This window comes from Rhodospirillum sp. A1_3_36 (assembly GCF_047263945.1).
Lineage (GTDB): Bacteria > Pseudomonadota > Alphaproteobacteria > Rhodospirillales > Rhodospirillaceae > Rhodospirillum.
Genome location: NZ_JBLAVB010000002.1, coordinates 515720 through 629483, shown reverse-complemented (window position 1 = coordinate 629483; position 113764 = coordinate 515720). Strand labels below are relative to the sequence as shown.

Here is a 113764-nt window from a genome sequence, read left to right as displayed (position 1 = left end):
ACCGATGCCACCATCGACCAGAGCTGGGTTGGCGCCCGCCTCCACCGCGCCCTGGCCCTGCGCGCGGCTCTGTTCTCCACCCCCCATGGTCGCCTGATCCACGGGGAAGCGGACCAGTTTCCTGGGTTGATCGTCGACCGTTTGGGGGATGTTCTGGCTGTCCAGGCCAATACCGCCGGAATGGATCGACTGACGGAGGTTATCCTGGATGCCCTGGAAGCGCGCCTCTCCCCCCGGGCCATTGTTCTTGTCAACAACTCCCCCGTCCGCGTCTTGGAGGGTCTGCCCCAGGAGGTTCGCCTGGCCCGAGGGGCGCTCGACGGCCCTGTTCCGGTAGAAGAAAACGGCTTCACCTATCGGGCGGATCTGTTGGATGGTCAGAAAACGGGCTGGTTCTTCGACCAGCGACCCAACCGGGCCTTTGTCGCCGATCTCGCCAAGGGCCGAAGCGTCCTGGATGCATACACCTATGCGGGGGGATTCGGGCTGCTCTGCCTGGCCCGGGGCGCAACCTCGGCGACTCTCCTGGATCGTTCCGAACATGGATTGGACTTGGCCCGCATGGCCGCAAAAGCCGCAGGACTGGCGGACCACCTGACCACGGAAAAGGCGGAGGCCTTCTCGGCCCTGGAACGCATGGGCAAGGAAAAAAGGACCTTCGGAGTCGTGATCTGCGATCCCCCCGCCTTCGCCAAAAGCCGCAAGGACGTGGCTGGCGCCGCCAAGGGGTACCGCAAGGTCGCCCGCCTCGCCGCCCCCCTGGTGGAGCCCGGCGGCTTCCTGTTCCTGGCCTCCTGCAGCCACCATATGCCCACCGACCGCTTCCAGGACGAGTCGGCCAAGGGCATCGCCCAAGCGGGCCGGACCGGTCGCATTATCCGCTCAGGCGGTGCTGGGCCTGACCATCCGATCCATCCGGCCCTCCCCGAGTCCGCCTACCTCAAGACCCTGACTTGGGTTCTGGACTAGGGTGCTCCGAGATCAAATTGGGCCACTTCTTGGCCCAATTTGATCTCAAAGGCACTCTAAAATCTATGTAAATAGAGTGAAACGGGGCCAGCTTGCGCCTCATCAAGCCACCCCCGTTTCTGTTGATCTTGTCCAGGCTGCAGTGCCTGAAGGCTCCGAAACAGAGGACAATCGGTCTTGTATCCTCTACGGGGAAGGAGCATCTGAGGGACACCATGACATCCTCTCCAAGCGGTGCATCCACCGAACCCGACCCCACGACAGGCGCGATTGACCCGAAAACCCTCTCCCTATCCGCCGCATCGGGCGTGGGGGACGGGGGACCGGGTTTCACGCCTGACACCCCCGGCAGCTGGGCCGACCTGCCCCCCAACGTTCGCGGCGCGGTCTGGATGCTGGTGAGCGCCTTGGCCTTCACCATCATGGGGGTCTTTATCAAAATCACGGGCCAGAACCTGCATGCTTTCCAAATTGCGTTCTTCCGCTGTCTCTTTGGGCTTCTGGCCTTGACCCCCTTCATTGCGCGCATGGGGCCTGAGATTCTGCGCCCCAGTCGGCCGGGCTTGCATCTGATTCGCCTGTTCATTGGCACCACGGCCATGTTCAGCCTGTTTTACGCCGTGACCCATCTGCCCTTCGCCATGGTCATTGCCATCAGCTTCGCCCGCCCCCTATTCATGCTGGTGCTCGCTGCAGTGATCCTGGGCGAGCATGTGGGCTGGCGGCGGGGACTGGCCACGGGTGTCGGGTTCTGTGGCGTCTTGATCGTCCTGCGTCCCGACCCCGCCCATATGGAGTGGGTGGCTCTGGCTCCGGCCTTCTCAGCCCTGCTGATTGCCTGCGCCATGACCATCGTCGCCATCCTGTCGCGCAAGGACAAACCCCTGACCATCCTGACCTGGTTTGCCGTCGGATCCTCCTTGCTGACCCTGGGACCGGCCATTTATGTGTGGCAATGGCCCGATCCCTGGCTGTTCGCTGCCCTGCTTCTGGTTGGAGGGTTTGGCAGCCTGGGCCAGTTCATGGCCGTGAAGGCTTTTGGGTCTGCAGAGGCCTCCGCAGTCGGACCCTTTGAGTTTTCGCAAATCCTGTTTGCTGGGATCACGGGATTCCTGATCTTCGACGAGGTTCCCGACATCTGGACCTTCGTGGGCTCTGTGGTGATCGTCGGGTCGGCGCTCTATATCCTCTGGCGGGAAACGCGGCTAAAAAAAGAAGCCCGCAAGCCGGTATGAAGGCGTCCCTTCTCGGCCGTCCAAACGACGACAATCAAACCAATTAAGAGGAGAACTCATGGACGTTTCTGGCAAATCCGCCATCGTCACCGGTGGAGCGTCCGGCCTGGGTGCCGCCACCGCCGCCGTGCTCGCCGCAGCGGGCGCAAAAGTGGCGCTTTTTGACCGCGATCTGGACAAGGCCCATGCCCATGCCGGGGCCATTGGCGGCATGGCCGTCGCCTGCGATGTGACGGACGAAGTCTCTGTGGATGCCGCCCTGGATCAAGTGGCCGAGGCCCAAGGCGCGCCTCGGATCGCGGTCAATTGTGCGGGCATTGTGTCGGGCTCGCGTATTGTCGGGCGGAACGGCCCCTTCGACATGAGCGTCTTTCGCAAGACCATCGAGGTCAACCTGATCGGCACTTTTTGCATCATGAGCCGGGTTGCGGCTCGCATGGCGGTGCTGGACCCTCTGGAGGACGGGGAACGGGGTGTGATCGTCAACACCGCTTCCATCGCGGCCTTCGAAGGGCAGATCGGTCAGGCGGCTTATTCGGCGTCCAAGGGGGGCGTTGCTGCGCTCACCTTGCCCGCCGCCCGGGAATTCGTGAAGGCGGGCATTCGGGTGATGTGCATCGCCCCCGGCGTCTTTGAGACCCCCATGGTCTCCCAGGGCCTGAGTGACGAGATCCGCGAGGCTTTAATCGCCAAGTGTCAGTTCCCCGCCCGTCTCGGTCGGCCTGAGGAATATGGCAATCTGGTCTTGTCCATCTGCGGCAATAGCATGCTTAATGGTGAGGTTATCCGCCTGGATGGTGCCCAAAGGTTGGAGCCAAGGTAATCTTAGAGTGCCTTCGAGGCCAAGTTGGGCCAAGAAGTGGCCAAACTTGGCCTCGGAGCATTCTAGGGGCCCCTTCTCGCTTCTTTTGGGTTCGGAAAGGGGACATCTCTCAGGAGGGGAATTGATGAACTCGACGTATATGGCCAAATTCATGACTCTCATGCATGAGATCGGTATTTTAAATTATCAGAACACTGAGGTGAGCGGAGAACGAAATTTCTGCCATCAATATCTGGCAAGTCTTGATCACCCTGTCGTGCTCGATATTGGCGCCAACGTTGGCGGGTATAGTATGACCTGTCTTAGTGGTCAGGGACATGCTCGTATTTTTGCATTTGAACCCCATCCAATAACGTTTCGTACTCTTGAGGAAAACACAGCTCGCTTTGGCATTGCATGTTTCAATCTTGGCATGAGCGACCAAATAGGAACCCTCTCTTTGCATGATTATGCCGAAGAAGATGGAAGTAGTCATGCTTCTGTTTATCGCGAGGTATTTTCACTCATTCATAAAAAGCCTAGTGTTAGCCATGTTGTCCCCATGTCGACGGTTGATCAACAAGTCGAAATTTTGGGATTAGAAACAATTGATCTACTGAAGATTGATACGGAAGGCCACGAGATGGCCGTTCTCAAAGGAGCTGAAAAAACGATCCGCGCCAATCGCGTCAATGCAATTCAATTTGAGTTTAATGAGCATGCGATTTGTGCGCGAACGTTTTTCAGGGATTTCTGGGAATTCTTACCAGAGTATGATTTTTACCGCCTCCTTCCTGGTGGAGCGCTACACTTTGGCTTCTATTTCCCCCTTATTTGCGAAACCTATGCCTTTCAGAATATTATTTGCCTGAAGAAGGGAATAAAAATGCCTGTTCCCGTCATTGAGCTTGGTTGAGACTTGCGTGGAGTGTCGGGCAATCCAATCCGCCCGACACCCAACCTCCAGAGTCAGCGGGCGACCTGCTTGGCCTTATTGACCAGAACCTCGGCCTGCTTGACCGAAGCGTAATCGATCAGCTTGCCATTCAAGGTCACGGCACCCTTGCCTTCCTTCTCGGCCAGGGCCATGGCGTCCAGGATGGCCTGGGCCTGAGCCACTTCCTTCTCGCTGGGGCTGAACAGCTCGTTGGCCAGCGTGCTCTGACTGGGGTGGATGGCCCATTTGCCTTCGCAGCCCAAAACCGCCGCGCGCATGGCCTGGGCCTTGTACCCCTCTGCGTCCTTGATGTCACCGAAGGGGCCGTCGATCGGCCGCAACCCATGGGCCCGGGCCGCCACAACCATGCGAGCGATGGCATAATGCCACATGTCTCCCCAATAATAGGCACGGGAACCATCGGCCAAGGGATCTGTCAGCACGCCGTAGTCGGCGTTAGGACCGCCAATGTTGGTTGTCCGCGCCTTGGTCGAGGCGGCATAGTCGGCCACGCCGAAGTGGAGGGATTCATTGCGCGGGCTGGCTGCGGCGATCTCGTCCACATTGGCCATGCCCAGCGCCGTTTCGATGATCATCTCGAAGCCAATCCGCTTGGTGGCCTTGGTTGCGGCCTCAATCTGCGTAACCAGCATGTCCACGGCATAGACGTCTGCCGCCGTCCCAACCTTGGGGATCATGATCAGATCCAGTTTGTTCGGCGCGGCCTCCAAGACCTCAATCACATCCCGGTACATGTAATGGGTGTCGAGACCGTTGATCCGCAGGGACACAGTCTTTCCCGACCAGTCCAGGTCATGCAGGGCAGCGATGATGTTCTTGCGGGCCTGCTCCTTTTCCGAGGGCGCCACGGCGTCTTCCAGGTCGAGGAACACCACGTCGGCGTCGCCCGCGGCGGCCTTCTCCAGGAACTTGGTATTGGAACCGGGAACCGCCTGTTCGGAGCGGTTCAGGCGGGCCGGAGCCTGTTCGACAATCTTGAAGCTCATGGAAGGTCCTCGTCCTGATGTTATTCTTTGAAGAGCGAATCTATGCTCGGAAGAATGGTCGGGCGAATCCCGTTGTGCAAGCGCGAGACAATCATTGGAAAGCGGTTTCGCAATTTCCTGAAATATTCTTTCGCAAACCCTCCGGTGGGGCCGCAAACCCTCCGGTGGGGCCGCAAACCCTCCAGTGAGACGACTCAGACCGGAGAATTGGCGGCCTTGGGTTCAGCCCTGTCCCGCAAACCCAGAACGATGTCCTGGTAGTTGGGCTCGGAATCCGGATCAATGAAGCCATGGCGCACGGCAAAATCGATGATGGTCAGGTTAACGTTGAACTTGAACAACTCCGTTTCGCGTACGGTTTCCAGGACCCGAGATAAGGGCCAGAGAAAGAACTCCTCCGTCTCCCCATCCGTGTTCCGGGGCCGGAAGGATTCGGGTAATTCCAGGTCGTAGCAAAACAGGGTGTCCTGGCGGATCCCATTGGGTTGTTCCATGCAATAGGTGATCGCGCCCACGGCATGGGCTTGCATGGCCAAATCCGCTGGTAGATCCGCCTCTTCGGCGCATTCCTTGATCAGGTTTTGCCGCAGGGTCAGTCCCTCTGGCTGTCCACCGGCGACGATATTATCAAACTTCCCCGGGGCGACGGCTTTGTCACGCGCCCTTCGCCCGACCCAGAGACGCATCTCCTGGCCCCGACCGACGAAACCGTTCAGGTGAACCCCATGGGACCGGACGCCGAAGGTGGGCACCACGGCTCGATCCAGGGAAAACAGGGTGGGTTCGCCCCACCCCTGAGCAACCTTGTAGATCTCGCCCCGAGGCGCAGGAACAACCCCATCCTCCGCCAGACGGGCGACCACATCAGCGACGGCGCGGGTTCTCGTCTCCGGGGCGCGCAGAGACGTTGCCAGGGACACACGGTCCATGCGGCAGTCAAAGACCTTGGGGAAGGCCTTCAGCCGTTCCGCCAAGGGGCGCCGAATCCAGCCGACGGGACGGCCATCCACGACAAACCGATTGAAACCGGACAGATCATGGACATTGCAGGCGCGTATGTGGCGAAGAAAACCCATGGGAACATCGTATCCTTGGCCTCGAGGAAGCGCCGACAAGGGAACCGACGCGGATCGCGCGGGTTGGTCTTCACATCTGGGACAGGCCAAACCCAACCATTGCTTATGTAAGTGGAGCTTGGCCCAGATGAAAGCAATGGGTCGTCCGAGCGAAAGCCGTCCATTTCGCGCAGCTTTTCAAAAAGACGACCTGCGTGGCCTCCCCTTGTGATAGGCGTCACAGCCCTAGAGAAATTCAACTTATAGGATGGAAATGGCGAATTGTTTTCATTCTTATCTGACATAAAAAGGTCGATGAGCCTAGCGGGCCCGATTGACGGGAGCAGGACCCCAAGACTGGGAGGTTGAAATGCAACAGTCTCAATCAAGTCAAGGCATGCTTCACAACGGGCTCGCCATTCTGGCCGCCTTAGGGCTGGCCTCTGTCCTCGGCATCCCCGTCTATGAAGATTACCAACAGGTGATGTCCGTGGCCCAACGTCATGGGCCTGTCATCAACCCCTTGGCGACCCTGGGCACCTACGGCCTCGGCCCCCTATCGGGGCTCATGCTTTTTGTGATTTCCGCGCCAATCATCATCACCGGCGCTCCAACCCTTCTGACCAAGCTGGTCGGTGTGACCATCGGCTTTCTCGTCAGCGCCGCCCTCTCCATGGTCGCAGTCCTTACCGAGCGGGGAGAGACCCTGGCCGCCGTTACCCTAGGCGGTATCTCCCTTTTGATCCTGGTTGCGGTTTTCGGGCAGCGGGGCCGCATGGCCCGATCCCGGGCCCTGGCGACCCAACGACTGGTGGCGGAAACGGTCCACATTATCAGTCAAGTCACTCGCAAGAGCAGAAGTGGCGAAACGTCCCAGACTCCATTGAGCGGGGACAGCGATCAGCCCCCTGGCCGAGAGGACCTAACGGACCCGACGTCGACCTTTCACATGACGGCCTTCGTCGACCGGCTCGTCATGGGGCTGATCTGGCAGGCCTCCGCGCAAAAAGACCCGCGGATTTTCCGAGATCTGATGTTGGACGGTCTGAAAGAGATTCGTGATAATTTCGCAGACAATAGAATCACCGACCCCCAAGGGTCTGCCACCAAGATTGCGAGCCTTTACTTGGATAGACTGGACCGGCACTTCGCCACCACGCAGGTGGCCCCCACTTGGTCTGAATTACTGGGTCAACCGAGCCCTCCCATATCAAGACAGCGGGCGACAAACAGCACCGGTAGAATGAATGGCATCGGGTAGAAAATCGCCACGGCGACAGAACCCCCCTTCCAATCGATTGGGATTTTGTTTACCGTTCCCTGTTTCGAGTCCCAAGAGCCAATCCGAAATGCCCCTCATTATTTCAATCGTTCCAAGTGGCGGGTTCAGGGGCCGCTTGGCGCATTTTCATGCTTTCACACCAGAAAAGGGCATACCATACTATCGCCATGCACCTCACCCCTGGCCAGCGAGGCCCAGGAGCCGTAAGGTCCGTGGTTCAAGCAATTCCCTGTCGTGGGGGAACCATTCGCGACGACGATTGTTTCCCTAGAATGGCTTCAGACCTGTTTAGACAAACTGGTTCAGATGCCGCCGCCTTGATTCCGTTTCCGTTCTTCAAGGTGAACGTATGGTCCGGGACCCTCGGCCCCCTTTTCGCTCGCTGATTCGAAAGAGTCGCCATCGTGTTTGGCCCGCTTCTTCCATTTTTGTCCGCCATGGGACTTTCCCTCTTCTGGCTGATTGTCTTTTCCCTTTCCGTATCCAACGGATCGGACTGGCCCGGATTGGGGGGGTTGTCCCCCATCGGTTTGGCTGCAGTTATCGCTGCGGCCGTTCTACCCATGGCTCTGATCTGGGCTGTGACGGCGGTGGTCGCCCAGACCCTGAGGGCGTCACTGCATGGGAAACCCCGTCGTCGCCATCGCGGAGGTGACGATTCAGAAAGTCTGGCCCGCACAGTTATCATGATGCAGGAACAGGCCAGACGGCGCGCCTTTCTGGACAGCGCAGACATGGGACTGCAGGACCTCTGCGCCCATTTGACGCAAATCATGGACCGCCTGGACATCATTGACCGGGCCGAGTTGGAAACCCAATGGGCCCTGACCTCTGCGGGCTACCCCTGGGCTATCCCAAACACCCTGCTCTATTGTGCGGAGAAATCAGGACCCGGGTTTGCTGATCTGCTGGCCGAACGGTTGGCAGAGGACGGCCCCAGCGCAGCGGCCCTGCAACGTTTTTTGAGGCGCCATGCCCTGCTTGAAGAGCTCTCGCGCACGCACGACGAAGACCGACTGCTGCGGGCCATCCTGGAGGATGGCCCTATGGAGCGGGTGGCGCTGATGCTGGAAGACGTCGATATTCGCATGCGCGCCCTGCTGGAAGGCGTGCAACCGACCGCGACCGCTCACCTTTCCTCCGCGCAAGACACCAGCGATCCATACAGTGATGACGATTTCAATGCCGCGATGATCGATCCCCAGGAAGCCCTGGATAGCTTTGAGGGTGTTGACGGGAACGGAAAAGGGGACAATTTCGGGAACGAAGATCCAGACAGGAACAACGGGGATCCGGACAGGAGCGAGGACGAGAAGGACCAGGAAGACCGGATTGGGGACATGGATCACGCCAAGGATCGGGACTGGATAACGGAGGAGGAGAACGCCCCCCTTCCCCCCCGCCAGCACAGCCCCCCCCGGGCCACGAAGACAACAACCGTATCCCATGGACGCTTGGCCGAACGCCTGAAGACAGTCGAAGCTCCCCCTGCCGGAGGCCGCGCCGCCCCCGAACCCAAGGAAACGGCGGAGGATATCGCCCGTCGACTGCCTTATCCCCCGCTCAGCGGATCCGATATGGCAAGCATCCAGGAAAGGGTTGCACGGTCCCTGTCCCGTTCCACCCTGACCCCGAGTCAGAACGAGCACCCCAACGGAAAGGAATGGGCGGCTGCCTCGGCCTCTCCCCCCCGGCTCTCTAACCAATTCGACATGTTCGGCGATCCGGATTCATCCCGCGAAGATTGGGAGGTCGATATTGAACCCATCAGCGGCAAGGCGCCACCCACCTCCCACGACGCCTGACAAAGGAAGAAGCCCATGGGGCTGATCGACGGTTTCTGGAACAAATTACTGGGCGATCCGAAAAAGCCGGGGGGCAACAAACCCCTGGTCAAGGCAGCGGCCCGAGATGCGGCCTTAGGCAAGCGGCCCAAAAAAGCCCAGAAAAAAACAAAGGGCACACCACCTTCCGCCCCCTCTGCTACGACTGCCCCCCCTGAGGATGCGCCTCCCGAGGTTGTCGGAGATGCCCGAACAGAGGCGATGGAGGCTATCCGGACGAACCAAGCCCGAATCATGACGCCGGAACGGGAAAAACTGATTAGCGACGCGCTCGCGGTTCACCGCGCGAAACAAAAAATCCTCGCCGACTTATCCGACGAAGACCGCCGCAAGCTGATGGTGACTGCTATGCGAGCCCTATTGAACGAAGGCAAGGATACGGATAAATAGCGCCATTACTGACTCCCAATCATAGGGAGACAGGGTTCCCTTATGCGGGAATATTTTTCGCCTGTGATGATTGGATTTTTCTGGCACAGCCAGAGAGGCCAAGCTAAACAAAAGGGGGTATGCAGTTGAACAAGGACAGGCGGTACTGATACGTTTGGCCCAAATGGGTATTGAAATGAACGAAAAATCCGATCTGATGATCTTGCGCAAGGAAGTGTTCGGCCTGTTCGAGCACATCCAAAAGATCCGGCGGGAAATTGCCTCCATCCACCGTCCAGGCCAGGAGAGCGACCGCTTTACAAGCATGTCTGACGAACTGGACGCCATTGTCTCCTCCACGGAATCCGCAACAAATTCCATAATGGAAGCGGCGGAAAATTTGGATGCCATTACCAATTCAGTCAATGGAAAGGTCACGGATCCGGATATCAAGGCAGAATTGGGTAGGGCTCCGGATTTGGTTGGTCAAATTTTCGAAGCCTGCTCCTTTCAGGACATCACCGGTCAGCGGATCACCAAGGTGGTCACGTCCCTACAATTCATCGAATCGCGGGTGCACAACCTCATTACCATGTGGGGCGAGGAAGCCATCGCCGACCAAACGGTGGACGAAGACGAAAACGGCGATAAAGATGCCGACCACAAACTCCTGCACGGCCCCCAACTGGAGGGGCATGGTGTGTCCCAAGCGGACGTTGACGCCATGTTTGCCGGTGGGGCCCCTCCCCTGGCCAAGTCCAAAGACAAGCGGCCAGAAAGCAAAGCCCTGCCCCGGCCCAAAAGCAAGGCAAAACCGAAACCGGCTGCGGCCCCTGCAGGGGAGGGTTTAGGGCAGGGCGATATCGACAAACTCTTCGATTGATCCTGGGAAATGGGGCAGACGGATCGAACGGAACGATCCCGCTTTTCTTTCCTCGGGTTTTGCCAATACTGCCTGCATCCAAGCCTGTCATGTTGAATCGGTCTGACAGCACCGCCAGGGAACTGATTCCGATCAAAGGCAATTTGACACGCGGAATTCCGCGATTTCACTTGACCCATCCTGGGGGCTCGGGTAGAACCCGCCTCTCTTCGAATTCAAAAACCGCTTTTATAAGAGGACCGACACATGTCCCGTCGTTGCGCCGTAACCGGCAAGGGCGTACAGGCCGGCAACAATGTCAGCCACTCCAACATCAAGTCCCGCCGCCGGTTCCTGCCGAACCTGCAGGTGAACTCGCTGATGAGCGACCTGCTGAAGCAGCCCGTTCGTCTGCGCCTGTCCACCCACGGACTGCGTACCATTGAGCATAAGGGTGGCCTCGACGCCTTCTTGATGTCGACTCCCTCGGCTAAGCTGCCGCTGGAGCTGCGCAAAGTGAAGCGCCGCATAGCGAAAGCCCAGGCTGCGGCCTGATCGCTGATCTCGGGTTATCTTGGTGGAAAGTGATTCGCTTCCACCGGCAGCAGTCTACAGCACAGCACTCAAAAAGGCCCGTCGTTGATCGCCGGGCCTTTTGCATATCCGAGACGCATTTTGTCACCATGTAGGGACAAAGTTGCTACTCTTCAGATGATTGTCCATATTCCGTGTTCAGTGTCTCCTAAGATCAATGGCTTCCCCTTGCCTGAGATTTCCAGAAAACTACCGGGCAGAAGAAGAAACTCACATTTTGGGAGACAAACCATGACCCCGCTCATGCCCCCGGCCAGCCTTTTCCTCTCCCATGGCTCGCCCACCCTTCTGATTGAGAAGGAAACACCGACCCACAGCTTCCTGCGCAGCCTGGCCCCGGTCGTTGCTCAGGCCAAGGCCCTGTTGATGGTCAGCGCCCATTGGATGACCCAAGAGGTCCAGGTGGGAGGCGCCGCGACGCCGGAAACGATCCATGACTTTTATGGGTTTCCCCCCGCCCTCTACACGATCGGCCACCCGGCCCAAGGCGCCCCTGAGATCGCCGCCAAAACCGCCGCCCTGCTGCGCGACGCGGGGTATGCCGCAACCGTCGACGACCACCAGGGGCTCGACCACGGAGCCTGGACGCCTCTGCGGCTGATGGACCCGGACGCGCACCTGCCCGTCTTCCAGCTGTCCGTCCTGCACCGGGGGAGTGCTGCCGACCACCTTGCCTTGGGCCGGGCGCTGTCTCCCCTGACTCGGGAAGGGGTGCTGGTTATCGGTTCTGGCGCCATCACCCATGACCTGCGGACCTTCCGCGGTCAGCCGGTGGATGCCCCCCCGGAAAAAGACACGCGTGCCTTCGCCGATTGGATCGCCCAGCGAACCGAAACCAAGGACCTGGAGGCCCTGCTGAACTACCGCGCCCAGGCCCCCTTCGCTCAGCGCCACCACCCCACGGATGAGCACCTGATGCCCTTCTATGTCGCCCTGGGGGCCGCTGGAGAGGGGGCGACGGGCACCCGGCTCCATGATGGCACGACACACTCCATGCTGGCCATGGACGCCTATGCCTTCCACCCGGCGGCGGCGCGGATCGCAGCCTGAGCCCGCACCAAACCCGGACCGCTCCGCGTTTACATCAACCCAGAGAACAAATCCGGCGGATCTGCCTCGGCCATGCCATGCAGATCCGCCACCCCGACACCAATCAACCGGTACCTGCGACCATCGACTTCCCGCTCCAACAGACGGTGGGCGGCCCGTGTGATGACATCGGCCCGAATGGTGGGGTCGGAGAGACGGACCTGTCGGGTCAAGGTCCGGAACTCCGCCGTTTTCAGTTTCAGAACCACTGTGGCTCCACTGACGTCCCGCCGCTCCAATGCCCTGGCAACCCGAGCCGCCAGGGCATGAAGGTGATCGGCCAAATCCTCCAGTCGATGCAGATCCTGGGAAAAGGTCGTCTCGGCGGATAAACTTTTGGGATCCCGGTCCGGCGTGATCATCCGGCTGCCCCGCCCCCAGGCATGGGCGTGCAAAGAACGACCATGCTTGCCAAACCGGGCGATCAAGGCATCGGGAGACTGCCGCTGCAGGTCACCAATCAGGTGAAGACCCATGGCCTGCAGTTTGCCTTCCGTCACCTTGCCCACCCCGTGGATCCGGCTTACAGGCAGGGGAGCAAGCAAGGCTGGGGCCTCTTCCGGATCGATCACCGTGAACCCCCGGGGCTTGTCCATGTCACTGGCCAATTTGGCCAGAAAGCGGTTTTCCGACAGCCCGATGGAAACGGAAATCCCCACCTCTTGCTCCACCCTCCGGGCAATTTCCGCCAGACTGACTGCAGGTGGGCGATCGAACCGATGCTCCTCGACCGAAAGGTCCAGATAGGCCTCATCCAGAGACAGGGGCTCCAGTCGATCTGTCGCCTCCATCATGATGGCTCGAACCTGGGCTGACACCCGCTTGTATTTCGCCATATCTGGTGGAATCACAACGGCATCGGGACAGAGTTCCAAACATTTGAACATGGGCATGGCCGACCGCGCGCCGAAGCGACGGGCAATGTAGCACGCCGTCGTGGCCACACCTCGGCCACCGGGGTGGCCTACAATTAAAGGCTTGTCCCTTAGGGCCGGGTTGTCCCGCTTTTCAACCGAAGCATAAAACGCGTCACAATCGATATGGGCAATGTCCATCCGGGCAAGCCGAACATGGCCCACCACCCGCATCGACCCGCATCTTGGGCATAGGCGTGTCAGCGTATCCAGATCCAGCAGACAATCCCGGCACAGGGCCTTCATGGACGGCGCCCCTTTACAATAGAGCCAAACTCTCGGTACGTTCCGTTAATGTACACGAAATGTTCTCGTCGCGGAAGCCTGCGGTTTGCCGAAGCTTCGGGATACGATCCCAAGGGAAAAACCGACGTGATTGGATCGTGGGAAATGCTGACGAAGACCCTACTGCGCCTCGTCCCGCGCCTGGTGGTCCTGCCACCACCCTGACCGCAGACAAAGGCATGGACCAGCTCCGCCGCAGTTCGATTCGAACACCGAGGAGAGACCATATTCGGCTTTTTTTCGGTCCGAATGCGGCAAGTTTAAAGGAAAAACACTTGCCCCAATCCCCTTGGCGAGAGAGCATGATTCCCCAGTTCACATTCCAACAAAACGAGGATCCCCCATGGCCTCTGCCCGTTTGGCCATTGCTCTGGCCGCTTCTGTGATCGTCCCTCTGGCGGCTTGCGCACCCAGTGGGTCCTCCTCCGAGTACGCACAGGGGTACGATGATGGATGCCTGTCCTCGTCGATCTATACCGGTGCGGTTCCGACCCTTTGGGGTTTCGACACCCGCGCCTCCGATACCAGCGCGGATTACCGTGCGGGTACCCGAGACTCCATGGCCAATTGCGGCTTCGAACCGCCAAAGGAAACCCTGGCCACTTGGATTCCCCTACCGTTTGCAGACCATATCCCCCTATCTGACGACTGAGGGTACCGCCCAAACCGGAAGGCGTTTCCTTCTTTTCTTCCAAGGATCCTGATTGCCCGAAAAAACGGGTTCCGGTGCATTAAGCGGAACCAAACGAAGAGAGAAGCGTTCCACTAAGGTAAGGGCCTGTCGCAACTCTTGCGTCACGCCCCCCTAACTTGCCCTAACTTGATGGTCAATCTTTTCTGGTTTGGAGGATCTTTCGATGCCCTTCCCAATGGTCTTGCTCCCCCCCAGAGCGCGGTTGATGACCCTGTGCCTTCCTGCCATGGTCGTCCTGGTCCTGGGTGCCTGCCAGACCACAGGCGGCAAGGTGGGATCGCCCCAAGCCCTGTCTGACCAGACGGCATCCCCCCAAACGGCAGCGACCCCCAATCCGGAGAGCGAGGGCGACAATGAGGGGGATGCCCAAGAAGTGCGGGCTGTAAAAGCCGGGTTTACTCAAATTACTGATAGCGCGTTGCGCTCATTGATATCCGGCCACAGCTACGCCTATGACCATCCCAAGGGTGCCCGCATTACAGTCAGCTTCAGCCCCGATGGCCATACCACGGGCACTTGGAGCCATCCCTCTGGCATGACGGGAAGCTTTGAGGAGAGCTGGGTCATTCGAAATGGCGATGAACTCTGTGGTGTCAGCGACGAGGGAACCAAATGCGGAACTCTCTATCGCAAGGATGATCTTCTCGTAAAAATTTATGACTCTGGCCGAGTCGATAAGCTTGATCCCGTTCAAAATCTCGCCATTAAGTAGTGGAAAACTGCCCCTATCAGGCATTTCAATGAATTTCACCCTACGCTTTGCCTTCTCCCAACATCCACTACTCCAGAGCATTTTGCGCAAAAGCGGTCACCGGTTTTTCGAATAAAATTGAGATATATTCTGTGTTCTCGAAAATCCGGAAACCCTGCTTCGCAGGTGCTGGGCTCTGCCCAGACCCGCAAAGGGTCGCGGACCCTTTGATCCCAAATGGGGGCCTGGGGCCTTACGGCCCCAGTGGGGCATGGGGCTTTGCCCCATGCCGGAAAAACACCCCTTTCATGTACCGTGGGACAGACCTCATTTCATCGTGATCTCATCTCTCCGCGTTTACACCATATTCGGAAGGACTCGGTCTGGCGGCTTATGGCCATCGGCGAAAGTCTTGATATTGATCAACACTTTCTCACCCATGTCCACACGACCTTCCAGGGTGGCCGATCCCATATGCGGCAGAAGCACGACGTTATTCATGGCGATCAACTTGGGATTCACCGCCGGTTCGTGCTCGAACACATCCAGACCAGCGCCTCCCAATTGGTTCTTTGCCAGCATGCGCACCAGGGCGTTCTCATCGATCACTTCACCGCGAGCGGTATTGACCACATAGGCGTGGGGTCTCAGCAAGGCCAGACGCCGGGCCGAGAGCAAGTGATAGGTGGCCGGGGTATGGGGACAGTGGACGGAAATCACGTCCATCCGTGCCAACATCTGATCCAGGCTTTCCCAATAGGTGGCCTCCAGTTCCTGCTCCACGCTTTCGTGCAACCGACGCCGGTTGTGGTAGTGGATCGTCATGCCGAACCCTCGGGCTCTCCGGGCAACGGCTTGGCCGATGCGCCCCATGCCGACGATACCCAATCGCTTGCCCCAGATCCGGTGCCCGAGCATATGGGTGGGACTCCATCCCGACCAAGTGCCCTCCCGGATCATCCGCTCCCCTTCCGCGACCCGGCGAGGGACGGCGAGAATCAGGGCCATGGTCATGTCCGCAGTATCCTCGGACAGCACATCGGGGGTATTGGTCACTGCGACGCCACGCTGGTGGGCGCTGGCCACATCTATATGGTCCACACCCGTCCCAAAGTTGGCGATCAGCCGCAGCTTTTCGCCCGCATGGGACAAAACACCACTGTCGATGCGGTCCGTCACCGTCGGCACGAGAACGTCGGCCTCTGCGGCGGCCTGACACAGCTCGTCACGGGTGAAAGGATGGTCATCGATGTTCAGGCGCACGTTGAACAATTCCATCATGCGTGTCTCGATGGCATCGGGCAGCTTGCGCGTAACAACGACCAATGGCTTGGTCTGCGGCATGTCGTGAAACTCCCGGAATCTTGCAGGCCGAACAGTGAGCCCCGCAGGAGGGGGCCCTAAAGGCCCCATGCGGGTACGGATATCTTGCCTACCAAGATGAACCCGGGTTGTCCAGCCGCGCCAACGGGAAACCACATCGCCAAATCCCGACAGGAAATATCCTTGCACGCGCGCCGCTTGACCCCGGATGCGCGCTGGTTTTCTATTGCGTCGATCAAGAGTCCATAGGTCAGGCGGGTAGAGGGGCGACATGTCCCTTTACCACCCTGGATCAAACGGCAAACGCGCGCGCAAGCACCGGGCGCGTTCCATCCGCCAAGATGTAAGGGTTACAGGTGAGCCGCGTCCAAACCACCATCAAGTCCGCTCCTTGCGGTTTCCCCAAGACAATCGCCTATGTGGGAGCCTGCCTTTTGGCGACCGCGCTGCTATCGATTGCGATCCCGTTCGTTCAAGCAGAAGAAGCAGACACCGGGTCGACAATCGAGGAAACGGATCCCCGACAGTCTGCCGTGAATACGCCCAGCGGCCTGCCCCTGCCTCGCTTTGTTTCCCTCCGGGCCAATCAAGTAAACATGCGGTCCGGCCCAGGAAAGCGGTATCCGGTCGTCTGGATCTATCAAAAGCGAGGATTGCCCGTCGAAGTCGTTGCCGAATACGACACCTGGCGGAAGATTAGGGATCCGGAAGGGTCGGAGGGCTGGGTGCATAGAAATATGCTTTCCGGACAACGCACCCTAATCGCTATGGGCGGACCACGGTTGGTGCGCGCAGACCCATCCCCGGAAAGCGCTGCCGTTGCCCAGGTCAACCCCGGCGTTCTCGGGAAGTTGCTGAACTGCCCCAGTACTTTGGACTACTGCCGGGTCGATATTGGCGGGTACCTGGGGTGGCTTCCCCGGGATGCATTCTGGGGGGTCTACAAGGGAGAATTCGTGGAATAACACACCACCGCAGCTCTACCGGGTCACGACGCCCCTACAGTATGCAAACCCAGGGACCTCATCGAAGGAGAAGGAGTCCCCGGGGTCCCCACCAATTAGCCTCAAATCAAGTCAAGCCACCCAAACGCAACGCGCCCTCGTCATCCCTCAAGTCGGATGACAACGTCAATGGAGCGCAAGTTAGCCCCTTCAGGCAATGGTGGAAGGTGGGAAATCCCCACAGATTCCGAAGGAATATCAATCAATTGGCCCGTATTTTCGATATAGAAGTGATGATGGCTTTCAGTATTGGTGTCAAAATAGGACAGACCGGATGTCACGACCACTTCCTTCAACAATCCCCCTTCAATGAACTGGTTCAGGGTATTGTACACTGTGGCGAGCGAAACTGAGATATTCTCAGACAAGGCTCTGCTATGAAGCATTTCTGCAGTGACATGATGATACCCTTCGCCTTCAAAAAGAAGACGAGCGAGTCCAAGTCGTTGACGGGTGGGCCGAAGCCCGGCGGTACGCAACATATTCAAAATAGGCCCATAAGGCCGGTCGCGATGCATTTCGACACCCCTTTAACCGGCACTTCCCACCGCAGGGTATCACCACGCAACCGTCCCAGGTCAAGGCATTGGCACCTGGATATGTGCTTTTTTTTGCCGTATGAGTGGCCCAAGCCTGAAAACCGGCTCTGAGAACAACCACCGAAGAGTCGTTAGCGTGCTCCGAGATCAAATTGGGCCACTTCTTGGCCCAATTTGATCTCGAGGGCGCTCTAGTCTCCGGTCAAGATACGTGCGACCAGCTCACCAACTGTGGGCACGTTGCCATCAGCGAAGAACGGATCCGTGCCGAAGCGATAGGCGTTATGGCCCGCGAACATCAGGTTTTTCTCAACGGAATCCCCATGGGCGATGTTCTGCAAGGTCTTCTGAATGCAGAAGGATCGCGGATCGGCCCGCTTTCCGTTGTTGCCCGATTCCGTTTCCGCCCAATTGGAGAAAGAGCACTGGGACAGGCAGCCCATGCAATTGGCCTGATCCGTCTTGATCTCCCGCCCACGCTCCGGATCGACGAAAATCAGTGTCGAATCCGGGGTTCTCAGGGCTTCACCATAGCCGGATTCCATCCAGGCCTTCGCCTTGGCGGCTCCCTCCTCGGAAACGAAGACTTCCCGGCCCCGGGCGCCGATGGGCAGCGGAGTGCTCATCCCCTCTTCCGGCTCCGAACGATACGCAATTTGCCGGTCGGAGCGCTGCACGAGTTCCTGAAGGAAGCCATTACGAACAGCGGAGGAATAGAATCCTGTGGGACTGAAGCGGTGCAACAGCACATCCCCGGACCGGAGGGTCAGAAGCCGTTTCTTCCATTCATCGGAAATGGGGCTCTCCTGAGTCAGAAGAGGCCGCGTACCAAACTGAAAGGCGATCGGACCCAACTCCGGATTATCAATCCAATCGGACCATTCCCGTAAATACCAGACGCCACCGGCCATGAAGATCGGCACCTCCGGAGCTCCAATCTCTCGCATGACCTTGCGTAATTCAGCAACGCGGGGCATGGGGGCCTGTGGGACCTGCGGATCTTCGCTATTGGAAAGACCATTGTGTCCCCCGGCCAGCCAGGGATCCTCGTAAACCACCCCGCCCAACCATTCGGCCGTTTTCGAGTAGGCCCGCTTCCAAAGGGCGCGGAACGCCCGGGCCGAAGACACGATAGGGTAGTAATAGACTCCATGACGCGCGGCGATTTCCGCCACCTTGTAGGGCATACCCGCTCCACAGGTGACCCCATGGACCAAGCCCTTTGCACCGGTCAGAACCCCTTCCAGAATGGGGACAGCCCCGCCCATCTCCCACAGGACATTGACGTGAAGACGGCCATTCCCATTGGCACTTTCATGGGCAATGCGCAATTGCTCGATGCCACCCCGAATACCAAACTCAACCAACTCCTGGTGGCGGTCCCGACGGGTCCGGCCCTGGTAGAGCTGGGGAATGATATTTCCCTCGGCATCGAAGGAATCCGCGTTCACCGCGCTGATCGTACCGACACCGCCAGCGGCGGCCCAGGCACCGGAGCTCCGCCCCGTGCTCACGGAAACGCCTTTTCCACCTTCGACGACGGGATAGACCTCCTTACCGGAAATCAAAAGCGGCTTGATGTCTTTCACGGACAGGACCCTTCCAGTCTAACTTTCTTATAGCTTTCACGGAGAAAGCACTTGAACCGAACCAAAGCTCGTCGCTACCCAACAGTTCCAAATCGACCTGCGCGCACCCTCTCGAACAGCACGCGGCGTCCCGACCAATCGGCCCTGTTCTCCCTCTCTCATTCTCGGAAGTTCCGTTGATCCGGAGCGGCTCTCAACAGGACCCCCGGACGGTCCGAGATAATGGCATCCACGCCCCATTCCCACAAGACATGGGCGCGTTCCACCGCATTCACTGTCCAAACACCCGTTGCGAATCCTTCCGCCTTGCAGGCAGCAAGACAGGCTTCATCCACCAAACGGTCATCCAGATGAATGCCTTGGCACCCCAAAGCCTTGGCTTCGATCACCACGGAGGACGCTGTCCATCCATCGGCATGATCGACCAAAAGGGCCAGGGGCCAATCGGGCGCAGCGCCCCCGGCCTCGGCCAGCGCTGTCACATCAAAGCTCGATACCACGGGAGACGGCGCTGTGGCGGGCCAGCACGCCCTTGCCACATCCATGGTCCGGCGCGCCGTTTCAACGGCCCGCCCTGGACAGGGCTTTATTTCGATATTGGCGCCCATGCCCAAGGACGCAAGGAGGGAGAGCATCTCCTCCAATGTCGGAATGGCTTCCCCTCGAAACTGGGGATCAAACCACTGTCCAGCATCCAACCGTCGCAACTCATCCAGAGTCCAGTCCGCAACCGGCCCATGCCCGGAGGTCACGCGGTCAAGCTGGTCATCATGAAAGATGACCGGCACACCGTCGGCAGTGAGTTTGGCATCAAATTCGATCCAACGTGCCCCTTCCCCGAAAGCCTGACGGACTCCCGACAGGGTATTTTCGGGCGCCGAGGCAGCCGCCCCCCGGTGCCCCATCACACGATGGGGAATCGAGGGGTATACCGCTCCGGCAGGCACGGCCGATTTCATCACCGGCCTTGCTCCACCTGAATCAGATCCGGGGATCAGCCTTCTTCGCCAGCCAGATCAGCGCCGGTCGCTTGGTCAACCTGCTTCATGGACAGCTTGACTTTACCGCGGTCATCGAACCCGACGCACTTCACTTTGACCATATCGCCGACATTGACCACATCGCCGACTTTCTTGACCCGATCCAGGGCCAGTTCGGAAATGTGAACCAATCCATCCCGAGTGCCCAAGAAATTCACGAAAGCACCAAAGTCCATGATCTTCACGACCTTGCCGTTGTAGATCACGCCGACCTCGGGCTCGGCCACGATGCCCTTGATCCAATCGACAGCCCGTTGGCTCGCCTCACCGTCGGTGGAGGCAATCTTGATGGTGCCGTCGTCCTCGATATCGATCTTGGTCCCGGTGGTTTCGGTGATCTCGCGGATCACTTTACCACCGGAGCCGATCACTTCCCGAACCTTCTGGGGCGGAACCTTAATGGTGGTAATCCGCGGAGCGAAGGTGGAGACATCCTCACGGGCGCCGCCCAGAGCCTTGGTCATTTCACCCAGGATGTGAATCCGGCCTTCGCGGGCCTGATTCAGGGCAACTTCCATGATTTCTTTGGTGATCGAGGTGATCTTGATATCCATCTGCAGGCTTGTCACACCCTGCTCGGTACCGGCAACCTTGAAGTCCATGTCGCCCAGGTGATCTTCGTCACCCAGGATGTCAGACAACACCGCGAAGCGGTCGCCTTCCTTGATCAGGCCCATGGCGATACCGGCCACGCCGCCCTTCAGCGGAACACCGGCGTCCATCAGGGACAGGGAGGTCCCGCAAACGGTGGCCATGGACGACGACCCGTTGGATTCGGTGATCTCGGAGACCACGCGAACCGTGTAGGGGAAATCGTCCTTGGCGGGCATCATCGGATGGATCGCGCGCCAAGCCAGCTTGCCATGGCCAATCTCGCGGCGTCCGGGGGAGCCCATGCGACCCGCTTCACCCACCGAATAGGGGGGGAAGTTGTAGTGCAGCATGAAGTTTTCCCGGTATTCGCCTTCGAGCGCATCGATGATCTGCTCGTCCTGACCGGTGCCCAGGGTGGTGGTCACCAGGGCCTGGGTCTCGCCACGGGTGAACAGGGCCGAGCCGTGGGCCCGGGGCAGCACGCCCGGAGTGATCTCGATGGGGCGAACGGTCTTGGTGTCGCGACCATCGATGCGGTATCCCGTATCCAGGATGGACCCGCGGACGATGTCCTTTTCCAGGTTCTTGAGGGCAGCACCGGCCAAGCCAGCGGCTTCCTCGTCCTCGGCGAAGGCAGCCATGGCGACGTCCTTGGCCGCGCTCACCTTGGATTGGCGGGTCATCTTGTCCGCTTCCTTATAGGCAGCGGTCAGAGCCTCGGCGGCCAAGTCACGAACCTTGGCGGCCACTTCCTCGGCGCGGGGATGTGCTGGTTCCAGCTCGCGGGGCTCGCGGGCACATTGCTCGGCCAAGGAAATGATGGCGTTGATGACATCCTGATAGGCCTCATGGCCGAAGACCACGGCGGCGAGCATGGTCTCTTCGTCCAGCTCCTGGGCTTCGGACTCGACCATCAGCACGCCTTCACGGGTGCCGGCAAGCACCAGATCAAGGGTCGATTCGGGCATCTGATCCCGGGTCGGGTTCAGGACGAATTCGCCGTTGATCTGACCGACACGGGCGGCGCCGATGGGACCCAGGAAGGGCAGGCCGGAAATGGTCAGAGCCGCAGAGGCACCGATCATGGCCACCACGTCCGGGTCGTTTTCCAGGTCGTGGCACAGGACCGTACAGACAACCTGGGTCTCGTTTTTGTACCCGTTGGCGAACAGCGGACGAATCGGCCGGTCGATCAGACGGGAGGTCAGGGTTTCTTTTTCGGTCGGACGACCTTCGCGTTTGAAGAAGCCCCCGGGGATCTTGCCCGCTGCGAAGGTCTTCTCCTGATAGTTCACGGTCAGCGGAAAGAAATCGAACTTCGACTTCGTTCGTGCGCCAACAGCGGTGCAAAGCACCGTGGTGTCGCCGAGGCTGACGAGCACTGCGCCATCGGCCTGACGGGCGATGTTGCCGGTTTCCAGAACCAGCTTGCGCCCGCCCCAGTCGATTTCCTTACGGAACACGTTGAACATGGACATGCGTTTCATCTTCCTTTTAACAGTCTCACCGCCGCCGTATTGCGCCAGCCACGCCCTTGAACCGGAAGTTCTTTCCATCCGCCGCGCCGTTTTGCGCGGAGCGGACGCCGGTGTCCTTGTGGCCGGGGACTCCCCTGGGGATCCCGCAGTGCTTTGGAACCCCATGGGTTCCCGTTGTATGTCATGCGGAACCCCTTGGGTTCCCTTGCATCTGGCCATCCCCGCGCGGAATTCTGTCCCAGCGCAAGAGTCAACCTTTCCTTCATGGCGTTAGGCGCGCGGAAAACCCTGGTGTGGTTTTCCGCGCGCCCCGATTATCCATCGCGATCACGTACCAGCCGCCTCGCGACTCCCATTGGGACCCCATGGTGGGCTCCAAAAGGGAACCGGGCACCGGCGCACTGGCTGGTACCCGGAACACTGGTAATCCTACTTGCGGATACCCAGACGAGCGATCACGTCCTGGTAGCGCTTTTCTTCCTTACCGCGCAGGTAATCCAGCATCCGGCGGCGCTGGCTGACCATTTTCAGAAGGCCACGACGGGAGTGGTTATCCTTCTTGTGCGTCTTGAAATGCTCGGTCAGGTTGGTGATCCGCTCGGTCAGAATGGCGATCTGAACCTCGGGAGATCCCGTATCGCCGTCCTTGGTGGCGAACTCCTTGATGATCTCCTGCTTACGATCGGGCGTAACCGACATCGATAGTCTCCTTATATCCAGGGCCGTCCCGCTTGGGGATCGGCCTAGAGGTTAATGACACGTTGTGGGCGAATTTCCCCGCCCTCAATCTTGGCCAAAGCCACCAAACGCCCATTGAACAGCGCCTGAACGGTGTCACCTTGGGTGAATCCATTCAGGGGAGTCCGGCTTGCCACTTGCAAGAGGGACACAGACTGTCCTTGGGACAGGCGACGGGCCTCTACTTCCGTTAAAGGAACGGCCGGGATGTCGGCCAGCGCGGCCTCAATCGGAAGCAGACTTCCAAGACAGGGCGCATCTTGCCCGACCCCATCCGTCATATCCAGTGAAATCGCCGTTTCCGTGGTGAATGGACCGCAGGACATGCGGCGCAAGGCGGCCACATGCCCCCGGGTTCCCAAGCTGAGCGCCATGTCCCGGGCCAGGGAGCGCATATAGGCCCCCTTGCCCGACACCACACGGAATATCGTGACGTCTTCGGAGGGCATAGACTCGATGGTCAAGGACTTGATCAGAATCGTCCGGGCCTTGAGAGACACGTCTTCTTCGGCCCGCGCCAAATCATAGGCTCGGCGGCCGTCGACCTTCACGGCGGAATAAATCGGCGGCACCTGCTCTATATCGCCCGTGAAATTGGGCAAAATGGCCTCGATGGCGGCACGGTCGGGACGCACCGAACTGGTTTCCAGCACCTTGCCTTCCCGATCATCCGTATCTCGGGATTCACCCCAAGCGACGGTCATTTCGTAAACCTTCGCACCATCCATCACATAGGCCACCGTTTTGGTGGCCTCTCCGAACGCGATCGGCAGAACACCGGACGCGAGGGGATCCAAGGTTCCTCCATGACCAACCTTCGCCGCACCGGTGACGCGCCGGAGGCGATTGACAACATCGGTGCTGGTCACACCGATGGGCTTGTCAACAGCCATCCAACCATGGATTGGCTTCCCCTTCCGGCGACGGCTCATCGGGTCGGCTCTTCCCGCGCATCATTCGCGCCACTCGTCACGTCCCCCTCATCCAGAGAGTCGTCTTCGTCCAAGGCCTCATCTTCGTCCCCATCCTCCGCAGACACCCTGTTACGAACCTCCAGGTCGCGGGCGACCTCTGGTGTGTGGAGAATGTCGTCGATATGGGCCGCGTAATCATAGGTGGGATCCACCTCGAACCGCAAATCCGGGGTAAACTTGGTTGCCAAGCGGGCGCCAATCAGATGGCGGAGGTAGGAGCGGGCCTTGACCAACCCCTTCAGGATCTCCTTCATCTCGCCACCACCCAAGCGCATGACATAGACAGTGGCGTTCTTCAGGTCGTAACTGAGCCGGACCTCAGACACGGTCAGGGGAATACCCGACACGGCAGGGTCGTGCACATCACCACGCTCGAAGATCTCGGCCAGGACATGGCGAATCTCCTCGCCGACGCGCAATTGGCGTTGGGAGGGGGGTTTGGAGCTGTTCCTAGGCATGGAAAGGCCTCGTTCCAGAGCGATCTGTGAAATGACGGGTCCGGTGTCCCGGCCACATGGGCGTGGCCTTGTCCCCCAAATCGCTCAAATAATAGATTCCAGATCAAAGTCATCGCGGTCTATCGAATCCGATAGACCGCGATGTGATGCCGTATCCCGCCGAAGGAAGGCTCAGAAAGCTTTCGGAGCCCCCTGGCGGATGAAGAGAAAGCCCTGGTCCCTTACAGGACCGTGGCCACCTCCTCCATTTCGTAGCACTCGATGACATCGCCGCTTTGGATATCGTTGTAGTTCTCGAAGGACATACCGCATTCGTAGCCCTCGCGCACTTCGCGGACATCGTCCTTGAAGCGTTTGAGCTGACCCAGGCTGCCTTCGTGCACCACCACATCGTCGCGGAGCAGGCGAACTTTGGCGCCCCGTTTGACGATGCCTTCCGTGATCATACAACCCGCGACCTTGCCAACCTTGGTAATATTGAACACCTCGCGGATTTGGGCGTATCCAATGAAGGTTTCCTTGTAAGTCGGCTCCAACATGCCCGAAAGCATCTGCTTCATTTCGTCGGCCACAGCGTAAATGATCGAGTGGTAACGGATTTCGATCCCATCCCGTCGGGCCATTTCCCGAGCCTGCGGGTTGGCACGAACATTGAAGCCGATGATGACGGCGTCCGATGCCTTGGCGAGCGTGATATCGGATTCGTTGATGCCACCCACAGCCGCATGCAGCACACGGATCTTGACGTCGTCGTTGCCGAGCTTCTCCAGGGTACCGACCAGGGCTTCCACCGAACCCTGCACGTCGGCCTTGACGACAACCGGCAGTTCCCGAGCCTCGCCGGCCTGGATCTTCTCGAACATCTGCTCCATGGTGCCCCGGGCGCTGCGCACTTGTTGGGCCTCGCGGTCCTTGCGCTGGCGGTATTCCGAAACTTCCCGGGCCCGGTTCTCGTCCTCGACAACGATGAAATCATCACCGGCCGACGGCGTTCCCTGGAACCCAAGAACTTCCACGGGATAAGACGGTCCAGCGGACTCGACGCGTCCGCCGCGGTCATCCACCAAGGCCCGGACCCGACCCCATTCGGATCCGGCGACGAAGATATCGCCTACCTTCACCGTGCCCTTTTGAACCAGAACCGTAGCTACGGAACCACGGCCCTTCTCGACCTTGGCTTCCACCACCACGCCCTGGCAGGCCCGGTTCGGATTGGCCTTGAGGTCGAGGATTTCCGACTGCAGGAGAATGGCCTCCTCCAGCTTATCCAGATTGATCCGCTTTTTGGCGGAAACCTCGATATTCAGAACCTCACCGCCCATTTGCTCGACAACGAGTTCATGCTGCAGCAGGTCGGTACGGACCTTGTCCGGATTGGCGTCGGGCAGATCCATTTTGTTGATCGCAACGACCACGGGCACTTCAGCAGCCCGGGCATGGCGAATGGCCTCGATGGTCTGGGGCATGATGCCATCGTTGGCTGCCACCACCAGAACCACGATATCGGTCACCTTGGCACCGCGAGCCCGCATTGCCGTAAAGGCTGCGTGACCCGGGGTATCGATGAAGGTGATCTTCTGGCCACCCTCCATGGTTACCTGATAGGCACCGATATGCTGGGTAATACCGCCAGCTTCGCCCGCCGCAACGTCGGTCGCCCGCAGGGCGTCCAGCAGCGAGGTCTTGCCGTGGTCGACGTGGCCCATAACGGTGACCACCGGAGGACGGGACACCAAGGTCTCGTTCTCTTCGGGGGTTTCGTCCACCAGTCCCAGCTCAACATCGGATTCCGAAACGCGGCGTGCGGTATGGCCGAATTCTGCCACGACCAACTCAGCGGTATCCGTATCGATGGTCTGATTGATGGTCGCCATCACACCCATTTTCATCAAGACTTTGATGACATTGGCGCCACGCTCGGCCATGCGGTTGGCCAATTCCTGGACGTTGATCACGTCCGGAATGGTCACCTCGCGCACAACCCGCTCGGCAGGTCCCATATCGGCAGCCTTGCGCTTTTCCTTCTGCTTCGCACGGCGCATGGCAGCCACGGACCGACCCCGCTCGGACCGGTCATCACCGGACAGGGCAGCACTGATGGTCATCTTGCCACGGCGCTTGGGCTCAACGCGTTTCGCCGGTGCCGGCTTCGCAGGAGCGGGAGCTCCGCCACCGGGTCCACCACGGGGCGCCTTCTTGGCACGGTTTTCGTCGTCCTCGTCGGACACCACCCGGCGCGGACCGGGACGGGCCTCATCTGACGGGACCGTCCGGGTCACAGAACGGGGGGCGGGTGCCGCCTCTTCTTCGACCGCAGCCGGTTGTGCCGCGACAACGGGCTCTGGCTCTGGTTCCGGCGGGGGAGCCTTAGCGGCTTCCTCGGCCAAGCGCGCCTCTTCCGCAGCACGAGCCTTGGCTTCCTCCTCGGCGCGAATGCGGGCCTCTTCGGCCTCCTTCGCGGCTCGGGCTTCGGCTTCGGCCTGGCGGCGGCGTGCTTCTTCCTGATTCCGCGCTTCTGCTTCCAAAACGCGACGGCGGACATCCATTTCGGTGGAGGTCAGGCCGGTATCGGTCATGGCCGCGCCCTGGGTGGCATTGCGCACGGCGGCTGGATCGCCCCCGGCGGTCAACGGGCGCTTCTTGGTTTTGCGCACCTCGACCTGCACCACCTTGGATCGGCCGTGCGAGAAGCTCTGCCGGACCTGACCAGTCTCGACACTCTTCTTCAACTCCAGCTTCCCCTTCGGCGACAGCGACAGGGGGGCTTTGCGATCCTTGTCGTTCGTCATACGGATATGCCTTGCTCCCAAAATACCGGATCGAAAAGAACCGGCGCCGGGCCCTTGCCCGGACTCGATACCCATTCACGGCTACGGACCCACATGATCCAAACCGATCCCTCGAGCGGAACCCGTTTCGGGTTCCGAAAGTCGTGACCCTTTGGGGCCCTGGCTTTCCTAAGGTCCCTTCGGACCCTTGAACTATCTCGGCCCCAGATGGAGCCGCCCCGTCAACCAACCCCCTCAGGGTCAGGATCCCGGTTCCGTTTGGCGCCCTTGACCGGGGCGCGTCGACCGCGATCCCCTTGGGACACCCTCCGATCTTCCGGAACAGTCTCCCGAAGAAGACCTCTCAGCCGGGATAACCGGGTCAAATCCACATTCAGACGTCGCGCCAAACCACCGCGTTCGACCGCGACATGGACGGCTTTTGCTCGCGCAAAGGCGCGGCCCAAAGCGTCGCTATTCAATGCCAAATAAACGGGCACACCCCACATCTCCGCACCCAACTTGTCGCGTCCCCCCTCGCTTCCGTCGGAGGCTTCGATCACCATCCCCGCCCGGTCCTTCTGAAGCCAGGACTTGACCTTTTCATAGCCGGTGACCGCCTGACTCGCCTTGCGAGCCAAGCCAAGCAGACCAATACACCGTTCCTCCAAAAGGCGGTCCACCCGCTCGGGCAGATCCGCTGGTACGGAGACCTTGCGCTTGGCGCCCCGATTGAACGCACCTTTCACGGTCGCCGTTTCTACCACATTGGGGGACGGGCTCAACCATATTCCCCTACCGGGCAGGCGGGCGTCCAGATCTGGAACGACGGAATCGTCCGGCCCGACAACAAAACGCAGCATCGTTTCCTTCGGACGCACAGCACGCGTCACCACGCACCGGCGGTTTGGACCCACCGGTTCCCGATCTTCGTTCTTGGCCTCGTTCTCGGCTTCTGTGGCCTTGAAGTCATCCTGCGCTTTATCGACGGTGTCTGTCATTCCTTAGGTATCATCCCCTTCGTTGGCGTTCACAGCAGGCTCTTCCGCAGGGGAGGCCTCTTCCACGGGGGAGGAGCCGTCCTCGTCATCGAACCAATGGGCCCGGGCGGCCATGATGAGGGCATTGGCCTTTGTCTCGTCCATATTCGACGCACCAACGATCTCAATCAACTCGTCGCTGGCCAAATCACCCAGGTCGTCCAAGGTTCTCACCTCGTTTTCGCCCAGCATAACCAGCATAGCACCGGTCAGGTCTGTCAAGGCGGCGAGTTCATCGGAGACGCCCAGCTCAATCCGTTTTTCCTCACAAACCCGCTCCCGTTCATCCAGGTAGACCCGGGCACGGTTCTGCAGTTCAGAGGCGATATCTTCGTCAAAACCCTCAATGGTTTCCAGTTCGTCCGTGACCACATAGGCCACTTCCTCAACCCCCGTAAACCCTTCGGTTACCAGCAGGTGGGCAATCACATCATCCACGTCCAAGGCGTCGATGAAAGTCTGACTGCGGCTCTTGAATTCCTCCTGGCGGCGTTCACTTTCCTCCGCCTCGGTCAGAATGTCGATATCCCACCCCGACAGTTTGGAGGCCAAACGCACATTCTGCCCCCGACGGCCAATGGCCAGGGAGAGCTGCTCGTCTGGGACCACCACTTCGATACGGCTGGCTTCCTCGTCCAGGACCACCTTGGCGACCTCGGCCGGAGCCAGGGCGTTCACCACAAAGGTCGCGGGATCCGAGGACCATTGGATGATATCAATCTTCTCGCCCTGCAGTTCCGCAACCACGGCCTGGACACGACTGCCCCGCATACCGACGCAGGCACCGACCGGATCGATGGCATGGTCGTTGGACAGAACGGCAATCTTGGCGCGCGAGCCCGGATCCCGGGCGACGGCCTTGATCTCGATGATACCATCGTAGATTTCCGGCACTTCCTGGGCGAAAAGCTTGGCCATGAACTGCTCGTTGGTCCGCGACAAAAAGATCTGCGGCCCCCGCTGTTCCTGACGCACGTCCATGATATAGGCGCGGATCCGATCCCCGTTCTTGAAATGCTCGCGGGGAATGACCTCGTCGCGGCGCAACAGCGCCTCGGCCCGCCCCATATCGACAATGATGTTGCCGAATTCCACACGCTTGACCAAGCCGTTGATGACCTCGCCCAGGCGATCCTTGTATTCCGCGTATTGGCGTTCCCGTTCGGCGTCACGCACCTTTTGAACGATCACCTGCTTGGCCGTCTGGGCGGCGATGCGACCAAAATCGATGGGCGGCAGGGGATCGACCAGGAACTCACCCATTTCAACGTCGGCCTTACGGCGTTTGGCCAAGGCCAGCGTCGTCTGGGTGAATTCGTTTTCGATATCCTCAACAACTTCAATGTAGCGCGCAAGACGGATTTCTCCGGTCTTGCGATCAATACGCGCCCGGATATCGTGCTCATGCCCGTACTTGGAGCGGCCCGCCTTCTGGATGGCCTGTTCCATGGCCTCGAAGACTTCCTCGCGGTCAATGTTCTTGTCGCGGGCGACGGTATCAGCCACCTGGACAAGTTCAGGCCGGCTCATGCCAACGGTACGTTCCATCGTTTCAGTTTCCTGGTCTCGGTCTAAGCGTCTCGAAAAAAAAGGAAAATGGCAATCAGCCTTCGCCCCCCTCCACGGGGTCGGAGGCATTATCATTTTCGGCGTCCCGCTCCGCCTGCTTGGCTTGGCGCAGAGCACGGGCAATCAACTCGTCGGTCAGCAGCAGCTTGGCCTTGACGATGGCGCCGAAGGGAATGGTCAATTCCGGATCGGAACCGTCTTCACGTTTCGGAGCACCTTCCAGACGCAACAGAACATTTCGATCGTCATCTGTCCCCAGCAACACCCCCTTGACCCGGCGGTGGCCATCGATCAACCGATCGGTTTCCACCCTGGCTTCATGCCCGGCAAAGCGTTGAAAATCCTTCAGACGGGTCAACGGTCGATCGATCCCAGGGGAACTGACCTCCAGATTGAACCGCCCCTTGATGGGATCTTCCACGTCCAGAAGGGCGGACAAGGCACGGCTGAGTGCCTCGCAATCGGACACGGTCATGGGCTGCTCGTCCTGGCGTTCGGCCATGACCTGCAGGGTTGGACTTTGTGAACCCAACAGCGTAACGCGAACCAAGTCGTAGCCCATGGCTTCGGCCGTCGGCGCAAGTAGTTTATCCAAATGCCCCATCATGGGCGGGCGGTCTCCCGTTGGTCTCGAACCCCAATCCGACTGGCGGGCAGCCTTCCGAGGGGAGCACAAAAATCGCGTGCTTCGGAAAACAAAAAAGGTGGGCCAATGGCCCACCCCCCGCTAGTCCAGATTGGACCATGTCAAGAAGATGTCTGGCGTCTATATAACGCCAATGGGAAAAAATCACAAGGCTTTCACATGAATGACCCGACGCGATCATCCAACTTCAGCGCGGGGCAGACGCCGGAAGACCATATAAATGGGAATCCGCCCAGCGGCGAGGGCCTTAGCCTCATATCGGGTCTCGACCCAGTCACTGGGCCGCCCCTTCCAGTCGGCGGGGACTTTAGCCATCCATTTGAATTGGGAATGGCCGGTTCCGTGCATCAAAGCCCAATGTTGGTAGGTTGGGTCGTCGCTGGCGACACGCAGCTCTCCCCCATCCTTGAGAAGGCGGGCGAACTCTGTCAAACGCCCGGGCTGGATCATACGGCGCTTGGCGTGCCGGGTCTTGGGCCACGGATCGGGAAACAAGACAAACAATCGGTCCAGACAGCCATCAGGCAAGCGAGGCAGGACCGCCCGCACGTCTTCGGGCCAAAGGCGCACATTCACCAGCCCCGACTCTTCGATCTGGGAAAGGGCCTTCCCCACCCCGTATTCGAAGACCTCCGAACCGATCAAACCCACATCCGGATTGGCCCGAGCCTGAGCGGTGAGATGTTCCCCGCCGCCAAAACCGATTTCCAGCCAATAAGATTTCTTTTTTTCCTCGAACAGCGTCGCAGGATCAAGCAACTCCCCATCTGACAGCCCTTCAATAGGCAAAGTCAGTCGGGGCAGCAGAGTATCCCACAAAAGCCGACGGCCGGCGCGCAGGGGTTTTCCCTTGCGCCGACCGTGGAACTGCTCGTCTCCAGAGCCGAAATCAGGCACCGAAAGCGGTCTTCAGACCATCCACCAAATCGGTCCGCTCCCAAGAGAAGCCACCGTCGGCCTCGGGCTTGCGACCAAAGTGGCCATAGGCTGCGGTTCGGGCGTAGATCGGGCGGGACAGGTTCAGATGTTCGCGGATACCACGCGGCGACAGGTCCATCAGCTCCTGCAGAACCTTGGCCAGACGGGCTTCGTCCACCTGCCCGGTATCCATGGTGTTTACATAAACGGAGAGCGGCTTGGACACGCCAATCGCGTAGGAGACCTGGATGACGCATTTGTCGGCCAGACCGGCGGCAACCACGTTCTTGGCCAGATAGCGCGAGGCATAGGCGGCAGACCGGTCCACCTTTGTGGGATCCTTACCGGAGAAGGCGCCGCCACCGTGCGGAGCAGCACCGCCATAGGTATCGACGATGATCTTCCGACCGGTCAGACCGCAATCGCCGTCAGGACCACCGATCACGAACCGCCCGGTGGGGTTCACATAGAACTCCTCTTCCGGACACATCCAGCCTTCGGGGAGGATTTTCAGAACATGGGGGCGGACCAGTTCGCGGATCTCTTCCTGGGACACCGCTTCGCCGTGCTGGGTGGAAACCACAACACTGGTGGCGCCAACGGGCTTGCCGTCGACGTAGCGTAGGGTCACCTGGCTTTTGGAGTCTGGCCCGAAGCGAGTATCGCCGCCGTGACGTTGGTCGGCGATGGACTTCAGAATGGCGTGGGAATAGGCGATGGGAGCAGGCATCAGCTCCTCGGTCTCAGTGCAGGCGTAGCCGAACATGATGCCCTGGTCACCGGCACCTTCGTCCTTATTCCCGGCAGCATCCACCCCCACGGCGATGTCCACGGATTGGGAATGCAAGTGGGAAACGATTTCCGCATCCTTCCAGTGGAATCCGTGCTGCTCGTACCCGATGTCCTTGATGGCCTGCCGGGCGATATCCTTGAAGACATCGTGGGTCAGACTGTCGGGACCACGGACCTCGCCCGCAAGGACCACGAAATTCGTGGTTGCGAGTGTTTCGCAAGCCACACGCGCGTAGGGATCCGCAGCAAGAAAAGCATCAACAATAGAATCGGAAATCTTGTCACAGACCTTGTCGGGATGACCCTCGGACACGGATTCGCTGGTAAACAGGTAATCGGATTGAGCCACTGGTTCTTTCCTCCAACGCCGGGCCCGAAGGCAACCGGTAAAGGTTCAGGGGTGCGATCATAAAGCGTGCTTTTTGGCACGACCGTAGCGGGAAGACAAGAGGATAGAACGGCGTGCTTCTGCCTAAAATCCTGCCGAAGGCCGAGAGTGAGTTTAGAGTACCTTGATCTCGAAGGTACTCTAGGCAAATAGACTTCGGGGAGACGTCGCCCGCCATCATGCGGACTACGCTTGACTACTCGGAGTCAGAGCGCGCCAGTAAAGAATCGCGTCCGAAAGAAAACACCAAACGTCTCTGCCGACCCCTATGGCGAGACTTATCGAGTGGCGGGCTCTTCCAAAACACCCATCTCCTCGCTCTCCGCAGTGGCGGCCAAGGTTTTGGTCAATTCAAAAACCCGCTTTCGCACCGATGAATCAGTGATTTTATAATATGCCCGAACAAGCTCCAATGTTTCCCGCTTGCTCATCGGATCTGAATCCATTTCCCGTGGCTCTCCGGGACATTGAGCAATATTCATTGGGCTGTACTGGGCCGTCTCCTCCCCCATTTCCTCGAAGAAATAGGACATGGATACGTCCAAAACACGACTGAGGTCCCAAAGGCGACTGGCACCAATTCGGTTCGCACCCCGTTCATATTTTTGAACTTGCTGAAAGGTCAATCCGATCGCCTCGCCCAGACGCTCTTGGCTCAATCCCATCAGAGTCCGCCGCAAACGCACGCGTCCTCCGACATGAACGTCGACGGGATTGGGTTTCCCTGATGGTGTGCGTCCCCGCGAAGATTTGCGCACCTGGCCATCGACTTCCATCTGTTCGGCGCCGAACCGATCAGGATCATTCATCACTCGCCCCACACTCCTACTCTCTGTCAAAGTCCCGCCCATCAATGGACCTTGAGGGCGCCCCAATCCAACATCGGCATTTTGGCACCCAAAGAGACGGGATGACTCGCCCCCAAAGGGAAGGAACACCCAATCCAGGATTCTGCTCCTGCACTGTCCCACAGATATTCCGGAGCACTGACAGAACCACCCTTACGCCGACGCAGCCATAACGAGAGTGAAGTTGGATCCGATGAGATGAATCGGATCCAACTTCACTCTAGAGGGGGAATCTAATGGTTTACACTAAAACGGTTCTAACACGGAGCCCCACGAAGGGTCAAGAATGTTGACCACAGGGTTAATATGCAGAAAAAATGCCGTGGCCAAGGAAGAGTATTTCAACAACACAAATTACCTATCTATATTTTATTATATTTTACCTTTCTCTTTTGCAAAAAAACACCAAAAGCGCAAATAATAAGTGAAAAAATCACTGGTATTTTGTTGCCAAATCGAGAAAAAATCGTCCTTTCCTGAACAGGTTTAGGCACTTCCAAATCTAAAATGCCTTCCTCATAGAGGCCAAGTAGAGCAGATACTTGGCCAAGGGGAGAAACGACACCAGATATTCCCGTATTTGCCACCCGGACGATGGGGAGTCCTTCTTCGATCGCGCGCATGCGGGCGATCTGAAAGTGCTGATACGGTCCAGTAGACCGACCATACCATCCATCATTTGTCAGATTTAAGAGCCATTGTGGTCGCTCCGCCATAGGATCCACCACCGCGCCAGGAAAAATCACTTCATAGCAGATCAAAGGCGATACCGGCGGTAGGTCCCCGATATCTAAAGTCCTCGGCCCCGGCCCTGGTGAAAAATCCCCAGCTCCGACCGTGATCTTATCCAGGGGTAAATACTCGCCAAAGGGGACGTACTCTCCGAAGGGCACCAGATGAAACTTATCAAAAACAGCGACAACCTGGCCGGATCCATCCAAGGCAAACAGACTGTTATAGAAGGCCCGGTTCTCGCCTTCCCCCGACACCCTGGGAGCCCCAGTGATCAGAATCCCCCCAGGAGGGACCGCCTCGGCCAGGGCAGCGCGGACATCAGCCATTCGGTCGATTGCATAGGGAACGGCGGTCTCTCCCCACACGACCACATCGACCTTATCCAGCCCGGGCAATCGGCTCATGGCAATATAGCGCCGCAGATTGCCAACCATAAGTTCTCGATTCCACTTGTCCGTTTGAGGAATTGACGGTTGCACCAAGCGGACGGTGAGCAGAGGGTCTCCCCCCTCCTCCCCCTCGAGAGCAGCAAGGCGCAATTGCCCCAAACCCTCCAGAGCCAAGGGCAAAAATAGGGTCAGAACCAGCAGGCTCCAGGCCATCCGCCGAGAGAGTGACTCCTCCAACAAAACCGGCGCACAGGCAACCAAGGCGGTCATCAGCGACAGACCAAGCACACCGAACCAGGACGCCGACTGGAGTATACCGTCGAAGGGCATCCAGGTCATACCAAGGGGTGCCCAGGGAAATCCCGTCAACCCCCATGTCCGAATCCACTCCCCCAATCCCCAGGCTGCGGCCATGAGGAGCACCCGCGCCGGATGGCCCGCCCGCCACAAGGGACGGACAAGGGCGAGGGTCACCGCGGGAAACAGACCCAGGATAGCCGCCAAACCGACCACCGCGATGGGCAACAGCCACCCAAAGGTGGCGATATCCACCAACATGGCCGCACCAACCCAATGGGTCATGCCCATGAAGTAGCCCAAACCGAACAGCCAACCCAATCCAAAGGCACCGCGCCACCCCCGGGTGACATCCATCCGCCAGATCAGCAGGGGGAACACGACAAGTAGAATCGGCGAGATGTAAATGGGCGGAAGGGCCAAAGCGCCAAGCAGGCCAGCGACCAGAACAACCCCATGGGCTCGCCAACCACTCAGGGCGCGAACACGGGTGGCAATACGAGTGATCACGGTTTGCTCAGTCCTCGTGCAGCGGCGGTGGCAGGTCGCGAATACGCAAACGCTTTATACGCCTGGGGTCGGCGTCGATCACTTCAAATTCCGGCCCCCCCTCGCGTACGATCAATTCCCCCCGGGCAGGAACGCGCCCAGCGAGGCGAAACACCAACCCACCCAATGTATCAACTTCCTCCCGCTCCTCATCCGTGAACAGGGTTCCATATCGGGTTTCGAAATCTTCCAGATCCACCCGTGCATCCGCGTCGATGGCCCCATCGTCCAGGGTCACCATCTCCGGTTCGTCGCTCAGATCGTGCTCGTCCTCGATTTCCCCGACGATTTGTTCGACCAGATCCTCAATGGTCACCAAGCCGTCGATGCCCCCATATTCATCCACGATCAAAGCCATATGGGTCCGCTTCAACCGCATCTCCAACAGCAGGTCCAGAACTCTGGCACTGGGGGCGGCGAACAGGATTTCCCGCACCACAGCGGATAAATCCTCGCTGGTAGATTGGGCGTCGTGGCGGACGATGTCCTTGATATGAACCATACCCAGGGCATTGTCCAAGCTGTCCCGGAAGACCGGCAAACGGGAATGCCCACATTCGGAAATCCGCGCAATCACCGTTTCAAAAGGTGTGGCCACGTCGATGGCAATGACATCTGCCCGGGGAACCATGATATCAGCGACAGTCAGGTCGCGCAGATGCAGGATGTTTCCCAACAAAACCCGTTCGTGATCGGTGATGGGCAGGTCCGAATCCTCTCCCCTTTCCTCGATCAATTCATCCAGGGTTTCCCTGAGACTTGTGTCCCCATTCCGGCTACGGAAAACACCCCTCAGGAATCCTCCCAGCCCCCCTTTGGCTGGTCCTTCTTGGCGGTCGAGCGACCGGTCATGAGACCGATCGCTCGACCGTTCGTGAGGGTCTTCCTCCCGCGCCGTCACCAGATCCGATCCCTCACCGGACCGAATCCTGTCACCGCCGTTCATTGCCTTTCGTGCTCCATATCGTTTTCGCGTCCTTCGCCATCGGGAAGGGTCCCCTCGTAAGGATCTTCCAGACCCTCTGCGGCCAGAATGGCCGTTTCCAGAGATTCCATTTCCCGGGCTTCTTCGTCGTCCTCGTGATCATACCCCAATAAGTGGAGAACACCGTGCACCACAAGATGAAAAAGATGATCGCTCAGGGGAACCCCCCGCCCTTCCGCTTCCCCCACCACGGTTTCCAGGGCAAGGATCACATCCCCCAAAGGCAAGGTTTCGCCCGGAACGGGGAGGGGCTCTTCGACGTCCAGCGAGGCGAAGGACAGGACATTGGTGGCCTTGTCCTTATTCCGGTAATCCCGGTTCAGCGCGCGAACACGGGCATCGTCGGCAAGCACCAGGCTCATTTCCAGGGGCGTTCCCTTCGGAATCTCCTGGCCGCCTGGATCGCCCGCGACCACCGCAGCCCGCACCGCCCGGTCCACCAGAGTGAGAAGGGCCTCTTCTCCGCCCGGAAAAGCCTCACCCCACCTGGGATCCTCCACCTCGGACAGAAGGGTCAGCGGATAGGCGTCGGGATCACTGTTCATGGCTATTCGCCGTATTCAAGGTTCCATCCCGCCGGTCATAGGCCCGGACGATGCGTGTCACAAGGTCGTGGCGAACCACATCCTTGTGGGTAAACGTCGTGAAGCCAATGGCGGGGTCGCCGGACAGAACATCCAGGGCGTCTTTCAGACCGGACTTGGCACCCAGGGGCAAATCGATCTGGCTGACGTCGCCGGTAATGACCATCCGCGAGTTCTCGCCCAACCGAGTGAGAAACATCTTCATCTGGGTGGGAGTGGTGTTCTGAGCTTCGTCAAGGATAACGAAGGCGTTGGCCAGTGTCCGGCCACGCATGAAAGCCAGGGGCGCCACCTCGAACTCTCCGGACTCCAGCCGTTTCATGACCTCGTCGCCGGGCAGCATGTCGTAGAGGGCGTCATACATGGGTCGCAGGTAGGGATCCACCTTGTCGCGCATATCACCCGGTAGAAAGCCGATCCGCTCCCCGGCCTCCACCGCAGGGCGGGAGAGAATCAACCGCTCCACCCGACGCTGGAGAAACATGGACACGGCCATGGCAACGGCCAGATAGGTTTTTCCCGTCCCAGCAGGTCCGGAACCGAAGACCAGCTCGTGGGATTCCATGGCCTGAAGGTACTGGGCCTGAACCGGCGAGCGGGCCTTGATTTCCCGCTTGCGGGTCTTGATCGCCACCACTGGAATCGGCGTGTCTCCCCTCAGCCGAATCGCTGCGTCCACATCCCCCCGCTCCAAGACTTCGCCCTTCACGGCGCGGGCATAGAGGGCCTCCAGGGCCTCCGTTCCATGGCCCACACGGTCGACCGGACCAGCCAAGGTCAGACGGTTGCCCCGCATGGCCACCTTAATGTCCAGAATTTCCTCCAGCCGGTCGAGGTTCTCCCCCGCGACGCCGATCACCAATTGTAAGGCCCCGTTGTCGTCAAAAGACCGGGTCACCCTTGTTTCTTCGTCGCTCACGCGCTCTCCCGCCTTGAAAAATCTCCGACATCAACGCCGGGAAGGATAGAGCCGGGGATCACGTCCCCCGCCAGGCTGTTTGGACTGGCCTTGACCACCCGAACCCGGGCCATGGACCCCAGGGCCATCTCCGGCGCCGTCACATGCACCGGCTGCATCCAGGGGGAACGCCCCACGAGCTGGCCCGGATGGCGGCCCGGCCTGTCGAACAACACGTCCATCTCCTGCCCCAGACACCCACCATTGAAGGCACTCTGGATTTCGGTCAGGCGGGCCTGAAGAGCGATCAAGCGCCGGGACTTTTCTTCCTCTGGCACTTGCCCTCCCATTCCCGCAGCCGGAGTTCCAGGGCGGGGACTATATTTGAAGGAAAAGGCCTGAATGAAGCGTACCCGATCAATCAGATCCATAGTCGCCTGATAATCCGCCTCGGTCTCACCGGGGAATCCCACGATAAAATCCGATGAAAAGACCATATCATCCCGCGCTGCCCGCAAGCGTTCGATGATGGCAAGGTATTCTGCTGCCGTATGCCCCCTGTTCATCGCCTGGAGGATCCGATCGGACCCTGATTGCACCGGCAGATGGATGAAGGGAGTCAGCGCAGGCACCTCCCGGTGGGCGGCGATCAGATCGTCGTCCACGTCCCGCGGGTGACTGGTGGTGTAGCGAATCCGGTCCACGCCCTCAATCTCGGCCACCGCGCGCACCAGCCGACCCAACCCCCAATCCCCGCCATCCAGACCCTGGCCATGGTAGGCGTTGACGTTCTGGCCCAGCAGGGTGAATTCACGGGCGCCCTGGCTAGCGAGGCGCTTGACCTCCACAAGAATATCCTGGGCCGGGCGGGAGTATTCTGCGCCACGGGTATAGGGAACCACACAGAAGGTGCAGAACTTGTCACACCCCTCCTGGATCGAGACAAACACCGCCGGACCGGAGGCCCTCGGTGCTGGCAAAAAGTCGAACTTCGGTTCAACGGGAAAATCCGTGTCGATCTGGCGTCCGGCCTGGCGTTCGACCTTTGCCACCATTTCCGGCAGGCGGTGATAGGCCTGGGGTCCGACAACCATGTCGACGATGGGCGCACGCGCCATCAACTCCGCCCCTTCCGCCTGGGCCACGCATCCGGCAACGGCCACCATCATGCGCCCCCCCTCGGCGGCCTTGCCCTCTTTCAGTGGACGCAGCCGACCCAAATCGGAAAACACCTTTTCGGCGGCCTTTTCCCGGATATGACAGGTGTTGAGAATGACGAGGTCCGCACCGTCAGGCGCCTCCACGACGTCGAACCCCAAAGGTGCCATGACGTCAGCCATGCGGCCCGCGTCATAGACATTCATCTGGCATCCATACGATTTGATATAGAGCTTCTTTTTCGCCACTGTTTTACGGCTTTGGCCGTCCTTGTCCTTAAACTTGGAAACTTGGGTTCTGGATCTCGGAATACTCTAAAACTTATAGAATGGGAGGAAAACGGGGCCAGCTTGACTCAAGTTGATCCCGTTTCCCTCTAGCCGTCCATTCTTTCGCCAATTTTAACACGCACTCTCCGGAGAGCCGCCCGGGAGGGACTGGGGTCCCCGTTTATCCGGTTGGGTCATGTTAATCTGTCAAGCTAACATTGGACGAGCCCGAGTCAAGGGTGGCCGATCCCAATTCGAATGAAGTCTTCAAACAACGGGAACCACCCCGTCTCCACTCTTGGGGGACCCACTCAATGGGGGCAGATCAGTCGCGCGGGGCAAGGCGAGGATCGGAAGCTCGTCCAACCGGCCGGTCAGGGCTTTCTCCACACCCCGGGCGACAACCGTATGGCAATGGTCCGACAAGGCCTTCCGCGAACCAAAATCAGAAAGCAGAACCGGTTCGTGGAAAATCACGTCCACCGTGACCGTGCCAAACCCCAACAGGCGGAACAGATGGGGCGCCAAATCCATATCCCCATACCACGCATAGATAGGCCGCCAAGCGCGTCCGACGGGAACTCCGTCAACCCAGGTATAGGCCAAAGAGACCGGCTGCACGGTTACCACTCTGGGATCCCGCTCCCCTTTCAGGATGACGGGATTTTCGGCGATCGAAAAAAGGGCGCTTTTGAACCGGTAGACCCGATTGCCATCGTTGCTGGTCCCCTCCGGAAACAGGATCAGAGGCTCGCCTTCAGCCAGACGCCCTTCGATCTCCGCCTTGTTACGGGCCGTACTTCCCCTTTTGCGGTCGACAAAAACCGTTCGCGCCAACCGGGCCATCCATCCGAAGACGGGCCACCCTCCAACTTCTGACTTAGCGACAAAAACCCCGGGAATCAGGCGTCCCAGAACAACGATATCCATGTAGGAGGTATGGTTGGAGACGACGACAACGGGTCGCTCCGTCGCCAAGGCTCCCTGAACCCGAACGCGGACCCGGCAAATCCGCGTCACAACCTTCCAATAGAACAGGCCAAATTCCCGATACCGCCACCGCACAACCATCAGCAATGCGTAAGGAATTACCGCCACCAGCGACCACGAAAGGAACAAAAACCCTCTGACGACAGCAGTGGCTTCGGAAAACATGGGAGCTCCTGTCCGCAGACTGTTCGCATGCCGATGTCACAGCACGCTTTGGTGTCACCCGTTATCGCGGGCTGTCCTATCATAATGCTTGTGATATTTTTCTGAAATCAGGTCGGTCTTGACGATCACGCAGACATCGGTGGTGTTGAACTGGTGGTCCACCACCGCACCATCGCCCACGAAACCACCCAATCGCAGATAGCCCTTCACCAAGGGCGGCAAGGAGGCCATGGTTCGACGGACATCAATCGCCTCTTTAGGCAACAGATCCATGGTCGAATAGCGCTCGGGCAGCGCCTTCGGGCAGAGGGCCTCAGGCGCCAAGTGATAGTGGTACAGGTAGGAGAGTTGCGGTGCCATCTCAGACGGATCCGTCCCATGCAGACTGGCACATCCAAACATCAAGTCCACGTCATGGCGGAAGACGTAGGCCGCAATGCCCCGCCAAAGCAGTTGCATGGAGGAGCGATTTCGGTAATTTGCATCCACGCAGGACCGCCCCAACTCCATCACATTTCCGCCGCGCAGCTCGATCGGGGAAATGTCGTATTCGTCGGCAGTGTAAAAAGCGCCCGTCTTTTGGACATGCTCCCGTCGCATCAAACGATAGCACCCGACGACACGCTCCGGTCCTGTTCCCCGCTCATGGTCCAAGACCAGAAGATGGTCCGCGCTTTCATCGTAGGCGTCGAAGTCCTGACGCCGCGCGGCCATCTCGTCGGTCGGCTTGGCTCCCATTTCTTCGTAGAACACACGGTACCGCAGGGACAGTGCCGCTTGCACGTCCGCCTCTGATTCGGCCAAGGTGACTTCCAAATCACCGGCGCGAAGATCACCAAGAACATTCATACCCGCACCCCAAGGATTGACCACGCGCCCGAGAACGAAGCCGTTCCCCCATTCGCCGAGCGACGCCCGGACCCCGATCCGGTTTCAGCCTCGTTACTTTTCTTCCAGGGGAACGCCATACAGTTCCAAGCGGTGTCCAATCAAGCGATAACCGAGTTGGCGCGCAATTTCCTTCTGAATTTCTTCGATCCGCTCGCTATGAAATTCGATCACATGCCCGCTATTCAGATCAATGAGATGATCGTGATGTTCCTCCTGCACTTCCTCGTACCGGGACCGACCATCACGGAAATCATGACGTTCCAGGATTCCCGCCTCCTCGAACAAGCGCACGGTTCGATAGACGGTGGCAATGGAAATGCGCGGATCAATCTCCGTTGCTCGTCGATAGACTTCCTCTACATCGGGATGGTCGACCGCCTCTGACAGAACACGGGCAATAACCCGCCGTTGTTCAGTCATTTTCATGCCCTGTTCAAGGCAGCGCTTTTCGATACTGGACGTCATCCGACCCGCTCTCGTTTACAATCTTGTTTCCAAGGATACCTTCGAACAAAACAGTTCGAAAGCCAAGATACCCAAATGACCGCGCGAGCCATCGGCAGATCAGCCCTTTGCCCGAAACAACCAGCCCCGATTAGACCCACGCGTCCCGCAGAAGCCGTGCTGGCCCCTTTTGCAAGAATCCCATCGTAACGGCCCAGGCCGCCCTTGAAAAGGTATGCTGTCAAAGGGGTATTCGGAACGCCCCCTGTTTCACGGACTCCAATGACCCGAAAAAATCCCTGGCCTACGAAAAAGCGGGTGCCCTAGGTTCGTTCACCACGCCTTTCGCTTAGGGTCTGCAGACAATGTGCACGGTGCGAAAACAAAGGCGACAGCCAAAGCTAGCGCATCGACCCAAACGAAGGCTTTAGCCGGAGTTGGGAAAAGTTGGTGCTAGAGTGAGTTTAGAGTGCTCACTCAAGGCCCCAAGCTCTTATTTGTAAGAGAAAAATGGGGGTTTGGGGGCATTCGCCCCCAAATGGGCTTGGGCAATCGCCCAACAAATGCCAGACACTGTCGTGTACTATGACATCCCAGACACTGTCGTGTACTATGACATCAAAGTGACCATGGTCGTTATTCTCTTGGAAGGTTGCTTTTTCCGAGGCTGAATCGCATCAGAACCAGACCATGGGGTGCGCGACTGCTTTTGCCTCTCTCGTCGAGGCATGGCAGCCCTCAAAGAGCGAACCCATAGCCCTTCTGGCCTCTTATTCAACCTGTGTCCTTAGCACCTCATCGCTTTTGAGCGATCAATGCGCCTGGAGCCGAAAAAGACCGACGCAGAAACAAAAGTCCAATGCACCGTCTGGGAGGGGGGGACCGCGACCATCAAAGCGGCAAGCTCCCCTACGGAACCGATTGGAGAGGAGAAAGGCGAACCCTGTTTTCCGGCGTCATCGGAAAACAGGTACCTGCCCTGCCAAAGGGACCAATCGGTTCAATCCGGACCAAAGAACTCACAGTCAATCGGCTCCAATGCCATTCGGTCTAATTTTGAACCCGGCCTCGAAATCCCGATAACTCAGCCGTCCACACCCTTGCGCGACCGCGTTCCCAAACCAATCTTCTTCGCCAGAGAGCTGCGATGGTCGGCATAGCTGGGAGCAACCATGGGATAGTCGGAGGGCAAACCCCACTTTTCCCGATATTCTTCCGGCGTCATGCCATAAGCAGTTTTCAAGTGCCGCTTCAGCATCTTGAGCTTTTTGCCGTCTTCCAGACAAATGATGAAATCCTGGGTAACAGACTTCTTAATGGGAACGGCGGGCTGGGGCTTTTCCTCGACGACGGTCGGCGCAGCCCCCAGTTCGGTGAGGGACTTGTACACGCTTGCGATCAAATCTGGCAAATCGGACAACGGCACAGAGTTGTTTGCCACATGCGCAGCAACGATAGTGGAGGTAAGCTCAACGAGTTCTTTTTCACTCACCGGTGACGACATTGACCAGCCTTTCTTTATTTAAGTGCGAGACGGATCCTACATAATTTGGTTTTACGATGGAAGCAATAATCAATATGAGGCAAAAAGAGACCAGAATGGATAATCAATCGGGTAACAAGAGCTTTTCAATCGACATCACTGGCGAAGTCTGTCCGATGACATTTGTGAAGACAAAACTTTTGATAGAGAAAATGAAACACGGTGATTGCGTGGACATCCGACTAAAAGGCCGCGAGCCCCTGAAAAACGTTCCGCAATCGGCATCCGAATTGGGTCACGAGATTCTTTCTCTGATACCCGAAGAAGGGGAAGGTCCAGACGGGACACACCATCTCCTTATTCGGAAAAAATGAGCCAATTGGATTGAAAGCTTATCTGCCAATTTCCCTCAGGTCTTTTTCGTATCCACCATCACTCTTCTGGATAAGACTAGGGCGTCGATCCGTTCCGACCCCCGCTGATAATATCCCTTGCGCCGCCCCTGGAGGAGAAAGCGCCGCCCTTCGTAGAGGGACCGCGCTGGTCTGTTGTCTGCTGCGACCTCCAGGAACAGAACCTCCGCCCCACGCCTGGCAGCTTCCACCAGGCTCCAGTCGAGCAGCGCGCCTCCTACCCCCTTACGGCGCTGGTCTGGGCGGGTGGCGATCGTCAAGATCTCGGCTTCCCCCACCAGGCTGCGCGCCAAGACGAACCCAAAGGCTTCTGGATCAGACCCGGTACTTGCGGCGATGCCCCCGAAGACGCCCTCCATTCCCAGGAGGGTTTCAAACTCCTCGGCGCTCCACGCCCGTTCCCCCCGCAGGGAGAACACTGCAGTATGCAGGGCTTCGAGCAATGGGGCATGGACGACGCCAATGGGAATGAAGACCTCGAAACAGGCCCCGACAACTCCGCTCTCATGGCCACCGATCATACTGCCCCCGGCATCAATCGGGTTCCGGCGGCACTGTCGGTCAGCACGGGATACCGCCCCCGAGGCCGGAAAAGCTGATAATGCCACCATTCGTTCCGGAAGAAGTCCCAATCTGCCGCTGTCATGATCCCAAGCAACAGGAGGCGATTCCGCTGGGCCTCAACTGAAATTGAGGTATCCCCATGGTGGGACTGGAGGCGCAGATCGTCGAACCCGGTCCCCATGTCCAAAACCTCGCCGCTGGCCTTATCCACCAGGGTCAAATCGACGGCGACCCCCATGGAATGGGGCGACCCGCGCCGGGGGTCGCTGATAAAAGCCGGATCAGGCGTATGGTTCCACAGCACCCATTGGGCTTCCGAGGGACGGAAAGCGTCCAGGATCCGCAAGCGAAACCCCTGTCGTCCCGCCAAATCCACCGCACGGCGAAGGAGAACGGCCGCTTCCGGATGGAGAAAGCAGGCCCCCCGCCCATAGACCGCCTTTCCGGTGAACACCCGGTCAGTGGCATAAACCATATCGATTTCGACACCATAGTCTGCCTCGGTTATTTCCGTCAGCATGGGACAGGACGCTCCTTCTTTTCAGTCGCTTGGCGAATGCGGTTTCCGGTAGCAGGAGAACAGGCAAGACGGAACCAAAATCCCCTTCTCTCACTGATTTTCCTGGCGGTCGCCCTCCTCTTTTCCCATATGGGCGCCATGTCACCGTCAGCCCCTTCCCCCAATACATCCAGAGACCGCGTTGCTCGCTTTGCCTTCTGGATCCTCGCCGTCTTCGCCCCCGCTCACATTTACGTGGGCTTGCGGCTGGTGCCCGACTTGCCGGGAGGCCCCATCGTCATGGCCCTGGGCGGGGGATATTGCGTTCTGTCTACAGTTCTCATTCCCTTTGGTACTCTGGCACGCCTTTACGCCCCGCGACGTCTGGTAGACCCGTTGGTCTGGGCAGGCACCCTCGCCATGGGCTGGTTTTCCTCCCTTTTCGTGCTCACTCTGGCACGAGATCTGGCCCTTCTCATCCCAGTCACACGAGCCTGGACGGAACAATCAGCCCTGGGGGTCATCGGTCTTTCCCTGCTGGTCACCGCCGTCGGGTTCATCAATGCCCGAAAAGTGGCGCGCGTGGTCCGAATCTCCGTTCCCCTCATGGATATACCTCCGGCCCTCGAGGGCTTCACCATCGCCCAACTGTCCGATATCCACGTTGGCTCAACCATCAAACGCGGGTCGGTTCGGCGCATGGTCGAACGGACCAATGGGCTTGTCCCGGACATGGTGGCCATTACGGGCGACGTGGTCGATGGCAGCGTCCCCCACCTCCTCAAAGAAGTCGCGCCCCTGGGTGACCTGCATTCCCGTCATGGCACCTTCATTGTCTCGGGAAATCACGAGTACTATTCCGGCGCGGATCCCTGGATGAAGGCTTTTGCCGGATTGGGCATGCATGTTCTACGCAACGCCCATAAGACCTTGGACCACGATGGCGCCACACTGGTGATCGCAGGAGTGGAAGATTTTTCGGCAGGACACCACGACCCGAAATGGGCGAGCGATCCCGTAAAAGCCTTGGAAGGCGCCCCCGAAAACGCCCCCCGGATCCTGCTGGCCCACCAACCCCGCTCTGCCGAGGCGGCCAGCACCGCAGGGGCCGACCTTCAACTTTCCGGCCACACCCATGGCGGCCAGATCTGGCCCTGGAACTATTTTGTTCGCATGCAACAGCCTTTGACAGCCGGTCTCCACCGCTGGGGCCGCATGTGGGTCTATGTCAGCCGGGGGACAGGATACTGGGGGCCGCCGAAACGGATTGGTGCACCCTCGGAGATTACTTTGATCACGCTTAGAAAGGCTTATACCAAGGTGCGGTGAGTTTGACACACCGCACCTTGGAAGCGGCCAAGTGGCCGCCGCGCCTTATGGCGCGTAAAAGCCCGCCTGGCGTTTGAACGCAAGAAAAGCGGCCTGGGTTTCAACCCGCGCCGCTTGGTATGAGAGGGAAACGGGATCAGCTTGGCACGGTACACGACAAGTGGTGCTTTCCCGTCACGGGGCTTTGCCCCGTCCCCCACTGGGGCCGAAAGGCCCCAGACCCTAGGCATTTATTGGCCGAAAGGCCCCAGACCCCAGGCATTTATTGGCCGAAAGGCCCCAGGCCCCAAGCTCTTCTTTGTATACTCTGTGTCCTTGAAAATCCGGAAACCCTGCTTCGCTGTAGCTGGGCTCTGCCCAGACCCGCAAAGGGTCACGAACCTTTTGATCCCATTGGTAAAAAACAAATGGGGGTCCGGGGCTTCAGGCCCCGGTTGGGGGCGGGGTACAAAAGAAAAATGGGGTTGGAGGCATTTGCCCCGTTTCGATAAAGAGGCCATCAGGACCCTCCTGGACACCCACTGGTGGGATTGGCCATGGCCATTGGACAAAAATCCAAACCAATCTGGAGCCCATCAAGGGACATAATCTTGACGCCTTGATGCGGGCGCAAGACAGCCCCCTCACACCTTGGTGCGTCGGCCCGTCCGCTCCCCATACTCCCTATTGGCCCGGCGGGCGAAGGCGTCGAGGCGCTTGGCCACGCGGTCGTTCAGGCTGCCCTTGGGGAAATGACCGTCCCGTCCCCGCTCACCGGGCTCCAGACCCGTGAGCAGACGGATGCCCTGATCCACCGTATGGACGGCGTAGACATGGAACCGTCCGGCAGCGCAGGCGTCGACCACGTCCTGTCGCAGCATCAAATGGCGGACATTCGTCCGGGGAATCAGAACCCCCTGGTCCCCGGTCAACCCTTTGGCTTGGCAAACATCAAAAAATCCCTCCACCTTTTCATTCACACCACCGATGGGTTGGACATTGCCGAACTGATCGACCGAACCCGTCACCGCCAAATTCTGGCGGATGGGGACCTCTCCCAGGGCCGATAGCAGGGCATACAGCTCCGTAGAGGACGCACTGTCCCCATCGATCTCCCCATAGGATTGCTCAAAGACCAGACTCGCCGAGAGGCTCAGAGGACCATCCACGGCAAACCGGGTGGCCAGAAAAGACGACAGGATCAGTACCCCCTTGCTGTGCAGCGGACCGCTGAGGTCCACCTCGCGCTCGATATCCACCACCTCTCCCCTGCCGACCCGGGCGGCGCAAGTGATCCGGCTGGGGCGGCCGAAGCCAATCCGACCAAAGTGATAGACCGCCAGCCCGTTGATCTGCCCGACCACCTCCCCTTCCGTTTCCACCCGGATGGTGCCCTCGACGATTTCCTCCAGCATCATGTCCCGAACACGCCCGTCCCGCCGCTCCTCGGCCACTACAGCGGCGGTCACATGGGATCCCTCAATCCTCTCGCTCCCGTCCTGGGCCGCGAAATAGTCCGCCTCCCGGACCAGATCCGTCAGACTGCCCATATGGGCGGTCAACTTGCCCGAATCCTCGGCTAATCGCGCCGCCCGTTCCACCAGCCGGGCAATCCCCGTGCGATCCAAGGGACGCAACGCCTCCCGGGTCACCAAACCGGCCAGAAGACGCGCGAGGGAGAGAACCGCGTTATCGTTCCGTTGCATATGGGTATCGAAATCCGCGGCCACCTTGAACAACTCGCGGAACTCCGGATCCCCCTCGGACAGCAAGTAGTAGGTTTCCGCATCCCCCAGAAGGATCACCTTCACGTCCAGGGGGACCGGCTCCGGCTCCAGGGTGACGGTGGTCATCACCCCGTGGGTCTGGCCCGGCGCCTCGATCTTCACCTGTCCGGCCCGCAATACCCGCTTCAGGTCCTCGTAGGCGAAGGGCGACAGGAGCAAACGCCGCGCTTCCAGCACCAGGAAGCCGCCGTTGGCCCGATGGAGGGCCCCCGCCTTCACCAGGGTAAAATCCGTAGTCAGGGCACCAAACCGCACCAGATGCTCCACCCGGCCAATCAGATTGGGCTGGGTGGGATTGTCCTCCACGACGACCGGCGCGCCCTGGTTGGTTCCATTGGTGGTCAGGGGATTGACCTTGAGCCGCTTGCGCGCCTGGGCCACGGCATGGGCCTTGGCCTTTTGCTTGTCAGCGGGGCTGCCTTCCTCGTCTTCGGCCTCGCTGCCCAGAAATTCGCCCACGTTGTCCACAACATGGTCAAGGATTCTGTTCAGATGTGAAACAACCGCTGGAATCTGGGAGTATTCCCAACGGATCTCCTCGATCAAATGTTCCGCAGCACCCCGGGCAACGTCCCGCAGGACGGCCTTCATCGCCTCCCGCCGTTCCTTTTCCCATTTGGGAACGTCCTTCAGGCTGTCCTCCAAATCCTTCTGAAGGGCCTTCATATGGGCGGTCATCTCTTCCCGCGTGGTCTCGGGCAGGGCGTTGTAGACCTCCGGGGTCAGGGCTTCTCCGTCCTTGGCGGGGGCAAAGGTCAACCCGCCATCCGTGCGCACCAAAAGGAAGGAGTGTTCCTCCGCCTTCTCGCGCATGATCTTGATCACCTCTTCCTGATGGCGCCCGTGGGCCGTTTCGACGGCCTTGACCCGGGTCCGGAAGTCTTCCCCCTCGAAGGCGGCAGGCAGGGCAACGGCCAGGTCTTCCACCAACCGGTCCATCCGCTTGCGGAAAGAGTCCGCCCGCCCGGGCGGCAAACACAGGGCCCGGGGGCGTGCCGAATCGTCAAAATTATGCACATAGACCCAATCCCCGGGCGTGGGCCGGTCCCGGGCGGCATCGGCCAAGAACTGGCTGATCAGAGACATCTTGCCCGTCCCCTTCGGCCCCAGGGCGAAGAGATTATAGCCGTGGTTTTGCATTCCAATGGCAAAACGAATGGCTTCCACCGCGCGGTCCTGGCCCAAGGGTTCGTCCAGAGGGGCCAACTCGGCGGTGCTGGCGAAGGGCAGGGCATCGGCGTCGCAGGACAGCCGCAAGGCAGACGGGGGCAAAGGAGCAAGGGGCATGAAACAGGAACTCTCGGGAACAGGGCAGCGGAACGGTGTCCAGTTTTCGGATGGGAAAACCATCCGGCGGATTTTTAGTCTTCGTCTTCTTGGTCCTCGTCAGCCAGACCCTCCAACCTCTCCATATCTTCATCCGAAAAGCCGAAATGGTGGCCGATTTCGTGGATGAGCACATGACGGACCAGATCCGTGAGATCCTCGCCCGTTTCGATCCAGTAGTCCAGCAGGGGCGACCGGTACAGAAAGACCATGTCCGGTTCCCTGGGCAGGTCGTGGAGGCTTTTCTGGTCCAGGGACACCCCCTGATATAGACCCAACAGTTCAAAGGGCGTCTCCAACCCCATGGCCTCCTGGACGTCCTCGTCGGGGAATTCCTCGAAGCGGACCACCACATCGGCGCAACGGTCCCGCAGAAAGGCAGGAATGGAATCGAAGGCCGCCTGGGCGATCTCCTCCATCTCCGCCAGCGTTGGCGGTGTGGTGAAGCGCGGCGCGGCGAAGGGAGGGGTGACCTCGGTGTGATCCGTGCTCATGGGGACTCCGATGGGACAGGGGTTGATCGCCCGAGCCGGACGACCACGTTGTGCATAGATCGTTTTTCAGCCCTCCCACCACAAGGGAAAACAACCATGTCGCCCCGCCTGGAAGGCCCCGACCGGGCCAACGCCCTGAAAACCCTGTCCGGCTGGAGCGAACTGCCCCGGCGGGACGCCCTGTCCAAGACCTTCGAATTCGCCGATTTCAACGCCGCCTTCGGCTTCATGACCCGCTGCGCCCTGGTCGCCGAATCCATGAACCACCACCCCGAATGGTTCAATGTCTATCGCCGGGTCGAAGTCGTGCTCTCCACCCACGACGCCGGCGGGATCACCGAAAAGGACATCGCCCTGGCCCGGGCCATGGACAAGATCGCCGAAGACCGCTAGAAAAAATCATCCACATCCCCTTCCCAATGGCAGAGGGTGTGGATCCGGGCCGCCTCTGACCGCCCTCGGGCGCCTTTACCCCGACCGGTCGCCAAATCCGCTTTTGATCGTCCTTTCGCCGACCAGTGAAAGGACCTGTTCGCCTGTGGGCGGACGCTGCTGTCCGGGGTTTCCCATGACATCTGAAAACAATACCGTTCGCGCAACGCTGATCGGCTCGACCGCCGTTTTGATGTGGGGCACCCTTGCCCTGTTCACCACCTGGACCGGCAAGGTTCCCCCCTTCCAGCTTACCGCCATGAGCTTTGGCATCGCCTTCCTGCTGATGGCCACGAAATGGGTGACCAAGGGCGAACGGGCCCGCGACCACCTGCACCAACCAGCCGCCGCCTGGGTGCTGGGGGTTCTCGGCCTGTTCGGCTACCATTTCTTCTACTTCATGGCCCTGCGCAATGCCCCGCCGGTGGAAGCCGGATTGATCGCCTACCTGTGGCCCCTGTTGATCGTGGTCTTTTCCGCCCTGCTTCCCGGCGAGCGCCTGCGTTGGTTCCATGTGGCAGGCGCCCTGATGGGTCTCTTCGGAACCATCCTTCTCGTCACCAGGGGGGGAACCATCGCCTTCGACCCGGCACACCTGTTGGGCCATGGGGCCGCCCTGGTCTGCGCCCTGACCTGGTCGGGCTACTCCATTCTCTCCCGCAAGTTCGGCTCGGTGCCCACGGACGCGGTGGGCTGGTTCTGCGGTGCAACCGCCCTGCTGGCCGTCCCCTGCCACCTGGCCTTCGAAACCACGGTCTGGCCCGCCACCACCGGAGAATGGATTGCCGTCGTCGCCCTGGGGCTGGGTCCCGTCGGTGCGGCCTTCTTCACCTGGGACCATGGGGTGAAACACGGGGATATCCAGGTCCTGGGAGCCTTCAGCTATGCCGCCCCGCTGATCTCCACCCTGCTGCTGATCGCCTTCGGCCAGGGAGAGGCCACCCCCCTGGTGGCGGTCGCTTGCCTGTTGATCGTCGGCGGCGCCTTGTTGGCCAGCCAATCCATGCTCAAACGGCGGACCAGGGTCGCAGCGTGATCCGCTGCCTCCCCTATGAATTCCAAGAATAATGGCCCGGGGGTATCCACCCCCGGGCCTTTTTCCATAACAAAGCGCCGTAAGCAACGCCCCGTCAGCTTCCACTAAAGGAGGTCGGCGCCGGAACCACCTCGATGGCTCCATCCCGAGTGATTTCCTTGATCGCCAACCCACGCTCGACGGTTCCATCGGGCCGGAAGCGGAAAATCCCGTCCACACCCGCGAACCCGTTGGAGCTTTCGAAAACCGACCGGGAGAACGGTTGACCAGACCGCGCCAGGGCTGCCGCCAACGAAGTGGCATCATACCCCAATCCGGCAATATCGATGGGATTGGCCCCATAGGTATTTCGATACTGTTCCTTGAAGGCTGCTGAAGACCGCTCGTCCGGCGCCGGATATTGGGCGCCAACCAGCATGGGTTCCCGACCCAGTCCGGTTTCAGAATTCCACAGCATGGTTCCCAGAACCATGACCTGCCCCGGATTCAAACCCGAATAGGGCAACTGAGCGGCGACGGCCTCCAGACCAAGCCCCCGATCCGAAAGCAGCAAGGTATCCAGACCCGAACCGATGATCTGGCTCACGGGACCACTCACGTTGGCGCCAGTCGGATCATAGAAGGCGACGCTGACCACCTGAACCCCCACCTGAGGCGCCACAGTCCGCAGGGCCTGGGCTGTCGCCTCGCCTTCCGCACTGCCAGGCAGCAGGGCCGCAATCTTGCTGTTCCCCTGACTCCGTGCCTGGGAGAGAACCCGCCGAAGTTGCTCCTCCACCAGGAAGCCAATGAGGTAAACGCCCCTACCGGCCACGGAGCTGACCGTGGAGAAGGCGACCACCGGGATATTCCGGGATTGGGCGAGGGGCGCAACGGCCCGCACGGAGTCTGCGAACAGGGGGCCAATGATCATGCGCGCGCCCTGGGCGATGGCGGTCTGTGCGGCGCTGGCTGCCCCTTGGGCGGTGCCCCCCGTATCATAGGGCTGCAGAATAAAATTATCCGATCCCCGTTCAATCGCCGCAATCTGGGCGGCGTTCAGCAGGGCCTGCCCGACCGAGGCCGCCCGCCCCGTCAACGGCGCCAGGAAGGCCACACGCACCGCTCCCACCTGGTCTTGGCTCATCAGGCCCGGGCCGTCCAGGGGTTGGGATTGGATCGGCACCGAGGGCTGGGCAATGGGGGGGGGCGGTTCGACGCTTGACGGTTGGGGGGCGCGCGCCCGATTCTGAGCACAAGCCGCCAGCCCAATGGCGACCACGGACACCAAGGCCAAACGCCCCACTGTCCGTCCCATAGATCCGAAAGACCGGATCCTTCCTGTTCCACAACCCTTCACCGGTGATGTCCTCCCGTGTCCGAACCAAATTTCTCGACTCAGCCTAGCGACGCCCAGGGCGGAAGTCCACTTGCCCCGGGGCTCTATCTTGTCGCTACCCCCATCGGCAATATGGGAGACATGACCCTGAGGGGCATTGAAACCTTGAAATGTGCAGATCTCGTGGCCTGCGAGGACACCCGGGTAACCGGTGGCCTGATGAACCGGCTGGGCCTGTCGACCCGCCTGTTCCCGTACCACGAACACAATGCCGACAAGGTCCGCCCGGCCCTGCTCGCCCGCATGGCCGAAGGGGCGGCGGTGGCCCTGGTCTCCGACGCGGGCATGCCCCTGATCTCCGACCCCGGATATAAACTGGTCCGCGCCTGCCATGACGCGGGCATCGCCGTGACCGCCGCGCCGGGCGTGTCTGCCGTGCCAACGGCGCTGGCCCTGTCTGGGCTGCCCACGGACCGCTTCCTTTTCGCCGGTTTCCCGCCTTCGAAAGCCGGAAAGCTCGCCGCGTTCCGAGACGAACTGGCGCCCATCGCGGCAACATTGGTGCTGTTCGAAGGAGTCTCCCGCCTGGGCAAGACACTCGCGGTGCTGGCCGAGACCATGGGCGCCCGAGACGCCGCTGTCTGCCGGGAATTGACCAAGCTTTATGAGGAGGTAAGGCGGGGCAAAGTGGCCGAACTGGCCGCCCATTACGCCCAGGCGGGCTCGCCAAAAGGCGAGGTCGTTCTGGTTATCGGTCCCCCGCCACCCGAAGCCGCGCCCAGCGAGGCCGACCTGGATGCGCTGATCCACGAGGCCCTGGCCGCAGGAGACGGAGTCCGCGCCCTATCCGACGCCTTGTCCAAGGAATTGGGTCTGCCCCGGCGCACCGTCTATCAGCGTGCCCTGACCCTATCCAAGGGGGGAGAGGACTGATGTCTGGACGGAGCCAGGGTCGGTGGGCAGAGACGCTCTGCACGGTTTGGTTGCTCCTGACCGGTTGGAGGATCCTCGCCCGGCGGTTCCTGGTGGGCCGGGGGACCGGTGCGGGGGAAGTGGACATCATCGCCCGCCGGGGCCGCGTCCTCGCCTTCATCGAGGTCAAGACCCGCCCCACCCTGACCCAGGGCCTGGACGCCGTCACGCCCAGGCAAAGACAGCGTATCCAGCGAGGAGCCGAGGTTTTCCTCGCCCGCAATCGAATACGGGGCGGAGCTATTGATTCCCGATTCGACGTGATGGTGGTGACGGGGTTCTTTCGCCTTCACCATACGCGTGACGCTTGGCGCGTGGGGTTATAAGAGCTAGACTCTGTCTAAACATCTCGAAACGGAATCAGATCTCTGTCTCGAAAACCAGTCAGCAAGAGGGCTCTTGTCGCCCTCGGTTTGGGAGTGTCATGGGTGTGCCCGGGTTTGAGGCTGTCAAGGATGGGGCCGATCCTGACAGGGCTTGTGCTGTTCGGTGTTTTGCCGGGACCGCTGGCGGGATGTACGCCCCAAGGCATGGCCGTCGGCATCGTGGCAAAGGCAGCCACGATGGCCATGGAGGAACGGGGTTTCGTCGGAGCGGTCGATGACGGGGCCATTGATCTGGCGATCAACGGCAAGTTGTTTGAAACCAACGAAAAGCTGTTTCGCCAAGTGAATGTCACCGTGCGGGAGGGACGGGTTCTCCTGACCGGCTCGGTCCCCCGAACAGACCATCGGATCGAGGCCGTGCGCCTCGCCTGGGAAGTCGAAGGGGTTCGAGAGGTTCTCAGCGAATTGACCGCTGAGGATACATCGGATCTTGTGGATTATGCTCGGGATGTCTGGCTGACCAACAAGCTGGAGACCACTCTGTTGTTCGATTCCGACGTTCAGGCCATCAACTATTCCATCGACGTGGTGAACGGAACCCTGTTCATCATGGGCATTGGGCAAGATAGCGCAGAACGCAACCGGGTTCTGGCCTATGCACGGGAAATGCCGCATGTGCGGCGAATCGTGGACTATACCCGGCTGAAGACCGATCCCCGCATGTGATCGGCAGAACAAGCGGACAGGGTTCAGCGATTTCATCGGGGATCAATGATTTGTGGAGCCTGAAAATTGGGTCCACACGTCGGTCCTAACTATTTCTGGGGTGAGAAGAAAGGTTTGCGATGATGGACGACCGAAAAGAGACCAAGTCGGCTCAAAGCCGCACGGCAGACGAGTCGGTCCACGCGGCCCTGGCCCATATGGGAGCCCTCCCCGACGACGAAATCGACTTGGCAGAGGCGGCCCTTCTGCTGTCCGCCATCGACAATCCGGGTGCGGAGCTCCCCAAGTACCGCGCCATCTTGGTCGACCTGCGGGGCCAACTCGCCGAGCAGGTGGCAAAGCTGGACGAAGACCCGGAGATTGGCAGGCGGGCTGCAGCCCTGCGCGCCGTCCTGGTCGACTCCGCCGGGTTCCATGGCGACATGGAAACCTACGAAGACTTGGACAACAGCGATTTCATCCGGGTTCTGGACCGGCGCATGGGTCTGCCCATCGCCATGGGCATCCTCTATATCGACTTGGCCCGCTCTCAGGACTGGGGCATGACCGGCCTGGATTTCCCCGGCCATTTCCTCACCCGTCTGGAAGTGGGGGGTGAGCGGATGATCCTCGACCCCTTCCATGACGGCCAAGACATGCCCACACCGGCCCTGCGCCTGCTGCTCAAGGCCATCCTGGGTCCCGCAGCAGAGCTGGAACGGGACCATTACCAACCCGTCTCAAACCGCGCAATGCTCACCCGCCTGCGCAACAACGCCAAAATGCGCTTGTTGGAAAAGGGGGATGCCCCGGGAGCCCTGTCCCGGGTGGAAAGTCTGCGGTTGATTTGCCCGGACGACCCGACCCTTTGGCGAGAAAAGGGATTGATCCATTTGCGCCTGGGTGACCTGCCCGAAGCCGTGGCCGCGCTTGACCATTTCCTGGAGATAGCTCCCCAGGGTCCGGACCGGCAAAGGGTCGATCTGGTGGTCCGGGAGTTGCGCCAAAGGCTGCGATAGGGTAGCGACAAGGAAACACCCTTAACGATCCGGGCTTGACCGTCTTCTGGTGGTCTGCCCCCTCAGGCGCGGAATACCGACTCCATGACCAGCTCTTCCAAAGTGGTGGCGATCCAGATGGATCCCATCCAATCCATCGACATCAACGGCGACAGCAGTTTCGCCCTGGGCCTCGAAGCCCAGCGGCGCGGCCACGACCTGTTCCACTATCTGCCCACGGCCCTGGCCTTCCAAGATGGCCGCCTGACGGCCCAGGCCCATCCCTTGATCCTGCGTCGGGAACCGGGCAACCACTTCACTTTCGGCGCGCCCGAAGTCATCGATCTGGGATCGGTAGACGTGGTCCTGATGCGCCAGGATCCCCCCTTCGACATGGGGTACATCACCGCCACCCATCTGCTGGAGCATATCCACCCGCAAACCCTGGTGGTCAATGACCCCCGGGAAGTGCGCAATGCCCCGGAAAAGCTGTTCGTCACCCGCTGGCCCGAGTTGATGCCGCCAACCCTGATCACCAGCGACAAGGCGGCCATTGATGCCTTCCGCGAGGAACACCAGGACATCATCGTCAAGCCCCTGTTCGGCAATGGCGGCGCGGGCGTGTTCCACCTCAAGCCCGGCGACGAGAACCTGAACTCCCTGTTGGAAATGTTCCGCGCTTCCATCGGGCGGGAACCCCTGATGATCCAGCGCTATATGCCTGCGGTACGCGCGGGCGACAAACGCATTATTCTGGTGGATGGCAAGCCCGTTGGTGCCGTCAACCGGGTGCCCGCCGCCGGGGAATCGCGCTCCAACATGCATGTGGGTGGGCGACCGGAAAAATGCCCCCTGACCCCGCGTGACCGGGAGATCTGCGAGGCCATCGGCCCCACCCTGAAGGAAAAGGGCCTGATCTTCGTGGGGATCGACGTCATCGGCGACGTGCTGACGGAAATCAACGTGACCTCCCCCACTGGCATCCAGGAAATCGACCGATTCGATAACATATCGATTGAGGAGGATATCTGGGACGCCATCGAAGGGCGCCTGTGAGCCTTCCGTGAGCGGACCCCCAGCCCTCTCCACGGCGCCTCCCCTCCTTTGGCGGGAAACCTCCCAGGCGGACGCGGATGCCTTTCGCGACCTCACCGGGGACGACCAGTGGATCCACGTTGACCCGGACCGTGCGGCCCGGGAAGGGGTGCCGGGGGGAGGAACCGTCTTGCCCGGCGCCTTCCTCCTGTCCGTCCTGGTAGCGGAGCTGGGACGGGCCCTGGGTTATCCGCCGGGAACCCGCAGTTGGCAGCGATCCTATGAGACGGTCCGCTTCCTTCGTCCTGCCCCCGTAGGTGGCAGACTGGGCGCCACGGCACGGGAGGTGGCACGCCGCACCGCCAGACCGGGCCGCTGCCTGGTGGTGGTGGATGCGGTGCTCCATTGCGACCGGGTTCCAGAGGGTCCCGTTCTTACCGGACGCTTCACCAGCCTGCTTGAGGAAACCCCATGACCGCATCGCCTCCCGTCGGCGACGGGATTGTCCTGGACCGGGTCACGGTCCGGGCCGAAACCGGGCGCGCCCTTCTGACCGACATTTCCCTGACCCTGACGGAGCAGAGAATTGGCGTGATCGGCCCCAATGGAGCAGGCAAAAGCACCCTGATCCGACTGATTAATGGCCTGACCACGCCGGCAGAGGGATCCGTCCGTGTGGACGGTCTCGCGCTCCCCAAGGACAAACGGGCCGTCCGCCGCAAGGTTGGCTTTCTGTTCCAAAGCGCCGACGCGCAGATCGTCATGCCCACCCCCCTGGAAGATGTCGCCTTCGGCCTGAAACCCTTGAAGTTGGGCAAGGACGAAACCGACAGAAAGGCCAGAGAATCCCTGCATCGTTTCGGACTCAAAGGGTTCGAGGACCGCCCCGCCTATCTCCTGTCCGGGGGGGAAAAACAGCGGCTGGCCCTGGCCGCCGTCGTGGCCATGGATCCGGCGATCCTGGTGATGGATGAGCCAACCACCATGTTGGATCTCGCAGGCGCCCGCCTGTTTCGCCGTCTGATCGCCGAGCTCCCGCAACGGGTCATCCTCGCCACCCATGATTTGACGCAACTGGCCGGTTTCGACCGGGTGCTGGTGGTCGACCAGGGCCAGATCATCCAGGATGCCCCCCCGGAAACGGCCATCGCCTTCTACGAAGCCCTGGTGACCGAGCGGGAGCACCTCCAGTGACCCGGCAGGAACCGGTGCAATGATCGCAGCGATGCATGTCCCTGGAGCCTCCCTCCTCCACCGGACGCCTGCGGGGTGGAAACTGCTCGCCCTCGCCGCCCTGGGCACCGGGCTGTTTTTTGTGGCGTCTCCCTGGATCCTGGGGGCATGCGCGGCCCTCGCCTTCCTCGCATACCCCGTCTGTGGTCTGGGATGGGGGCGGGGTTGGGCGCAAATCCGCGCGATGGCCTTCTTTCTCGCACTGATCGCCGGGAGTCAGGCCTGGCTCGCTGGATGGGCCTCCGCCATGGAGGTCACTGCGCGCCTGATCACCTTGATCCTGGGCGCCTCTCTGGTCACCTTCACCACGCCGCTTTCGGCCTTGATGGAAACCCTGGAGCGAATCCTGACCCCCCTCCGCCACCTGGGCGTACAGCCCCAGGCCCTGGCCTTTGCCCTGACCTTGACAATCCGTTTCATTCCCGTATTGATGGCCTTGGCTCAAGAAACCAAGGAGGCCATGATTGCCCGGGGCCGGGAACGGGCTTGGTTCGCCATGGCTGTCCCCCTGGTCATCCGTGCCCTGCGCATGGCCGACCAAGTGGCAGAGGCCGTGGAGGCCCGCGGCCTGGACGTGGTGATCGAGGCCCATTCCGAGGCCCATGCCGAGCCTCAGCCAGACGGCCGAGTGGACGGATAGATCCAGGCTGTCCATACTGGCGGAGCATCACCTGACTCATACGTTTCAGCGCCATCCGAAGGAACACTCCATGTCGCTCTCCACCCGTGACCTTGTCCTGATGGGCCTTTTCGCCGCCGTGATGGCCGCCCTGGGCCTGCTGCCCAAGTTCACCCTGCCGCTGGGCGTCCCCATCACCGCCCAGTCCATGGGATGCATGCTTGCCGGAGCTATCCTGGGCGCCCGACGTGGTTTCGGCGCCATGGTGATTTTCGTTCTGCTCGTGGCCCTGGGTCTGCCCCTTCTGGCGGGCGGGCGGGGTGGCCTGGGGATCTTCGCCGGTCCCACCGGCGGCTTCTTGATTGGTTTTCCCTTCGCCGCGATGGCCACCGGTTGGCTGGTCGCCCGCTTCGGACACCCCACCAGCGTCTTTTGGTCCATCGTCTCCTGCGTTCTTGGGGGGATCATCGTCCTTTATGCCTTTGGTATCCCCTACTGGGTGGCCATCACCGACAGTTCCCTATCGGCCGTTCTCGCATCGACGGTGTACTTCTTACCCGGCGGCGCCATCAAGGCCCTGGTCGCTGGTCTCGTTTCCGCCACCGTGCACCGGGGCTACCCTGCCTTGGTGAGTAGCACCCGTTAGCCTGTAGATCGGGGCCATGGGAGACCCCATCCTTATCGCCGCCCGACGGTCGGCCGTCGGACGCACGGGAGGGTTGTTCCGGAATCGCAACGCGGCCCAGCTGGCCGCGCCGGTTCTGCGTGCCACCCTGGCTGATGGGGGCCTCTCGCCCGATATGCTGGATGAGGTCATCCTGGGCAATGTCTTGCAAGGGGGCAATGCCGCCCGGGGCTGTGCCCTGGAAGCCGGTCTGCCCGTTTCCCTGCCTGCGGTGACCGTCGACCGCCAATGCGCCTCAGGCCTGGAGGCGATTGTCCAGGCCTGCTGGAAAATCAAGGCAGGCGCCGCGAAGGCCATCCTCGCCGGGGGCGTGGAAAGCACCAGTACCAGCCCATGGCGTGTGGAGCGCCCCGCAACCCCCCTGGATCTCCCCCGCTTCTCCGCCCAAGCCCCCTTCTCCGGCGGGGGCCATGGGGACCCCACCATGGTGGAGGGTGCCGAAGCCCTGGCCCAGGCCCGACAGATCTCGCGGGACCGCCAGGACCGCTATGCGGCGCGCAGCCATGAAAAGGCCTTGGCCGCCCAGGCCTCCGGTCGGTTCGACGGCGAATTGGTCTCCATCTTCGGGGTGGAAGAACGGGACGAGGGGCCGCGTCCGGGCTTGACTCCGGCGCGGCTGGCGCGCCTGAAGCCGCTGAGTCCTGGCGGCACGGTGACCGTGGGCAATGCCTGCACCACCAACGACGCCGCTGCCGCTGTGCTGGTGGTGGATGCCGCCTTTGCCTGCGAGCAGCGGGGCAAGGCTCGGGGCTTGCGCTTCCTTGACGCTACGGCGGGTGGAGTGGACCCGGCCCTTCCGGGCCTGGGAGCCGTTTCCGCAGCGCGGAAGCTTGATCTGTCGGCCCTATCATCTGTGGAATTCAACGAAGCCTTCGCCGGACAGACCCTGGCTTGCCTGGATGACCTCGGACTCCCTGAGGACATCGTCTGTCCAGGCGGGGGCGCCCTCGCCTTGGGACATCCCTATGGGGCCTCGGGCGCCATCCTGGTCACCCGATTGTTCCATGATTTCAAGGGCGCACCGACAGGCCAAAGGGGACTCGCCCTACTGTCTGCCGCAGGCGGACTGGGCCTTGCCGCTCTGTTCGAAAGTGTGTCCTTCTAGATCAAACCGACTTAAATCGGAACCGATTTAAGTCGGGTAATTTGATCTAGATTCAACAGGTTGAGCATCGAGTGGACCAAGAAATGGCCGAGCTTGCTCTCGCTCGAAGGCACTCTAGCGAACAAAAAAAGACACCCGTCGACCTGATGAAGCCGAGGGTGTCTTTTTCTATTGTTTCCAACGGGCACGGTTACCGCACGCCACAAGCCTTATCGATGGTCGACAGGGAAGCGGTAACCCCCTTGAGGCTGTAGGTATCCCGCGTCGCGGTGCCCCGGCTGGACGTGCCCTTCACCACCATGGTCAACCCCCGCTTCATCGCCGTAACGATCTGCTTGTCCATGTCATCGGAGGCCCAGGCCGTTTCCCCTTCGGTGAACAACTGGTAATCGGTGCGATCAATACTCAACTCGACAGAGGACCCCTCCTTGTAGGGGTATCCGGCATAGATGGTGACCACATAGAACTGTTTCTGCGCGGGTCGATGGGTCACCAACGCATAGATTTCATCTCTGGCCGTGTAGTTCCCCTCGTCCTTCTTGGGCTGGGAAGCCACATAGCAAACTTTGTTGCCGTTCTCGATCATGGTATAGGCCGTCCAGTCACCGGAAACACCCAGGGTGTTCACCTGCTGAGCCTGGGCGACGGGGACCGGACCGAACATGGCCAGGGCGCCCAGTGTCAGGGCACCAAGGGCGCCCAAAACGCGCGCGGAACCCATCGGGGCTGTCTTCCTTGCCTTCATGGCGTGCCGTCTCTCCGTTTCGAATTCGTCCGTTACGAACATGTATCGTCGAGAATCCAGGAAACCACCATTATCGGCGCGGGCCATGGGCACCCGGATTCCTTGGAAATTCTGCCCTGGAAACATGTCCAGGATGTGGCGAAGCCCCATGGAATCAGGGGCGAGCGATTCCGTCAATGCCCCGAGATGCATTTTCTCTGCCGTCTTTCGCAAAAGGGGGGTCACAGACGGCTCAATCTTTGGCCCGGGCCTCGGCGACCTCAGCCATGGGCGCGGGTTTGCGCCATTTTTCCATAGACCCACCCCCGGGCACGCGAAAGGCAGGCGCTCCATGGACATGTTTCGGAGCCGGTTCCGTTGGCCCCCCTGCCCGCACTGGACGGGGCGCAAACCGCCCCCGCGTCACCAGCCGATCATACATGACGATGGCACCCGCCATACCCAAATTAATGGAAAACCGCATGGGGATCTTCACCACATGGGTACAGCGTGCCTGCATGTCCGCTGTCAGACCCTGACGTTCGGCGCCCAGGACATAGACCGCATTCGTGGGATGGCGGAAACTGGGAAGCTCGATGGCCTCCTCGGTGATCTCGATGCCCACCACCTGACACCCCTTGGGCAGAAGCATGTCACCTACGCTATCGAACTGGTAAAAGGGCATCTGGGACAGGGCATCTGAGGTATCCACCTTCGCCCCTTCCGCTCGGCTGTAATGGGCCGAGACGGTGAAGACGAAACTGGCTTCGAAGGCATGGGCCGTCCGAAACACATTGCCCAGGTTATAGGGTTTGCTGACCCCTTCCACCCCAATGCCAAAGTATCCGCGATTCGCGGCCATGACCCTTTCTCCAAATCCGGGTTGATCTTGTTGCAAAACCCTAGAGTGCCTTTGAGATCCCGTTTCACTCTAGAACCACGCCTCTTGCGGGCAGGCGATTCGCCTTGCATCATGGCGATCCCGTCGCAAGGATCAAGTTTTCCTTGCCCAACAGTCCCTCTTCTCTTTCCTCGGCAACCGGAGTCCCCCATGCGCGCCATGGTCTGCACCGCCCTTGGATCCTTCGAGGATCTCACCCTTCAGGACGTTCCGGACCCGGATATGACCCCGGATGGGGTGCGGATCCGCGTCGATGCGACGGCCCTCAATTTCGCCGACACCCTGTTCATCGCAGGAACTTACCAAGTGAAGGCCGCCCCGCCCTTCATCCCCGGCTTCGAGGTCGCCGGCGAGGTTCTGGAGGTCGGCTCCAAGGTGACCGGTCTTGCACCTGGGGATCGGGTGATGGCCATCCTTGACCGGGGGGGCTTCGCCGAGCAGGTGGTTGCCCCGGCCCGGGATGTCTATCCCCTGACTGCAGCCATGCCCACTGCGGAAGCGGCAGGCTTCCCCATCGCCTATGGCACCTCCCACTTCGGCCTGACCGATCGCTGTCGCCTTGCGCCGGGGGAAACGGTGTTGATCCATGGAGCCGCAGGCGGTGTGGGATTGACGGCGGTCGAATGTGCCAAAGCTCTGGGCGCCCGGGTTATCGCCACCGCAGGCGGACCGGACAAACTGGCCATGGCACGGGCCCATGGCGCCGACGAGGGACTCGATTACCGGACGGAAAACGTGAAGGCCCGGGTGCGAGAACTGACCGGAGGCCGGGGGGTGGACGTGGTTTATGACCCGGTGGGCGGAGTGCTTTTTGATACCTCAGTCCGCTGCACGGCGCCGGACGGGCGGATATTGGTGGTTGGGTTCGCCAGCGGAACGGTCCCCTCCCCCCCCGCCAATATCCTTTTGGTGAAGAATATCTCGGTGATTGGCTTCAACTGGGGCGGCTATCGCACCTTCGCGCCGGATCGGGTCCGAACAGCCCTGACAGAAGTCCTCTCCTGGTGGGATCAGGGCAAGCTAAAGCCCCATGTGGGCGCAACCTATTCCCTGGCGGACGCCGCCGAGGCGCTCGGCGCACTCAAGGGGCGCAAACACACGGGCAAAATTGTCCTGATCCCCTGATCCCCGGGGGGATTCACTGTTCTCGGATATAGTAAATGAGATCGAGGGGCGGAGGGGCCACCTCGGTCTGACTCAGGAGGCCGTGAACCTGCCCCCGGTGGTGGGTTCCGTGGTTCAGCATATGGGTGATCACCAAGGGAACGGGAGTCGCGCATTGCTCTCCACGGGAGGTCGCATACTCCAAAACCGTTTCCGCAATGAAAATGGGATCGGCCCGCTCCATCCAACCGACCATCGCTTTGTCCTGGTTTTCCCGGGCCACGCGGAGACTGGGGAAGTCTGCATAAGGGACCTCGTCCAAACGCCGATGGCCACTGTCCACACCAGTCAACCGCCCCATCCACATGCGGTCGCCCACAATCAGATGGTTCAAGGTCTTCAGGATGGATCCAAAAAAGGACGGGCGGGGACGAACAATGTCTTCCTCCGCCAGACGGCCCACAGCGTCATATAACCGGGCATTGGCCCAGGCATTGTATCGCATCAACAACAAGGCGTGGGCCTGATCCATCGGTGCATCCTTCCGGTTCTAACATATCAGCCAAAGATCGGACCGGGCCGCTCCTTGAAGAGGAGGTTACCGATGTCCCGGGCGAAACGCATCCTCGGCCCCGTAACCGATATCGGCGAGAACACGGTCGTCCAGGGCCGCCATCAGAGCCAAGCCCTTTTGGGCGTCCCGCCGGTCGGCCAGGGCATCCAAACGCCGAACCAACCACCATTCCAGGCGGGAGAACAGGGATCCGTGATCGGTTCCAAGGGTGGAAGCGGGAACGGACTGGGAAAAGGATCCGTGGGCGAGGGCAACCATGACGTCATCTCCATTGGGGTTCCAAAGGGAAAGCTCCGCATAAGGGAAATTTGGGCGGGGCAACTGGAACAGCCGGACAATGCGCCGCTTGCCCGCAGCGCACAAACGAGTAATTCTGGCCGTATCCATTAGAAACCCTCATCCATGGAAAGGCTCCCCATGTCCCGGGACCTCCCGCCAATGAATGCCCTGCGCGTTTTCGACGCGGCGGCGCGGCGCCTGTCCTTCACCCTGGCGGCGGAAGATCTGGGCGTCACCCAAGCGGCGGTGAGTCACCAGATCCGCGGGCTGGAGGAATGGCTGGGCGTAGCCCTGTTCCGCCGCCGCAACAAGCAGGTGTTCCTGACGGAGGCAGGGCAGGCCTATGCCGTAGCAGTGGGGCAATCCCTCGACCAGATCGCCGAAGCGACCCGGGCCTTGGTCCGAGCGGACAACCGGGGGGGCGTTCTGACCCTATCGACCATGCCAAGCTTTGCCATCAAGTGGTTGATTCATCGCCTTGGGGGCTTCATCACTGCCTTTCCGGACGTGGAAGTGCGCCTTCACACCTCCATGGAACTGGCCAACTTCAGCAAGGACGGCGTGGACATCGCCATCCGCATGGCCCGCTCGATCCCTGCGGACCTGCATGCCGACCTGTTGCTGGAGGAGGACCTGTTTCCGGTCTGCGCCCCCAGTCTGACCCGGGGAATCCGCCCCCTGGCCGATCCTTCGGACCTGTGCCACCACGTGCTTCTCCAGGACGTGGGCATCTCCTGGGCCTCCTGGCTCGCGCCCCTTGGCCTGGAGGGGATCCGCCCGCAACGGGGTCCCGGTTACCTGGATTCGGCCCTGGCGATCCAGGCCTGCATGGAAGGTCAAGGCATCCTGATGGGCCGCACGGTCATGGTCGAGGAAGATCTCTTGGCGGGTCGCCTGATTGCGCCCTTCCCCCAGCGGGTTCCGAGCCCCCTGAAATACTGGCTGGTCTGCCCCCACTCCCACCTGACCCGCCCGGGAGTCCGGGTTTTCCGCGAATGGATCCTGGCTCAGGCGGAGGAGTGGACCCAAAACCACCCAAAACCGGCTTAAAAGTCCGGAGGCTGGACCTCAGGGCGCGCCGACCATGAACTTATGCCAAATCTCCGTCGGCAAAGACCCTCCGGTCACCTTATCCATGGGCCTGTTCTTATCGTTCCCGACCCAAACCCCGGCAAGGGTCCGCCCCGCATACCCCACGAACCAGGCATCCCGGTAATCCTGACTGGTCCCCGTCTTGCCCCGGGCCTGCCGATCCGGCAGGGCTGCGGCCTTCCCCGTCCCCCAGGAGACCACGGCGCCCAGCATGCGGTCCATCTGGCGGGCGTGCGCCGGGCTCATAACCTGCCGCACGCCCGCCGCGCCCCGTTGATAGAGGATCTTTCCCTCCCCATCGGTAATCGAAACGATCCCATGCGGCTGCATGGCAAAGCCGCCGTTGGCAAAAGGCACATAAGCCGCCGTAAGATCCAGGGGCGACACCTCGAAAACCCCTAGGGCAATGGACGGACTAGGGGAGAGGTCACCGATCACCCCCAAACGACGGGCCACCTGAACCACATTCGTCCGCCCGGCGCTTTCGCTGACCCGAACGGCCACGGTATTGAGCGACAGGGCCAAAGCCTCGGTCAGGGTGACCGGTCCCCGGTGGGTATTGGCGTAATTGCTGGGGGTCCAGCCCTCCACCGTGATGGGCGCATCCTCCAGCACGCTGTCCGGAGTATACCCCGCCTCCAATCCCGCAAGGAAAATGAAAGGCTTGAACGCGCTTCCCGGTTGGCGGCGGGCCTGGGCAGCCCGGTTGAAGGGGCTCGTTCCATGGTCCAGTCCCCCCACCATGGCGCGCACCGCGCCCCGAAAGTCCATGGCCACCAAAGCCCCCTGGGTCGCGCCCCGCGACAGGCCCTTTTCCTTCAGGACCGAGACCAAAGCCGCCTCGGCATTCCGTTGCTGGACCGGATCGAGGGTCGTCCGCACCACAAGATCCCGATCCTGAGTGCCCACGAAGTCATCCACCCGGTCGAGAACCCAATCGGCGAAATAGCCCCCTCGCCCCCCCCGCTCGGCCCCTGGGATGGCCGCGTTGGCGCCCCGGGCCGCCGTCTTCGCCTCACCGGGGGAAAGCATGCCCGCCTCCACCATGTTTTGAAGCACCTCGCGCGCGCGCCGATGGGCGCGCTCTGGACTGGACACCGGGTTGAGGCGGGAAGGTGCTTTGGGCAATCCAGCAAGAATCGCCGCCTGATACAGCGAAATATCCCGTACAGACTTGTTGAAATAGCGGCGGGACGCGGCGTCAACCCCATAGGTGCCCGCCCCCAAATAAACCCGGTTCAGGTAAATGGACAGGATTTGATCCTTGGTAAAGATCTTTTCCAACCAGATAGACAAAAGAAATTCCTGGACCTTGCGCCGAACTGTCCGGTCGTTGGTCAGAAACAGGTTCTTGGCCACCTGTTGAGTCAAGGTTGACCCCCCCTGAACCACCCGTCCGGCCCGCAGGTTCACCCAGGCGGCCCGCAGGATGCCAAGCAAATCGACTCCAAAATGATCATAAAACCGCCGATCCTCCGTCGCCAGGATCGCCTGAATCAGATAGGGGGGAGCCTCATGGGCCAGGATACTGTCCCCATGCAGGTCCCCATGGGCGGCCAAAACTGACCCGTCTTTAGCCAGCAGGGTAATCGCCGGGCGACGAGTGACCTTGGCCGAAGCAATGGGATCGGGCAGGTCATAGGCGAAATAGACCAGCACCGCCATACCCGACAACCCCACCCAGATCATCACGACCAGGAACAGGCGCAGTGCTGCCCAGGGGGACGTCCGCCGACGACGGGTCCGTTGGCCTGGTCTCCGTCCGCGCGGCCTGCCTTTGCCACCCCCGCCCTTCGCTCGCGTCGAAGGGGAGCGCCCACCCGTCCGGCCCCCCACCTGTCCCCCCTGGCCCGCAGCCTTGGGTTTGGGTTTCGGTTTGGGCTTCGATCGGGTTGCGGGGCTTTCCCCGGTGGCACTCGACCGGACGCGCCCAGGGGAGCCTGAAGTCCGTTTTTCGGAGGGAGAAGGAGGTGTTTTTTTGCCGGGGATCCGGGCCATTATGACGTCCTGAAAGCCCCCCAAGCCGAGGGGTTGAGCTTTGAAGTAAGAGCGATTCGCGAAAAATCCGACTGATAGAACAGCAAGCCGTGCCCTTCGCCTTCCGTCCGCACAGGTTCGTCACCTTCCTCAACGATTCCCGCAACCCCATTGAATCTAGACGAAAGTCTTTAGGTGCACCTGCGTTGGATTTCACGCCATGGGACCGGAATCGAGACGGACCCCTTGATTGCCCAGCCCGCTTCCCCTTATCCTGACTGACAAGGATCGGAAGTGAATTCAACATCTTGTGTCCGTTCACTTCGACAGTCTTGGACAGCTGGCCTGAACAGAGGAAAAGTGCCGGATCCTTTCGTCCGGCGCAAGCTTGATGAAGAGTGCCCCTCTGAACAACCTGGACCGCCATCCACGACCCAAACAAGGCCGAGAAGGGATTACCATGACCATCCCCCCGTTGCCCGACGACTTGCGCATCCGCCTGGAAGTTCTGGCCGAAAAAGGTGGGAAATCCGTGGAAGAATGCGTGACACAAGCCGTCAAAGAATATGTAGAGAACTGGGAAGAGCACCATCGGAACCTGGACATCTTCATTGAAGGAGAAGCCCGTCTGATCCTCAAGGTCGTAAACGACTGAGGGGCGGAACGGGACGCCGCCCCTTCCGCAGACTTGGATGTGTTTGCCCACATCCGGGCTCGGCGCTATGGGCTGCTGTTGGGCCTTCTGATCGGGCTGACCTACTTTAGCCTGACCCTGGCAGCCAGAGCATCCTCTGTGCCTGATTCTCCATTGTCTTTTGGGTCCTTTTGTCCGAATCCGTCCAAATCGGCATGACGGTGTCCACAGTAGTCTGTAAAGACAACAGCCCATCACGGCAAACCATGAAATCCGGCGACCTTTGTGCGCTGTCCTGCACCTTCGCGACGACGGTTGCCCCCCTCCCCGCAACTCCTTCTATTTTCGTTCACCTCTTCAGCGGACAGGCCGCCATCAATGAAGGGGCCGGACAATAAGCATTCCAACGCCAGGCTAGAACCTTTAGCAGAGTGCGGAAAAACTCTTTGGTCGTCATCCCCCTGCAAGCGCTAAGGTTTGCATGTTTCTTTATTTGGATCTAAGTTTTTTTTACTTCGGAACGGCACAGAGCACCGTACACGACAGTAGGTGTTTTCCCCTCACGGGGCTTTGCCCCGTCCGCCACTGGGGCCGAAAGGCCCCAGAGCCCAAGCTCATATTTATAAAAGGAGAAAGCATTTTCCCCCAAATGGGCTTGGTCAATCGCCCAAAAAAAGGCGCGACACTGTCGTGCCCTGGGTCGACCTCCACTTTTCCGCTCGAAGGCACTCTAATACCAAGGTGCGGTGAGTTTGACGCACCGCACCTTGGAAGCGGCCAAGTGGCCGCCGCGCCTTATGGCGCGTAAAAGCCCGCCTGGCGTTTGAACGCAAGAAAAGCGGCCTAGGTTTCAACCCGCGCCGCTTGGTATTAGGTTTGAACAGACCACTGCCGACACCGGACAAAAAGCTGATGGTACCGTCCCTGCGGACAGGCCCGGGCATCGGCAAAAGACAGAATGGATGCGGGAGGGGAAACCGTCTGTTTCTGCAAGATGGCTCAAACGTCCCTACCCATTGGATCAGGCCACCGATGGATCCATCTATCGACAAACGAATGGCCAAGGTTCATATGAAGGGAACTTCCCCCAGGGAACAGACTGGCCTTCCGTTTTCTCCTTCGGCAAAGGACCCCACAGATGCGTGACGGCGGCGGACAATCCCAACGAAACGTCCTTGGTGGTCCCTTAGCCATTTGTGGACTGGATCCACGCACCGGCTTTTACCGATCTGGCTGTTGCGATACGGGACCAGATGACCACGGCCTACACACAGTCTGCGTAGAAGTCACCGAAAGCTTCCTGGCCTATTCCCAATCGGTGGGCAACGACCTGAGCACAGCCCACCCTGAGTTCGGCTTTCCGGGCTTAAAGGCCGGGGACCGGTGGTGTCTCTGCGCCGCGCGCTGGCGTCAGGCCTTGGAAGCGGGTGCCCCTCCCCGGGTCGTCCTGCGCGCAACGAATGAGGCCACGCTTCTTGTGGTTCCCTTGGAAGAATTGAAGAAGCACGCCCTCGACCTTTGTTAAACAGGACCGATCCATCCCGCCCGTCCAGGAATCCACCGTGCACCCCTTTGCTTCCCTCTTCACACCGGAGCCGTCGGGATATCGCCTTCCCCGCCATCAGGCGCATCTGGTCCGCCGCGCCCTGATTTCGGGAATCGTCCTCGTATCGTTCTTCGCGGTCTTCGACGCCCTGTACACCGGCTATCTGCTTCACGCGACCGCAGAAGCCCTATCCGCCCTCGCCTTATTGGCTATTGTCTTGCGTCACCGCAAGGGCATGGGTAGCGACCATGCCGCAGCCCTGGGAATCTTCGTCTCTGGATTCCTTGTTCTGTTGGTGGCCCTATCCGGAAAGGCCGAGGATGGGGTCCTCGTCTGGTTGGTGGGCTTCCCCACCTTACCCGTTCTTTTTTTGGGAAGACGTCTGGGTCTGCTGATCAACAGCCTGTTCACCACGATTTCCATCCTGGTCCTCAGCCTTCTTATCCAACACCAGGACGCAGGAGAAGGGTTCACCTGGGTGGCCGTCTTTAATACGGGCGGAGCCATGATTGCGGTCACGGTCGTGGTTTTCCTTTACGACACCATGCGCGGCTCGGCGGCCAGCCATCTGGCCCAGGAAGCCAAGACCGACCCTCTGACCGGCCTGCTCAACCGCCGAGGCCTGCTTGACACCTATCCCAGAGAACTCGCTGCGGCCCGACGCTTCGGACGACCCTTATCCCTCCTGGTCCTGGATCTGGATCATTTCAAACGAGTGAATGACACCTTCGGCCATGACGGTGGAGACCTGGCCCTCCAATTCGTTGTCAAAACAATGAAACGACTGATCCGCCAGGACGATTGGTCGGCGCGGGTGGGTGGCGAGGAATTCGCCGTCCTGCTGCCAAATACGGACATCACCGAAGGCCGCGGCGTGGGCGAGAAGATCCGAGCCGGGATTGAAGCCTCCCCCCTTGTGCTCGAGGGGGGACAACGGGTGCCCCTGACCGTCAGTATCGGTGTTGCCCAGGCCCAAACCGGTCCCGGGGGGGATGGAGACGACCTGGACACCCTATTCACCCGCGCCGACCGCCGCCTGTACAAAGCCAAAAGCGAAGGGCGAAACAAGGTGGTGTGGGACGATTAATCCCCCCCTTTTTGGGAAATCCGATAGCGACGGATGGACAACTGCTCCCGCCGCCCCTTGACGGAGATCTCCTCAATGGCCCCGAACCCCTCCGGGTGGCCGGCCCGGGCCAGGGTCCGCGTATCGGCCACCACTTCCCCCGCACGGGCCGCATCGCACAGGCGGGCGGCCACGTTCACACTGTCACCGATAACGGTGAAATCCTGGCGGTCCTCCGGCCCGATGGCCCCGGCAATGACGAACCCATCATGCAGCCCAATCCGCAGGGGACGGAGCATGTCAGCCTCCTCTTCCAATCGGGCGAGAATCTCCCGCGCCGCATCCACGGCCCGTGCGGCCCGGTCCGGTCCCTCGAAGATCCCCAAAACGGCATCGCCGATCATCTTGTCGACATCACCGCCATGGGCATGGATCAGGTCCACCTGAATGGTCACAAGCCGGTTGAGAAAGGCCACCACCTGATCCGGTGGGGTCGTCTCGGCCAACCCTGTGAAGTCTCGCACATCGGAATAAAACAAGGTGTAATCCATCAGGCGGGAGGAGCGCGTTTCCCCCCCATCCCCCGCCGCCGTCAAAGCCGCACGCACCGCTCCGGCGGAAACAAATCGCTCCAACCGACGGGTCACTCTCGCCAGGGCGTTGGTCCGTGCGTCAATCGCCTTCTGCGCCCGGCCCACCAAACGGGTGAGAACGAATAGCATGAGCAGCAGCACCGTGCCCAAGGTCACAACAGGCCAGACCGTATTCCGCCAAATGAGGGCATTCAGGTAGGACGCCGGTTCGTAGAACTCAAAGACCAACCCCGGGTGCGTCGTATCTCCAGAATGGCGCACGAACATTTCATAAAGGGCATTGTTCGCCGCTTCCTTCAGAACGATCTGAGGCGTCCCCTCGTTGATCACCGCCAGCAGGGGCGCGTCGTGCTCAATCCGTCCGATATCCTCCCGAGTGGTGCTATAAAGGATCCGACCCTGGGTATCGTAGATCTTCAGCTTTTCAATCCGTCCCCCGTTCAAGGCCGCATGGATCGCGCGGTCCAGGTCATCGAGATCACCCGCCTCTGGCGCCGCTTTCCACACGCTTTCCTCGGCCAAAATGGCCCAGGCCCGGGGGTGGTTGGCGCGCAGGGTTCGTTCCATGGCATCCGCTTGGCCCAGAGCCTGCTGGACGTAGACTTCTTCGACGATATGGCGGGTGACGTAAGATCCGGCCACGACCAGGGCGACAAGCAACCCCAGGAGAAAGGGCAGGATGGTCCGGTTAAACTTACGCTTCAACGGAAAGGGCGTCTCCAGATCCGTCGCCTCGTCCTTTTCCTTATTCCGCTTCACCGCATCCCCCAAAATTCAGCGATTCCATTCCGACGCCCTCTGTGGCCGCTGTCAAACAGGAATTCCTAATGTCCCCATTAGACGCGGTGAGAAGGAGACCGACAAGGGGTCAGTTCCCGATCAAAATGAACAAATCCGACCCTGCCCGCCTTTTAAGCGAACTAAGCCGTTGACGACAAATTGTTCACAGCCGTAGCGTTAGACGGTCCCTCAGGATCGTTTCGCCCAGGCTCGAGGACGGGCCAGGGTGAACCGGCCGATCCACAACCCCTTCCGGTTGGGTGGCGCCAGGGTCTGCAGCAGCGGGTCCCAGTCCACCACCAACCACGCGAGAGCGGAGTTTTTTCATGCCCTCATCCCCGTTCGACGAAATGACCCGCCCCGACGGGGGCATTCGCAGCCCCTACTCCATCTATAAAAAGTGGGTTTCCAAAGTCTCGCCGGAACTGTTATCCCACAAGAATACCCAGGCTGATCTTTTTTTCCGGCGCATTGGCATTACCTTCGCCGTTTACGGGGATACCCAGGGAGGCGAGCGGCTGATCCCCTTCGACGTGGTGCCTCGTATCATCGCGAAGGACGAATGGGACATTCTGTCCAAAGGCGTCTGCCAGCGGGTGGACGCCCTGAACAAGTTCATCCACGACATTTATCACAAGCAGGACATCGTCAAGGCAGGCAAGCTGCCCAAATCCCTTCTCAAGAACAACGATCAGTTTCGCCCCGAGATGGTGGGGTTCGAACCGCCCAAGGATATTTACGTCCAAATCGCCGGGGTCGACGTCGTGCGAACCAATGAGAGCGAATTCCACGTGCTGGAGGATAACCTACGGACTCCATCAGGCGTGTCCTACATGTTGGAAAACCGCGATGTCATGACCCGCCTGTTCCCCGAGCTGTTTGACCAACATGCCGTGGCACCGGTCAACCACTATGGCCAGGAGCTGTTGAAGACCCTGCAATACGCCGCACCAGACAATCTCGACGAGCCGACGGTCGTTCTGCTGACGCCAGGCCAGTTCAATAGCGCCTATTTCGAACATGCCTTCCTGGCCGACGAAATGGGCATCGAACTGGTGCAGGGACAGGACCTGTTCGTTGACGGGGGCTATGTCTATATGCGAACGATCGCCGGTCCGCGGCGGGTGGATGTGATCTACCGACGTATCGACGATGACTTCCTGGATCCCAAAGCCTTCCGCAAGGACAGCATGTTGGGCGTCCCCGGCCTGTTCGAGGCCTACAAAAAGGGACATGTAACGCTCTCAAACGCCGTTGGGACGGGCATCGCCGATGACAAGGCTATCTATGACTATGTCCCCCAGATGATCGAGTTCTACCTGGGGGAGAAGCCGATTCTGAAAAACGTCCATACCTATCACCTGGACGACGAGGAAGACCGCAAGTATGTCCTCGAACATCTTTCTGAACTGGTGGTGAAGGAGGTCCACGGATCCGGCGGCTATGGCATGCTGGTGGGACCCAAGGCCACCTCCCAGGAAATCGCCGACTACAAGGACCGGATCCTCACCAATCCTGCCAATTTCATCGCCCAACCAACCTTGGCCCTGTCCACCTGCCCAACCTACGTGAACCAGGGCATTGCCCCGCGTCACGTCGATCTGCGGCCCTTCGTGCTTTCGGGCAAAACAACGCAGGTGGTGCCAGGTGGTCTGACCCGCGTGGCCTTGAAAGAAGGATCGCTAGTGGTCAATTCCTCCCAAGGGGGCGGCACCAAGGACACCTGGGTATTGGAGCGCTAACCATGCTGAGTCGTACAGCCGACAATCTCTACTGGATGGCGCGCTACGTGGAGCGGGCCGAAAACATGGCCCGTATCCTCGACGTGTCCCACCGCATGCACCAGTTGCCCCGGAATGGGGATGAGTCAAGCGGGACCGAATGGGAACCCGCGCTGATCATCTCCGGCCAGAAACCATCCTACGAAAAACGCTATGACGAATTCGCTGCGGGCCATGTCATCGCTTTCATGGCCCTGGATCCGGACAATCCCTCAAGCATCTACTCCACCCTGCATGGCGCCCGGGAGAACGCCCGGGCCGAGCGATTCGTTTTGCCAACGGAAATGTTCGAAAGCATCAATGCCACTTGGCTGGAGATGCAATCTTTGACCTACGCCAAGCTGGTAGAATGGGGGTTTCGGGAATTTTTCGAATGGGTCAAGGAGCGATCCCACCAGTTCCGCGGCACGACTGTCGGCACCATGCTGCAAACCGATGCCTTCCATTTCACCCGCCTGGGAACCTTCATCGAGCGCGCCGACAATACCGCGCGCCTGCTTGACGTGAAGTATCACGTTCTGGCACCCGACGAGGACCGCCTGGACGAAGCCGTGGACTACTACCAATGGGGCGCGGTCCTACGGGCCATGTCCGCCTTTAAGGCCTATCGCATGATCTATCGGGATGGGATCAAACCCCGCCAGGTCATCGAATTATTGACTTTACGGAAGGAATTTCCCCGCTCCCTGCACCACTGCTTCCACGAGGTCTTGGAGCTGTTGGAGATCCTCGCGCCCGATACGGAGGGGACCCGGCTTACGGGCGAAATGTATTCCCGCCTCCGTTATGGCAAAGTCCAGGACATCACCCGCCGGGGCCTGCACCGGTTCCTCACCGATTTCATCAATCGAAACGTCTTGGTCAGCAACGAAATCGCCAAGACCTTCTATCTTGCCTCGGAATCCCAAGGCCAGAGTCAAAGCCAAGGCCGAAAATAGCGCGCCTTGCAGTTCGAGCACAAAGCGAAGCACCCGAAAAATCGTGGTTGATTTTTCGGGTGCTTCTCCCTGAACCGCCTTCAAAACAAAAAAGGGAAGAAACGCCGTGACCTACTGTCTAGGCATGTTGTTGCGCGATGGCTTGGTAATGGTCGCCGACACGCGAACAAACGCGGGAGTGGACCATGTAGCCTCCTTCCGCAAGCTCCGAGTCTGGGAAGAACCTGGGGAACGGGTGCTCATCTTGCTCTCAGCGGGCAATCTGGCGATCACCCAGGCGGTTGTAAATGAGCTGGAAGACACTGTTCGCTGGAATGACGGAGACGAACGGACCCACCCCGACGCGGGTCCCATCATGCAAGTTCCCGGCATGACCGCAGCCGCCAAGGTCGTGGGGGAAGCGATTCGCGCGATCCATGATCGCGACGCCGAGGCCCTGCGCGAACAGGGCAATGACTTCGCCTGTTCCTTTCTTCTGGCCGGGCAGGTGAGGGGCGGGCCCATGCGCCTGTTCCAAATTTATGCCGCAGGCAATTATATCGAGGCGACGGAGGACACCTCTTTCTTTCAGATCGGCGAGACGAAATACGGGCGTCCGATCCTGGACCGGGTGGTGGATTTCGAAACCCCCCTGGTAGACGCGGCAAAATGCGCCCTGGTATCCTTCGACTCCACCATGCGCTCCAACCTGTCCGTCGGTCCGCCCATCGACCTCTGCATCTATCGGCGAGACAGCTTGGCAAGCCCGGTCAAGCGCCGCCTTCGCGCCGATGATCCCTATTTGGTTGAACTGCGTAAACACTGGGGCGATGGCATGCGCCAATTGTTCCATGACTTGGCCCCGCCCCCCTTTGTTGAGGGCTTGCTCGATCTGGAAAATAGCGCTGGAAAATAGGGGTTTCTGACGGCCTTCTGGGCAGGTGGATGCCGCGACCATCAAGCGCGGCGCCCCATTGCCCCATCACCCCCGGTCCGAAGTGGCCGCAATCACCCGATTGCGGCCCCCCTCTTTGGCCACATAAAGCGCTTCGTCCGAGGACTGGAGCAGGGCATCAATGCTGTCTCCATGGTCACGGTAGGAGGAAACCCCCATGCTGACCGTGAACTGTAAGGTTCCGCCAGGGTGGGGGACAAGAATGGCGGCCAAACTTTCTCGCAGACGATTGGCCAAGCCCATGGCCGCATCAATGGCCGTATGGGGCAACAAAATGGCGAATTCCTCGCCTCCCATGCGCCCCAGAACATCCGTTTCCCGCAGGGTCCCTTGTATCGTGGACACAAACAGCTTCAAGGCCTCGTCCCCTGTGGCATGGCCATAGGTGTCGTTGACCCTCTTAAAGTAATCAATATCGGCCAAGATGACCGTCAGCGGCTCCTGGTAGCGCGCCGCCCGGATGAGGTTGATCCGGGCCGCCTCCATAAAGGCCCGACGATTGAACGCCCCTGTCAGAGGGTCTGTGGTCGCGAGCCGCCGCAGTTCCTCCTCCATGCGCTTCTGCTCGGAAATATCGGTGATCACACCGACAATCCCGGCGGCATCCCCATTGGCCTTGTTGTAAACCGCCTTGTTGTAAATCATCGTCCGCCGATCCCCATTGGGCAGGGTGAACACCCGTTCATAGCGGGCTGTTCCCCCTTTTGCGATCAGTTCCGAATCAATCTCGGCCGTGCGGCGGGTAAAAGAGGCGTCGGCCAGTTCCTGGAGGTTACTGCCAATCAATTCCGTATCGGATGTCTTGCCATAAAGCCCGGCAAAAGCCCCATTGCACCCCTGAACCCGCCCTTCCAGATCCTTATAAAAGATAGGGCTGGGCATGGTGGTTAGAAGGGTCTGTAAGAATCGGCGCTGTTCTTCGGCCTCGGCCAAGGCCGCCTCGGACCGTTGTCGCTCCACATCCAGATCTTCCGCTACGGCAACGAGTTCGGCAGTTTGGTTTTCCAACTCCGCGCGATTGAACTCCATCTCCCGTTCCCGAACAACTTGTTCGGTCACATCCAGGAAAGCCAGTTGAATGGCCTTCTCTTCGTTCCATTCGACCGTCCGGGCGTTCATATCCAACCAGACCGTGAATCGATCCTCCCGCAAGACTTCCATCCGCAAGGCCGTCCGCTTAATCTCTCCCGACAGCAACTGAGTATGAATTTCGCTCAAGGCCCGGGCTTCCTCCTCGGGCAGGAAATCGGCCAGTGTAGCCCGCTCCATCAGAGCCTCCGCGTCCGACAAGCCCAGCATGGTCGCCATGGCTTCGTTCGCATGAAGTGGCCGCAGGTCGGCCCCTAAAATCAGCAATCCGTTGATCGACCCTTGGAACAGATCGCGAAACTTGGCCTCTTTCCGCTCGTTTTCCCGACTGATCGCCATGAGGTTTCGCAATAAGATAACGACAAATCCCCCGGCAAGGATGAAGGCAGGCATCACCCAAAGAGTGGTTTCCGTCGCCTTTCGCCCGCTGGACACCGCCTGACTCATGGCATCCCGGGCATCGGAGGCACCACGGCGCCACCGGTCGGTCAGACGGTTCAGGGCGGCCAAAGCCGGCCCATCATTGATCTTGTAGCGCCCCCCCAGCTCCGCCACCGACAGGCCCTCGGCCCGTTTCTCCCGCAAGTCTTCCATGTTCGCCCGATAGGTCACCAGGGCGTCCTCGATAATCTCGATATCCCGCAGTTCCAGGGCCGATGCCGTTTCCCGATACTGCTCCAGCAGGACAACCGCCCCATCCAGCTTGGCCGCTGCCCGAACGGCCTGTTCCTCGTCCCCAAAGAGCAAATAGTCGTAGAAATCGTGGATGAAGCCACCGTACCCCAACAGCTCACGCAGTGTACCCAGGTCCAGAAGCCTTTGTTGCGCCTTGCGCTCGAAATCAATCCATGTGGAGGCCGTGGTCGCCAGGATGCTGTTCGAACGAAGAGACAACCCCACTACCGTAACGATACCCACAATAATAAATGCGATCGAAATCAATCCGATCACGCGCGTGGACAACCAACTTTTCACCAAGTTCGCGGCGGCTGTCACCCGATTCCCCTAGAACTAAATCCCAGATAGAGTATGTGCTTCTAGCACAGGGCTGACGAAGCGTCATCCAACCCTTTCACAATTCGTCCCTGTGAAAACAGACGGATCGCCGCGTCGACAACGGATTCGACCTCCAAGTTTCGAAGATCTTTTTCCCACAATACATCAGTGACCCGCCCCCGCGGGGCACAAAGCGCAGGAATGGAGACTTCTGAATAGAGGCCCAGACTGGGTGCGCCCGCTGCAGCCACCAAATGCAGAGGACCGGTATCTCCTCCCACGGCCAGGCTCGCCCGGGTGGCCAGCGAGGCAATCTGGTGGATGGACGTCCGGTTGATCAGGGACAGGGCTTCCGGACAAGCGCGGCCTATTGTTTCCGCCTCCTTCTGCTCGGCATTCGTTCCGACGATCACGGGGATCAAGCCTTCCCGGACCAGGGCTTGGGCCAGGGCAGCAAAGCGGTCCCCAGGCCACCGCTTCATCGCACGGTGAGGCGAGCCACCAGGGATGAGCAAAGCGAAGGGGCCATCAGGCAAAAGCCCCGTCAAATCAGCTTTGGCCCAGGATAGGTCCGGAAGCGGAACGGGATGTTTCAGGGGCAGTCCGGCCATGGCCAACTGGTCCGCCTGTCGCTCCAGGGTGTGCATTTCATTCCTGTTTGGATTGGCATGGGGCAAGGCACATCCCCGCACATTCCCCGACCAGGGTGGTGCCCCCCCTGTCCATTTCAGAAGCCGGAAATACCAGCCCGTCCGATCGGCTGTCTGCAGATCGTAAATGAGCTGGGGATCCCCCTGCCGCAGCATCTGGACCGTCTTCCTCATGCCCTTGGGTGTAAACAGCCGCCACCTGGGGTCAATTCGCACCGCGTCGAAATAGGGGCAATCTTCCATCAATCCGCAGAAGGGCGCGGTCGTCAGCAAGGTAATATGAGCCTTGGGGTGTGCCTGCCGAATGGCCGCGCAGGCCGACATGGACAGCACCAGATCACCCAAGGCGGACAATTTGATCACAAGAATCCGGTCGGCGGGCAGAGGCGCCGATGGAATGGCTGCAACGGGAAGCGGAAGGGAAAAGGTTACCAAAGGGCCAACCCGGGCTCAGTCATAAGAAAGGACAGTATCCAGGGGAGGGGCCCCCTGAAGCAGCTCCTTGTACACATGGAGCGTGCGCTCGGCCATACTCTCCTTGGAAAAGAGATCCCGAACATGACCGACGGCCTCTTCGGCCACCGCCTGACGGCTTTCCGCGTTCATGCAGAGGGCTTGGCGCAAAGCGGAGGCGAGAGCCTCCGGGTCATCGGGCGGGACCAGCCACCCCGTGGCCCCTGCCTTGATGATTTCCGGCGCGGCACCGTGGTTGGGGGCAATCACCGGACGACCCATGGCCTGCCCCTCGGCGACCACGCGGCCAAAGGCCTCCGGATCGGTGGAAGCCGAAACCACCACATCGGTCACCATGTAAGCGGCCGGCATGTCCGTACAGTCCCCCACCAGATGGACCTGGGACTCAACACCCAGCTTCCGGGCCAGGGCGCGTAATTCTTCCGCATAGCTCGACCGCCCCTGGTCGTGCCCCACCAGCAGACAGCGGACATCCTTCCGCTCCAGCTTCGCCAGAGCCTCAATCAGGACGGCCTGCCCTTTCCACCGTGTCAACCGCCCAGGCAGCATGATCACCGGCGCGTCATCGGGCAGGCGCCACTGGTTGACCAGCTTGATCATGCGTTCGGCGCTCACACGATCAGGGTTGAAGGAATTCACATCGATTCCCCTGTGGACCACTCGAACGGTACTGCCATCCAGGTCGTAGGTCTCCTTGATATGGCGGGCAATGAAACGGGAGATGGCAATCACCCGATCCCCCTGTGTCATCACGCGGTTGTAGATTTTTTTCAGGCCAAAGGGACCCAGGTTGTAGGTCCCATGGAAGGTCGTGACAAAAGGGACCCCCATGCGCCGGGCGGCCATATGGGCACTCCAGGCGGGCGCTCGACTGCGGGCATGCACCAGGGAAACTCCCTTGTCGGCGATAACCTTGGCGAGACGATCGGCGTTGCGCCGGATGACCAAGGGGTTTTTTGACGCCAGGGGCAGGGTGACGTGTTCGGCTCCGACCCGATCCAACTCGCGCACCAAGCGCCCCCCAGCTGAGGCGACAACGGCCTTCCAGCCATGGTCGACCAGGGCTTGGGCGATATCCACAGTCCCACGTTCGACTCCACCGGTTGCCAACTCTGGCAAGACCTGCAGAACCGTTGGGATACTCCGCCCCTGCGGAGCCAGTTGGTCATGGCCCGCGACACTGTTACCTTGTTGATCCACGGTCAAATCCGCAATGTGAAAGGGAAGCCCCATGCCCAGTACTCCGGCAGGAGCGCCGTCTAGCATACTCCAGGTCTCGAACGGCGCAACTCTCGCCTACCATCGCCTGTCAGGAACCGGCCCCGGAATCGTTTTTATCCACGGCTTCATGTCGGATATGGATGGAAGCAAGGCCCTGTGGCTCGAGGGTTGGTGCCGGGCACGAGGCCGGGCCTTCCTGCGATTCGACCAGACCGGACACGGCCAGTCTTCCGGTCGATTCGAGGAGGGCGGTATCGCCCAATGGGCCGAAGACGTTATCGCCGCCCTCGATTCCCTCACCGAGGGGCCGCAGATCCTGGTGGGCTCCTCCATGGGTGGTTGGCTGATGCTGCTGGCGGCCCTGGCCCGACCCGACCGGATCGTCGGGCTCGTCGGAATCGCCGCAGCGCCCGATTTCACCGAGGATTTGATGTGGGAGTCCGCTTCGGAGGACTGGCAGGCCACCCTGATGACCGAGGGCCGGGTCGAAGAACCCAGTGAATACGGACCCGAGCCCTATGTGATCACCAAAACCCTGATTGAGGAGGGGAGGAGCAAACTCGTTCTCCGCTCTCCCTTGCCGATCACCTGTCCGGTCCGCCTGATCCAGGGTCTCCAGGATACCGCCGTTCCCTGGCGCACAGCCCTGCGATTGCAGGAACACCTGCTCTCCACCGATGTCGCTGTGACCCTGGTCAAGGATGGCGACCACCGCCTGTCCCGCACCACCGACCTGGATCGACTGGGCCGGGTGTTGGGGGGGCTGATCGAAGATCTCGCCCGACCGGAGGAGGAGAGCGCATAGCGCCGTCTCCCACCCGAGTCGGACGGCTTCGGAGATCAGATTTGGGCTTCGGGCAAGTGAACGACCAGCCCGTCCAAATCGGCGGATATGGTGATCTGACACGAGAGACGACTGGTTTCCCGAGCTTCGCTGGCGGCGAATTCCAGCATGTCCAGTTCATCCTCCGGGGCGAGCCCCACCCGGTCGGCCCAGGCCGTGTCCACATACACGTGGCAGGTGGCGCACATCTTTGCGCCACCGCACTCCGCCGCGATTCCCGGAACATTCGCCTGCCGGGCCACCCGCATGACGGTATCCCCATTGGTCGCCGTCACGGTCGTCTCCGCCCCATCGGCGGCGATGAAGGTAATCTTGGTCATTTCGAGTCCACATCTTTGTATCTTGGTCTCATTAGAGTATTCCGAGATCAAGATGAATCGCTTTGCGACCAAACTTGATCTCGAAGATACTCTAAAATCTATATAATTAGAGTGAAACTGGGCCGGACAGGGTCCGCGCGTCAGCCATTCAACCGAACGGGCAGATTCAACGGTCCCCGGAAGCCAAAGCCCTTCCAGACCACCTTGGCGGAATCGACCAATTCCATGTTGGGAAAGCGCTCGAAAATGGTGGGCAAGGCGATCCGGCCAATGGTTTGCCGGGCCAAATGGGTCCCCAGGCAATGGTGTGGACCACTGCCAAAGCTTTGATGCGGTGCCTTTTTCCGGAAGACATCGAAGCGCTCGGGGTGCTCGAACAGCTCTTCGTCGTGGTTTGCGGACGCCTGGACTGTCATGACCACGTCGCCTGCCTGAACGGTCACCCCCCGGATGTCCACATCCTCCAGCGCCCGCCGGGTGCTGAGCTGAATGGGCGCGACCCAGCGCACGCCTTCCTCGAAGGCCAGATTCCAGTCACCTGATTCCTTTAAGGCCGCCAGTTGATCCGGGTTGGTCAGCAGCCCAAAGAGGATGGTCAACAGGGCGTCCCTGGGTTCGTTGATCCCCCCACCGATGGCAATCTTGATATTCGAAACGATCTGGCTCATGGGGATGGGGTTGTCTGCGTTGACCATCACCGAAAGGGCCGTCTGGTCCGGCTCGGCCTTGACCTCGGGTACCCGGGCTGCCAACAAGGCGTTCATTTCCTTATTGCACTTGGCCACCCGCTCGAAGGGTTCGTCGGCGTAACCAAAATTTCCCGCCCCATCGATCAAAGCCTGGGACCACCGCTGCATCTCCTCGTCCGAGGCCCCAGGAATACCGAGAATATGCGCCAGGACCCGGGCGGCCAGTGGACCGGCCAAAGCGGGGAACAAATCCACAACCTCGTCCCGGGGCAGACGGTCCAGATAGTCGTTCAGAACCTTTTCGTAGGTGGGGACCCAGAGGGTCTTCAAATTCTTGGGCGAGAAGGTCGGCGCCATGGCCATGCGCTCGGCCATATGGGCCTCGCCGTCCTTGCGCATCAGGGTATGGGCTTCAAAGGCCCGTGCCATGGGAGTATTGGGGTCGTTGGAGCTGAAGCGGGCCGGGTCATCCTTCACCGCCCGGGTGTCTTCGGCCTTGGTCAACAGGGTGCGCCCCACGGATTTAACCCGCAAAACAGGCGCTTCTGCCCGAAGACGCCGGTAAATGGAATACGGATCCCATGTCAGCGCATCAATGGTGATCTGGTCGTCACTGGGTGCCAGTGGCATGACGTGAAGCCTCCCTTGCTTTTTTCTGTCCACTTCCGTGGTCCCCTTTTTTGGGGATTGTTTTTCCCGGCTTCCCTGTTCGAGCCGAGGCCGACGGTGATAAGTCCCAACTGTCAACCTGACAATTGGATGGTGTTGATCATGGTCATCAAAAATTCTTATGATTAAACATCTGAAACGCGCCAAAGAGGTCCCCTGCCATGTTGCGAGATTCTTTTCTGGGCGTGGATTTCGCAGCCCTGCGCACGCTGAGACTGGTCTATGAAAACCGGTCCTTCACGACTACGGCCTCGGTACTGGAAGTGAACCAATCCGCGGTCAGTTACACGGTCGAAAAGCTCCGACGGGCCTTCAACGACCAGCTGTTTTACCGACAAGGTGGCCGGGTCATGCCGACCGACCGCTGCGCCATCCTGGTGGAGGGCATCGCCCGCATCCTCGACGATTTCGAGGCCCTGGCCGAACCCATGACCTTCGACCCCTCCACCGCGCAACAGAGCATCACCATCGCCTGCAACTATTATGAACGGCAGATCATCATTCCCGACGTGATCCGCCGGGTGCGGGAGACCGCTCCGGGCCTGCGGATCCGGACGGTCAATTCCACCACCAGCGGCGACATCAAGCTCAAGAAGGCCGAGGCCGACCTGCTAATCGGCCCCATCCGCCCCAGCGAAGAGGGCTTCTACTGCCGGGCCCTGCTGGACGAGCATTATGTCTGCGTGATGGACTCCGCCAGCCCCCTGGCCCGGGTGCCCCTGACCGTGGAGGCCTATATCACCGCCCCCCATGCCCTGATCAATTACGGGGGTGGATGGCGATCAAACTACCTGCAAGAGCTTGACCGGGCGGGGTTGTCCCTGAACGAAGCCCTGTCCGTTCCAAGCCCGGCAGGCATCGAGGACATGATCCTGGGTACGGATCTGATCGCCACCATCCCAAGCCGCATCGCCTCACGCTATGACACACGTCTGCACCGGAGCGCCTGCCCCTTTCCGGCAAGCTTCCAGATCGATCTGGTCTGGACGACCCGCACCCACCATTCCCCCATGCACCTTTGGCTCAGAGAGCTGGTTTCCGACAGCGTCAATCGCCGTGTCGCCGAAGACTCCATGCGCACATAATCAAATTTCCTGATCATACCCATCGAATTCATCAAATTGCGTGGTGCGGTTGGTTTGAATAGCACTAATCCCTGGGGACTCAACGAAGTCCCAGTACGCGCAAGCGTGCAAAGAAACACATACGCGAAGGCGTGCAAAAGAAACACACAGGGAGGTTTCCATGTTGAGGACAGTCCGGCAGGCGGCCCTGATCGGCGCCGCGGCCTTGGGTATGGTAGTCGCGGTCCAAGCGACCACGGCCCAGGCGGCCGAAGTCACCTTACGATTCGGGTCCATCTGGCCCGAGGTCGCCAGCGTCCACAAAAATCTGATTGAGGCCTGGGCGAACGCCGTCGAAGCCGACTCCAAGGGTCGCATCAAGGTAGAGCTCTACCCCTCAGCCACCCTGGCCAAGCCCGCCTCGCAATATGAAGCGGTGAGCAACCGGATCATGGATGTGACCGCTACGGTCCTGGGATATACGGCCAACCGGTTCCCCTTGACCCAGGTTGTCGAAGTGCCCGGCGTTTCCAAGAACGCCGTCAATGGCTCCTGTGTGGTCCAGACCCTCTATGACGAGGGACTCTTGAGCAGTGAATTCGAGGATACCCACCCGCTGTTCTTCTTCACCCATGGACCGGGCCTGCTGCACATGCGCGACAAAGTGGTGGAGGAACCCGCAGACCTGGAGGGTCTGCGCATCCGTCGGCCCAGCACGGTGGTTGCCCAACTGCTGGAACGCTATGGCGCCCAGCCCATCGGCCTGCCCGCGCCTGAGGCCTACCCCTCGCTGCAGCGGGGTGTCATCGACGGTGTGGCCTTCCCTTGGCAGGGAGCCATGGCCTTCCGGTTGAACGAATTGGCCAACACCCATACGGAGGTGGGCGGTCTCTACACCATCGTTTTCCTGGTGACCATGAACAAGGCCGCTTATGACGATCTGCCCGACGACCTGAAGGCCGTAATCAACAAAAACTCCGGCGCAGCCTGGGCCACTGTGGCCGGACAGGTCTTCGACGCCGACGATGTGAAAGGCCGCGCCCAGGCGGTCGAAGCCGGACACACCATCTACGTGGTCGACGGGGGCATCGAGAATCCCGCGTGGAAACCGGCCCTGACCGAAGCCGCTGCGGCCTATGTCCAGGAAGTGGAAGACAAGGGGTTACCTGGACAGAAGGTCCATGAACGCGCCCTGGAGTTGGCAAAAACCTGCCCGACTGAGTGACACCGGTCGACCGTCCTAACCGGCGCCCGGGGACAGCCCCTCCGGACGCCGGTTTTTCGCATATAAATGGGGTAAAACAAGACCTTAAAGCATCCCTCCTGATTTGTGACAGGGTCCGCGACAGGAGATGTTTTCCCGTCACGGGGCTTTGCCCCGTCCCCCACTGGGGCCGGAAGGCCCCAGACCCCAAGCCAAAAAAATACAGGAGACGGCTGTGTCTCCTGGTGTCATAAATCAGATGAGTTTCACTCTAGAATACACCAACGATTTTTCTACGGAATAACTTCCAAATTGTCAGCAAGGCTAATCCAGTAGAAAACTCGCTTCGAATCAGAGAGGCCGCCTGCATTTCTCCAAACCTCTTTAATCTTCCAACATTTCTATCCCAATCAGAAGGACCATAGAAAGACAGCCATTTATTCGCCTTAAATCCCAGAAAATAGTTTTTTGATAGCTTTCTTTGGCATACTTTTTCGTAATACCTCAACGGCTTTGAAGAGTGAGATTCAATTGATTTAGCAATTTGTTCGCCTAACAACTCTCCCAGTTCCATGCAAATCCGAATTCCTTCGCCGACTGTTGGAGTGGCAAAATTTGCGGAATCTCCGACTCGAATCACATTCCCGAAAACGAGCTTTCGATCATAGGGCACCGACGGAAGTATTCCCGCATTCACCGTCAACGGTGCTCCATCAATCTTAATTCCAAATTTTTCAAGTGCGGAAGACTTCAAGAAATTATCTAACAGCTTTTTAGGAGAATCTTGTGTATCCGGGTGTATCGTCCCAATCCCGACCCGGACTTTCCCATCTGGTGTTGGGAAGATCCAGCCATATCCGGATAAGGCACTATTACCGACGAATAAAATAGCCCTATGAGGATCATTTTCCATAATTGGATACTCATATTCTATTCCAACACCATATCGTGAAGGTCTTTTTACAAAAGAAAATGCATTCAAAACAGCACAATTCATACCGGAAGCATCGACTATATATCTTGATCTTATTTCTGTAATATTTGTTGTTCTTGAACGTATTGTTGAGACGTATTGATTGCTAGTCAATTTTTCAGCCGAAATAAATTTGCTGTCCAAGAGTAGTTTTCTATTCTTATTTTCTGATTTTTCAGCAATCCACCTGTAAAGTCCTGTCACATCAAGCACGACAAGTTTTTGACTGTTCATCGAAAAATGAGCAGATTCGTTGTCTGAAAAAATATCTAAAGAACTGATTTCTTGGTAAAATTGTTTAGGAATTCCCAAACGTTCGACATCTGAAAGCCAGCTTCCCCCACTGGTCCGAACAGGTTTTCCTATTTCTTTATCTTGATGGACTATTATCGTAGAAATATCATCGGGAAGTGTTGCTGCGACAGACAACCCTGCTGGCCCAGCTCCGACGATGAGAACATCACAGGTCATTGAAGTTTTCGGCATCGTCTTAATAGATACTTTCATTGATACGTCCGTTAATGACAAAAAATACTTTTTCTCCATACAGCACTATTCCACTGTACAGTCCCCGCCCAGTTTATAAGCCGGAGGACCGGAAGCAACCTCTCCCCGCTCTTCCCGCAAAATCGCTTCAAGACCCTGCCGGTAGGTGGGGTAGAGCAAGCGCAGACGGAGATCGTCCCACAAACGCTCGTTGTTCACCTTTCGGTTATCTGCCCAGAAGGTCCGCGCCATTGGCGACATGGTCTCCACCGCCTCCTCGAAGGGAACTTCTGGCGGAGGCTCCATACCCAACAATTCCGCAGCAACCGCCGTAACTTCAGCGGGTTCAGCCGGTTCGTCATCGCAGACATTATAGATCGCCCCGGGATCCGGATCAGCCATGGAGGCCCGGGTGACCAGCCCAATGTCGTCCACATGGATGCGCGAAAACTGTTGGCCCGGTTTCACCACACGCTTAGCCGTCCCGGCCCTTAATTGGTCGAAAGCGGATCGCCCCGGACCATAGATGCCCGCCAAACGGAGAATATGAACCGGCAGATCCGCTTCCCGCCACAGGGCAAGCCAATCCTCCTCCACCTTTGCCCGGCGCTTGGACCGCTCCTGGGTTGGGTGGACCGGTTTGCCCTCATCGATCCACTGCCCACCGGTATCCCCATAAACCCCCGTGGTGGAGTAATACCCCACCCATTCCGGGTTCAAATCGACCAGATCCTGGGCATGGTGCCTCAGAACCGGATCCTCCCCTGTCTCAAGCGGTGGCGTGGAGATCAGAACATGGGTGACCCCCGCGAAGGCCGACTTCGGCAAAGCAGCCTCGCCGGAGTAGGGGAGGGCGGTCAGACCCATGGCCTCCAACTTGGCCACTTTATCGGCACTCCTTGCCGTTCCGGTTACGGTCCAACCCTCAGCCAACAGGCCTTGGCAAAGGCGCTTGGCCGTATAGCCCACCCCAAAGCACAACAAATGTCCCCTGAACAAAACCATATGTGTCACCCCTCTTACTGGGTGTCGCCCGCTCGCCCGGTCCTCCCCCCGGAGTCCGAACCCCCTTGCGCGGGACCACCCAAGGGACGAATTTAAGGTCCGCCGCCCGCTAGAACAAGCCGCTCAAGGAATTCCACCCATGCGTCTCCCCGCTTTGGCACCCGCTCTGGTTCTCGCCGCGAGCCTCATACCCACAACAATTGTAGCAGCTCTTTCCTCACCCGCCATGGCCCAAGACCAGAATGACCAAGCGCGCTACGCCACTTGCATGACTTTGGCGCGGGAGCGCCCGGACAAGGCCTTCGACCAAGCCGGAAAATGGGTGGGGATGGGAGGCGGCGCCCCGGCCCGCCATTGCGAGGCGGTCGCCCTGATGGGTCTGGGAGAATACGCCGAAGCGGCCCATCGGCTCGAAAAATTGGCCGAGGATCCCACCGGAGATCGAGCCCTGCGGGTGAACCTGCTTGCCCAGGCCGCCCAGGGCTGGCTTTCTGCCGGTGACCTGTCCCGGGCGAACGCCGACCAGACCACGGCCATCCAGCTGGCCGCCTCCTCCCCCGGTCAAGGGGTGGCGCCAGTGCCCCGCCTGTTGCCCGACCTCTATGTGGACCGCGCCGTAACCCTGGCGCAGGCGGGCAAGGACGACGAGGCCCTCCGCGACCTGACCCAAGCCCTGATCCTGGCCCCGGGCAAGGCGGAAGCCTACGTCTTGCGGTCTGCGGCCCGGCGGCGCCTGGGCAACCTGCCTGGCGCCCTGACCGACGTGGAACAGGCGATCTCCCTGGCGGCCTCCAATCCGGAGGCCTATTTGGAGCGGGGGGATGTGTACTTGGCCTTGAAACGGGTGGACGAGGCCCGCGCCGACTGGATGAAAGTCCTGGACCTGGATCCCCGAGACCCCGCTGCCGACGTGGCCCGCGCCCGAATCGAAGCCCTGGATGTCCATGTGAAGTAGGGGGATACAAAGCCTCGACCCCATCCCCCCTTTCCCCCGCGCGCGCCACGATGTAGGGTCGCGACCCTTTCCCCACCACGGACGTTGCGAATGCCCATGCTCTCCATTTCCTCCCGTATTGCCCAAGACCTTTCTGTCCGCGAGGCTCAGGTTATCGCCACCATCGAACTTCTCGACGGTGGATCGACGGTGCCCTTCATTGCCCGCTACCGGAAGGAAGCCACCGGAGGGCTGGACGACACGCAACTCCGCACCCTGGATGAACGCCTGCGCTATCTGCGGGAACTGGAAGACCGCCGCGCCACGGTCCTCAAATCCATCGAAGAGCAGGGCAAGCTGACCGACGCCCTGAAGGTGGAGGTCCTGGAGGCCGATACCAAGACCCGTCTGGAAGATATCTACCTGCCCTATAAGCCCAAACGCCGGACCAAAGCGCAAATTGCCCGGGAAAACGGCCTGGAACCCCTCGCCGACGCCCTCTTCAACGACCCCTCCCTCGTCCCCGAGGACACCGCTGCGGCCTATGTTTCGGAAGCGGTTGCCGACGTTGCGGCCGCCCTGGAAGGGGCCAAGCAGATCCTCATGGAACGGTTCGCCGAAACCGCCGCCCTGGTCGGTGACCTGCGCGAAACCTATTGGAGCGAAGGACTGATGACCGCCAAGGTGGTGGAAGGCGAGGAGGAAAAGGGCGCAAAGTTCTCGGACTATTTCGACCACCGGGAGCCCATCGCCAAGATCCCCAGCCACCGGGCGCTGGCCATGTTCCGGGGCCGGGAAGAGGGCGTGCTACGCTTGGCCCTTGTCCATCCGAACGATCCGGAGAACCCCCGCGACCCCAGCCCCGCCGAACGGCGTATCGCATTCCATTTCGGCATTGAAAATAAGGGGCGCCAGGGGGACAAATGGCTGTCCGATGTCGCCCGTTGGACCTGGCGGGTCAAGCTGGGACTCCATATCGAAATGGATCTCATGAGCCGCTTACGCACCGAAGCGGAGGATGAAGCCATCCGGGTCTTCGCCGCCAACCTGAATGACCTGTTGATGGCCGCCCCCGCAGGCGCCCGCCCGACTCTGGCCCTGGATCCCGGCTACCGCACGGGGGTCAAGGTGGCCGTCGTCGACGCAACGGGCAAGCTGGTCGATACGGGCACCATCTTCCCCCACGAGCCGCGCCGCCAATGGGACGACAGCTTGAACACCCTGGAAGGGCTCTGCCGCAAGCATGGCGTCGAATTGATCTCCATCGGCAATGGAACCGCCTCCCGCGAGACCGACCAACTGGCCGGTGACCTGATCAAGCGCGCCAAGGACCTCAAACTGACCAAGGTGACGGTGTCCGAGGCCGGAGCGAGCGTTTATTCCGCTTCCGAATTCGCCGCCAAGGAATTCCCGGACCTGGATGTTTCCATCCGCGGCGCGGTCTCCATCGGACGGCGTCTCCAGGACCCCATGGCCGAACTGGTCAAGATCGACCCCAAGTCCATCGGTGTCGGCCAATACCAGCATGACGTCAGCCCGGTGAAACTGGACCGGGCCCTGGATGGCGTGGTGGAAGACGCGGTGAACGCCGTCGGCGTCGACCTCAACATGGCCTCAGCCCCGTTGCTGGCGCGGGTTTCCGGCCTCAGCGAGACCCAGGCCCGGAATATCGTCGCCCACCGGGACGCCAATGGCGCCTTCACCCGCCGCAAGGACCTTCTGAAGGTGGGCGGTCTGGGGCCGAAGACCTTCGAGCAGGCGGCTGGCTTCCTGCGCATCCAGGATGGCACCGAGCCCCTGGATGCCTCGTCCGTCCACCCCGAGGCCTATCCCGTCGTCCAGCGCATCCTGAAAGCGGCGAAAACCGATATTCGGGAGATGATTGGCAATGTCACCCTGATCCGTGGCCTGAGGGCCTCGGACTTCACCGATGACACCTTCGGTCTGCCCACCATCCAGGACATTCTGAAGGAACTGGAAAAGCCGGGTCGCGACCCCCGCCCGGAATTCAAGACGGCCACCTTTAAGGAGGGCGTGGAAAAGATCTCGCACCTGCGCCCAGGTATGATTCTCGAAGGAACCGTGACCAACGTGGCCAATTTCGGAGCTTTCGTGGATATCGGCGTCCACCAGGACGGTCTGGTCCACGTCTCGGCGCTGGCCGACCGCTTCGTCAAGGACCCACGCGAAGTCGTCAAGACCGGCGACGTGGTGACGGTCAAGGTTCTGGAAGTGGACCTGAAACGCAACCGCATCGCCCTGACCCGACGCATGTCTGACACGCCGGAAAGCATGGCCGACCGCCAGTCCGCAAGACCCTCCTCGGGACCAAGGCAGGCTTTTTCCGGATCCGGATCAAAGGACGGGAAGGGGGGTAGACCCTCGGCTCCCCGTGACAGATCCCAGAGCGGATCTCGGGGGGGATCCCTGGGCGGCAACCAGGACGGCGGCGCCCTCGCCGCTGCCTTCGCCAAGGCCGGAATAAAGTCCAAGGGACGGTAGGCCCGCCCCAAAGCCGCCATCAAAACCCGACATGATCGTCTACTGGCAAGAAAAACCCCTCTTGCGTACCATGCGCCTAGAGCGGAATGAGGAAAAGTGTGTGCGGTTTTCCGTCTCATTCCGCTCTAAACATATGATTTAGATCACGTTTATGACATCTGGTCGGACAGACCTGATGTCATAAACGTGATCTAGGGGGATTCCCTTGCCAAGTCGTCCGTGCGACTCTGCCCTTTCGCCAAACCCTTGTCGGAACCCAAGGAGGTCCCGTCCATGTCCCGTTTTATTCGCGCCTTGGCCCTGGGGGCGCCCCTTGCCCTTTCCCTCGCCGATCCGGCCCTGGCCCAGAACAATGGACCTGTCCTTCTGGTGCCCAATTCCCCAAGTCAACCGCCACCAGCGACCGGTCCCGCCTACGGTCAGGAGTTTTCCACACCCCAGGCGACCACGCCCCAAAGACCCACACCCCAGGGTGCGTCGCCGTCCAACGCGCTCCCGCCACTCCTGGAATCCCAGGAAATCCATACCTCTCCCAATGGTTCGAGCCAACCCGGAAGGACCGCGCCCGCCACGGCGCCCATGGCGGCACCCGTAACGGCGCCCTCTCAAACACCCACCCCGGCCACCCGGTCCGACCAACCGACCTCCCAAACCCAAGCTCTCTCCCAAATGGAGATGAAAAACACCTCGGCCACCGATGCCCGCTCACTCATCGCCGAGGCCGAAGCCACAGTGGTCCGCTTGACCAACAACAGTGGCTTCAAAAAGGAATTGCGCCAATTGATCGACCGGGCCAGGGCCATCATGGTCGTCCCCAGCTTCTACAAGGCCGGGTTCATCGTCGGAGCGGCCTATGGCAACGGTCTGCTGATGACCCGGGGCTCGGACGGCACCTTCTCCGACCCGGCGTTCTATAGCTTGACGGCAGGATCCGTTGGCTTCCAGATCGGTGTTCAGGAGAATGAAGTGGTCATGGCCATCATGACCGATGCGGGCCTCAAGGCGGTGATGGAAGACCAGTTCAAGGGGGGCGCCAATGTGAGCGTCACCTTCCTCGTGGCCGGGGGCGGGGCGGAAGCCTCCACCACCACCGACGTGGGCGAGGATATCTACGCCTTTTCCCATTCCATTGGGCTGTTTAGCGGTGCGGGCCTGGAAGGAACGGCCATCCAACCCAAAACCAACTGGAACGACGCCATCTATGGGGTTGGCGCCACACCCAACGCCATCCTCATCAACCGCGTCCTGACCACCCCCCTGGCCGAAGGGCTGAAACGCAGCCTGGTCGAACGGTGAGGAAAGGGCAGGGGAGAGCACCCGCAGCCCTGATGCTCCAGGGAACGGGCTCGGACGTGGGCAAATCCCTGCTGGTGGCCGGCTTGGCCCGTGCCCTGACCCGGCGGGGGTTCCGCGTTCGCCCCTTCAAGCCCCAGAACATGAGCAACAACGCTGCCGTCACCCCCGACGGAGGCGAGATCGGCCGCGCCCAGGCCCTCCAGGCCCGAGCCTGTGGCGTCGCGCCCTCGGTCCACATGAACCCGGTGCTTCTGAAACCCCAGTCGGAGGTGGGGTCCCAGGTGGTGGTCCAAGGCAAGGTGCTGGGCAACGCCGATGCCCGCTCCTACCGCTCGCTCAAGCCCCAATTGCTGCCCCGGGTCCTGGAGAGTTTTCGGCAGCTGACAACCGAGGCGGATATCGTCCTGGTGGAGGGCGCCGGATCCCCTGCGGAGGTCAACCTGCGCGCGGGCGACATCGCCAACATGGGGTTCGCCGCGGCCGCAGACCTGCCCGTGGTCCTGGTGGGCGACATCGACCGGGGTGGGGTGATCGCCTCCCTCGTCGGGACCCATGCCCTGCTGCCCGAAGGGGAACGAACCCGCATCCGTGGCGTTCTCATCAATAAATTCCGGGGCGACCCCAGCCTGTTCGATCCGGCTTTGGATTTAATCCACAACCGGACCGATTGGCCTTCCTTCGGTGTGATCCCCTGGTTTCCCGGCGCCCGCGCCCTCCCCGCAGAGGATGCCGTAGCCCTGGACAGAGCCACCCCTTCGAACGGCGGAGGAGACCCCATCCGTATCGCCGTGCCCCGTTTGTCGCGCATCGCCAATTTCGACGATTTCGATCCCCTCCTGGCCGAACCGGATGTGGAGCTCACCTTCGTCCAGGCGGGCTCCCCCCTTCCCGGAAATGCCGATTTGGTGATCCTGCCCGGATCCAAAGCCACCTTGGCCGATCTGGCCTTTTTCCGTGCCCAGGGTTGGGATATCGACCTGCGCGCTCACTGGCGGCGGGGGGGGAGAATCCTCGGAATCTGCGCGGGTTACCAGCTTTTGGGCAGAGACGTCGCCGACCCCCAGGGGATCGAGGGTCCGCCGGACAAGGCTCCCGCCCTCGACTTCCTGGACGTCCACACCGTCATGGGTGGAGACAAGGCCTTGACGGAGGTAGAGACGACCGACGGCCTGTGGGGCAAACGGGTTCGGGGCTACGAAATGCACATGGGCCGGACGGAGGGGCCGGACCGGACCCGTTGTTGGCTCCTGCCCGACAGTGCCCGCTCTCCCGATGGTCGGGTGATGGGGGTCTATGTCCATGGCCTTTTCTCCGAGGATGATTTTCGAAGCGCCTTCCTGGCGGCTCTCCGTCCCGGACGAGTGGGCGGCTTGGCCTATGAAACCGGGGTGGACACCACCCTGGACGACTTGGCGGACCATCTGGAAAGCCATGTGAATATGGAAGGTCTGCTGACCCTGGCGCGGGGATAAGGGGGATCCTATGTGACGGGTAAGGTTTTCCTTCCCCCCTTATTTTCCAAGGACTCTCGCATGAGCGCCGATATTCTGTTCACGTCCCAGACGATGGGACCCCTGACCCTGTCCAACCGAATCGTCATGGCCCCCCTGACCCGCGCCCGCGCGGGTGCCGGAGACGTGCCCACGGACATGATGGCCACCTACTACGGCCAAAGGGCCTCCGCCGGGTTGATCATTTCCGAGGCCACGCCGATTTCCAATCAGGGCAAGGGCTACGCCTTCACCCCCGGCTGTTACAACGCGGCCCAGGCCGCAGGCTGGAAGAAAATCACCGACGCCGTCCACGCCAAGGGGGGAAAGATCTTCGCCCAGATTTGGCATGTGGGCCGGATCAGCCATCCCGACCTGCAGGAAAACGGCGCCCTGCCCGTGTCCGCCTCGGCCATCAAACCCGACGGTCAGGCCTTCACGGAGGAGGGGTTCAAGCCCTTCGTCACGCCCCGGGCCTTGGAAACCGATGAGCTTCCCGGGATCGTCGCGGACTACGTCCATGCCGCCCAGACCGCCATCGACGGTGGCTTCGACGGTGTGGAGATCCATGCGGCCAACGGCTATCTGCTCGACCAGTTCATGCGTGCGGAAACCAATCAGCGGACCGATGCCTATGGGGGCTCCCCGGAAAACCGCCTGCGCCTGACCCTTGAAGTGGCCGAGGCCGTGGTCGGCGCCCTGGGAGGGGACCGGGTGGGCATCCGGATTTCTCCCGTATCTCCGGCCAACGGCCCGATCTCCGATCCCGACCCCCAGGGCCTGTTCACCACCCTGGCGACGAAACTGAGCGCCCTTGGTCTTGTCTATCTGCATGTGGTGGAAGGGGCCACGGGTGGCGACCGGGACATCCAACCGTTCGACTACGCCGCTCTTAAGAGCGCCTTCAAAGGCCTCTATATGGCCAACAACGGCTATACGCGAGAGTCCGCCATCGATGCCCTGTCGGACAACAAAGCCGATCTGGTGGCCCTGGGTCGTCCCTTTATCGCCAACCCCGACCTCGTGGCCCGCTTCAGGACGGGTGCGCCGTTGAACGAGCTGGACCGCGACACCCTCTATGGCGGAGCGGAGAAGGGTTACATCGACTATCCGGCGCTCGAAACCGCGTAAACCTCACAGGGCGGCCTGACCCAGAGAGAGGAGGGCGATCAGCCCCCCCTCGATCAGGCAAGCGTCGCGGAAGAGAACCAGGGCGCGGCGGATATCCTTGATGGTCACCGCGTCCCGACCTTCACCAACCCAGGGTTCCTCCCGGGGGGGTTCCCCCCGATAGGCCCTGGGGCCGGACAGGCGAATCGCCAAAGCCCCTGCCATCGCCCCCTCCGGCCACCCGGCATTGGGGGAGCGATGCTTGCCCGCATCGCGCACCATGATTCGCAGCGCGGCCCCGGCCTTGGCCCATTTCGGCCGGAGGGCCGCGACCGCCAGCAGCAGACCGGACAGGCGCGCCGGAATCAGGTTCACCAAATCGTCCAGCCGCGCCGCCGCCCAGCCGAAGGCCCGGTATTGCTCGGTCTTATGGCCAATCATGCTGTCCAGCGTGTTGATCATCTTGTAGGCCAACAGGCCCGGCATGCCGAACAGCACGCACCAGAAGACCGGTGCGACCACAGCATCGGAAAAATTCTCCGCGAGGCTTTCGATGGCCGCCCGGCCCACTCCGGCGGAATCCAGCAAGGCGGGATCCCGTCCCACAATATGAGCAACCGCCGCCCGCCCGCCGATCACTCCGTCCCGCTCCAACCCCAGGGCCACAGCGGCCACATGGTCGTAGAGACTGCGTTGGGCAATCAAGGTGGCAGCCAGAAACAATTCGAACAGCCAGCCCAGGGGCAGGAAGACGGAGACCATCTGGATCGCCAAACCCAGAAGCACCGCACCCCCGACCAGGACCAGAACCGTAACGATCCCCCGGACTTTGCGCGCGCCCTGCCCCCGATCCGCTCGGTTCAGTCGCCGGTCCAAGGCCGAGACCGCCCGCCCCAGCAGAACCACCGGATGGGGAAGGAGACGGAACAGCAGCCCCATTTCCCCCAGGTACCCGTCAAGGACCAGGGCGAGGAGCAGAATGGTCAAGGGATCGGCCCCCAAATGAGCCGCTCCCACCATGGAAGAGGAGAACAGAGTGAACATGGCCGCGATCCTGACGGGCCACCGCGAATCGAGCAAGCGCCAAATCGGGCAAGAGAAAGAGCAGCTTGGGAGCGATGTTTGCGTCCGGCCCCCGCCTTCCCTATAGTCCGCCGTTCCTCCCCGGAGGAGAAGTCCGCCCGGAGGAAACATCAGGAGGACGGAGGCAGGGACCACCCTCCTTATTCCATAACCGCTCGAAGGCAAGGACCAAGCGACCCATGACCGATACACCCAATGACAGGACTTCCAGCGACAAAGGCCCCATCGGGGTCATGATCTGCGGCCACGGCAGCCGGGACGAAGGCGCCGTGCGGGAGTTCGGCCAATTGGCCGCCCACCTGACCGCCCGTTTCCCCCAATGGCCCGTGGAAAGCGGCTTCCTGGAGTTCGCCCGGCCCATCATCCGCGACAGTATGGAAAAACTGGTGGAACGGGGCGCCCGCCACATCCTCGCCGTCCCCTCCATGTTGTTCGCCGCAGGCCATGTGAAAAACGACCTGCCTTGGGAAATCAACACCTTCGCCAGTACTCACCCGGAATGTACCGTGGAATATGGGGCCGAATTGGGCCTCGACCCGAAGCTGTTGAAGGCCGCCCGCGCCCGCATCGAGGAAGCGGAGACCGCCCATCCCTCCGACATTCCCCGCTCGGAAACTCTGCTGATGGTCGTCGGTCGGGGCACCAATGATTCCGACGCCAATTCCAATGTGTCCAAGGTCGCCCGTATGCTCTGGGAGGGCATGGGCTTCGGCTGGGCCGAGGTCTGCTATTCCGGTGTCGCCTTCCCCCGCGTGGACCAGGGACTTGAACGCGCCAGCCGCCTGGGTTTCAAACGAATCATCGTCTTTCCCTGGTTCCTCTTCACCGGCATCCTGGTTCAACGCATTTATGACCAGACCGACGGCGTGGCCAGCGCCCACCCGGACATTGATTTCGTCAAGGCGTCCTATCTGAATGACCACCCCTTCGTCATCGACAGTTTCGTCGAGCGGGTGGAGGCCATCCTGGGCGGTGACACCTCCATGAACTGCCAGCTTTGCAAATACCGCGAGCAGGTGATTGGCTACGAGGACAGCGTCGGCGCCGCCCAAGCCGGGCACCATCACCATGTCAGCGGCATTGGAACCGACGGCGATCATCACCATCATCATGGGCCTCATCATGGACACGGGCACGGGCACGGGCACGGGCACGGGCACGGGCATGATCACGGCCATGGACATCACCATCACGATGACCATGGCCATTCCCACGCCAAGGAGGAAAGCAAGGGGTGAGCCGCGTTTTCGACGCCATTGTCATCGTGGACTGGAGCGCCGCAGCCGAACCGCGAACCGGCAAGGACAGCATCTGGATCCATGTCCTGGCCGATGGGGTGGAGCAGTTGACCGCCAATCCACCCACCCGGGCGGAAGCGTCGCGCATCCTGGTGGACCAGCTCTCCGACCTGATGGCGCGAAACCGGCGGGTTCTCCTGGGCATGGACTTCGCGCTCGGCTATCCCAAGGGATTGGCCGAGCTGTTGGCTCCCGGGGAAGCCAATTGGCGGGGCCTGTGGAAACGTCTCGCCGCCTCCATCGTCGATGGGCAGGGTAACGCCAATAACCGGTTCGAGGTCGCCGCAGAGTTTAACAAACAGCTCGGCGGCCGGGGGGCCTTCTGGGGACTACCCCGGGGGAAGGATATCGACGGTCTCACCCCGACCAAGCCCGTTCTCGCCTCGGACATCGATGGCGAGCCAAGCTTGGCCGAACTCCGCATGACCGAGGCCCATGCCACCGGCCCCCAACCGGTCTGGAAACTGACCTATGCCGGTGCCGTGGGCGGCCAGTCCCTGGTGGGCATCCCCGCCCTTTGGCGACTACGCACCCACCCCTGGGTCTCGGAGGGCATGCGGATCTGGCCCTTCGAAACCGGACTGACCCTGCCCGACCCGACCGACAGCCGGGTGGTGGTGGCCGAGGTGTACCCCTCGCTGGTCACCCGGACCGCTGCCCCCGGTCAAGTGCTGGATGAAACCCAGGTCCGCACCCTGGCCCAGCGCCTGTGGGACCTCGACGGCCTCGACCGCCTCGCCCCCCTGTTCGAAGGTCCCGCCGACCTGAGCCAAGCCGACCGCGACACCGTCACGCGGGAAGAAGGTTGGATCCTGGGCATCGAAACGGGCCTCTCCATGGCCGCCCGGGACCAATCCATGCCCCTGCTCGCTTCGGAAGACTATATCCGCGACCCCTCGGAGATCTACCGCCGCTCCTTCGCCACCATCGAGGCAGAGGCGGACCTGGACCGATTGCCCGCCCCCCTGCGCCCCGTGGCAATCCGCCTGATCCACGCCTGCGGCATGGTCGATCTGGTCGATGACCTGATCTTCGACGACCGCGTCGTGACCGCCGGGCGAGCCGCCCTCGGGACGGGAAAGCCCATTCTGGTCGATGCCGAAATGGTGTCCCGGGGAATCATTCCCGGTCTCATGCCCCAAAAAAACCGGGTCATCTGTATGCTCAATGACCCGAAAGTTCCCGATCTGGCCCGCGACATGGGCACCACCCGGTCCGCTGCGGCGGTGGAGCTTTGGCGGAATGTCCTGGACGGAGCCGTGGTGGCCATTGGCAACGCCCCCACGGCGCTCTTTCACTTGCTGGAGATCCTGGCCGAGCCGGGAGCCCCCATGCCCGCAGCCATCCTCGGCTTTCCCGTGGGCTTCGTCGGCGCCAGGGAATCCAAGGATCTGCTCGCCACCGAGGCCAAAGCACTGGGGCTACCCTTCCTGGCCGTCCGGGGGCGCCGGGGCGGCAGCGCCATGGCCGCCGCCGCCGTCAACGCCCTTGCCAAATTGGAAAAGGGCGACCTAGAGAGAGCTTCCGATTCAACTCGCATGCATCCCGCTCTAGGAGACGATCTCCCATGACCGAAACGATTCCCTGGCTGCATGTGGTCGGCATGGGCGACGAGGGCCCCGAGGGCCTTGCCCCCGCCGCCCGTGCCCTGATCGAAGGCGCCGACCTTCTAGCGGGAGGCGCCCGCCTTCTCGACCGCATCCCGATGCGGGAGGGCCAGAGCCGCCTTCCCTATACCGACCTTCAGGACTTTCTCGGGCGGCTGGACGCCCTGCGTGGCAAACCGGTCTGTCTGGTCGCCACGGGCGATCCCATGATGTGCGGGATCGGATCGGTCCTGGTGGGTCGTTACGGAATCGAAGAGCTAACCATTCTGCCCCATCCCGGGGCCTTTTCCCTCGCAGCGGCCCGGCTGGGCTGGGCCTTGCAGGACTGCGTCCTGGTCACCGTCCATGGGCGGCCCCTGGAGATGGCCCTAAGGGACCTCGCCCCAGGGGTTCGCATGCTCCTCCTCTCCCGCGATGGCCGCACCCCCATGGCCCTGGCCCGCACCCTGGCCCGGGCCGGATATGGGGACAGCCCCATGACGGTCCTGGAACACATGGGCGGCGCACAAGAAAACCGAATCCGAGCCCTGGCCGGGGATTGGCAAGAGGATCACGTGGCAGACCTCAACGTCATTGCCCTGGAGGCCGTTGCCGACCCCGGCACAGCGTTGCGCTCCCGGGTTCCGGGACTGCCCGATTCCACCTTCGACCACGATGGCATGATCACCAAGCGCGAGGTCCGGGCCACGACTCTGTCAGCCCTCCAGCCCTATCCCAGCGCCCTGCTGTGGGACGTGGGGGCGGGCTGCGGCACTATCGGCATCGAATGGATGCGCGCCGCAGACCGGGCCCTGGCCGTGGCCTTTGAACGGGACCGGGGTCGCTTTTCCCGCATCGCCCGCAATGCCGTAACCCTTGGGGTCCCCGGGTTGGATATCGTTCCGGGTCCAGCCGAGGAAACCATCCTGGAGCGAACCGACATCCCCGACGCCATTTTTCTGGGCGGCGGCGTCTCGGTACCGGGCCTTCTCGAGCTCTGTTGGGAGCGCTTGCGTCCCGGGGGGCGGCTGGTGATCAACGCCGTAACCCTCCAGGCCGAAGCCCGCGTGACCGAGTGGTGGACCCTCCACGGCGGAGAGATGAGCCGCCTCAACGTCAGCCGTCTGGAAACCATCGGCCCCGGCCTTCAAGCCTGGAAGGCCCTGGCCCCCGTCACCCAATACACTGGCATCAAACCATGAGCGGATCCCAGCCCGGGACAAGACCCGGAACCCTCACCGGCATCGGCGTCGGCCCAGGGGATCCGGAGTTGCTGACCCTGAAAGCCGTCCGCCTGTTGAACGCCGTGGACGTCCTGGCCTATCCCGCCAATCAGGACGGAGACAGCCTCGCCCGGGCCATCGCCGCGCCTCACCTCCTTGCGGGGCTTCCGGAAATCTCCCTGCCCATGGCCTTCAAGCCCGGCCAAAGCCCCGAGCACCCGGCCTACGACAAGGGCGCAAAGGCCATCGCCGAACACCTGGAAGCCGGACGGGACGTCGCCTTCCTCTGCGAGGGGGATCCCCTGTTCTACGGCTCCTTCATCTATGTGCTCGAACGCTTGGGCAACCGCTTCCCCATGCGGGTCGTTCCGGGCGTGGCTTCTCCCATGGCCTGCGCCGCCCTGGCCCAAAGACCCCTCGTGGCCGGAGACGAGCCCCTCGCCATCCTCCCGGCGACCGCCGATGACGCCACCCTCGACACCGCCCTGTCCGCCGTCCGGGCCGCCGTTGTCATGAAACTGGGCCGCCACCTGCCCCGGGTCGCGGCTGCCCTCAAACGGGCCGGATTGGCCGAGGGGGCAACCGTCGTCGTCCGGGGCGGGTTGGAGGGGGAGCGGATCCTGCCTCTGCCCCAAGCCCTGGTCGAGGGCGTGCCCTACTTCTCCCTGTTGCTGGCCCGAAAGGACCCCCTATGAGCGCCGCCCCCGTTTTCATCGCGCTGAACCCGCCGGGCCTCGCCCTGGCCCGGCGCCTCGCTCCCGGCCTGTCCGGAGCCGAGGTCCATGGCCTCGCCGGGCGGACCAAGGGTGCCGATCGGGAGTTCACCGAGACCCTGGCCCATCTGCGCTCCCTTTTCGCCCTGGGCCACCCCCTGATCGGCGTTTGTGCCTCGGGCATCCTGATCCGAGCCATTGCGCCTTTGCTCTCGGACAAGACCGGAGAACCACCGGTTCTGGCCCTCGCCGCAGACGGATCGGCGGTCGTCCCCCTGATCGGCGGCCACCGGGGCGGCAACCGCCTCGCCGCCATCCTGGGGGAGGCGCTCGCCATCCGCCCGGCCCTGACCACGGGAGGAGAGGTTGCCTTCGGCCTTGCGCTCGATGATCCGCCGCCCGGCTGGCGGGTGGCCAATCCCGCCGCCGCCAAAGGCCCCATGGCCGCCCTTCTGGCGGGCCTGCCCATCGCCGTGGACCGCCGATTGCCCGGCCTCGACTGGCCCGTTGGCCTCCCCGAAGACGATCAGGCCCAGGACCGAGTGATCCTCTCCGACGAACCCATCGACTCCCCGGATGGCCTGCTCATCCATCCGCCAGTTCTGACCCTGGGCGTGGGCTGTGACCGGAATTGTCCGCCGGAGGAGTTGGAGGCCCTGGTCCGGGACACCCTGGCGAAGGCCAATCTCTCCCCCGACGCCATCGCCTGTGTCACCTCCATCGACCTGAAATCCGACGAAACCGCCGTCCTCGCCCTGGCCGAGCGCCTGGCCGTCCCCGCCCGCTTCTTCTCCGCCCCCGTTCTGGAGACGGAACGGGAGCGACTGGCCAACCCGTCCGAGGTGGTCTTCCGGGAAGTGGGCTGCCATGGGGTCTCCGAAGGCGCCGCCCTCGCCGCTGTTGGACCCAAGGGAACCTTGGTGGTCCCCAAGGCCAAATCCGCCCGGGCCACCTGCGCCATTGCCCGGGCCGCCGCCCCCCTCGACCCCGAGACCATCGGGCGCCCTCGGGGACACCTGTTCATTGTCGGCATCGGCCCCGGCGAGGCCCGCTCGCGGACACCCGCCGCGACCCAAGCCATTGCCGCCTCAACGGATTTGGTCGGCTACGGCTTGTACCTGGACTTACTGGGCGATGCCACCTCGGGCAAGGTCCGCCATGAAACGGGCCTGGGTCACGAGACCGAACGGGCGCGCCGCGCCCTGGAGCTCGCCGCCGAGGGTCGGGCCGTGTCCCTGGTCTGCTCAGGCGATGCGGGGATTTATGCCCTCGCCACCCTGGTTTTCGAGCTTCTGGAGCTGGAAGGCCCCCAGAATCCCACTTGGAACCGGATCCAAATCACTGTAGAGCCCGGCGTTTCGGCCCTCCAGGTGGCTGCGGCCCGCTCGGGCGCACCCCTGAACCATGACTTCTGCGCCATCTCCCTTTCCGATCTGCTGACCCCCTGGCCGGACATCGAACGACGCCTGAAGGGAGCCGCCCTGGGAGATTTCGTCGTCGCCTTCTACAATCCGGTATCGAAACGGCGCCGGGACCAACTCCCCAAGGCCCGGGCCATCCTGCTTGAGCATCGCCCTGCCGAAACTCCCGTCGTCCTCGCCCGCAACCTGGGCCGCCCGGAAGAGACCGTCCGGGTCACCACCCTGGGCGCCTTGGATCCGGAGGAGGTGGACATGCTGACCGTTGTGCTGGTCGGCAGTTCCAACACCCGAACCGTTGGTCCCTGGGTCTACACCCCCCGCGGCTACGCCCGTAAAGACACCGGCCCCGGCGCGGACAAAAGCATTAAGGAAGTAAAATGACCGTCCATTTCATTGGAGCCGGCCCCGGCGCCCCCGATTTGATCACTCTGCGCGCCCTGAATCTAATCAAAGCCTGCCCCGTGGTACTCTATGCCGGAAGCCTCGTCCCCCGCGAGGTCATCGACCATGCCTCTGAGGGGGCCTTAGTGATCGACACCGCCCCCCTGAACCTGGACGAGATCATGACCCATATCGAGGCGGCCCAAGCGAACGGCCAAGACGTGGCCAGGGTGCATTCCGGTGATCCCAGCCTCTACGGGGCCATCGCCGAGCAGATCCGGCGCCTGAAAACCCTCGGGATTGCCTATGACATCTGCCCCGGCGTCCCCGCCTTCGCCGCCGCCGCCGCCATCCTGGGCACGGAGTTGACCCTGCCCGATGTCAGCCAGACCATCATCCTGACCCGCACCGCCGTCCGCGCCTCTGCCATGCCCGAAGGCGAAGACCTGGAGAGCCTGGGCAAGGGGAGCGCCACCCTGGCCATCCATCTCTCCGTGACCAATCTGGCCCATGTGGAGAAAGTGTTGACCCCCCTGCGCGGTGCCGATTGCCCCGTTGCCGTGATCTTCCGCGCCAGTTGGCCAGACGAAACGGTCATCCGAGGCACCCTGGCCGATATCCGCGCCAAGGTGAAGGCCGCCGGCTTGACCCGCACAGCCCTCATCCTGGTGGGGCGGGTCCTGGATGAGGAGACCGCCTTTACCGACAGCCGCCTCTATGCCAAGGACCATACCCATGTGCTGCGGCCCGCTAAGGCATAGGAGCTGCGCCCCTGTTTAAGTCTTGGGGAGGCAGGGCCTCCTCAAACCCCGCCTTTCCTAAAAAGAAGGGGGGCTTGGGGGCATCGCCCCCAACTGGGTGTGGGCGAGACCCCACACCGCCGCAGGCGGACAGCAGGTTCCCAACCATCCGCGCCCCCGCATCCCCGCCCGTGGTCATCAAGCTTTCCGGATGGAACTGAACGGCGGAGATTGGCAACCGCCGGTGACGAACGGCCATGATCACACCATCTTCGGTCTCAGCAAGAACGGCCAACTCCCGGGGCAAACGCGCCCGATCGGCATGGAGACTGTGGTAGCGCCCCACACGAACCCCCTCGCCGAGCCCCGAAAACAACCTGTCCCGAGGCACAACCAACCGCAGCGGGGACTCCACACCATGGGCTGGAGTGTCCAGACGACTCAATCCGCCTCCAAAATACTCGACGATCCCCTGGAGCCCCAGGCACACCCCGAAGAGGGGGCGGCTCTGCTCCAGGGCCAAGCCAATGGTTTCGCTCAGTCGGAAGCGCTCCGGCGTACCCGGCCCGGGGGAAAGGACCACCAGGTCCGGATTCAATTCCGCCATCAGAGGCCTGGGGAAATCCCAGCGGAGCACAGTGGTTTCCGCCCCCGCCGCCCGCAAATAGCTGGCCAGGGTATGGGTGAAACTGTCCTCGTGATCGACCAGCAGCACCCGGGGGCGGGGGAAGGGCATGCGTTTGGAGCGGGGCCGGGGCAGGGCGCCCTGCGGCTCAAGGGCCGGATCAAGCAAAGCAAGCAGGGCCGAGGCCTTGAGCACCGTTTCCGCTTCTTCTGCATATGGGTCGGAGGCATGGAGGACCGTGGCCCCCGCCCGCACCTCGGCGATCCCATTGCGCAGCCGGATTGTCCGCAGGGTCAACCCCGTGTCGAGGGACCCGTCCACACCCACCCGACCGATGGCACCGCCATACCAACCGCGCACCGTGGGTTCGATCCCCTCCACCCGCTCCATCGCCGCCCGCTTGGGGGCTCCGGTGACCGTCACCGCCCAGCAATGGGACAGGAAGGCGTCAAGCGCATCGCGGTCCGCGTTTAGGGTGCCCTCCACATGGTCCACGGTATGAATCAGGCGCGCGTACAGTTCGATCTGACGGCGCCCCAACAGGCGGATGGAGCCGGGTTCGCAGACCCGGGCCTTATCGTTCCGGTCCACGTCCGTGCACATGGTCAGCTCCGCCTCATCTTTCTCCGAATTGAGTAAGGCCTTGATGTTCGCCGCGTCCCCCAGGGCATCCCGGCCCCGAGCGATGGTGCCGGAGATGGGACAGGTCTCCACCCGCCGTGCGGTCACCCGCAGGAACATCTCCGGCGAAGCCCCCACCAGATGCTCGCCCCCGCCCAGGTTGGCGAGAAAAACGTAAGGCGCCGGATTATCGGCCCGCAAACGCTGATAGAGGCGGGACGGGGGCTCCGGGCACAGCCGCCGAAACAGACGCGATGGGACGGCCTCGAACAAATCTCCGGCGGCGAAATCCCCCTTCAGCTCCGCCACAATCCCCGCATAGGTGCCCCGGGCCATGTCATCTTCTGTCCCATTGGCCAGGGCCGAAGGCGGCGGTGTGTCCGGCGTGGCCTGGGGCAGGCCCTCCGTGGACGCCCCCTCCGCCGTTTCGAAATCGTATTCGATGAGTTCTCCCCCCTTGCCGACGGGATCGAAGCTCCAGATCCGGTCGGGCAGGGCCAAGACAAGGTCCCGATGGTCTGCGGGACGAGGTTTGGCCTGGGCAATGCGCTCGAAGGCCAAGCCCAGGTCGTGGCCAAAGGCACCATAAAGGCCGAAGGTCGCGTCATCCTCCATCCGCAAGGCCGCGATCAGGGCTCGGACCACGGAGAAGAGGGAGGGTTGGCGGGATCGGGCCTCCTCCGGGAACCAGGGGTCCATCGGGAGGAGGGTGATCCGGGCCCGGTCTCCGCTGTCTTCGACGGTTTCGATGCCGGGCGCACTTCGAAGACACCGGGCCAGGGTTGGCAAAATCACGCGCCCCCGGTCGTTCAAGGCCGTCAGGCTCGCCGTCCGGTCCCGGCCTTCCAGCACCAGGGGCGGATCGATGAAAGCGCTCATCCCCTCCCGGTACCGGCCCGGATAGGCATAGGTCGACGCCATGACCATCCCCCGGCGCCGATCAAGGGCCGGAATCAGGGCCTCGATGCCAGAGGGGTCGGTCAGGGGCATCCTTCGGCGGCGGACGCGCAGTCCGCAAGGGGTCGTCTGGGTGGTGATCTCTTCCATGGTCGCTGTCCGTTCGTTCTCATAGGGAAACGGCGCGGGCATGCGAAAGGCCAAAGGCACGGGCGTGCGGACGGGCAGGGAAAAGGGGCAGGGCCGGACACCGGGGTCTTCGCCTTCCGCGAAGCCCCCGCCGGGTGGGCCTGTTCGATACTGTCTTGTGACTAGAACAGGGCGCGCGCCGGGGCATCCGCGAAAGGCGGACGCCACCACCAAGCCCCGAAAGCGGCTCTATGCGCGACAAACTGTTCCATGAGGGCGATGCTGCCGGGAAAGGCTCGAGCCGTCAAGCGCCATCTATTCCTCCCGAAGCATCGCTGTGCTAGACAGACGCCCTCACCGTTGGTCGTGAATAAAGGAAGACCCCGCCATGAAGATCGGAATCCTCGGGTGCGCCGGGCGCATGGGCCGCATGCTGCTGAAAGAAGTCATTGAATCCCCCGAAGCCGAACTCGCGGGAGGGAGCGAACGCCCGGGATCCCCAGCCTTGGGTGTGGATCTGGGTGTTCTGGCCGGGCTCGATGCCCAGGGACTCACGGCCAGCGACAACGTGGATGCCCTGTTCGAAGCCGCCGACGCGGTCATCGACTTCACCACTCCGGCAGCCACGGTGGGTCATGCGGCCCTGGCTGCGCAACATGGCACGGCGCTGATCGTCGGCACCACGGGCATGGCTGAGGATGACGTGGCCATGCTGCGCGAGGTCGCCAAGGCCATCCCCGTGGTCTTCGCCCCCAATATGAGCGTGGGCGTCAATTTGCTTTTCGCCCTGACCGAGCGGGTCGCCGCCATTCTTGGGGAAGAATACGACATCGAAATCGTCGAGATGCACCATAAGCACAAGGTCGATGCGCCCTCCGGCACGGCCCTGGGCCTGGGCCGAGCCGCCGCTGCCGGCCGGGGTGTGGTCCTGGACGACGTGGCAACCCGGGTGCGTGATGGCGTGACCGGTCCTCGGGAAAGCGGCTCCATCGGCTTCGCCACCCTGCGCGGCGGTGATGTGGTCGGCGATCACACGGTGATGTTCGCCACCGAGGGCGAACGAATCGAACTCACCCACAAGGCCTCGGATCGCAAGGTCTTCGCCAAGGGGGCCGTTCGAGCCGCCCTCTGGACCCGGAACAATGGCCCCGCCCTCTATACCATGCGGGATATTCTGGGGCTGTAACCCAATCGCAAAGAGTCTGGGCTCTGCCCAGACCCGCAAAGGGTCCGGGACCCTTTGATCCCATTCCTTTTAACCTCATGGGGGACCGGGGCCTCAGGCCCCGGTGGGGCGCGGGGCAAAGCCCCGAATGGGGCGCTCTCATCGATCCGAAAAAACCTCTTTCGCGACGAAAAGGCCATTCAATGCAGAGGGGAACCCCGCGTAAACCGCCATCTGCATGAGAATCTCTATGATTTCCTCTTTGCTCAGGCCCACGTTTAGTCCCGCTTCGATGTGTACCTTCAACTGCGGCGCCGCATTGCCCATCGCCGCCAATGCAGCGATCGTCGCGATCTCCCGGGACCGGAGATCCAATCCAGGCCGGGAATAAATATCGCCAAAGGGAAATTCGAACAAGTAAGTGGCGAAATCTGGGGCAATATCAGCCAGGGCATCGATCACCTTTTGGCCCGCTTGGCCGTCAATTTCAGCTAAGGCTCGTTTGCCCCGGTCCAAGCGACTGTCCATCCCGTTCGTCTGTTGGTGCGTCATCGTTTGGGATCCTCTCTTCCGTTTCGATATATCCAGCGATTTTGGTGTCGAGAACGAGGAGATTTTCCCCGAGTTCGGCGTATTTGAGCCGCACCTGATCCCGGTGCCGTTCCAAAAGAAGACGCCGCTCCCGCTCGGTTCCTGCGCCTTGCTCCCTGAGCACGGCATATCTGAGCATGTCGCGAATTGGCATCCCCGTGGCCTTCAACCGCCCGAGGAAATCAATCCACGCCAAAATGGACCGATCATAATCCCGATGACCGGATGCATCCCTGTCGGCCCGGGGAAGCAAACCGATACGCTCGTAATAGCGGATGGTATGGGCCGTCAATCCGGACCGTTTCGCTAAATCACCAATCCTCATGGACCCATTCCTTCGTTTCGACCCACCCGAGGCTAAGGGTTTGAGTGCACTCTAAGTCAAGGCCTATTCTGCCGCCTGCTCCCAAGCTTGAATGACGCGCTTCCGGGTCTGACCCCAGCGGTAGTCGCCCAAGGCGCCGGTTCCCCGGATCACCCGGTGGCAGGGGATCAATAAAGCGATGGAATTGGCGCCCAAGGCATTGCCCACCGCCCGGACCGCCTTGGGCTTGCCGATGGCCCGGGCGATGGCTTGGTAAGAGACCAGGGCGCCCGGCGGCACACGCAGGGCCGCCTCCCAAACTTTCACTTGGAAATTGGTTCCGGACAGCAGCAACTTCACCGTCCCCCGGGGTTTGCCCCCACCGGCGGGAAAGAGGGCCGCGACCACGGGCGCCGTGGCCTCCGGATCGGCGAGGAAGCGCGCCTTAGGCCATTTCGCCTGGGCCTCTTCCAGAGCCTCACCTACCGATCCGGGCTCGCATGGGTCCAGGAAATGCAAGCCACAGAGACCCCGCTCTGTGATCAAGGGCAAGACTGCACCAAAGGGGCCGTCATGGACACCGTACCGAATGCTCAGCCCCGCCCCGCCGGATTTCATTTCTCCGGGGCTCATGGCTTCATGCGTAACGAACAGGTCATGCAGCCGCGAAGGGCCAGACAAACCCAGGTCCAACGCGGTATCAAGAACGTTGCCCGTCTCCGCCAGAACCCGCTTGGCCTCGGTCAGGGTCAGACAACCCAGGAAGCGCTTAGGACTAAGCCCGGTCCAGCGTGTAAAGAGCCGCTGGAAGTGGTAGGGGCTCAGGTGGACCGCCGCCGCCACGGCATCCAAATCCGGTTGGTCGAGCGCATGGGCATCCAACCAAGCGATGGCCCGAGCCATCCGCTCGTAATCCCGGCTGCCGGAAAACGCCTCGGGCTCAAAAGACGGGGAGGGTGGGGCGATCACGGTCAGCGCATCCATAGGTCAGTGCTCCGGACGGGCGGTTCGGACCAATATTCCACATCCGCCCGGCTCAAGCCCAGATCCTTCAGGGCCGCATCGTCCAGCGCGGCGAGAGCGCGCAATTGCCTCCGCCGTTCAAGGTGCGCCTCGCAGGTTGTCCACAGGACCGTCCAGAGGGTGGAGAGACGGCGGCGCATTAAAAAGTGGGTTGCGCGACGAACCCGGGAAAGACTGGTGTCAACCATGGCGAGATCCCTTGAATGTGGTGTAAGCATGCCCCCACACTAGGGATGGGCCATAGCGCCCCCCACCCGGTTCTTGCTGACTTGCAAAAGGGGCTGCCCATGGCCACCGCACCCAAAACGAAATCCCTCCCCCGGTCCAAGCTCTCCAGGGAGAAGATTGAGCGGTTTTTCTCCCTGCTCGCCGAAGCCAATCCGGAACCGAAGGGCGAACTGGACTACGTCAACCCCTATACCCTGCTGGTCGCTGTGGTTCTGTCAGCCCAAGCCACAGATAAGGGCGTGAACAAAGCCACCGGCCCCCTGTTCAAGGTGGCCGATACACCGGAAAAGATGGTGGCTCTGGGGTTGGACCGGGTTCGTGACTACATCAAGACCATCGGCCTGTTCAATACCAAGGCCAAGAACGTCATCGCCCTGTCCGAAGCCCTGATCGCCGAACACGCAGGCTCCGTTCCCCCGGACCGGGAAGCCCTGGAAAAACTCCCCGGCGTGGGCCGGAAGACCGCCAATGTGGTCTTGAACATCGCCTTTGGCCAGCCAACTATCGCGGTGGACACTCACCTGTTCCGGGTCTCCAACAGAACCGGCCTTGCCCCCGGCAAGACACCCTTGGCTGTGGAGTTATTGCTAGAGCGGATCGTTCCTCCGGCCTTTGCCCAACACGCCCATCACTGGTTGATCCTGCATGGCCGCTATATCTGCAAGGCACGCAAACCCGATTGCCCGGTTTGCCCGGTCACCGAGGTCTGTCTGTTCAAGGATAAGATTTTGGCCTGACCGCCCTAGATCAAACCGCCCTAAATCGGAATCGATTCAGGGTGGGTAATTTGATCTAAATTCAATAAGTTGAGCATCGAGTGGACCGGAAAACCGGTGCCCACTTTTCCGCTCGATGCTCTCGAAACCGTCATCCGGTCACACCCCAGCCTGTCCACCCCCATTGGCAGACAGATAGCGGGTCCGATGGACGTCTTGCAGACAGAGATCTGGCCTGACAGATCCACCAGTCCGTCCCCGGCTTTCGATGTGGGTCACCCGCATCTGGCCGCCGTCTTCCTCGTAGAGGAAAAAGTCGAGGACGCAGGACGCCCCCAGGTATTGCCAGACCTGGGCCGGAGATTCCTGACGCAACAGAGCCGGTTTGCCCAGGGCAGCCCGAAGGGCCTTCCCTTCCTTGCCCATCATTTCCCGGGGGGAGGAGATGGGCAGGGGGGGTATCTTGACCCCATCAAGCAGCTTCGCTGACTCGGTGGTTTGACACGCCGCCAAACCCAACATCGCCACCAAAAAACTTGTGGTTCTCAAGGGTACCAGAAGGAAAGGGGACTTCCGTCGCACCCCAAGATCAGACCGAACCATTGTTGTCGTCGTCATCATCATCGGATAAAGGCGAGACAGTTCCCTGAACTTTCCCCCCATCCTCAACCACCAAGGATTCGTAACGAAGTATTCCCGAAACCTTTCCCGTGGGGCGCACGGTCACCAGACGAGTCACGGTCATTTCTCCTTCGAACAGGCCGCTGATATCGGCTTCCTCGATGGTGACCTTGCCGAGAAATTGCCCCCCTTCGGCGACTTCCAAAATGCGGGCGTTGGCCAAGTTTGCCTGAACTTTACCCTCCACCACCAAATGGTCGCAGGCAGAGATTTCTCCGGAGAGTTGGATTTCCCGACCGACTGTCAAGGTTTTTCCATCCCCGACGGGAGACACGGCATCGGTCCGACGGCCCCCATGGCCCCCATGGCCCGGAATATCCATGCCCCGTCTGGGCATATCCTGCTGCTTGTAGGAGGTCTGCATGGGACGGCTGGGCATCTGGGTGCCTCGCTGGGCAAACGGTTTCAAGGGAGGAGCCGCCACGCTCGATGGCGGAGTGAACGTCGGCGCTGCTCGACTATCGGGTGTAAAGCTGGGGGTGTCCCCCGAGGGAGTGAAGGCAGCGGCTCCCTTGGGCCTGAATTCTGTGGCGTCTTGCCCGTCGGTCAAAGCACCTGCATCCTGAACCGAATCTGCTTCGGACTTTGCATCCGTCTTGTCGGAACCGGTGGATTCCTTGCGCGTGGGCTGGTTGGGTGTCTTACGTCCGAACATGGGCGATTGGCTCTTTCCTGGCATAAAGTGGCTCGTTGGGTCCAGGAACCGCTCCCTAGCCCACCCGCCAAATGAAGTCTCCGCCGCAGCGCCCCCCCGGTTCCGTCGCTGCCACGCATACCTCCACTTTATCCGCGCCACAAGGGGGCTTCAAGTCATCAGACGCCCTTGGACACAGCATCCTTGCGCCGAAGGGATTCCACCATATGCACCATGGCCGCCGTCCCAATGATCGGCGCCAGCAGGTTGAGGATGGGAATGGTGGTCAAGAACGCCGTCGCCGCTCCAAGAATCCAAAGGCGGCCCTGATACCGGGACCTCAGACCTTTCGCCTCCTTTGGTACCATACGCCGATGGGCGACCAGCTCCAGATACTCCCGGCTAAGCAGATAGCCATTCAGTCCATAGAACAGGAACAAGCCAATCCCGGGAATGAAATATAAGGGGATGACGACGATATTCAGCAGCACCATCACCAGCGTGAACTTGATCGACGACACAAGAGTCTCGATCAATGGACTCTTCCGGGGAGAGGGCAGGGCCGGATAGTGACGCGCATCCACGGCGTCTGCCACCTCCTCCAGGAAGAAACTGGAAATCAGCGTTACAAGAGCCGGAAAGAACAGCAGGGCCACAAACATCACCGCAGTTCCGGCCAGCCAGTCGATGGCGGTGTCCAACAAATCAATACCCGTCGCTTGGATCACGGTCGCCAGGGCCGACAAACCCGCAACCAACGCCACATATCCCAGCAGGGTCAGCCCGAGGGAGAGGAGCAAAACTTTGCGGATCCGTGGGTCTCCTAGCTGGCCAAAGGCCTTCATCAGGGCGGAAAACATGGGGTCGTCGGTCCTTCTCGATTGGATCGCACCGGATGCTGGTCGAATCGACCCGGATCCATGCGCATGGTCGATTGCAATAGGTTTAAGTGGCAGAAGACGGAAAATCGATGCCCGCTTTTCCCCCTCCCACGATTATTTTTTCGCATCGCGGAATCGCTCGAATGTGAGGGTTTCCGCCCTTTAACGCAAGGTTTGCCCCCCAAAAAGCTGGGAAAAACCTGGGACAGGACCGCACGCCGCCTTGTGATCCGGGCCGTCACAAGTATACTGCGGCCCGGCCCCATCGGCCCACGAGACGCGTGGGTGGATCGCATTCGGGCCAGGACCGTTCCACAACGGATCAGGAAGGCCCCCGGCAACTGCCGCCCAAGGGGGACAACCCCACCTGGACGTTGGACTCGTCGGCCGAAAGGCTGGACAGGGCCCGGACACGGACTCCTTACAATAAAATGGACGAGAGGATTTCATGGCCGAACCCCGTTTCGACGTGGCCGGAATTGGCAACGCGATTGTCGACGTGCTGGCAAATGCCGATGACGCCTTCCTGACCACCCATGCGCTGCCCAAGGGCGCCATGATCCTGGTTGACGAAGCCCAGGCGGAAAAGCTTTACGGGGCCATGGGTCCGGGCATCGAATCCTCTGGCGGCTCGGCAGGCAATACCATCGCCGGTTTGGCTTCCCTGGGGGCACGGGTCGCCTATATTGGCAAGGTCAACGATGACGGCCTGGGGAAGATCTTCCGCCACGACATCACCTCCATCGGCGCCACCTTCGACACCAAGCCGTTGTCTGGCGAGATCTCCACCGCCCGCTGCATGATCCTGGTAACCCCGGACGCCGAGCGCACCATGAGCACCTTCCTGGGGGCCTGCACCCAGTTGGGTCCCGATGACATCGACGCCACCCTGATCCAGGAGTCCAAGGTCACCTATGTCGAAGGGTACCTGTGGGACATGGATGCGGCCAAGCAGGCCATCGTCAAAGCCGCTGACCACGCCCGCAACGCAGGGCGTAAGTTCTCGCTGTCCCTGTCCGATTCTTTTTGCGTGGACCGGCATAAGGCCGAGTTCCTGGATTTGGTGAACAACCACGTCGACATCCTGTTCGCCAATGAAACCGAAATCATGGCGCTGTACGACACCGACGACTTCGAAACGGCAGCCAAGGCCGTGCAGGGCAAGGTGGAACTCGCCGCCCTGACCAGAAGCGCCAAGGGGTGCCGGGTCGTTACCGCCACCGATATGACCGATGTGCCCGCCGAACCGGTGACACATCTGGTCGACACCACCGGGGCTGGCGATCAGTTCGCCGCCGGTTTTCTGTTCGGCTATTGCCGCGGGTACGAGCCCAAGCTCTGCGCGCGCATCGGGGCCATCGCGGCTGCGGAAGTGGTTTCCCACTTCGGTGCCCGCCCGGAGGTTTCCTCCCTGGCCGAACTCGTCAAGGAAAAGTTGGGCTAAAAGAACACTCCCATGAGCACCCTCCGCAACATCGCGATCATCGCGCACGTCGACCACGGCAAAACCACCCTGGTGGACTCGCTGCTCAAGCAAAGCGGCACGTTCCGTGACAACCAGAAGGTGGACGAGCGCGCGCTCGATTCCAACGACCTGGAAAAGGAACGGGGTATCACCATCCTCGCCAAACCCACCTCGGTGGAGTGGAAGGGGGTGCGCGTGAACATTGTCGACACCCCGGGCCACGCCGACTTCGGTGGCGAGGTGGAACGCATCCTGTCCATGGTCGACGGCGTCGTCCTTCTCTGCGACGCAGCGGAGGGGCCCCTGCCCCAGACCAAGTTCGTGCTGAGCAAGGCACTCGCCCTGGGCCTGCGCCCCATCGTCATCATCAACAAAGTCGACCGCTCCGACGCCCGGGCCTACGAGGTCCACGACGAGGTTTTCGACCTGTTCGCCAATCTGGGCGCCGATGACCACCAGCTCGATTTCCCGACCCTCTACGCCTCTGGGCGCAACGGCTGGGCGGTGACCGACCTGGAGCAAATCGAAGGCGGAACCGAAGGGCTGACGCTGGAGCCCCTGTTCACCCTGATCTGTGAACATGTGCCCAAGCCCGCTCGGAACATCGATGCCCCTTTCACCATGCTGGCCACCACCCTGGAAGCGGACCCCTACCTGGGTCGCATCCTGACCGGTCGCATCGAGACGGGCAAAATCAAGATGAACATGCCCATCAAGGCGCTCTCCCGCGAGGGTGTATTGCTGGAACAGGGCCGGGCGTCGAAGATTCTGGCTTTCCGCGGCCTCGACCGGGTGCCCGTGGAAGAAGCCGACGCAGGCGATATCATCGCCATCGCCGGTATGGCCAAGGCCAACGTGGCCGATACCATCTGCGCCATGGACGTCACCGAGGCCCTGAAGGCCATCCCCATCGATCCGCCGACACTGGCCATGACCTTCCAGGTCAATGACTCGCCGCTCGCCGGTCAGGAAGGCACCAAGCTGACCAGCCGTGTCATCGCCGCCCGCCTGGACCGGGAGGCCGAGGGCAACGTGGCCATCCAGATCCGCGAAACCGAAGACAAGGACGCCTTCGAGGTCGCCGGTCGCGGCGAACTGCAGCTCGGCGTGCTGATCGAGACCATGCGGCGCGAGGGCTTCGAGCTGTCCATCTCCCGCCCGCGCGTTCTGTTCCAGACCGACGAGAACGGTCAACGCATGGAGCCGATCGAAGAAGTCGTCATCGACGTGGATGACGAGTTCTCGGGCGCCGTGGTCGAGAAGATGTCCCTGCGCAAGGCCGAGCTTCAGGAAATGAAGCCGTCCGGCGGTGGCAAGTCCCGTCTGGTCTTCCACGCTCCCTCTCGCGGTCTGATCGGCTACCATGGGGAGTTCCTCACGGACACCCGGGGAA

107 protein-coding genes (2 of these 107 cut by a window edge) are annotated in these 113764 nt (G+C 60.9%); 53 read left to right on the top strand and 54 right to left on the bottom strand.

Features of this window, described 5'->3' with window-relative positions; all coding sequences use genetic code 11:
* The 4 genes from ACLIRY_RS07370 to ACLIRY_RS07355 form a co-directional block, all read left to right on the top strand.
* Window positions 1-969, top strand: partial view of a class I SAM-dependent rRNA methyltransferase gene (locus ACLIRY_RS07370; RefSeq protein ID WP_413204715.1) — the 3' portion only. Its footprint begins 252 nt before the window's first position; 969 of the gene's 1221 nt are visible here — the last part of the coding sequence; the start codon falls outside the window, past its left edge; the stop codon is at window positions 967-969.
* A gap of 215 nt (window positions 970-1184) precedes the next feature.
* Window positions 1185-2204 (top strand): DMT family transporter, encoded by a 1020-nt coding sequence (locus ACLIRY_RS07365; protein WP_413204714.1) that lies wholly within the window; start codon window positions 1185-1187, stop codon window positions 2202-2204.
* A gap of 58 nt (window positions 2205-2262) precedes the next feature.
* Window positions 2263-3027, top strand: coding sequence for an SDR family NAD(P)-dependent oxidoreductase (locus tag ACLIRY_RS07360; RefSeq protein ID WP_413204713.1), 765 nt, complete (start codon window positions 2263-2265; stop codon window positions 3025-3027).
* 139 nt (window positions 3028-3166) lie between these two features.
* Window positions 3167-3922 carry an FkbM family methyltransferase gene (locus ACLIRY_RS07355; RefSeq protein ID WP_413204712.1) on the top strand — a complete coding sequence of 252 codons (756 nt, stop codon included), beginning with the start codon at window positions 3167-3169 and terminating at the stop codon, window positions 3920-3922.
* A gap of 53 nt (window positions 3923-3975) precedes the next feature.
* Here ACLIRY_RS07355 and ACLIRY_RS07350 read toward each other — a convergent pair whose 3' ends face one another.
* A complete protein-coding gene (locus ACLIRY_RS07350; protein ID WP_413204711.1) occupies window positions 3976-4950 on the bottom strand; it encodes an HpcH/HpaI aldolase/citrate lyase family protein in 975 nt (324 codons plus the stop codon).
* 194 nt (window positions 4951-5144) lie between these two features.
* Entirely contained in the window at window positions 5145-6026 is an 882-nt protein-coding gene (locus tag ACLIRY_RS07345) for a DUF4743 domain-containing protein (protein WP_413204710.1), read from the bottom strand.
* A 376-nt stretch (window positions 6027-6402) separates the two neighbouring features.
* Here ACLIRY_RS07345 and ACLIRY_RS07340 point away from each other — a divergent pair, with 376 nt between their 5' ends.
* The 6 genes from ACLIRY_RS07340 to ACLIRY_RS07315 all read left to right on the top strand — a co-directional run bounded on the left by ACLIRY_RS07340 (window position 6403) and on the right by ACLIRY_RS07315 (window position 12006).
* Window positions 6403-7266 carry a hypothetical protein gene (locus ACLIRY_RS07340; protein WP_413204709.1) on the top strand — a complete coding sequence of 288 codons (864 nt, stop codon included), beginning with the start codon at window positions 6403-6405 and terminating at the stop codon, window positions 7264-7266.
* Between the two features lie 458 nt (window positions 7267-7724).
* Window positions 7725-9092 carry a hypothetical protein gene (locus ACLIRY_RS07335; protein ID WP_413204708.1) on the top strand — a complete coding sequence of 456 codons (1368 nt, stop codon included), beginning with the start codon at window positions 7725-7727 and terminating at the stop codon, window positions 9090-9092.
* Window positions 9093-9107: 15 nt separating this feature from the next.
* The gene (locus ACLIRY_RS07330) at window positions 9108-9521 is read left to right on the top strand and encodes a hypothetical protein (protein ID WP_413204707.1); all 414 of its coding nucleotides are present in this window, start codon (window positions 9108-9110) and stop codon (window positions 9519-9521) included.
* Window positions 9522-9696: 175 nt separating this feature from the next.
* Window positions 9697-10383 (top strand): protein phosphatase CheZ, encoded by a 687-nt coding sequence (locus ACLIRY_RS07325; RefSeq protein WP_413204706.1) that lies wholly within the window; start codon window positions 9697-9699, stop codon window positions 10381-10383.
* 246 nt (window positions 10384-10629) lie between these two features.
* Complete coding sequence (gene rpmB / locus ACLIRY_RS07320; RefSeq protein ID WP_413204705.1) at window positions 10630-10917, top strand: 50S ribosomal protein L28; 288 nt, start codon at window positions 10630-10632, stop codon at window positions 10915-10917.
* Window positions 10918-11187: 270 nt separating this feature from the next.
* The gene (locus tag ACLIRY_RS07315; RefSeq protein ID WP_413204704.1) at window positions 11188-12006 is read left to right on the top strand and encodes a DODA-type extradiol aromatic ring-opening family dioxygenase; all 819 of its coding nucleotides are present in this window, start codon (window positions 11188-11190) and stop codon (window positions 12004-12006) included.
* Between the two features lie 29 nt (window positions 12007-12035).
* Here ACLIRY_RS07315 and ACLIRY_RS07310 read toward each other — a convergent pair whose 3' ends face one another.
* A complete protein-coding gene (locus ACLIRY_RS07310) occupies window positions 12036-13205 on the bottom strand; it encodes a DNA polymerase IV (protein ID WP_413204703.1) in 1170 nt (389 codons plus the stop codon).
* Between the two features lie 382 nt (window positions 13206-13587).
* On the opposite strand from ACLIRY_RS07310, the gene ACLIRY_RS07305 reads away from it, so the two are divergent.
* Both ACLIRY_RS07305 and ACLIRY_RS07300 read left to right on the top strand, forming a co-directional pair.
* Window positions 13588-13896, top strand: a complete 309-nt coding sequence (locus tag ACLIRY_RS07305; protein ID WP_413204702.1) for a hypothetical protein — start codon at window positions 13588-13590, stop codon at window positions 13894-13896.
* Between the two features lie 217 nt (window positions 13897-14113).
* The gene (locus ACLIRY_RS07300) at window positions 14114-14650 is read left to right on the top strand and encodes a hypothetical protein (protein ID WP_413204701.1); all 537 of its coding nucleotides are present in this window, start codon (window positions 14114-14116) and stop codon (window positions 14648-14650) included.
* Between the two features lie 336 nt (window positions 14651-14986).
* Here ACLIRY_RS07300 and ACLIRY_RS07295 read toward each other — a convergent pair whose 3' ends face one another.
* Window positions 14987-15973 carry a 2-hydroxyacid dehydrogenase gene (locus tag ACLIRY_RS07295; protein ID WP_413204700.1) on the bottom strand — a complete coding sequence of 329 codons (987 nt, stop codon included), beginning with the start codon at window positions 15971-15973 and terminating at the stop codon, window positions 14987-14989.
* 335 nt (window positions 15974-16308) lie between these two features.
* Here ACLIRY_RS07295 and ACLIRY_RS07290 point away from each other — a divergent pair, with 335 nt between their 5' ends.
* On the top strand, window positions 16309-16917 hold the full coding sequence (locus ACLIRY_RS07290; protein WP_413204699.1) for an SH3 domain-containing protein: 609 nt from the start codon (window positions 16309-16311) through the stop codon (window positions 16915-16917).
* Between the two features lie 140 nt (window positions 16918-17057).
* On the opposite strand, the gene irrA is transcribed toward ACLIRY_RS07290, so the two are convergent.
* The 23 genes from irrA to ACLIRY_RS07175 form a co-directional block, all read right to left on the bottom strand.
* Window positions 17058-17474 (bottom strand): iron response transcriptional regulator IrrA, encoded by a 417-nt coding sequence (irrA, locus tag ACLIRY_RS07285; RefSeq protein ID WP_413204698.1) that lies wholly within the window; start codon window positions 17472-17474, stop codon window positions 17058-17060.
* Window positions 17475-17686: 212 nt separating this feature from the next.
* Entirely contained in the window at window positions 17687-19084 is a 1398-nt protein-coding gene (locus tag ACLIRY_RS07280) for an NAD(P)H-dependent flavin oxidoreductase (protein WP_413204697.1), read from the bottom strand.
* A 158-nt stretch (window positions 19085-19242) separates the two neighbouring features.
* Window positions 19243-20043 (bottom strand): glycerophosphoryl diester phosphodiesterase, encoded by an 801-nt coding sequence (locus ACLIRY_RS07275; RefSeq protein WP_413204696.1) that lies wholly within the window; start codon window positions 20041-20043, stop codon window positions 19243-19245.
* Between the two features lie 35 nt (window positions 20044-20078).
* On the bottom strand, window positions 20079-22196 hold the full coding sequence (gene pnp, locus ACLIRY_RS07270; protein WP_413204695.1) for a polyribonucleotide nucleotidyltransferase: 2118 nt from the start codon (window positions 22194-22196) through the stop codon (window positions 20079-20081).
* Window positions 22197-22625: 429 nt separating this feature from the next.
* Window positions 22626-22895 carry a 30S ribosomal protein S15 gene (gene rpsO, locus ACLIRY_RS07265; RefSeq protein ID WP_413204694.1) on the bottom strand — a complete coding sequence of 90 codons (270 nt, stop codon included), beginning with the start codon at window positions 22893-22895 and terminating at the stop codon, window positions 22626-22628.
* A 44-nt stretch (window positions 22896-22939) separates the two neighbouring features.
* Window positions 22940-23866, bottom strand: a complete 927-nt coding sequence (gene truB, locus ACLIRY_RS07260) for a tRNA pseudouridine(55) synthase TruB (protein ID WP_413204693.1) — start codon at window positions 23864-23866, stop codon at window positions 22940-22942.
* Complete coding sequence (gene rbfA, locus ACLIRY_RS07255) at window positions 23863-24366, bottom strand: 30S ribosome-binding factor RbfA (protein ID WP_413204692.1); 504 nt, start codon at window positions 24364-24366, stop codon at window positions 23863-23865. The genes truB and rbfA overlap by 4 nt, the downstream gene beginning before the upstream one ends.
* Before the next feature lie 221 nt (window positions 24367-24587).
* Entirely contained in the window at window positions 24588-27155 is a 2568-nt protein-coding gene (infB, locus tag ACLIRY_RS07250) for a translation initiation factor IF-2 (protein ID WP_413204691.1), read from the bottom strand.
* A 221-nt stretch (window positions 27156-27376) separates the two neighbouring features.
* Window positions 27377-28135 (bottom strand): RNA-binding protein, encoded by a 759-nt coding sequence (locus ACLIRY_RS07245; RefSeq protein ID WP_413204690.1) that lies wholly within the window; start codon window positions 28133-28135, stop codon window positions 27377-27379.
* Window positions 28136-28138: 3 nt separating this feature from the next.
* Window positions 28139-29722: a transcription termination factor NusA gene (nusA, locus tag ACLIRY_RS07240; RefSeq protein WP_413204689.1), complete on the bottom strand. Its 1584-nt coding sequence runs from the start codon at window positions 29720-29722 to the stop codon at window positions 28139-28141.
* A gap of 55 nt (window positions 29723-29777) precedes the next feature.
* Window positions 29778-30350: a ribosome maturation factor RimP gene (gene rimP, locus ACLIRY_RS07235; protein ID WP_413204688.1), complete on the bottom strand. Its 573-nt coding sequence runs from the start codon at window positions 30348-30350 to the stop codon at window positions 29778-29780.
* Window positions 30351-30566: 216 nt separating this feature from the next.
* The gene (trmB, locus tag ACLIRY_RS07230; RefSeq protein ID WP_413204687.1) at window positions 30567-31286 is read right to left on the bottom strand and encodes a tRNA (guanosine(46)-N7)-methyltransferase TrmB; all 720 of its coding nucleotides are present in this window, start codon (window positions 31284-31286) and stop codon (window positions 30567-30569) included.
* Entirely contained in the window at window positions 31279-32448 is a 1170-nt protein-coding gene (gene metK, locus ACLIRY_RS07225; protein WP_413204686.1) for a methionine adenosyltransferase, read from the bottom strand. Before metK ends, trmB begins: the two co-directional genes overlap by 8 nt.
* Window positions 32449-32765: 317 nt before the next feature.
* Entirely contained in the window at window positions 32766-33296 is a 531-nt protein-coding gene (locus tag ACLIRY_RS07220; protein WP_413204685.1) for a helix-turn-helix domain-containing protein, read from the bottom strand.
* 401 nt (window positions 33297-33697) lie between these two features.
* Window positions 33698-35266, bottom strand: coding sequence for an apolipoprotein N-acyltransferase (lnt, locus tag ACLIRY_RS07215; RefSeq protein WP_413204684.1), 1569 nt, complete (start codon window positions 35264-35266; stop codon window positions 33698-33700).
* Between the two features lie 7 nt (window positions 35267-35273).
* On the bottom strand, window positions 35274-36251 hold the full coding sequence (locus tag ACLIRY_RS07210; protein ID WP_413204683.1) for a hemolysin family protein: 978 nt from the start codon (window positions 36249-36251) through the stop codon (window positions 35274-35276).
* On the bottom strand, window positions 36248-36835 hold the full coding sequence (gene ybeY, locus ACLIRY_RS07205) for an rRNA maturation RNase YbeY (protein ID WP_413204682.1): 588 nt from the start codon (window positions 36833-36835) through the stop codon (window positions 36248-36250). The genes ACLIRY_RS07210 and ybeY overlap by 4 nt, the downstream gene beginning before the upstream one ends.
* Window positions 36825-37793 carry a PhoH family protein gene (locus tag ACLIRY_RS07200; RefSeq protein WP_413204681.1) on the bottom strand — a complete coding sequence of 323 codons (969 nt, stop codon included), beginning with the start codon at window positions 37791-37793 and terminating at the stop codon, window positions 36825-36827. Before ACLIRY_RS07200 ends, ybeY begins: the two co-directional genes overlap by 11 nt.
* Window positions 37790-39178: a tRNA (N6-isopentenyl adenosine(37)-C2)-methylthiotransferase MiaB gene (miaB, locus tag ACLIRY_RS07195; protein WP_413204680.1), complete on the bottom strand. Its 1389-nt coding sequence runs from the start codon at window positions 39176-39178 to the stop codon at window positions 37790-37792. Before miaB ends, ACLIRY_RS07200 begins: the two co-directional genes overlap by 4 nt.
* Window positions 39179-39466: 288 nt before the next feature.
* A complete protein-coding gene (locus tag ACLIRY_RS07190; RefSeq protein ID WP_413204679.1) occupies window positions 39467-40354 on the bottom strand; it encodes a lysophospholipid acyltransferase family protein in 888 nt (295 codons plus the stop codon).
* A gap of 54 nt (window positions 40355-40408) precedes the next feature.
* The gene (locus tag ACLIRY_RS07185) at window positions 40409-41203 is read right to left on the bottom strand and encodes a GNAT family N-acetyltransferase (RefSeq protein WP_413204678.1); all 795 of its coding nucleotides are present in this window, start codon (window positions 41201-41203) and stop codon (window positions 40409-40411) included.
* Window positions 41204-41296: 93 nt separating this feature from the next.
* Window positions 41297-41710, bottom strand: coding sequence for a Fur family transcriptional regulator (locus ACLIRY_RS07180; RefSeq protein ID WP_413204677.1), 414 nt, complete (start codon window positions 41708-41710; stop codon window positions 41297-41299).
* Window positions 41711-42773: 1063 nt separating this feature from the next.
* Window positions 42774-43193, bottom strand: coding sequence for a MucR family transcriptional regulator (locus ACLIRY_RS07175; RefSeq protein WP_413204676.1), 420 nt, complete (start codon window positions 43191-43193; stop codon window positions 42774-42776).
* A 95-nt stretch (window positions 43194-43288) separates the two neighbouring features.
* Here ACLIRY_RS07175 and ACLIRY_RS07170 point away from each other — a divergent pair, with 95 nt between their 5' ends.
* Window positions 43289-43546: a sulfurtransferase TusA family protein gene (locus tag ACLIRY_RS07170; RefSeq protein WP_413204675.1), complete on the top strand. Its 258-nt coding sequence runs from the start codon at window positions 43289-43291 to the stop codon at window positions 43544-43546.
* Between the two features lie 35 nt (window positions 43547-43581).
* On the opposite strand, the gene ACLIRY_RS07165 is transcribed toward ACLIRY_RS07170, so the two are convergent.
* A complete protein-coding gene (locus ACLIRY_RS07165; protein WP_413204674.1) occupies window positions 43582-44106 on the bottom strand; it encodes a GNAT family N-acetyltransferase in 525 nt (174 codons plus the stop codon).
* Window positions 44103-44669 carry a D-alanyl-D-alanine dipeptidase gene (gene ddpX / locus ACLIRY_RS07160; RefSeq protein WP_413204673.1) on the bottom strand — a complete coding sequence of 189 codons (567 nt, stop codon included), beginning with the start codon at window positions 44667-44669 and terminating at the stop codon, window positions 44103-44105. The genes ACLIRY_RS07165 and ddpX overlap by 4 nt, the downstream gene beginning before the upstream one ends.
* Before the next feature lie 138 nt (window positions 44670-44807).
* Between ddpX and ACLIRY_RS07155 the strand changes: the two genes are divergently transcribed.
* On the top strand, window positions 44808-45977 hold the full coding sequence (locus ACLIRY_RS07155) for a metallophosphoesterase (RefSeq protein WP_413204672.1): 1170 nt from the start codon (window positions 44808-44810) through the stop codon (window positions 45975-45977).
* A gap of 623 nt (window positions 45978-46600) precedes the next feature.
* On the opposite strand, the gene ACLIRY_RS07150 is transcribed toward ACLIRY_RS07155, so the two are convergent.
* The gene (locus ACLIRY_RS07150; RefSeq protein ID WP_413204671.1) at window positions 46601-49030 is read right to left on the bottom strand and encodes a Lon protease family protein; all 2430 of its coding nucleotides are present in this window, start codon (window positions 49028-49030) and stop codon (window positions 46601-46603) included.
* 74 nt (window positions 49031-49104) lie between these two features.
* Complete coding sequence (locus ACLIRY_RS07145; protein ID WP_413204670.1) at window positions 49105-49563, bottom strand: metallopeptidase family protein; 459 nt, start codon at window positions 49561-49563, stop codon at window positions 49105-49107.
* Window positions 49564-49659: 96 nt separating this feature from the next.
* Between ACLIRY_RS07145 and ACLIRY_RS07140 the strand changes: the two genes are divergently transcribed.
* Together ACLIRY_RS07140 and ACLIRY_RS07135 are read left to right on the top strand one after the other, a co-directional pair.
* Window positions 49660-49956 (top strand): 4a-hydroxytetrahydrobiopterin dehydratase, encoded by a 297-nt coding sequence (locus ACLIRY_RS07140; RefSeq protein ID WP_413204669.1) that lies wholly within the window; start codon window positions 49660-49662, stop codon window positions 49954-49956.
* A gap of 175 nt (window positions 49957-50131) precedes the next feature.
* Complete coding sequence (locus tag ACLIRY_RS07135) at window positions 50132-51031, top strand: DMT family transporter (RefSeq protein WP_413204668.1); 900 nt, start codon at window positions 50132-50134, stop codon at window positions 51029-51031.
* Window positions 51032-51125: 94 nt separating this feature from the next.
* Here the strand turns inward: ACLIRY_RS07135 and ACLIRY_RS07130 are convergent, their stop codons facing one another.
* Complete coding sequence (locus ACLIRY_RS07130; protein ID WP_413204667.1) at window positions 51126-52328, bottom strand: penicillin-binding protein activator; 1203 nt, start codon at window positions 52326-52328, stop codon at window positions 51126-51128.
* Between the two features lie 57 nt (window positions 52329-52385).
* Here ACLIRY_RS07130 and rsmI point away from each other — a divergent pair, with 57 nt between their 5' ends.
* The 10 genes from rsmI (at window position 52386) to ACLIRY_RS07080 (ending at window position 60027) form a co-directional block, all read left to right on the top strand.
* A complete protein-coding gene (rsmI, locus tag ACLIRY_RS07125) occupies window positions 52386-53282 on the top strand; it encodes a 16S rRNA (cytidine(1402)-2'-O)-methyltransferase (RefSeq protein ID WP_413204666.1) in 897 nt (298 codons plus the stop codon).
* A complete protein-coding gene (locus ACLIRY_RS07120) occupies window positions 53282-53647 on the top strand; it encodes a YraN family protein (RefSeq protein WP_413204665.1) in 366 nt (121 codons plus the stop codon). Before rsmI ends, ACLIRY_RS07120 begins: the two co-directional genes overlap by 1 nt.
* Window positions 53648-53776: 129 nt before the next feature.
* Window positions 53777-54373 carry a BON domain-containing protein gene (locus ACLIRY_RS07115; RefSeq protein WP_413204664.1) on the top strand — a complete coding sequence of 199 codons (597 nt, stop codon included), beginning with the start codon at window positions 53777-53779 and terminating at the stop codon, window positions 54371-54373.
* 119 nt (window positions 54374-54492) lie between these two features.
* Entirely contained in the window at window positions 54493-55371 is an 879-nt protein-coding gene (locus ACLIRY_RS07110; protein ID WP_413204663.1) for a SirB1 family protein, read from the top strand.
* 84 nt (window positions 55372-55455) lie between these two features.
* Window positions 55456-56406: a glutathione synthase gene (gene gshB / locus ACLIRY_RS07105; RefSeq protein WP_413204662.1), complete on the top strand. Its 951-nt coding sequence runs from the start codon at window positions 55456-55458 to the stop codon at window positions 56404-56406.
* 7 nt (window positions 56407-56413) lie between these two features.
* Window positions 56414-56860: a MaoC/PaaZ C-terminal domain-containing protein gene (locus ACLIRY_RS07100; RefSeq protein WP_413204661.1), complete on the top strand. Its 447-nt coding sequence runs from the start codon at window positions 56414-56416 to the stop codon at window positions 56858-56860.
* Window positions 56857-57579 (top strand): energy-coupling factor ABC transporter ATP-binding protein, encoded by a 723-nt coding sequence (locus tag ACLIRY_RS07095; RefSeq protein ID WP_413204660.1) that lies wholly within the window; start codon window positions 56857-56859, stop codon window positions 57577-57579. Before ACLIRY_RS07100 ends, ACLIRY_RS07095 begins: the two co-directional genes overlap by 4 nt.
* A gap of 19 nt (window positions 57580-57598) precedes the next feature.
* Complete coding sequence (locus tag ACLIRY_RS07090) at window positions 57599-58258, top strand: energy-coupling factor transporter transmembrane component T family protein (RefSeq protein WP_413204659.1); 660 nt, start codon at window positions 57599-57601, stop codon at window positions 58256-58258.
* 70 nt (window positions 58259-58328) lie between these two features.
* Window positions 58329-58883 carry a biotin transporter BioY gene (locus tag ACLIRY_RS07085; RefSeq protein WP_413204658.1) on the top strand — a complete coding sequence of 185 codons (555 nt, stop codon included), beginning with the start codon at window positions 58329-58331 and terminating at the stop codon, window positions 58881-58883.
* Window positions 58884-58899: 16 nt separating this feature from the next.
* Window positions 58900-60027: a thiolase family protein gene (locus tag ACLIRY_RS07080; RefSeq protein ID WP_413204657.1), complete on the top strand. Its 1128-nt coding sequence runs from the start codon at window positions 58900-58902 to the stop codon at window positions 60025-60027.
* Window positions 60028-60217: 190 nt separating this feature from the next.
* Here the strand turns inward: ACLIRY_RS07080 and ACLIRY_RS07075 are convergent, their stop codons facing one another.
* Window positions 60218-60748 (bottom strand): invasion associated locus B family protein, encoded by a 531-nt coding sequence (locus ACLIRY_RS07075; RefSeq protein WP_413204656.1) that lies wholly within the window; start codon window positions 60746-60748, stop codon window positions 60218-60220.
* A gap of 256 nt (window positions 60749-61004) precedes the next feature.
* Entirely contained in the window at window positions 61005-61613 is a 609-nt protein-coding gene (locus ACLIRY_RS07070; RefSeq protein WP_413204655.1) for an RNA methyltransferase, read from the bottom strand.
* Between the two features lie 189 nt (window positions 61614-61802).
* Between ACLIRY_RS07070 and ACLIRY_RS07065 the strand changes: the two genes are divergently transcribed.
* Entirely contained in the window at window positions 61803-62777 is a 975-nt protein-coding gene (locus tag ACLIRY_RS07065) for an NADPH:quinone oxidoreductase family protein (RefSeq protein WP_413204654.1), read from the top strand.
* Window positions 62778-62790: 13 nt separating this feature from the next.
* Here the strand turns inward: ACLIRY_RS07065 and ACLIRY_RS07060 are convergent, their stop codons facing one another.
* Together ACLIRY_RS07060 and ACLIRY_RS07055 are read right to left on the bottom strand one after the other, a co-directional pair.
* Window positions 62791-63288 (bottom strand): DinB family protein, encoded by a 498-nt coding sequence (locus ACLIRY_RS07060; RefSeq protein ID WP_413204653.1) that lies wholly within the window; start codon window positions 63286-63288, stop codon window positions 62791-62793.
* Between the two features lie 66 nt (window positions 63289-63354).
* On the bottom strand, window positions 63355-63717 hold the full coding sequence (locus ACLIRY_RS07055; RefSeq protein ID WP_413204652.1) for a hypothetical protein: 363 nt from the start codon (window positions 63715-63717) through the stop codon (window positions 63355-63357).
* A 30-nt stretch (window positions 63718-63747) separates the two neighbouring features.
* Here ACLIRY_RS07055 and ACLIRY_RS07050 point away from each other — a divergent pair, with 30 nt between their 5' ends.
* Window positions 63748-64659, top strand: coding sequence for a transcriptional regulator GcvA (locus ACLIRY_RS07050; protein WP_413204651.1), 912 nt, complete (start codon window positions 63748-63750; stop codon window positions 64657-64659).
* 18 nt (window positions 64660-64677) lie between these two features.
* On the opposite strand, the gene ACLIRY_RS07045 is transcribed toward ACLIRY_RS07050, so the two are convergent.
* Window positions 64678-66390: a transglycosylase domain-containing protein gene (locus tag ACLIRY_RS07045; protein ID WP_413204650.1), complete on the bottom strand. Its 1713-nt coding sequence runs from the start codon at window positions 66388-66390 to the stop codon at window positions 64678-64680.
* Between the two features lie 748 nt (window positions 66391-67138).
* On the opposite strand from ACLIRY_RS07045, the gene ACLIRY_RS07040 reads away from it, so the two are divergent.
* The 3 genes from ACLIRY_RS07040 to ACLIRY_RS07030 all read left to right on the top strand — a co-directional run bounded on the left by ACLIRY_RS07040 (window position 67139) and on the right by ACLIRY_RS07030 (window position 69945).
* Window positions 67139-67333: a ribbon-helix-helix protein, CopG family gene (locus ACLIRY_RS07040; protein WP_413204649.1), complete on the top strand. Its 195-nt coding sequence runs from the start codon at window positions 67139-67141 to the stop codon at window positions 67331-67333.
* 1117 nt (window positions 67334-68450) lie between these two features.
* The gene (locus ACLIRY_RS07035) at window positions 68451-68837 is read left to right on the top strand and encodes a DUF2237 family protein (protein ID WP_413204648.1); all 387 of its coding nucleotides are present in this window, start codon (window positions 68451-68453) and stop codon (window positions 68835-68837) included.
* A gap of 37 nt (window positions 68838-68874) precedes the next feature.
* Window positions 68875-69945: a GGDEF domain-containing protein gene (locus ACLIRY_RS07030; RefSeq protein WP_413204647.1), complete on the top strand. Its 1071-nt coding sequence runs from the start codon at window positions 68875-68877 to the stop codon at window positions 69943-69945.
* On the opposite strand, the gene ACLIRY_RS07025 is transcribed toward ACLIRY_RS07030, so the two are convergent.
* A complete protein-coding gene (locus ACLIRY_RS07025; RefSeq protein ID WP_413204646.1) occupies window positions 69942-71276 on the bottom strand; it encodes an adenylate/guanylate cyclase domain-containing protein in 1335 nt (444 codons plus the stop codon). The genes ACLIRY_RS07030 and ACLIRY_RS07025 overlap by 4 nt on opposite strands.
* 347 nt (window positions 71277-71623) lie before the next feature.
* Here ACLIRY_RS07025 and ACLIRY_RS07020 point away from each other — a divergent pair, with 347 nt between their 5' ends.
* The 3 genes from ACLIRY_RS07020 (at window position 71624) to ACLIRY_RS07010 (ending at window position 74911) form a co-directional block, all read left to right on the top strand.
* The gene (locus ACLIRY_RS07020) at window positions 71624-73039 is read left to right on the top strand and encodes a circularly permuted type 2 ATP-grasp protein (RefSeq protein ID WP_413204645.1); all 1416 of its coding nucleotides are present in this window, start codon (window positions 71624-71626) and stop codon (window positions 73037-73039) included.
* A gap of 2 nt (window positions 73040-73041) precedes the next feature.
* Window positions 73042-74016 carry an alpha-E domain-containing protein gene (locus ACLIRY_RS07015; RefSeq protein WP_413204644.1) on the top strand — a complete coding sequence of 325 codons (975 nt, stop codon included), beginning with the start codon at window positions 73042-73044 and terminating at the stop codon, window positions 74014-74016.
* 106 nt (window positions 74017-74122) lie between these two features.
* On the top strand, window positions 74123-74911 hold the full coding sequence (locus ACLIRY_RS07010; protein ID WP_413204643.1) for a peptidase: 789 nt from the start codon (window positions 74123-74125) through the stop codon (window positions 74909-74911).
* 66 nt (window positions 74912-74977) lie between these two features.
* Here ACLIRY_RS07010 and ACLIRY_RS07005 read toward each other — a convergent pair whose 3' ends face one another.
* The 3 genes from ACLIRY_RS07005 to ACLIRY_RS06995 all read right to left on the bottom strand — a co-directional run bounded on the left by ACLIRY_RS07005 (window position 74978) and on the right by ACLIRY_RS06995 (window position 79392).
* Window positions 74978-76933 carry a diguanylate cyclase gene (locus tag ACLIRY_RS07005; RefSeq protein WP_413204642.1) on the bottom strand — a complete coding sequence of 652 codons (1956 nt, stop codon included), beginning with the start codon at window positions 76931-76933 and terminating at the stop codon, window positions 74978-74980.
* 143 nt (window positions 76934-77076) lie between these two features.
* Window positions 77077-78048 (bottom strand): glycosyltransferase family 9 protein, encoded by a 972-nt coding sequence (locus tag ACLIRY_RS07000; protein WP_413204641.1) that lies wholly within the window; start codon window positions 78046-78048, stop codon window positions 77077-77079.
* Window positions 78049-78135: 87 nt separating this feature from the next.
* Entirely contained in the window at window positions 78136-79392 is a 1257-nt protein-coding gene (locus tag ACLIRY_RS06995) for a glycosyltransferase family 4 protein (protein WP_413204640.1), read from the bottom strand.
* Between ACLIRY_RS06995 and ACLIRY_RS06990 the strand changes: the two genes are divergently transcribed.
* The gene (locus ACLIRY_RS06990; RefSeq protein ID WP_413204639.1) at window positions 79391-80185 is read left to right on the top strand and encodes an alpha/beta fold hydrolase; all 795 of its coding nucleotides are present in this window, start codon (window positions 79391-79393) and stop codon (window positions 80183-80185) included. The two genes, ACLIRY_RS06995 and ACLIRY_RS06990, sit on opposite strands and share 2 nt — an antisense overlap.
* A 35-nt stretch (window positions 80186-80220) precedes the next feature.
* Here the strand turns inward: ACLIRY_RS06990 and ACLIRY_RS06985 are convergent, their stop codons facing one another.
* Both ACLIRY_RS06985 and ACLIRY_RS06980 read right to left on the bottom strand, forming a co-directional pair.
* Complete coding sequence (locus ACLIRY_RS06985; RefSeq protein ID WP_413204638.1) at window positions 80221-80544, bottom strand: 2Fe-2S iron-sulfur cluster-binding protein; 324 nt, start codon at window positions 80542-80544, stop codon at window positions 80221-80223.
* 140 nt (window positions 80545-80684) lie between these two features.
* The gene (locus ACLIRY_RS06980; protein WP_413204637.1) at window positions 80685-81863 is read right to left on the bottom strand and encodes a cytochrome P450; all 1179 of its coding nucleotides are present in this window, start codon (window positions 81861-81863) and stop codon (window positions 80685-80687) included.
* A 200-nt stretch (window positions 81864-82063) separates the two neighbouring features.
* Here ACLIRY_RS06980 and ACLIRY_RS06975 point away from each other — a divergent pair, with 200 nt between their 5' ends.
* Window positions 82064-82987, top strand: coding sequence for a LysR family transcriptional regulator (locus ACLIRY_RS06975; protein WP_413204636.1), 924 nt, complete (start codon window positions 82064-82066; stop codon window positions 82985-82987).
* Window positions 82988-83147: 160 nt separating this feature from the next.
* On the top strand, window positions 83148-84191 hold the full coding sequence (locus ACLIRY_RS06970) for a TRAP transporter substrate-binding protein (protein WP_413204635.1): 1044 nt from the start codon (window positions 83148-83150) through the stop codon (window positions 84189-84191).
* Between the two features lie 250 nt (window positions 84192-84441).
* Here the strand turns inward: ACLIRY_RS06970 and ACLIRY_RS06965 are convergent, their stop codons facing one another.
* Complete coding sequence (locus ACLIRY_RS06965) at window positions 84442-85650, bottom strand: FAD-dependent monooxygenase (RefSeq protein WP_413204634.1); 1209 nt, start codon at window positions 85648-85650, stop codon at window positions 84442-84444.
* 45 nt (window positions 85651-85695) lie between these two features.
* A complete protein-coding gene (locus tag ACLIRY_RS06960) occupies window positions 85696-86634 on the bottom strand; it encodes an SDR family oxidoreductase (protein WP_413204633.1) in 939 nt (312 codons plus the stop codon).
* Between the two features lie 139 nt (window positions 86635-86773).
* Between ACLIRY_RS06960 and ACLIRY_RS06955 the strand changes: the two genes are divergently transcribed.
* The 5 genes from ACLIRY_RS06955 to ACLIRY_RS06935 all read left to right on the top strand — a co-directional run bounded on the left by ACLIRY_RS06955 (window position 86774) and on the right by ACLIRY_RS06935 (window position 93987).
* Complete coding sequence (locus ACLIRY_RS06955) at window positions 86774-87589, top strand: tetratricopeptide repeat protein (RefSeq protein WP_413204632.1); 816 nt, start codon at window positions 86774-86776, stop codon at window positions 87587-87589.
* A gap of 96 nt (window positions 87590-87685) precedes the next feature.
* Window positions 87686-90070, top strand: coding sequence for a Tex family protein (locus ACLIRY_RS06950; protein WP_413204786.1), 2385 nt, complete (start codon window positions 87686-87688; stop codon window positions 90068-90070).
* Window positions 90071-90343: 273 nt separating this feature from the next.
* Window positions 90344-91366, top strand: coding sequence for a YSC84-related protein (locus ACLIRY_RS06945; protein WP_413204631.1), 1023 nt, complete (start codon window positions 90344-90346; stop codon window positions 91364-91366).
* A gap of 32 nt (window positions 91367-91398) precedes the next feature.
* Complete coding sequence (locus ACLIRY_RS06940) at window positions 91399-92838, top strand: cobyric acid synthase (RefSeq protein ID WP_413204630.1); 1440 nt, start codon at window positions 91399-91401, stop codon at window positions 92836-92838.
* A gap of 60 nt (window positions 92839-92898) precedes the next feature.
* Entirely contained in the window at window positions 92899-93987 is a 1089-nt protein-coding gene (locus ACLIRY_RS06935) for an alkene reductase (RefSeq protein WP_413204629.1), read from the top strand.
* Window positions 93988-93990: 3 nt separating this feature from the next.
* Here ACLIRY_RS06935 and cbiB read toward each other — a convergent pair whose 3' ends face one another.
* Window positions 93991-95010, bottom strand: a complete 1020-nt coding sequence (gene cbiB, locus ACLIRY_RS06930) for an adenosylcobinamide-phosphate synthase CbiB (protein ID WP_413204628.1) — start codon at window positions 95008-95010, stop codon at window positions 93991-93993.
* Between the two features lie 218 nt (window positions 95011-95228).
* Between cbiB and ACLIRY_RS06925 the strand changes: the two genes are divergently transcribed.
* The 6 genes from ACLIRY_RS06925 to cobM all read left to right on the top strand — a co-directional run bounded on the left by ACLIRY_RS06925 (window position 95229) and on the right by cobM (window position 102432).
* Window positions 95229-96287 carry a sirohydrochlorin chelatase gene (locus ACLIRY_RS06925; RefSeq protein WP_413204627.1) on the top strand — a complete coding sequence of 353 codons (1059 nt, stop codon included), beginning with the start codon at window positions 95229-95231 and terminating at the stop codon, window positions 96285-96287.
* A 917-nt stretch (window positions 96288-97204) separates the two neighbouring features.
* Window positions 97205-97918, top strand: coding sequence for a precorrin-8X methylmutase (locus tag ACLIRY_RS06920; RefSeq protein WP_413204785.1), 714 nt, complete (start codon window positions 97205-97207; stop codon window positions 97916-97918).
* Window positions 97915-99135, top strand: a complete 1221-nt coding sequence (gene cbiE, locus ACLIRY_RS06915; protein ID WP_413204626.1) for a precorrin-6y C5,15-methyltransferase (decarboxylating) subunit CbiE — start codon at window positions 97915-97917, stop codon at window positions 99133-99135. The genes ACLIRY_RS06920 and cbiE overlap by 4 nt, the downstream gene beginning before the upstream one ends.
* Window positions 99132-99851 (top strand): precorrin-2 C(20)-methyltransferase, encoded by a 720-nt coding sequence (gene cobI, locus ACLIRY_RS06910; RefSeq protein WP_413204625.1) that lies wholly within the window; start codon window positions 99132-99134, stop codon window positions 99849-99851. Before cbiE ends, cobI begins: the two co-directional genes overlap by 4 nt.
* On the top strand, window positions 99848-101671 hold the full coding sequence (gene cobJ, locus ACLIRY_RS06905) for a precorrin-3B C(17)-methyltransferase (RefSeq protein ID WP_413204624.1): 1824 nt from the start codon (window positions 99848-99850) through the stop codon (window positions 101669-101671). Before cobI ends, cobJ begins: the two co-directional genes overlap by 4 nt.
* Window positions 101668-102432, top strand: a complete 765-nt coding sequence (cobM, locus tag ACLIRY_RS06900) for a precorrin-4 C(11)-methyltransferase (protein ID WP_413204623.1) — start codon at window positions 101668-101670, stop codon at window positions 102430-102432. Before cobJ ends, cobM begins: the two co-directional genes overlap by 4 nt.
* On the opposite strand, the gene ACLIRY_RS06895 is transcribed toward cobM, so the two are convergent.
* Entirely contained in the window at window positions 102422-104746 is a 2325-nt protein-coding gene (locus ACLIRY_RS06895) for an anthranilate synthase component I (protein WP_413204622.1), read from the bottom strand. The genes cobM and ACLIRY_RS06895 overlap by 11 nt on opposite strands.
* 325 nt (window positions 104747-105071) lie before the next feature.
* Here ACLIRY_RS06895 and dapB point away from each other — a divergent pair, with 325 nt between their 5' ends.
* Entirely contained in the window at window positions 105072-105869 is a 798-nt protein-coding gene (gene dapB / locus ACLIRY_RS06890) for a 4-hydroxy-tetrahydrodipicolinate reductase (RefSeq protein ID WP_413204621.1), read from the top strand.
* 138 nt (window positions 105870-106007) lie between these two features.
* Here the strand turns inward: dapB and ACLIRY_RS06885 are convergent, their stop codons facing one another.
* The 4 genes from ACLIRY_RS06885 to ACLIRY_RS06870 form a co-directional block, all read right to left on the bottom strand.
* On the bottom strand, window positions 106008-106364 hold the full coding sequence (locus ACLIRY_RS06885; protein ID WP_413204620.1) for a carboxymuconolactone decarboxylase family protein: 357 nt from the start codon (window positions 106362-106364) through the stop codon (window positions 106008-106010).
* Window positions 106336-106764 (bottom strand): MerR family transcriptional regulator, encoded by a 429-nt coding sequence (locus tag ACLIRY_RS06880; protein ID WP_413204619.1) that lies wholly within the window; start codon window positions 106762-106764, stop codon window positions 106336-106338. Before ACLIRY_RS06880 ends, ACLIRY_RS06885 begins: the two co-directional genes overlap by 29 nt.
* Window positions 106765-106827: 63 nt before the next feature.
* Window positions 106828-107727, bottom strand: coding sequence for a bifunctional transcriptional activator/DNA repair enzyme AdaA (locus ACLIRY_RS06875; RefSeq protein WP_413204618.1), 900 nt, complete (start codon window positions 107725-107727; stop codon window positions 106828-106830).
* Entirely contained in the window at window positions 107715-107954 is a 240-nt protein-coding gene (locus ACLIRY_RS06870) for a DUF1127 domain-containing protein (RefSeq protein ID WP_413204617.1), read from the bottom strand. The genes ACLIRY_RS06875 and ACLIRY_RS06870 overlap by 13 nt, the downstream gene beginning before the upstream one ends.
* A gap of 99 nt (window positions 107955-108053) precedes the next feature.
* On the opposite strand from ACLIRY_RS06870, the gene nth reads away from it, so the two are divergent.
* On the top strand, window positions 108054-108731 hold the full coding sequence (gene nth / locus ACLIRY_RS06865) for an endonuclease III (protein ID WP_413204616.1): 678 nt from the start codon (window positions 108054-108056) through the stop codon (window positions 108729-108731).
* 138 nt (window positions 108732-108869) lie between these two features.
* On the opposite strand, the gene ACLIRY_RS06860 is transcribed toward nth, so the two are convergent.
* The 3 genes from ACLIRY_RS06860 to ACLIRY_RS06850 all read right to left on the bottom strand — a co-directional run bounded on the left by ACLIRY_RS06860 (window position 108870) and on the right by ACLIRY_RS06850 (window position 110885).
* The gene (locus tag ACLIRY_RS06860) at window positions 108870-109259 is read right to left on the bottom strand and encodes a hypothetical protein (protein WP_413204615.1); all 390 of its coding nucleotides are present in this window, start codon (window positions 109257-109259) and stop codon (window positions 108870-108872) included.
* Window positions 109260-109299: 40 nt separating this feature from the next.
* Window positions 109300-110046: a bactofilin family protein gene (locus ACLIRY_RS06855; protein ID WP_413204614.1), complete on the bottom strand. Its 747-nt coding sequence runs from the start codon at window positions 110044-110046 to the stop codon at window positions 109300-109302.
* Window positions 110047-110204: 158 nt separating this feature from the next.
* Complete coding sequence (locus tag ACLIRY_RS06850; RefSeq protein ID WP_413204613.1) at window positions 110205-110885, bottom strand: EI24 domain-containing protein; 681 nt, start codon at window positions 110883-110885, stop codon at window positions 110205-110207.
* Window positions 110886-111354: 469 nt separating this feature from the next.
* On the opposite strand from ACLIRY_RS06850, the gene ACLIRY_RS06845 reads away from it, so the two are divergent.
* The gene (locus ACLIRY_RS06845; RefSeq protein ID WP_413204612.1) at window positions 111355-112350 is read left to right on the top strand and encodes an adenosine kinase; all 996 of its coding nucleotides are present in this window, start codon (window positions 111355-111357) and stop codon (window positions 112348-112350) included.
* 12 nt (window positions 112351-112362) lie between these two features.
* On the top strand, window positions 112363-113764 hold the 5' portion of the coding sequence (gene typA, locus ACLIRY_RS06840; protein WP_413204611.1) for a translational GTPase TypA. Its footprint extends 434 nt past the window's final position; the window shows 1402 of its 1836 coding nt (coding positions 1-1402); the start codon lies at window positions 112363-112365; its stop codon lies off the right edge, out of view.

Excerpts from the sequence above, each read along its gene's own strand:
- ACLIRY_RS07130 (WP_413204667.1), bottom strand. The coding sequence starts at position 52,328 with ATGGGACGGACAGTGGGGCGTTTGGCCTTGGTGTCCGTGGTCGCCATT.
- rbfA (WP_413204692.1), bottom strand. The coding sequence starts at position 24,366 with ATGCCTAGGAACAGCTCCAAACCCCCCTCCCAACGCCAATTGCGCGTC.
- ACLIRY_RS07305 (WP_413204702.1), top strand. The coding sequence starts at position 13,588 with ATGGCCTCTGCCCGTTTGGCCATTGCTCTGGCCGCTTCTGTGATCGTC.
- dapB (WP_413204621.1), top strand. The coding sequence starts at position 105,072 with ATGAAGATCGGAATCCTCGGGTGCGCCGGGCGCATGGGCCGCATGCTG.
- cobJ (WP_413204624.1), top strand. The coding sequence starts at position 99,848 with ATGAGCGCCGCCCCCGTTTTCATCGCGCTGAACCCGCCGGGCCTCGCC.
- ACLIRY_RS06920 (WP_413204785.1), top strand. The coding sequence starts at position 97,205 with ATGCCCCTGCTCGCTTCGGAAGACTATATCCGCGACCCCTCGGAGATC.
- rpsO (WP_413204694.1), bottom strand. The coding sequence starts at position 22,895 with ATGTCGGTTACGCCCGATCGTAAGCAGGAGATCATCAAGGAGTTCGCC.
- ACLIRY_RS07140 (WP_413204669.1), top strand. The coding sequence starts at position 49,660 with ATGTCGCCCCGCCTGGAAGGCCCCGACCGGGCCAACGCCCTGAAAACC.
- ACLIRY_RS07335 (WP_413204708.1), top strand. The coding sequence starts at position 7,725 with ATGGGACTTTCCCTCTTCTGGCTGATTGTCTTTTCCCTTTCCGTATCC.
- irrA (WP_413204698.1), bottom strand. The coding sequence starts at position 17,474 with ATGCATCGCGACCGGCCTTATGGGCCTATTTTGAATATGTTGCGTACC.
- ACLIRY_RS06980 (WP_413204637.1), bottom strand. The coding sequence starts at position 81,863 with ATGCCACTGGCACCCAGTGACGACCAGATCACCATTGATGCGCTGACA.
- pnp (WP_413204695.1), bottom strand. The coding sequence starts at position 22,196 with ATGTCCATGTTCAACGTGTTCCGTAAGGAAATCGACTGGGGCGGGCGC.
- ACLIRY_RS06875 (WP_413204618.1), bottom strand. The coding sequence starts at position 107,727 with ATGGATGCGCTGACCGTGATCGCCCCACCCTCCCCGTCTTTTGAGCCC.
- ACLIRY_RS06970 (WP_413204635.1), top strand. The coding sequence starts at position 83,148 with ATGTTGAGGACAGTCCGGCAGGCGGCCCTGATCGGCGCCGCGGCCTTG.
- ACLIRY_RS07350 (WP_413204711.1), bottom strand. The coding sequence starts at position 4,950 with ATGAGCTTCAAGATTGTCGAACAGGCTCCGGCCCGCCTGAACCGCTCC.
- cobI (WP_413204625.1), top strand. The coding sequence starts at position 99,132 with ATGAGCGGATCCCAGCCCGGGACAAGACCCGGAACCCTCACCGGCATC.
- ACLIRY_RS07035 (WP_413204648.1), top strand. The coding sequence starts at position 68,451 with ATGCGTGACGGCGGCGGACAATCCCAACGAAACGTCCTTGGTGGTCCC.
- truB (WP_413204693.1), bottom strand. The coding sequence starts at position 23,866 with ATGAGCCGTCGCCGGAAGGGGAAGCCAATCCATGGTTGGATGGCTGTT.
- ACLIRY_RS07110 (WP_413204663.1), top strand. The coding sequence starts at position 54,493 with ATGATGGACGACCGAAAAGAGACCAAGTCGGCTCAAAGCCGCACGGCA.
- ACLIRY_RS06945 (WP_413204631.1), top strand. The coding sequence starts at position 90,344 with ATGTCCCGTTTTATTCGCGCCTTGGCCCTGGGGGCGCCCCTTGCCCTT.
- ACLIRY_RS07295 (WP_413204700.1), bottom strand. The coding sequence starts at position 15,973 with ATGCCGCAGACCAAGCCATTGGTCGTTGTTACGCGCAAGCTGCCCGAT.
- infB (WP_413204691.1), bottom strand. The coding sequence starts at position 27,155 with ATGACGAACGACAAGGATCGCAAAGCCCCCCTGTCGCTGTCGCCGAAG.
- ACLIRY_RS07165 (WP_413204674.1), bottom strand. The coding sequence starts at position 44,106 with ATGATCGGTGGCCATGAGAGCGGAGTTGTCGGGGCCTGTTTCGAGGTC.
- ACLIRY_RS06950 (WP_413204786.1), top strand. The coding sequence starts at position 87,686 with ATGCTCTCCATTTCCTCCCGTATTGCCCAAGACCTTTCTGTCCGCGAG.
- ACLIRY_RS07150 (WP_413204671.1), bottom strand. The coding sequence starts at position 49,030 with ATGCCCCTTGCTCCTTTGCCCCCGTCTGCCTTGCGGCTGTCCTGCGAC.
- ACLIRY_RS07055 (WP_413204652.1), bottom strand. The coding sequence starts at position 63,717 with ATGGATACGGCCAGAATTACTCGTTTGTGCGCTGCGGGCAAGCGGCGC.
- ACLIRY_RS07330 (WP_413204707.1), top strand. The coding sequence starts at position 9,108 with ATGGGGCTGATCGACGGTTTCTGGAACAAATTACTGGGCGATCCGAAA.
- ACLIRY_RS07015 (WP_413204644.1), top strand. The coding sequence starts at position 73,042 with ATGCTGAGTCGTACAGCCGACAATCTCTACTGGATGGCGCGCTACGTG.
- cbiB (WP_413204628.1), bottom strand. The coding sequence starts at position 95,010 with ATGTTCACTCTGTTCTCCTCTTCCATGGTGGGAGCGGCTCATTTGGGG.
- ACLIRY_RS07180 (WP_413204677.1), bottom strand. The coding sequence starts at position 41,710 with ATGACGTCCAGTATCGAAAAGCGCTGCCTTGAACAGGGCATGAAAATG.
- ACLIRY_RS06940 (WP_413204630.1), top strand. The coding sequence starts at position 91,399 with ATGCTCCAGGGAACGGGCTCGGACGTGGGCAAATCCCTGCTGGTGGCC.
- nth (WP_413204616.1), top strand. The coding sequence starts at position 108,054 with ATGGCCACCGCACCCAAAACGAAATCCCTCCCCCGGTCCAAGCTCTCC.
- ACLIRY_RS07170 (WP_413204675.1), top strand. The coding sequence starts at position 43,289 with ATGGATAATCAATCGGGTAACAAGAGCTTTTCAATCGACATCACTGGC.
- ACLIRY_RS07355 (WP_413204712.1), top strand. The coding sequence starts at position 3,167 with ATGGCCAAATTCATGACTCTCATGCATGAGATCGGTATTTTAAATTAT.
- ACLIRY_RS07020 (WP_413204645.1), top strand. The coding sequence starts at position 71,624 with ATGCCCTCATCCCCGTTCGACGAAATGACCCGCCCCGACGGGGGCATT.
- ACLIRY_RS07080 (WP_413204657.1), top strand. The coding sequence starts at position 58,900 with ATGGGAGACCCCATCCTTATCGCCGCCCGACGGTCGGCCGTCGGACGC.
- ACLIRY_RS06925 (WP_413204627.1), top strand. The coding sequence starts at position 95,229 with ATGACCGATACACCCAATGACAGGACTTCCAGCGACAAAGGCCCCATC.
- ACLIRY_RS07315 (WP_413204704.1), top strand. The coding sequence starts at position 11,188 with ATGACCCCGCTCATGCCCCCGGCCAGCCTTTTCCTCTCCCATGGCTCG.
- ACLIRY_RS07090 (WP_413204659.1), top strand. The coding sequence starts at position 57,599 with ATGATCGCAGCGATGCATGTCCCTGGAGCCTCCCTCCTCCACCGGACG.
- ACLIRY_RS07155 (WP_413204672.1), top strand. The coding sequence starts at position 44,808 with ATGTCACCGTCAGCCCCTTCCCCCAATACATCCAGAGACCGCGTTGCT.
- gshB (WP_413204662.1), top strand. The coding sequence starts at position 55,456 with ATGACCAGCTCTTCCAAAGTGGTGGCGATCCAGATGGATCCCATCCAA.
- rimP (WP_413204688.1), bottom strand. The coding sequence starts at position 30,350 with ATGATGGGGCATTTGGATAAACTACTTGCGCCGACGGCCGAAGCCATG.
- ACLIRY_RS07095 (WP_413204660.1), top strand. The coding sequence starts at position 56,857 with ATGACCGCATCGCCTCCCGTCGGCGACGGGATTGTCCTGGACCGGGTC.
- ACLIRY_RS07075 (WP_413204656.1), bottom strand. The coding sequence starts at position 60,748 with ATGGGTTCCGCGCGCGTTTTGGGCGCCCTTGGTGCCCTGACACTGGGC.
- ACLIRY_RS07185 (WP_413204678.1), bottom strand. The coding sequence starts at position 41,203 with ATGAATGTTCTTGGTGATCTTCGCGCCGGTGATTTGGAAGTCACCTTG.
- ACLIRY_RS07175 (WP_413204676.1), bottom strand. The coding sequence starts at position 43,193 with ATGTCGTCACCGGTGAGTGAAAAAGAACTCGTTGAGCTTACCTCCACT.
- ACLIRY_RS07115 (WP_413204664.1), top strand. The coding sequence starts at position 53,777 with ATGGGGCCGATCCTGACAGGGCTTGTGCTGTTCGGTGTTTTGCCGGGA.
- ACLIRY_RS07145 (WP_413204670.1), bottom strand. The coding sequence starts at position 49,563 with ATGAGCACGGATCACACCGAGGTCACCCCTCCCTTCGCCGCGCCGCGC.
- ACLIRY_RS06990 (WP_413204639.1), top strand. The coding sequence starts at position 79,391 with ATGCCCAGTACTCCGGCAGGAGCGCCGTCTAGCATACTCCAGGTCTCG.
- ACLIRY_RS06855 (WP_413204614.1), bottom strand. The coding sequence starts at position 110,046 with ATGTTCGGACGTAAGACACCCAACCAGCCCACGCGCAAGGAATCCACC.
- ACLIRY_RS06880 (WP_413204619.1), bottom strand. The coding sequence starts at position 106,764 with ATGAGGATTGGTGATTTAGCGAAACGGTCCGGATTGACGGCCCATACC.
- ddpX (WP_413204673.1), bottom strand. The coding sequence starts at position 44,669 with ATGCTGACGGAAATAACCGAGGCAGACTATGGTGTCGAAATCGATATG.
- ACLIRY_RS06935 (WP_413204629.1), top strand. The coding sequence starts at position 92,899 with ATGAGCGCCGATATTCTGTTCACGTCCCAGACGATGGGACCCCTGACC.
- ACLIRY_RS07060 (WP_413204653.1), bottom strand. The coding sequence starts at position 63,288 with ATGGATCAGGCCCACGCCTTGTTGTTGATGCGATACAATGCCTGGGCC.
- ACLIRY_RS06960 (WP_413204633.1), bottom strand. The coding sequence starts at position 86,634 with ATGGTTTTGTTCAGGGGACATTTGTTGTGCTTTGGGGTGGGCTATACG.
- ACLIRY_RS07210 (WP_413204683.1), bottom strand. The coding sequence starts at position 36,251 with ATGAACGGCGGTGACAGGATTCGGTCCGGTGAGGGATCGGATCTGGTG.
- nusA (WP_413204689.1), bottom strand. The coding sequence starts at position 29,722 with ATGGAACGTACCGTTGGCATGAGCCGGCCTGAACTTGTCCAGGTGGCT.
- ACLIRY_RS07085 (WP_413204658.1), top strand. The coding sequence starts at position 58,329 with ATGTCGCTCTCCACCCGTGACCTTGTCCTGATGGGCCTTTTCGCCGCC.
- ACLIRY_RS07040 (WP_413204649.1), top strand. The coding sequence starts at position 67,139 with ATGACCATCCCCCCGTTGCCCGACGACTTGCGCATCCGCCTGGAAGTT.
- ACLIRY_RS07045 (WP_413204650.1), bottom strand. The coding sequence starts at position 66,390 with ATGATCTGGGTGGGGTTGTCGGGTATGGCGGTGCTGGTCTATTTCGCC.
- ACLIRY_RS06965 (WP_413204634.1), bottom strand. The coding sequence starts at position 85,650 with ATGAAAGTATCTATTAAGACGATGCCGAAAACTTCAATGACCTGTGAT.
- cbiE (WP_413204626.1), top strand. The coding sequence starts at position 97,915 with ATGACCGAAACGATTCCCTGGCTGCATGTGGTCGGCATGGGCGACGAG.
- ACLIRY_RS07135 (WP_413204668.1), top strand. The coding sequence starts at position 50,132 with ATGACATCTGAAAACAATACCGTTCGCGCAACGCTGATCGGCTCGACC.
- ACLIRY_RS06850 (WP_413204613.1), bottom strand. The coding sequence starts at position 110,885 with ATGTTTTCCGCCCTGATGAAGGCCTTTGGCCAGCTAGGAGACCCACGG.
- ACLIRY_RS07050 (WP_413204651.1), top strand. The coding sequence starts at position 63,748 with ATGTCCCGGGACCTCCCGCCAATGAATGCCCTGCGCGTTTTCGACGCG.
- ACLIRY_RS06845 (WP_413204612.1), top strand. The coding sequence starts at position 111,355 with ATGGCCGAACCCCGTTTCGACGTGGCCGGAATTGGCAACGCGATTGTC.
- ybeY (WP_413204682.1), bottom strand. The coding sequence starts at position 36,835 with ATGAACAGTGATCCCGACGCCTATCCGCTGACCCTTCTGTCCGAGGTG.
- ACLIRY_RS06870 (WP_413204617.1), bottom strand. The coding sequence starts at position 107,954 with ATGGTTGACACCAGTCTTTCCCGGGTTCGTCGCGCAACCCACTTTTTA.
- ACLIRY_RS07310 (WP_413204703.1), bottom strand. The coding sequence starts at position 13,205 with ATGAAGGCCCTGTGCCGGGATTGTCTGCTGGATCTGGATACGCTGACA.
- ACLIRY_RS07345 (WP_413204710.1), bottom strand. The coding sequence starts at position 6,026 with ATGGGTTTTCTTCGCCACATACGCGCCTGCAATGTCCATGATCTGTCC.
- ACLIRY_RS07300 (WP_413204701.1), top strand. The coding sequence starts at position 14,114 with ATGGTCTTGCTCCCCCCCAGAGCGCGGTTGATGACCCTGTGCCTTCCT.
- ACLIRY_RS07365 (WP_413204714.1), top strand. The coding sequence starts at position 1,185 with ATGACATCCTCTCCAAGCGGTGCATCCACCGAACCCGACCCCACGACA.
- ACLIRY_RS06995 (WP_413204640.1), bottom strand. The coding sequence starts at position 79,392 with ATGGGGCTTCCCTTTCACATTGCGGATTTGACCGTGGATCAACAAGGT.
- ACLIRY_RS07325 (WP_413204706.1), top strand. The coding sequence starts at position 9,697 with ATGAACGAAAAATCCGATCTGATGATCTTGCGCAAGGAAGTGTTCGGC.
- ACLIRY_RS06955 (WP_413204632.1), top strand. The coding sequence starts at position 86,774 with ATGCGTCTCCCCGCTTTGGCACCCGCTCTGGTTCTCGCCGCGAGCCTC.
- ACLIRY_RS07340 (WP_413204709.1), top strand. The coding sequence starts at position 6,403 with ATGCTTCACAACGGGCTCGCCATTCTGGCCGCCTTAGGGCTGGCCTCT.
- rpmB (WP_413204705.1), top strand. The coding sequence starts at position 10,630 with ATGTCCCGTCGTTGCGCCGTAACCGGCAAGGGCGTACAGGCCGGCAAC.
- ACLIRY_RS07190 (WP_413204679.1), bottom strand. The coding sequence starts at position 40,354 with ATGTTTTCCGAAGCCACTGCTGTCGTCAGAGGGTTTTTGTTCCTTTCG.
- ACLIRY_RS07360 (WP_413204713.1), top strand. The coding sequence starts at position 2,263 with ATGGACGTTTCTGGCAAATCCGCCATCGTCACCGGTGGAGCGTCCGGC.
- cobM (WP_413204623.1), top strand. The coding sequence starts at position 101,668 with ATGACCGTCCATTTCATTGGAGCCGGCCCCGGCGCCCCCGATTTGATC.
- ACLIRY_RS06975 (WP_413204636.1), top strand. The coding sequence starts at position 82,064 with ATGTTGCGAGATTCTTTTCTGGGCGTGGATTTCGCAGCCCTGCGCACG.
- ACLIRY_RS07220 (WP_413204685.1), bottom strand. The coding sequence starts at position 33,296 with ATGAATGATCCTGATCGGTTCGGCGCCGAACAGATGGAAGTCGATGGC.
- ACLIRY_RS07070 (WP_413204655.1), bottom strand. The coding sequence starts at position 61,613 with ATGGCCGCGAATCGCGGATACTTTGGCATTGGGGTGGAAGGGGTCAGC.
- ACLIRY_RS06895 (WP_413204622.1), bottom strand. The coding sequence starts at position 104,746 with ATGCCCGCGCCGTTTCCCTATGAGAACGAACGGACAGCGACCATGGAA.
- ACLIRY_RS07120 (WP_413204665.1), top strand. The coding sequence starts at position 53,282 with ATGTCTGGACGGAGCCAGGGTCGGTGGGCAGAGACGCTCTGCACGGTT.
- ACLIRY_RS07065 (WP_413204654.1), top strand. The coding sequence starts at position 61,803 with ATGCGCGCCATGGTCTGCACCGCCCTTGGATCCTTCGAGGATCTCACC.
- ACLIRY_RS07275 (WP_413204696.1), bottom strand. The coding sequence starts at position 20,043 with ATGAAATCGGCCGTGCCTGCCGGAGCGGTATACCCCTCGATTCCCCAT.
- ACLIRY_RS06985 (WP_413204638.1), bottom strand. The coding sequence starts at position 80,544 with ATGACCAAGATTACCTTCATCGCCGCCGATGGGGCGGAGACGACCGTG.
- ACLIRY_RS07245 (WP_413204690.1), bottom strand. The coding sequence starts at position 28,135 with ATGACAGACACCGTCGATAAAGCGCAGGATGACTTCAAGGCCACAGAA.